This window comes from Trinickia sp. Y13 (assembly GCF_029522115.1).
Taxonomy (GTDB): domain Bacteria; phylum Pseudomonadota; class Gammaproteobacteria; order Burkholderiales; family Burkholderiaceae; genus Trinickia.
Genome location: NZ_JAKWFK010000009.1, coordinates 171009 through 284978 on the forward strand (window position 1 = coordinate 171009; position 113970 = coordinate 284978).

A 113970-nucleotide genomic window follows, 5' to 3' on the forward strand; every position below is an offset into this window, starting at 1 on the left:
GGCTTATAGGCGTCTTTTTGGACGGCCTTGAGGATCAGCGACGGGTTCGTCGTCGCGTCGCGCGGCTTGTACTGTGCGAGCTGTTGGAAATCGCCGGTATCCGCGACGACGGTCGTGTATTGCTTCAGTTGGTCCAGAGCATTGGTCATGGCAGATGTGCGGCGCCCGAGCGCCTTCCGTGTGAGTCCAGAAAGGGGTCGCACCGCCAAAACGGCGCAACCGGATGCAAATACGACTATTTTAGGCCTCGGCGCGTTCACGTGAAATCGAACACCCGGGGGATGGCGCTACGCTGCGGTCCTGCGCTACGTACGGCGCGCGCCCAGAATGACTTGCGTGATCACGCCCGCGACAAGACCCCAAAACGCCGACCCGATCGAGAGCAGCGTGAGCCCCGAGGCCGTCACCATGAAAGTGACGAGCGCGGCTTCCCGCTCGCGCACATTGCTCATGGCGTTGGTGAGCCCGCTCATGATCGAGCCGAACAGCGCGAGCGCGGCGACCGAAACGACGAGCGCTTTGGGCAGCGCGGCGAACAGGGCGGCGATCGTCGCACCGAAAATCCCGGCGACGAGATAAAAGAGGCCGCACCAGAGCGCTGCCGTGTAGCGCTTGGTTCGGTCTTCGTGGGCTTGCGGGCCGGTGCAAATCGCCGCCGTGATCGCCGCGAGCGTGATGCCGTGGGAGCCGAACGGCGCGAGCAGCAGGGAAGCGATGCCGGTCGTCGAGATCAGCGGCGCCGACGGCGTCGTGTATCCGTCCGCGCGCAGGACCGCGAGGCCCGGCATATTCTGCGACGCCATCGCGACGACGAACAGCGGCACGCCCAAGCTGATCGCGGCCGAGAGCGAGAAATGCGGCATCGTGAAGACCGGGTGGGCGAGGGCAACGTGAAAGCGGCTGAAATCGATGAGCCCGAGCGCTCCCGCTACCGCGGTGCCCACGACGAGCGTCGTCACGATGGCGTAGCGCGGCGCGAGCCGTTTGACGAACAGGTAGACGAAGAACATCGTCAGCACGAGCGTCGTTTGGTACTGCACTGCATGGAAGATTTCGATGCCGATTTCGAACAAGATGCCCGCGAGCAGCGCGCTTGCGATGCCGGCCGGCACGCGCCGCATGAGCGCGTCGAACCAGCCCGTGAGCCCGACGGCCGTGATCAGCAGCGCGCAGACGATGAACGCGCCGATCGCATCGGCGTACGGCACGTGCGGCAGCGCGGCAATCAAAAGCGCCGCGCCCGGCGTGGAGTAAGCGACGACGACAGGCGTGCGAAAGCGCAGCGAGAGCAGGATGGTCGAGAACGCCATGCCGATCGACAGCGCCCAGATCCACGACGAAACCTGCGCATCGGACAGGTGCGCGGCCCGGCCCGCCTGAAACACGAGCACGAGGGAACTGGTATAGCCCGTCATCATTGCGACGAAGCCGGCGACGATCGCATGCAGCGACGTATCGGCGAACGGCTGCAGCCAGGAGCGGCGCGCGGCGGGGCTGGGCAGGTCGGGGGCGGAGGGAAATGTCATGGACGATGCAGAAGCGGGACGGACGCTAAACGGCTAGAAAATAGGGGCAACGTAAAACGAGCTAGGCGCGCGGGGGCGGCTATTTACTGAGCTTGCGCATCGCGGTTTCGAGCCCAGCGAGGGTCAGCGGATACATTCGGTCGCCGAGCAGTTGGCGGATGATCGAGACGGACTGCCGATATTCCCACAGGCCTTCGGGCTCGGGATTGAGCCAGGCGTGATGCGGGAAATGATCGGCGAGGCGGCGCAGCCAGACGGCCCCCGCCTCGGGATTGTTGTACTCGACGGAGCCGCCTGGCTGCAGGACTTCATAGGGGCTCATCGTTGCGTCGCCGACGAAGATGAGCTTGTAGTCGGGCGTGAACTTGTGCAGCACGTCCCAAGTCGGCATCCGCTCGACGTGCCGGCGGCGATTGTTCTTCCACAGGTGGTCATAGACGCAGTTGTGGAAGTAATAGAACTCGAGGTGCTTCAGTTCGGATTTGGCGGCCGAGAAGAGCTCCTCGGTGCGCTTGATGTGATCGTCCATCGAGCCGCCCACGTCCAGCAGCATCAGCACCTTCACCGCATTGTGCCGCTCGGGCACCATCTTCAGATCGAGCCATCCCGCGTTCGCGGCGGTGCTGCGAATCGTGCCCGGCAAATCGAGTTCTTCGGCCGCGCCTTCGCGCGCGAACCGGCGCAGCCGGCGCAGGGCGATCTTGATGTTGCGCGTGCCGATCTCGACTTGATCGTCGTAATCGCGGTAGCCGCGCGTTTCCCACACTTTGACGGCGGTGCGATTGCCGGCCGAGGGCCCGCCGATACGGACGCCTTCCGGGTTGTAGCCGCCATGGCCGAACGGGGAGGTGCCGCCCGTGCCGATCCATTTGCTGCCGCCTTCGTGCCGCTCCTTCTGCTCGTCGAACAATTGCTTGAGCCGCTCCATGAGCTTGTCGAGCCCGCCCATGGCTTCGATTTGCGCCTTCTCCTCGGGCGTGAACTCGCGCTGCAGACGTTTTTCGAGCCAGTCCAGCGGCAACTCGAATGCTTGATCGGTGAGCTGTTGCACGCCGCGGAAATACGCGCCGAACGCTTGATCGAATTTGTCGAAGTAGCGCTCGTCCTTGACCAGCGTCAGACGCGCGAGATAGTAGAACTCATCCAACGATGGGCCGATGACGCGCTCGCGCAGCGCTTGGACGAGCGTCAGGTACTCCTTGACCGACACCGGCAGCTTGGCCTCGCGCAGCGTGTAGAAGAAGTCGATCAGCATGCCGATGTCTCTGAATGGCGGTCAGCGTTCCGGCTAACGGTTGTGGCGGTTCATGAACACGAGCCGCTCGAACAAGCTCATGTCCTGTTCGTTCTTGAGCAGCGCGCCCGCGAGCGGCGGCACGATCTGCTTCTCGTCCGGCGAGCGCAGCGCTTGCGGCGGGATCTCTTCGGCGAGCAGCAGCTTCAGCCAATCGAGCAACTCGGAGGTGGAAGGCTTCTTCTTCAAGCCCGATACGGCTCGCAGCTCGAAAAAGCTCGTCAATGCCGCACGCAGGAGATCTTCGCGGATGCCGGGATAGTGGACGTCGACGATGCGTTGCATCGTGGCCGGATCCGGGAACTGGATATAGTGGAAAAAGCAGCGGCGCAAGAACGCGTCGGGCAGCTCTTTTTCGTTGTTGGAAGTGATGACCACGAGCGGCCGGTGCTTGGCGCGCACGACTTCGCGCGTCTCGTAGACGTGAAACTCCATGCGATCGAGCTCGCGCAGCAGGTCATTGGGGAACTCGATATCGGCTTTGTCGATTTCGTCGATGAGCAGGACCGCCGGCACGTCCGATTCGAACGCTTGCCAGAGCACGCCTTTGACGATGTAGTTCGAGATGTCCTGCACGCGCGCGTCGCCGAGCTGCGAATCGCGCAGCCTGGAGACAGCATCGTATTCGTAGAGGCCCTGTTGCGCCTTGGTCGTCGATTTGATGTGCCACTGGTAAAGCGGCATGCCCAGCGAGGCCGCGACTTCCTCTGCCAGCATCGTTTTGCCGGTGCCCGGCTCGCCCTTGATCAAAAGGGGGCGCTTGAGCGTGATGGCGGCGTTGACGGCGAGTTTGAGATCGTCCGTGGCGACGTATTGCGACGAGCCTTCGAAACGCATGGCTGCCTGCCTTCTCGAAAAAATTCAAGTATATGTCAGAAGGGCTAGGCGGCCCGCGCCGGTGGCGGTATCGTGTCGCTCGAGCCGGGCGCGGTGCGCGGGCGGCGCCCGGTGGACGTGCGACCAAGGGGCGCGGTACAATTGCCGCGATTTTTTTGGCCGCTCGTTGCGACTTCGACAACAAGAACGGCGCAGCGCCATTGCCCGCAGGCTTTTAGCGGGCGCTCGTTTCCCCTCAAGCCAGGTTAGAACCTATGAACTCTTTCGTCGGCAAACATGTCGTGACCGCAGCGCTAGTCGCGCTCGCGGGGTTTGCGGTGAGCGCGCAGGCGGCCGATGTCGTCGGCAATGCGAAGGCGGGCCAAAGCAAGGTTGCGATGTGTATCGGCTGCCACGGCATTCCCGACTATCGCACCGCGTACCCCGAGGTCTACCGCGTACCCATTCTCGGCGGGCAAAACCAGCAATACCTCGAAAACGCGCTGCACGCGTACAAGAAGGGCGACCGCCACTTCCAAACGATGCACGCGGTCACGGCCTCGCTGTCGGATCAGGACATCGCCGATCTCGCGGCCTACTACGCGTCGCAAACGTCGGCGTCGACGAACAATCCCGAAAAGTGACCGTCATTGCGGCCGCTTTCAGCTACCTTATTTCGCGGGATAGGAGAATTCATGAACAAGCCTGATCAGGCATTGCGCATCGTCGTCAAGGCTGCGGGGACCGCGCTCGTCGCGGCATTCGGGGCGATCGGCTCGGCCCATGCGGCCAGCATCGAGAACGGCAAGGCGCTCGTCGAATCCCACAACTGCGCGGCTTGCCACGGGGCGAAGTTCACCAACCCCGTCAGCAACGAGTATCCGAAGCTGGCCGGCCAGCACGCGGATTATCTGGTTTTCGCGCTGCGCGGCTACCAGGTCGGCACCGGCAACCCGAATTTCGGCCGCAACAACGCGATCATGCAGGCGCAGGTGCAAAGCCTGTCGCTGAGCGATATGAAGGACATCGCCGCTTATATCGAGTCGTTGCCGGGCGATCTCGTCGACAAGAAGTAACCGGTCGAACCGAGGTCGAGCGCTTTGCGCGCACCGCTCGCGCAGCGCCGATCACGATGACACCCCGCTTCGGCGGGGTGTTTTTTTGCTGGCGGCCGCATGTGCGACAACGTGTCGCAGCCGGGTCAATCCTTCGATGCGCGCCGTTCGATGCGGGCGAGATAGGCCTCGGTATCGGGCGGCATGTTGCTGCGCTGCGCTTCCCAGATCGTTTCCCCGAGACACTCCATGATCGCGTGCTGCGCCTCATGCGTGGAACCGAGCCGCGCCGCGAGCCGCTCATGCGCGGCCCGGATGCCGGGCGGTTGATCGATCGAGAGTTGCTCGCTGATGGCCAAATGCATCGAGAGATGCAGGAACGGGTTGGTGCGGCCGGCTTCAGGCGAATAATCGACGGTAGCCGTGGCGTCGTCGGCTAGGTCCGCGTGGTATTCGGGATGCTCGACGATCCAATCGGCCGCGATCGCTTCTAGCGGCGTCAGGATCTCGCCCGCGCGCTGCTTGCGCCAGGTATCGATGAAAAAGCGTCGGACTTCGTCGCGGCTCGGATTGAACATCGTGGGATGGACCTTGAAGTGGCGCCGCCCGGCCGCGCGCTCACAGGGGGGCAATGCGCGCGGGCCGAGCGGCCAATCGGTTATTTTACGCTGCCCCGCTCGCGCGGTTCGGCGCCCCCGTACGATGGCGCCGGTTAGAATCGACGCGCGTCCGCACGAAGGACGCAGCCCCGCTGCGCAGGCCGAAACGCGCGCCGGGCCGATACGGCCCGCAACGATAACGAGCACGACGTTCTTTTACGATGCCAGGTTCATCTCCCTCCACGCGCGCCGATACGCTGCGCGGCGCTTTGCTCGTGGCGCTCTCCGCCGCCTCCTTCGGCGCCATGGCGATCTTCGGCCGCTATGCCTATGCGGGCGGCGCCGACGTCCTTGGTCTGCTGACGCTTCGATTCCTCATCGGCGGGACGGTGCTCGCCGCCGTCGCGCGCCGCCGCAACGTCGTTTGGCCTCGCGGGCGCACGCTTTGGGGGATCGTCGCGATGGGCGCGCTCGGGTACGTGGGGCAGTCGATTTGCTATTTCGTCGCGCTCCAGCATGCGCAGGCCAGCCTCGTCGCATTGCTGCTCTATCTCTACCCGGCGTTCGTGACGCTGCTCGCGGCGCTGTGGCTCGGCGAGCGGTTGACGTGGGTGAAGGGCGCGGCGCTCGTGCTTTGCTTGGCGGGCTCGGCCGTGATGGTCGGGGGCGGACGCGGCGAGCCTTTGGGCATCGGACTCGCGCTGACGGCGGCCATCGTCTACTCGCTTTACATCGTCGCCGGAGCGCGCGTGACGCGCGAGGTCGATCCGCTCGCGACCACGTCGGTCGTCTGTTTATCCGCGGCTGCGGTTTTCTGCACGGCTTCTGTCGTGCGAACCGTGGCAGGGGCGCCGCCGCATTTTCCCTCGACCTCGCTCGGCTGGGCCGCGCTTGCCGCCATCGCGCTGATATCGACCGTCACGGCGATGCTCGCGTTTTTCGCAGGGCTCGCGCGCCTGGGCGCTGCGCGTACGTCGATGCTTTCCACGCTCGAGCCGGTCGTCACCGTGCTGCTTGCAGCGGTTTTGTTGGGCGAGCACTTGACGCCGCTGCAATGGGCAGGCGGTGCCGCGGTGCTCGGCGCCGTGCTCTGGCTCGTACGTGCCGGAGGCGGACCGCACGACGAAGCGGTATCGCTCGAAGCGAATCTATAGCGGCGAGCTCAAAGCTCGGGCGGCGGCGTTTTCGGCTTGAATTCGCATAGCGGCTCGATCGCGCAATGCCAGCACTCGGGCCGGCGCGCTTTGCAGACATAGCGGCCATGCAAGATCAGCCAATGGTGCGCGTCATGAAGGAACTCGGGGGGCGTGAACTTTTCGAGGGCTGCTTCCACGGCGCGCACATCTTTGCCCGGCGCCAACCCCGTGCGGTTCGCGACGCGAAAGATGTGCGTGTCGACCGCGATCGTCGGTTGCCCGAAGGCCGTATTGAGCACCACGTTCGCCGTCTTGCGGCCGACGCCGGGCAGCGCTTCGAGGGCGGTACGCTCGGCCGGCACTTGCGATCCGTGCTGTTCGAGCAAAATCCGGCTCGTGGCGATGACATTCTTGGCTTTGGTGCGATATAGCCCGATCGTCTTGATGTAGTCGGCAACGCCCGCCTCGCCCAGTGCGAGCATCGCTTGGGGCGTGTTCGCCACGGGAAACAACTTGCGCGTGGCCTTGTTGACCGACACGTCGGTCGCCTGCGCCGACAGCATCACGGCGATCAGCAATTCGAACGGGTTCGAGTATTCGAGTTCGGTCGTCGGATGCGGGTTGAGGCTTTGCAGCGTCTCGTAGATGGCGCGTCGTTTTTGTGCGTTCATGCGGCGGTCGTCGTCGAAGCGGGCTCAGTGATCGTCGGGCGTAGGGCGGGCGCCGCGGGGAGCGTCGTTCGTTCGCCGCTCCCCCGCTTCGTCCGTCGGCGCGCCGGCGGCGTTCGATCGCTCGGACGGCGCTTCGGCGCCGGATGCGGCCCCGCTTGCCCGCGTTGCCGGGCCATGCGCTGGCGCGCCACCGGCGTGGGCTTGCTCGTCGGCACTCGCCGGTGGCACATTCTTCGGGCCGAGGCCTTGGGCCGCCAGCGCTTCTTTCTTTTGACGGGCGCGTTCGAGCGCGGCTTGGATGATGGCGCGTTTTTTCGCGGCTTCGTCGTCCGCCGCCGGGTTCGCGGGTGCGGCGGCCGCGGCGTCGGCGCTTGCAGCCGCCTCCGCACGCCGGGCGGCGGCGCGCGCCTGCGCCGCTTGGCGCTCGCGTTCGAGCCGCGCGGCGCGCAACCGATGGCGCTCTCGGGCGGCGTCCGCCTGCCCTTGGCTCCAGGCGTCCCAACCCGTGCGATCGCCCGTCACGGGCAGCATCGCAATGCAATCGACGGGACACGGCGCCACGCATAGATCGCAGCCTGTGCAGCGCTCGGCAAGGACCGTATGCATCAGCTTGGGCGCGCCGACGATGGCATCGACCGGGCAGGCCTGCATGCAGAGCGTGCAGCCGATGCAGAGCGATTCGTCGATGACGGCGAGCGAGCGCGGGCGTTCCTCGCCGTTCTCGGGATTGAGCGCGATGACGGGCTTGCCCAGCAAGGCGGCCAGGCGTGCAATGCCTTGCGCGCCACCAGGCGGGCATTGATTGTAGTTGGCTTCACCTTGCGCGATGGCTTCGGCGTAAGGCCGGCAGCCGGCATAGCCGCACTTGGTGCATTGCGTTTGGGGCAGCAGATCCTCGATGCGGTCTGCGAGCGTTGCGCGATCGGTCACATTCGGTACGTCTAGGGCACGCGAGAGCGGCGACGAAAGCGGGCGTCGAGCGGCGCGGCGGGCGGTGCGCTTCGCGTGCGTGAAAAGAGCGCATTATCGCCGATTTCCCGGATTGCGATTGGTCGGCCGTGTGCCATAATCGAAGCGCTTTTTCGCACGAGGCGCAGGGTGTTTCGACAATAACGGCGCGCTCGTCCGCATTGCCGGCGAAGGACCGAGGAGGGCTGGCAAGGCGGCGGGGCAACGCGGCTCACGAAGCAAAAAGGCCACCATGAATCAATTGAAAATCAAAAGAGACCCCGAAGGAACCCGGCGCCGTATTTTGCTCGCCGCTGCCGAAGAGTTCGCAAATGGTGGTTTGTTCGGCGCGCGCGTCGATCAGATTGCCCGGCGCGCGGAGACGAACGAGCGCATGCTCTATTACTATTTCGGTAGCAAAGAGCAGCTTTTCACGGCGGTACTCGAGCACGCTTTCAGCGCATTGACCGAGGCGGAAAAGACGCTCGATCTAAACGGCATCGCGCCGATCGAAGCCATTACGCGGCTCGCCCATTTCGTCTGGGACTACTACCGCGATCATCCGGATTTGCTGCGTCTCATCAACAACGAGAATTTGCACGAGGCCCGGTATCTTCAGAAGTCGACGCGCATTCGCGAAATGATTTCGCCCATGGTGGCCACGCTCTCGTCGATTCTCGACCGGGGCCAACGCGCGGGGCTTTTTCGCGCCAACGTGGATCCGGTGCGGTTTTACGTTGCGCTGTCAGGGCTCGGCTACTACAGCGTATCGAATCGATTCACGCTCGAAGCCACGCTGGGCCGCGATTTCAGCGCACCGGCCGAGCGCAGCGAGGTAGTGAGGATGAATACCGAACTGCTGCTCGCGTATCTGATGCGCAAATAGCGGGCGCCGCCACGTGGCGGCGCCTGCGATCAGGCTTCGACGGGCTCGCGCGTGCGCTTCGTTTCCCGATTGTGTTCGAGGATGAAATCGCGCAATTGCGGGTAGATGATCGTGCGCCAGCGTCGGCCCGAGAAAATGCCGTAATGGCCGCACTTTTCCGCGGTGAAATGATGTTTGTGCTTCTCCGGGATGCCGCTGCACAGATCGTGCGCGGCGCGCGTTTGGCCGCAGCCCGAGATGTCGTCGAGCTCGCCTTCGATCGTGAACAGCGCCGTCTTCTTGATGTCCTGCGGCCGCACGGCTTCGCCGTCGATCTCCCACGTGCCTTCGGCCAGCCGAAACTCTTGGAACACGATGCGGATGGTATCGAGGTAATATTCCGCGGCCATATCGAGCACGGCGTTGTATTCGTCGTAGAAGCGGCGGTGCGCTTCGGCGTCGTCTTCATCGCCGCGCAGCAGGCTCTGATAGAAATCCCAATGCGATGCCGCGTGCCGTTCGGGGTTCATGGCGACGAAGCCCGAATGCTGCAGGAAGCCCGGATACACATGACGGCCGACGCCCGGATAGTTCGAGGGCACCGTATGGATCACGTTGTTCTCGAACCACGAATACGAGCGCTGCATCGCGAGCGAGTTGACCGACGTGGGGCTGCGCCGCGCATCGATTGGGCCGCCCATCATCGTCATCGTGCGGGGCGTGTCCTCGCCGCGGCTGGCCATCAACGAAATGGCGGCAAGCACCGGCACCGTCGGCTGGCAGACCGACAGCACATGCAGATTCTTGGCGCCGATGTGGCGAATGAATTCCTGGATGTAGGCGACGTAGTCGTCGAGATGGAACGGGCCATTCTCGAGCGGGACCATGCGCGCGTCCATCCAATCGGTGATGTAGACCTTGTGATCCTGCAACAGCGTGCGCACGGTGTCGCGCAGCAGCGTGGAATGGTGACCTGATAGCGGGGCGCAGACGAGCACGACCGGCTCATCCTTCAATTGCGCCACCGCCTCGCTGTCGTCGGCGAAACGCTTGAAGCGCAGCAGGCGGCAAAACGGCTTTTCGATGATCGTTTGTTCGATGATCGGAATGTTATGGCCGTCTTTGACGATTTGATGAATATTGAATTCAGGCTTTTCGTAATCTTTGCCGAGGCGGTAAAGCAGTTCATAGCCGGCCGAAAGGCGCGTCGCCCCGGGCACATAGGCAAAGGGACTCGCGGGATTGGCGAACGATTTCGAAGCGGCCTGTGCCCAGGCTGTCAACGGATTCAAGAGCGCGCGCTGAAACTCGTAAAACTGGTAAAGCATGGTGTGGGGCTCCCGTGGGGTAGGAACGGGGCAAAAAAATATGCGGCGCTTTGCGTCGCGGCTGGACCTTGAACGGATGCTCGTGGCGGCGTTACTTCTTTGATGATAAAGGAGAAACGACCTTAGGTGCAATGCAGCAATCGGCTCGCCCGGCGGGTGTTTTCCCCGATACGCCACGGCCGCTCTCGTGCCGAGATAGGGACGTTCGCCCAAGGTTTCGCGGCACGCACGCCAGGCAAGCGTCGGAGCCCCGCCGCCCCAAGTTGGGGCATGAAAGGCGGCTGCTCGGGTCCCCGTCGAAAACACGTGTTTGCGGTTGTTTTCTTGCACTTCGTTCCAGCAAGACGTCTTCGCATGGCGCAATCAGCGTAAATCCTTCCTCTACAGCGCCCCGTCTCCGAAGGCCGCATTCGCGTTGTCCGCGGAGCGCGGCGGGTGACCAGTCGCATGCGCCATCGATTCCTCGTGCCGCATGAGGTTCAAGCCGGTATGGACGAGTGCCACATGCGAGAACGCTTGCGGAAAATTACCGGTGAAGCGCTTCGTCTGCGGGTCGAATTCTTCGGAAAGCAGTCCGACGTCGTTGACGAGCCCCACCAGGCGCTCGTACATCGCATGGGCTTCGTCCATGCGCCCTTGCAGTGCGAGATTGTCGACGAGCCAGAAGCTGCAGGCGAGGAAGGTGCCCTCGCCCGGAGGCAATCCGTCGTCCACCTTGTGGGTGTGATAACGGCGCACGAAGCCCTCGAACATCAAGTCTTGTTCGATCGCGGCCGTCGTCGCGGCAATGCGCGGATCGGTCGGCGGCAAGAAGCCGAGCAACGGCATCAAGAGCAAGCTCGCATCGAGCGCATCGCCGCCGTAGACCTGAGTGAACGTGCGGCGCTGCGCGTTCCAGCCTTTCTCGCAGACATCGGCGTGAATCCGCTCGCGCAACGCGCGCCATTGCGCGACCGGTCCGTGCAGCTTGAATTTCTCGGCGGAACGGATGGCGCGATCGAACGCGACCCATGCCATGACCTTCGAGAACGTGAACTGCCTCGGGCCGCTGCGCACTTCCCACAGCCCTTCGTCGGGTTCGGCCCAGACCGTCGCCAAGTGCTCGAGCATGACGCATTGAAGCGACCAGGCGGCCTCGTCGGCATGCAGCCCGCCCACACGCGCCAGATGCAGCGCGTTCATCACTTCGCCGTAGACGTCGAGTTGAAGCTGACCTACTGCCTTGTTGCCGATGCGCACCGGGCGAGCGCCTTCGTAGCCCGGCAGCCACGGCAGTTCCAATTCGGGCACGCGCCGCTCGCCTGCCACGCCGTAGAGGATTTGCGCCTGCGCGGGCGAGCCGGCAAGCGCGCGCTCGAGCCAGATTCGCCAGGCACGGGCTTCGTCGTAGAAACCGCAGCGCATGAGGGCGAGCAGCGTGATCGTCGCGTCGCGCAGCCAGCAGAAGCGGTAGTCCCAATTGCGCGAGCCGCCCAACCGCTCCGGCAGGGACGTGGTGGGCGCGGCCACGATCCCGCCGGTCGGTTCGTAAGCGAGCGCCTTGAGCGTGATCAGCGAACGCCGGATCGGCTCCGCATAGCGCCCCGTGACACGGCATTGGGCGATCCATTCCCGCCAATGCCGCTCGGTATGTTCCAGCGCTGCGAATGGGTCTTTTGCGGCGGGTGCGCGTTCGTGGGACGCCGAGTAGGCCAACACGAACGGAATGCGTTCGCCCTCGGAAACGGTGAATTCGGCCACCGTGTGCATGTTCTCGCCGCGTATTTGAACCGGCGTGCGTAGCGCCACCGTGTCGGGACCCACCACGGCTTTGATGCCGTGGCCGTGGGAGAGCCGCGTGACCCACGGCACCGATAGGCCGTAGTCGAAACGCAGCGTCAGCTTCATGGACATCGGCACCGTGCCGCGCTTGCCCTCGACGATGCGCACGAGCTGCGAGCCGCCGTTGCCCGGTGGCATGAAGTCGATCACGGTGACCGCGCCCTCAGCGGTTTCGTGATCGGTTTCGAGGATGAGCGTGCCGTCGCGATAGCGGCGCGTGCGGGTGACGGGGCCGTCGACCGCGGGCGCTAGCCGCCACGAGCCGTGCTCGTCGGACCCGAGCAGGGCGGCAAAACAGGCGCTCGAGTCGAATCGCGGCCAACAGAGCCAGTCGACCGATCCTTCATGCGAGATGAGTGCGGCCGTTTTGCCGTCGCCGACGAGTGCGTAGTCTTCGATATGGGCGGGCATAGTGGTGGAATTTCTCCTGCTGTTTCGCAACGACGCCGAGACGAATGCGGTACGCAATGCCGGTGAGGCGATGCGTTAGCGTGTGAGACGCAGCAAAGGTTACGCCTTGCCGTTCGCGCTCGCACTGGAAACGGTTTTGGCGTTGCCAGGGCGCAAATTCGCTGGCTACAATCTGGCTTCGGGGATTCCGGCCGCGCGCGTCCAATACAACAATCCTTGCACCTAGTGTGCCGCGCACTCGGCCATCATCGCGCCTGTCATCCAACACTCGAATGAGAACTGACGCCATGTTGAATCCGTCGAAGCTCGACTGCATCACGATTCTTTCCGCCGCCCGCGAGGTCGGCGAAGACGCCTTGCTGCACCTCGATCCGCACACGCTCGGTCTCACGCGCAACGGCATGGAAACGGCCGCCGCGTTTCTGATCGAGCGCGCCTGCTTCAAGCGGCACCACGATGGCAACGGCCAATACGCGGTGGGCGGCTTGTCGCTGCAAGGCAAGCTGCGGCTCGATCAACTCGCGAACGGTTGAGCGCGCGCGGGCAGGCAAGTTCACAGATGCAGCGAGTGAGCGCCCGGCCCGAATAGCCCCAGTAGCCCGATGATGATGAGGTAGAGCGCGACGATGTAATTGAGCAGTCGTGGCGCGACCAGAATCAGAATGCCGGCGATCAGCGCGGCGAGCGGTCCCAAGCTGACGGAAATACTCATGGTGGCTCCTTTCTCGTTTGGCGTTTTCGATGCGACGCCACGGCGCGCATCTTCGTTGAGTCCGTCCGGCGGGCTCAAAGCTCTCGTGCTTGCGCTCGTTTTGGGCGCGACGCCCGCGTTTGCGCAAACCGGCGCTGCCGGATCCAGCTACGACCTGCTCGTCGGCACCTATACGACGGGCGGCAAGAGCGAGGGCATCTACGTCTACCGCTTCGATTCGGCTTCGGGGCAGGCAACGCCCGTGTCGTCGGTGAAGACGGTCAATCCATCGTACCTCATCGTCGCCCGAGACAACCGGCATGTCTACGCTGTCAACGAATTGCCGGGCGACAACGGCCCCGCGTCCCAGCGAGGCGGCATCAGCGCGTTTGCGTTCGATCCGAAGGCCGGTGCACTGACGTTCCTCGATCGGGTCTCCTCGGAAGGCAACGATCCGTGCTACCTGAGCTTCTCGCCCGATGGCCGCTATGTGCTGGCGGCAAACTATTCGGTTGCGGCCGATCCCGGAGGCAGCTTTGCCGTCTTCCCGCTACAGGAGGACGGCCGCGTGGGCGCCGCGGCGCTCGTCGTCCATCACGAAGGGGCCGGCCCAGTGCGTGGCCGGCAGGACAATGCGCACGTTCATTCGACGGTGTTTTCGCCCGACGGCCGGTATCTCTTCGCGCAAGATCTCGGCGACGACAAGCTCTACGAGTACCGCTATACGAACGACCACAGCCGAGGGTTGCTCAGTCCGACGCCGGAAGGGTATGTGCAAATGCCTTCCGGATCGGGCCCGCGGCACCTCGTATTCGCGGCGAACGGGCACTACGGTTATTTGACGAGCGAACTGGCCGGCACCGTCACGGCGCTGCAATACCAGGACGGGAAGTTGACGCCGATACAGACGCTCGAACTCACCGCGCCGGGTTTCAAAGGCAAGATCGGCGCGGGTGCGATCCATTTGTCGCCCGACGGCAAATTTCTCTATGCGACGAACCGCGGGGACGCCAACGAGATCGTGATCTTTTCGGTCGATGCCGGCAACGGGCGGCTCGCGCTCGTCGGCAGGCAGTCCACGCTCGGCCGCACGCCGCGCGAGTTCGCGATCGATCCGACGGGCCGCTGGCTCATCGTCGGCAATCAAGACAGCGATAGCGCCTACGTATTCCGGCGCGATCCCGATACGGGGCTGCTCGTGCATCCGACGCGCCTCGACATCGGCTCGCCGGTCGATTTCAAATTCACGCCCTTGTCTTGATCTTGACGGCGGTTGCGCGCCGCGCGCTCGCGGCCGTCTCCTGAAACAAAGAGAGCCTGCGCGTCAGAGCAAGCACGCAGGCTCGAGGCTACCGCCCCACGGGGGGCGAGGCGGCAGGGATGACAGCCACGCGTGCGATCGGACATCGCACCGGGCGCACGGTGTACCAAGGCTGCTGCAACGAGCGTGCCGGCGGCTGCCAGCCGCGCCCGTTTTCCTGGCCGATGCTTATGCTGCGCGCCGTTTCGCCTACCGGAGGGCCGTGCCTCTCGTTTCTTGCGCACAAAAGCCGGCCGGTCTGCCAGCCGGTTAATTCTTGCAACCGTCGCGCAGCTTTTACGCGCGGTGCTTGGCTTCGCACCGTCGTCGGACCTGCCCGTCACGGTTCCGCGCTTGGCGGCGCGAGCACTTCGCGGCTGCCGTTGATGCCCATCGCCGAAACGAGCCCCGCGGCTTCCATTTGCTCGACCAGGCGCGCCGCGCGGTTGTAGCCGATCCGCAGTTGCCGCTGCACGGCGGAGATCGATGCGCGGCGCGTGCGCACGACGAAGGCAACGGCTTCGTCGTAGAGCGGATCGGCTTCGGCATCCGGCGCATCGCCGAACAGGTCTTGCGGGGCGCCATCGGTCGCGGGGCCATCGAGAATGCCTTCCTCGTACTCGGGCTCGCCGAACTGCTTCAAGTGTTCGACGACGCGATGCACTTCCTCGTCCGCCACGAACGCGCCATGCACACGCTGCGGATACCCGGTGCCGGGCGGCAGGAACAACATGTCGCCTTGGCCCAGCAGCGATTCGGCGCCCATCTGGTCGAGAATCGTGCGCGAATCGATCTTCGACGAAACCTGGAACGCTACGCGGGTCGGAATGTTCGCTTTGATGAGCCCCGTGATGACGTCGACCGACGGCCGCTGCGTCGCGAGGATTAAATGGATGCCGGCCGCGCGCGCTTTTTGTGCGAGCCTTGCGATGAGCTCCTCGATCTTCTTGCCCGCCACCATCATGAGATCGGCCAACTCGTCGATCACGACGACGATCATCGGCAGCGGCGAGAGCGGTTCGGGCGCTTCGGGCGTCAACGAAAACGGGTTGCCGATCTTCTTGCCCGCGGCTTGCGCGTCGCGCAGCTTTTGATTGAAACCTGCGAGGTTGCGCACGCCGACCGCCGACATGAGCCGATAACGCTTTTCCATTTCGCCCACGCACCAGTTCAGCGCATTGGCGGCGAGCTTCATGTCCGTGACGACGGGCGCGAGCAGATGCGGGATGCCCTCGTAGACCGACAGCTCGAGCATCTTCGGGTCGATCATGATGAGCCGCACTTCCTCGGGCGTCGCCTTGTACAACAGCGAGACGATCATCGCGTTGATTGCGACGGACTTGCCCGAACCGGTCGTGCCCGCCACCAGCATGTGCGGCGCTTTCGCGAGGTCGGTCACGATCGGGTTGCCGGTGATGTCCTTGCCCATCGCGAGCGTGAGCTTGGAGGCCGAGCCCCGATAGGACGGGGCGTCGAGGATTTCCGACAGGCTGATCGTTTGCCGCTTGGCGTTGGGCAGTTCCAAGCCCATGCAGGTTTTGCCGGGAATCGTCTCGACCACGCGGATCGAAGTCAGGCCAAGCCCGCGCGACAAGTCTTTCATCAAGCCGACGATCTGGCTGCCGCGCACACCGAGCGCGGGCTCGATTTCGAAGCGCGTAATGACGGGACCCGCCGATGCGCCCACGACCGCCACCGGCACTTTGAATTCCTGCAAGCGCTGCTCGATGAGCTGCCCGGTTTGCGCAAGGCGCTCGGCCGGGATCTCTTCGGCCTCGGTCGAGGCCGGATCGAGCAGGTCGAGCGTCGGTAGTTCGACGGAGGACGCCGCCGGGGCGTGGAACGTGAACTCCGGGCCGGTGTGGCCGCGCAACGGTGGGCGCGGGGCGGGTTCCGGGGCAGGGGGAGCAAGCGTCGCCGGCGTCGAAGGCGGGGACATCGGGGCCGGGGAGGGCGCAGCCGAGGGTGTCGGAGCCGAGGAGGTCGGAGCCGAGGAGGTCGGAGCCGAGGAGGTCGGAGCCGAGGAGGTCGGAGCCGAAGCGGTCGGAGCCGAGGAGGTCGGAGCCGAAGCGGTCGGAGCCGGCGGCGTCGGAACGGCGGGAAGCAGAGGCTCGTCGTCGGCGTTCGAGCGCTCCCCGGGCGTAGGCTGCGCGCTCACGCGATTTCCCGAGGTTGCGGCCCAGGGCGGCGCAGCGCCGGCCGGTGGCGTCGGTTCGATCGCGAGGGTCGGCGCGGGCGCAACGAAAGGCGCCGACGCAGATGCAACTGCAGGTGCGTCGGCCTTTGGCGACGAAGCGAGTTCGATCAGCACCGGCGCAGGCGGCGCTGACTCCACGCCGCCCGCCGGCTCGGGCGGCGCGAACGAGGGCGACGAGGTCGACGTGCTTATCGGCGTGTTCGTCGGCGTGTTCGTCGCCGCAGGGGCGGGCGAAACCGTGGGCGCGGGCGCACTCGGCGCGTCGTTCGCAACCGGCGCGGGCGTGGGCGAGTAAGGGGCCGCCGCGCCCGACGGGAAGGCCAAAGCGGTGGCGCCATCCCTTGGATCGGCGATAGCCGCGTCGTCCTGGACGATCGGCTCCGATGAGGCGTGAGCGGCCGGCTGACCCACCGTCTCGTTCGACGCCGCGGGGCTAGGCGGCACGGGCGGCAAGTCGGGATGGTCCGAGGGCGATGCGCTCGCCGCCGGTGTCGCGCCGCCCGTTGCGTCAGGCGACGTCCCCGTCCCTGCGTCTGCCGCGGGCGATCGCGCGGCGGCGGCAGGCGCGGCGCCACGGCGCGCAAGGCTCGAACTCGCAAGCGCCGTCCACTGGGCAGCATTGGCTTCGATTGCGCGCAGCGTCTCCAGTACGCCGGGCGAAGGCGCGCTTGCGGAGGATTCGGGGACGCCTGCCGCAGGCGCCGCACGCGGGGCCTGCACGATTTGGGGTCTTGCCGTGGGCCGAGCCGGTTCGGCAGGAGCGGGCGAGGCAGGCTGGCCGCCTGGCCGGGTCGACGTCGCGGGCGCGGCCGATGAGGCCGACGCGATCGACGATGCGGGGGGCGGGCGCCGGCTTGCGTCTGAAGCCACCCCGGCGGTGCCCGTGGGACGCTGTTGCGCTTGCGCGATACGGGTCCTAGCGGCGTCTGCCGAAGCGTCGTACGTGTGCGGCCGCACGATGGGCGAACTTGCTCCGCGCGATGCGCTCGATGTGCTCGATACGGTCGATGCTGGCCGCCTCTGGCGCGCTCCGTGGACGGAATCGTCCGCGGGGAACCCTTTGCCTGTCTGGGCGCTCCGGCTCGGCGTCACCGGCTCGAACCGGTTGGCGCTCGCGGCGCGCGCCGCATGCTGGCCGGTACTTGCCGCCTGCCCGGCGCGCGCCGTCGCGGGCGGCTGCCAGACTGTCGGCCGGGCATATCGGCCAGTCGATTTGGGCGCCATGACGTTGGTCGTGCTCATGCGCACGGCCGTGTTCGCGCCGCGCGTCGCGCGCGGCTCCTCTTCGCGCACACTGGCCGCGGCGCGCGATGCTGGGCCGGCGCGCAGGTTCAATCCCAAGCCGAAGGCCCGATCGGCCCAGCGCAGCGCATCGCGCCAACGGAAACCGATTAGCCAAGGCAGCGACGCGAACAGCAACGCAGGCGGCGCGAAGAAGGCGCCGCGCCCGAGCGCACGGGTGGCGGCGGCGAGCAACGCGTGTCCCAGTGCGTTGCCGGTATGAGGCGCAAGCATGGCTTCCAGCGTCCCGCTGCCGGCCAGCACCCCGGCAAAGCCGAGCCAAAGCCGGATCTTGCCCCGCCCGCGGGCATCGGCGTCGCGTGCGAAGGCCGCCATTGCTAGACGCAAGGCGAGAGGGACGAACCAAATGGCCGAGACGCCGAACCAGCCGAAAACTACCGTATGCATACTCAAGGGTGAAACCTTCGAGGCGGTTGCGCGGCGCGCATCATCGAGTGTCGCGAAGGAAGGTCAGCGTAAGCCCCGTCGTAGCGATGATCCGCATTTCCTGCGGCGGTCGCATTTGCACGAGCGTGGCACCCGTGTGCCCGAGCGCATCGAGGTACGCGCGCTCGATGCGATCGGCCGCGCCGCCGCAGGCTTTGCGCGTCGTCGCGATCTCGTCGAACGTCAATTTCCCGCTCGTGAGCTCGTACGAAGCCGAAAACCGGTTGCAGCCTGCAAAGCCGCTCGCTCGGCGCTGGCCGGAACGCGTGTCGAGCGTGAGCGTAGGCGCCGCCGTTTTATCGGCCGGCACGTCGAACGCCGAGCTGCCATCGCTCGTTTGGGCGCGCTCGAGCACCCAGCTCGTGTCGTCGAGCAACTGCACTGCGGCGGGGTTGAGCGGATTGCTGGGGCCTGCGGCGGAATCGGGATGGGTCGGGATCGCGCAGCCGGCGACGAGCACGCAACCGGCGAGCGTGAGCATCGCCGCAAATGTGCCGACGCACGACGGCAAAGCGCGCTGGGACATCCGCAGCGGCGCGTTGAATGGATTCGACATGGCCCCGAACCTACTGTTTGAACTGGCGAAGGCGTAAGGGTAACGCACTCCCGTTGCGACGCGCGAGTACGCGAGCGCCCGATGCGGTCTGCGGCAGTTGGCCGATGCGGCCCGCGACGCACGCAAAAGGGCCCGGCCGCGCATGGTAGCATCGCCCTCTTTCCTTTCATTCGCATATGGGATACGCCATGCAGATCGGTCAACGGATCGGCACGCCGCTCTCGCCCAGCGCCACGCGCGTGATGCTGCTCGGCGCGGGCGAACTCGGCAAGGAAGTCATCATCGCGCTACAGCGTCTGGGCGTCGAAGTCATCGCGGTGGACCGCTACCCGAACGCCCCCGGCCATCAGGTGGCGCACCGCGCTCACACGATCGACATGTCCGATCCCGAGGCGATCAAAGCGCTCGTGCGAGCGGAGCGGCCGCATCTGATCGTGCCCGAGATCGAGGCGATCGCCACCGACGCGCTGATCGACATCGAGGCGCAAGGGCTGGCCGAAGTCATCCCGACCGCGCGCGCGACCCAATTGACGATGAATCGAGAAGGCATTCGCCGCTTGGCCGCGGAAACGCTGAGCCTGCCGACTTCGCCTTACGCGTTCGCCGATTCACTCGACTCGTTCAAGGCGGCCATCGCGCGCATCGGCTACCCCTGCGTGGTCAAGCCGGTGATGTCGTCCTCGGGCAAGGGCCAGTCCGTCGTGCGCAGCGATGCCGACGTGGAGCCGGCTTGGCAATACGCGACGGTTGGCGCGCGCGTCAATGTGGGCCGTGTCATCGTGGAAGGATTCGTCACGTTCGACTATGAGATCACGCTGCTGACCGTGCGCGCCGTCGACCCCGCCAGCGGGATCGTGCAAACGTCCTTCTGCGAGCCGATCGGCCACCTGCAGGTCGACGGCGATTACGTCGAGTCGTGGCAGCCGCAGCCGATGTCGCCGGCTGCACTTGCGCGCGCCAAGGAGATCGCGGAACGCGTCACGAGCGCGCTCGGCGGCCGGGGCGTCTTCGGCGTGGAACTGTTCGTGCGCGGCGACGAAGTCTGGTTCTCGGAAGTCAGTCCGCGCCCGCACGATACCGGGCTCGTGACGCTGCGCTCTCAGCGTCTCTCGGAATTCGAATTGCATGCACGCGCGATCCTGGGTTTGCCGGTCGATGCTTCTTTGCTCGCGCCGGGCGCCTCGGCCGTCGTCTACGGTGGCCTCGAGCGAGCGGGCATCGCTTTCGAAGGCGTGCGCGAGGCGCTTGCCGTGCCGGGCGCCGATCTGCGCCTGTTCGGCAAGCCCGAGAGTTTCAAGAAGCGGCGCATGGGCGTGGCCGTGGCGACCGGGGCGAACATCGAGCAAGCCCGCGAGCGCGCACGCGCGGCCGCGGCCGCGGTGCGGCCCGTCGCGGCGGATTAAGGCGGTTGCTCGAAGCGGTCGCGCTCGGCGGCCGGCTTTCGGCCGACGGCCGCCAGCAAAGGGTGCCCGCGCCGGGCGCGCCGGTTCGACGGGCGCGCGTCGGCACGATTTTCGTGCGATGTGAAGGGGCGCTGCCCCCCGCCAGGCGTGCCGGTTGAAGGCGGGCACGGCCCGTGCAACCCTGCGGTGCTACAATACCGGCCTTTCCGGCGGTATATCCGTCGGCTGGAGCCGGCCGCGCGCGAAGCGCGGTCCTTGCGGGCGTTCTCGGCGCGAATGCGCGAGACCTGCGGTGGCTCCGCCTTCACGTCGATCATTCTCGAGCGGCTGTGCGGCCGCTGCCGCGCGCTCGAACGACGCAGCGCCTAGCGGCGCACTTTTAGCGAACGCCACCATGTCCGATCCCGCTGTCACGCCTACTCCCGCGACTTTCGACCAGTTCGGTCTCGCCCCCGAGATCCAACGAGCCGTCGCCGAGCAAGGCTACTCCACGCCAACGCCCATCCAAGCCCAAGCGATCCCGGTCGTGCTGTCGGGCCGCGACGTCATGGGCGCCGCGCAAACCGGCACCGGCAAGACGGCGAGTTTCTCGTTGCCCATCATTCAGCGCCTGCTGCCGAGCGCGAGCACCAGCGCGTCGCCGGCCCGCCATCCCGTGCGCGCGCTGATCCTCACGCCCACGCGCGAGCTCGCCGACCAGGTCGCCGCGAACGTTCAGTCGTACGCCAAGCACACGCCGCTGCGCAGCGCCGTCGTGTTCGGCGGCGTCGATATGAATCCGCAGTCGGCCGAATTGCGGCGCGGCGTCGAGATCTTGATCGCGACGCCGGGGCGCTTGCTCGATCACGTGCAACAAAAGACAGCCAACCTTGGCCAAGTGCAGATTCTCGTGCTCGACGAAGCGGACCGCATGCTCGACATGGGCTTTTTGCCCGACCTCCAGCGCATCTTGAATTTGCTGCCGAAGGAGCGGCAAACGTTGCTCTTTTCTGCGACGTTCTCGCCAGAGATCAAGAAGCTCGCGTCCACCTATTTGCGCAACCCGCAGACGATCGAAGTCGCGCGCAGCAACTCGACGGCCACCAACGTGACGCAAATCGTCTACGAGGTGGCAGAGGGCGACAAGACGGGCGCCGTCGTGCAATTGATTCGCGAGCGCGAATTGAAGCAAGTGATCGTCTTTTGCAACAGCAAGATCGGCGCGAGCCGGCTTGCGAAACAGCTCGAGCGCGACGGCGTGATCGCCTCCGCCATTCATGGCGACAAGTCGCAAAACGAGCGGATGCAGGCGCTCGACGCATTCAAGCGCGGCGAGATCGAGGCGCTCGTGGCGACCGACGTGGCCGCGCGCGGTCTCGACATCGTCGAATTGCCGGCCGTCATCAACTTCGATCTTCCGTTCAACGCGGAAGACTACGTTCACCGTATCGGCCGGACCGGCCGGGCCGGTGCGTCGGGCGATGCGCTGTCGCTTTGCAGTCCCAACGAGCGCAAGCAGCTGGCCGAGATCGAGAAGCTCATCAAAAAGCCGCTGCAGGTGCAGCATCTTGCGGTGGACGCGCCCCCGCGCCGCGGCCGCGAAGATCACGGTCGGCGCGAGCGCGACGACCGTGCGGGTCGGCGTCGCGCAGTGGGTCACGAGCGTCCGAGCTATCGCGCGAACCATGCCCCCGTCGACGACTTCTTCTTGAAGCCATATGTGCCGTCCCCGTCGGCGCGCAAGGAAGAGGAAGCGAAGCAAGCCGAGGCCGCGCCCGCCAAAGCGCCGAAGCAGCCCTTGGCGGCGTTGCTCGGCGGGTTCGGGATGCCGCGGCGAAATACTTCGTCGTCCTAAATTATTCGCGTCGAGCGGCCCGATCGATTGCTCCCGCGGTGCGCAAGGCGCCGCGCACGGGGCGCCGAATTCAGAATCCAATGAGGCCGTGCGCGGCATCGCCGCTTCCAGCGGGATAGCACGGCGCCATGAGCGCCGAATCGCCCCGAAGGTTACATTGGCCACCTGCCGTTCGCAATCGTTGCGATCTCGGCGCAGTGTTTAGCGCGGCGAACCCGGCCCTGCCGTCATAGCGGAAACGCCGTCGTCGACATAATCTCCTTGAGCACCATGAACGAGCGTATCTGCCGCACACCGGGCAGATAGAGCAACTGTTCGGCGTGCAGGCGATTGAAGCTTTCGCTATCGCGCGTGCGCACCAGCATGAAGTAATCGAACTCGCCCGTGACGACGTGGCATTCCATGCACCCTGAAACATTGCGCGCAGCTTGCTCGAATGCTGCGAACGCTTCCGGCGTCGAACGATCGAGAACGATGCCGATCACGACGAGCATGCCTGCGCCGACCGCTTTCGGCTCGAGCAGCGCGACGACCCTTCGAATCATCCCCGCCGTCTTCAACCGTTCGACGCGCCGCAGGCAAGCGGGGGCGCTGAGCTTGACCTTTCGTGCGAGCGCGACGTTCGAGAGGGAGGCGTCGTGCTGCAACGCTTTGAGGATGGCGCGATCGATGCGATCGAGTTGAGGGAGCGAGAGCGGTTCGACCCTAGGCGCCCCGCCGCGAGTAGCCGCAGCGGTTTTCGAGCGGGGCGGCGATGTGGTGCGGCGCGTGCCGTCACGCAATTTCGTTGCGCACATGATTTCCTCGAAGAAACGTCATTGAGTCGAAACAGGATCTTACGATGGAAAAATATGTGAACCGTCTATAGTTCGCAAGCTCATTTCGTCCGCGCTTGGCTATCATTTTTCGGTGCGTGGGGCACGCTGTTTTCGCGGCCATGCCGCGTCGGACCACGCTCGACAGCGCCGATCCGCGCCCGCCCGATCAGACTGGAGGCCTCGATGAACCTGCAACGCTTTCCCCGTTATCCGTTGACGTTCGGCCCGACGCCGATCCAGCCGCTCAAGCGATTGAGCGCGCATTTGGGCGGCAAGGTCCAGCTTTATGCGAAGCGCGAAGACTGCAACAGCGGCCTAGCGTTTGGCGGTAACAAGACGCGCAAGCTCGAATACCTCGTGCCCGAGGCCATCGAGCAAGGTTGCGACACGCTCGTGTCGATCGGCGGGATTCAGTCGAATCAGACCCGGCAAGTCGCCGCCGTCGCGGCGCATCTGGGCATGAAGTGCGTGCTCGTGCAAGAGAACTGGGTCAACTACCCCGATGCGCTCTACGATCGCGTCGGCAACATCGAACTGTCGCGCATCCTCGGCGCGGACGTGCGGCTCGTGCCCGATGGCTTCGATATCGGCATTCGCAAAAGCTGGGAGGATGCGCTGGAAAGCGTGCGCGCGGCCGGCGGCAAGCCGTATGCGATTCCCGCGGGCTGCTCCGAGCACCGGCTGGGCGGGTTGGGCTTCGTCGGCTTCGCGCAGGAAGTGCGCGCGCAGGAGGCCGAGCTGGGGTTTCGCTTCGATTACATCGTCGTCTGCTCGGTGACGGGCAGCACGCAAGCGGGCATGATCGTCGGGTTCGCGGACGATGGCCGCGCCGAGCGCGTGATCGGTATCGATGCGTCGGCCAAACCCGAAGCGACGCGTGCGCAGATTGCCCGCATTGCCGAGCATACGGCGGAACTCGTCGGGCTCGGGCGCGCGCTCGAGCCGAGCGAAGTCGTCCTCGACACGCGCTACGGCGGCCCCGAATACGGCTTGCCCAATGAGGGGACGCTCGAAGCGATTCGGTTGTGCGCGCGAACCGAAGGCATGCTGACCGACCCCGTGTACGAGGGCAAGTCGATGCACGGCATGATCGATAAAGTGCGCTGCGGCGAATTCGAGCCGGGCTCGCGCGTGCTGTATGCGCACTTGGGCGGTGCGCCCGCGTTGAGCGCTTACAGCTTCATCTTCCGCGACGGCTAACGGGCGAGCCCCTGCGTACGTTGGCGCCACGCTGCGATGGCATCGGCATAGAACGCATCGAGCGATCGATAGGGCTGGGCGTTGGGCGCGGCGCTGCCGTTCCCGTCGGCGGGAAGGGCAAGGCCCAAATGCCTCGCGGCCGCGACGAGCGCCGGTAGCGGATCGTCGTTAGCCAGTGCACGCGCGCCCGTCTGCTTGCTGAGCTTCTCGCCGTTCGCGTCGACCACGACGGGCACGTGCAGATAAACGGGCGTGGGCACGCCCAGGCAGCGTTGCAAATAAATCTGACGAGCTGTCGAATCGAGCAAGTCTGCGCCGCGCTCGACATGGGTGATGCCTTGCTCGGCATCGTCGACGACGACCGCGAGTTGATATGCCCATTGCCCATCCGCCCGCTTGAGCACGAAATCGCCGACTTCGAGCGCGAGATCTTGTTGCTGCGGACCCTGCCAGCGATCCTCGAACGTGACGATGGCATCCGTGCCCTCAGGCACGCGGATGCGCCAAGCGCGCGCAGTTTTTCCGCGCAGTCCGCGGCGGCAAGTTCCCGGGTAGGCGAGCGTCGTATGTCGCGCGTGCGCGCTCGCCAGCGAATCGGCAATTTCTTTGCGCGTGCAGCCGCATGGGTAGATGAGGCCGGCTTGTTCCAAGCGGGCGAATGCAAGGGCGTAGCGCTCGGTGCGGGCGCTTTGCCAGATGGGCGGCTCATCGCTTTGCATGCCGAAGCGCGCCAGCGTTTCCAAAATGGCGCGGTCGGCCCCGCGCACCGTGCGCGGGCCGTCGATGTCTTCTATGCGAACGAGCCACACGCCGTCATGCGCCCGCGTATCGAGGTAGCTCGCGAGTGCGCCGACGAGCGAGCCCGCGTGAAGCTCGCCGGTGGGCGAAGGCGCGAAGCGGCCCCGGTAGGGCCGCTCCGATCCTGCCGCGCCGCTTGGGGACGGCGTAGCGCGGCCGTTCACGCCGCCTGCGGCGTGTCCTTGTTCGGGTGGCATGCGGGACAGGTCTGGCCGGCCGTATAAAGCGGCGAACGTTGCGCCTCGGGCGTCACGACGGCGCGACAGCCGAAACATTGCACGGTTTCGGTCGGCGCGAGCTGAGGATTGAGCGCGGTGCGATAGTCGAACACGAAGCAGTCGCCGCGGTAATGCGCCCCGCCGACCTCTTCGAAATATTTCAGGATGCCGCCTTCGAGTTGATAGACGTGCTCGATACCGGCCTCCTTCATATGGATGGCGGCTTTCTCGCAGCGAATGCCGCCGGTGCAAAAGGAAACGACGGTTTTGCCCTCGAGCGCCTCGCGATGCGATTCGACGACGCTCGGAAACTCGCTGAACTTCGTGATCCGGTAGTCGATCGCATTGTCGAACGTGCCGACGTCGACTTCGAACGCGTTGCGTGTATCGAGCATGACGACGGGGCGGCCCTCGTCGTCTTCGCCGCGGTCCAGCCAGCGCTTGAGCGTGGGGGCATCCACCGCGGGCGCGCGACCGAGCTCGGGCTTGATCGCCGGCTTCTTCATCGTGATGATCTCGCGCTTGCGCTTGACCAGCATGCGACGAAACGGCTGCGTTTCCGAGAAGCTTTCCTTGAACTGCAGATCGGCGAACTTGCCTTCGAAGAGCGGATCGCCGCGCAGAAACGCGATGAAATCGCGGGCCGCCTCGGGTGTGCCGGCGAGAAACAGGTTGATACCCTCGGGGGCGAGCAAGATGGTGCCGCGTAGCCCGAGCGCCTCGCATCGGTTGGCGAGGCACTCGCGCCAGGTATCGATGGCGTCGATGGAGACGAAGCGGTAGGCGGCGAGATTGACGATGCGCATGATGGTGGTGCAATGATTTGAGCGGCCGCGCCGGCTGGACGATCCCGGCCCAGGGGTGTCGGGACGACCGGCAGAGCGCCAACGAAGCGTTGTCGCGCCAAGCCTCGCGTGGCGCGCCGGGCGGCGAAACCGCCATTATCCCGCAAACCGCCGACGCTCCGTCATTGGCCGTTCGGCCGGGCTGTTTCGGGGGAGGCCGGATGTACAATACGGCCCATGTCAGATCCTCGCTTCGTTCATCTTCGCGTCCACTCCGAATTCTCGATTGCCGACGGCATCGTGCGCCTTGACGACGTCGTCAAGGCCGCCGCCGAGGACGGTCAGGGCGCGCTCGCATTGACCGATCTCGCCAACGCGTTCGGTCTCGTTCGGTTCTACAAGGAAGCGCGCGCGAGCGGCATCAAGCCGATCGCGGGCTGCGACGTCTGGGTCATGAACCCGGACGATCGCGACAAACCTTCGCGCTTGTTGTTGCTCGTCAAAGATCGGCGCGGCTATTTGAATCTTTGCGAGCTGCTGACGAAAGCCTGGCTCACGAACCAGTACCGCGGGCGCGCCGAACTGGACGCCGCGTGGCTCGATTCACCGCTCAGCGAGGGTCTGATCGCATTGTCCGGCGCGCAGCAGGGCGATGTGGGCCTTGCGCTCGCCGCTGGTAACGAGCAGGCCGCCAAGCGGCACGCGCAGCGCTGGTCGGCGCGGTTTCCGAATGCGTTCTATATCGAATTGCAGCGCTACGGGCAGCCGGGCGGCGAGGCATACGTGCAGCAGGCGGTGGCGCTCGCCTCGGCGTTGAAGCTGCCCGTCGTGGCGACGCATCCCGTCCAATTCATGAGCGCCGACGATTACACCGCGCACGAGGCGCGTGTTTGTATTTCCGAGGGCGACATTCTCGCGAATCCACGGCGGCCGAAGCGGTTCACCACCGAGCAGCGGTTTTGCACGCAGGACGAAATGGCGGAGCGCTTCGCCGATATCCCTTCTGCGCTCGCCAATACGGTCGAAATCGCCAAGCGCTGCAATTTGACGCTCGAGCTCGGCAAGCCGAAGCTGCCGCTGTTTCCGACCCCGGACGGCATGTCGCTCGACGATTACCTCGTGCAGTTGTCGAAAGAGGGCCTCGAAAAGCGGCTCGTCGAGCTCTTCCCCGAAGAGTCCGCACGCGCGAGCGAGCGCGAGAAGTACTACCAGCGGCTCGATTTCGAGTGCGGCACGATCGTCAAGATGGGCTTTCCGGGCTACTTCTTGATCGTGGCCGACTTCATCAATTGGGCCAAGAACAACGGCGTGCCGGTCGGGCCGGGCCGCGGCTCGGGCGCGGGCTCGCTCGTCGCTTACGCGCTCGGCATCACCGATTTGGACCCGTTGCGCTACAACCTGCTGTTCGAGCGCTTTCTGAACCCGGAGCGCGTGTCGATGCCCGACTTCGACATCGACTTCTGCCAGGAAGGGCGCGATCGCGTGATTCAGTACGTGAAGGCCAAGTACGGCGCCGATGCGGTTTCGCAGATCGCGACGTTCGGCACCATGGCGGCCAAGGCCGCCGTGCGCGATATCGGCCGCGTGCTCGATCTCGGCTACAACTTCACCGACGGCGTGGCCAAGCTGATCCCGTTCAAACCGGGCAAGCACGTGACGATCGCCGACGCGATGAAGGAAGAGCCGCTGCTGCAAGAGCGCAACGACAACGAAGACGAAGTGCGCCAGTTGCTCGAACTGGCGCAGCGCGTCGAAGGGTTGACGCGCAACGTGGGCATGCACGCGGGCGGCGTGCTGATCGCGCCGGGCAAGCTCACCGATTTTTGTCCGCTCTATACGCAGGGCGACGACGGCGGCGTCGTGAGCCAGTACGACAAGGACGACGTCGAAGCGGTCGGTCTCGTCAAATTCGACTTCTTGGGCCTGACCACGCTCACGATCCTCGATTGGGCCGAACGGTATATTCGCCGGCTCGATCCGGGGAAGGCCGACTGGTCGCTCGCGCAGGTGCCGCTGGACGATCCCGCCTCGTTCTCCATCTTGAAGAAGGCCAACACGGTCGCCGTGTTCCAGCTGGAAAGCCGCGGCATGCAAGGCATGCTCAAGGATGCGCAGCCGGACCGCTTCGAGGACATCATCGCGCTCGTGGCGCTGTACCGCCCGGGCCCGATGGATCTGATCCCCAGCTTCTGCGCGCGTAAGCACGGGCGCGAGATGGTCGAGTTTCCCGATCCGCGCGTCGAGCCCGTCCTGAAAGAGACCTACGGCATCATGGTCTATCAGGAGCAGGTGATGCAGATGGCGCAGATCATCGGCGGCTACTCGCTTGGCGGCGCCGATTTGCTGCGTCGTGCGATGGGTAAGAAAAAGCCCGAGGAGATGGCCAAGCATCGGGAGATCTTCGCCGAGGGCGCGGCCAAGAACGGCCTCACTCGCGAGAAGTCCGACGAAATCTTCGACTTGATGGAGAAGTTCGCCGGTTACGGCTTCAACAAGTCGCACGCGGCCGCGTATGCGCTGCTCGCGTATTACACCGCGTGGCTCAAGGCACACCATCCCGCGGAATTCATGGCGGCCAACATGAGCTTGGCCATGGACGACACGGACAAGGTCAAGGTCCTCTACGACGATTGCAAGGTGAACGGCATTGCGGTGCTGCCGCCCGACATCAATTGCTCCGCCTATCGCTTCGAGCCGGTGGCGCAGGCCGACGGCAAGCGCTCGCGCACGATTCGCTACGGCCTTGGCGCCGTGAAGGGCAGCGGTCAAAACGCGATCGAAGAAATCCTGCGCGCGCGCGAAGAGGCGCCCTTTACCGATCTGTTCGATTTTTGCGCGCGGATCGATCGGCGCATCGTCAACCGGCGCACGGTCGAAGCGCTGATCCGCGCCGGCGCGTTCGATTCGATCCACGCGAACCGCGCGCAGTTGATCGCTTCGGTGCCGCTTGCCATGGAAGCGGCCGAGCAGGCGAGCGCCAATGCAATGCAAGCGGGCTTGTTCGATATGGGGGATGCGCCCTCGCGTGGCCATGAGCTCGTCGACGAGCCCGCTTGGCACGAGAAGCGCAAGCTGCAGGAAGAAAAGACGGCGCTGGGTTTCTATCTGTCGGGGCACTTGTTCGATGCGTACAAGGACGAAGTGCGGCGCTTCGTGCGCATGAAGCTCGGCGATCTGAAGGAAGGACGCGACAAGCTCGTCGCCGGCATCATCGCGTCGTTGCGCACCCAGATGACCCAGCGCGGCAAGATGCTGATCGCCCTGCTCGACGACGGCACGGGCCAATGCGAAGTCACCGTCTTCAACGAACAATACGAGGCCAATAAGGCGCTGTTCAAGGAAGACGAGCTGCTCGTCGTGCAAGGGCAGGCGCGCAACGATGCATTCACGGGCGGCATTCGCTTCACGGTCGATTCCGTGATGGATCTCGAGCGCGCCCGCAGCCGCTACGCGCAGGCGGTGAAGCTGCGCATGAACGGCAATGCCGATGCGGCCGCGCTCAAGCGCGTGCTCGAGGCGCATTGCGCGCCGCGCGAGGCGCCTGCGGAGCCGCCGGCTCCATCGGCCCCGCGTGGCGGGCGCGGCGATGGCGCCCGGCAGCGGCCTGCGGCTGCCCCCAGCGGGCTGGCCGTGCAAATTCAATACAGCAATGCCCGTGCGCAAGGCGAAGTGCGCCTAGGCGAGGGCTGGCGCGTTCGCCCCTCGGACGAGTTGCTGGCGGATTTGCGCGGCGCATTCGCCGCGAGCGCGGTCGAAATCGTCTATTGAGCGCGCCGTTGGAAATGCATCGCATCCTCGTCATCCGCATCGACTTTCTCGGCGACATGGCTTGCACGACCGCGTTCTTGCACGCGCTCAAGCAGCGATGGCCGCAAGCCGAGATCCATGTGCTCGCGAACAAGGTCAACCGTGCCGTGCTCGAGCGCAACCCTGACGTCGCGGCGGTTCATACCTACGTCTATAGCAAGCAGTGCGAACGCAACGATCGGCCGAGGAAGGTCAATGCGTTGCTCGATCGGCTGCGGCTCGTGCTCCGGTTGCGGCGGCTCGCATTCGATCTCGTGATCGTGCCCAACGGGGGGATGCACAAGAACAGCATTCAGTTCGCGCGGCAGTTGCGCGCGAAGGCCTATCGCTGGCACGACGCCGAGACGGAGTTCGACGATCGCAAGGCCGAGCATCTGGCGCACCGGCCTATGCGGCACGAAGCATTGTCCGGGTTCGCGCTGATGCCGGAGCTTGCTCCGGTCGCCCCCGATGCGCTGCGGCTTCGGGTGTATCCCGATACGGCGCTGCAAGCCAAATGGGAGACCGAACTCGCGCCGAAGCGCCGCCCGCGGGTCGGGCTGTTCGTATGCAACAAGGCCGAGCAGCGGCGGTGGGCGACTCAGAAGTGGCATCGGCTGGTGGAGGAGATGGCGGAGCGCGCCGATGTGCTGATCTTCCTCGACCCGTGTGATCCGAATGCCTGCGAGTCATTTGCGCCGGGACTGGCGCGCGTGCTTTCGCCACCCACGGTAGGCGATCTCATCGCTGCGATGACCATGCTCGATCTCGTCATATCCGCGGATAGCGCACCTGTGCACTTCGCATCGGCATTGGGCGTGCCAGTGGTCGCGATGTTCGAGGACCGGCCGGAGAAATACTTGCGATGGTATCCGCTCGGAGTACCACACGTGCTGTTGCGTGCGGGGCCGAAGGTCGATGATATTTCGGTTGCGCAAGTTGCCGCTGCCGCGCGTTCGTTGCTGGATGAACGCGTCGCGGCCTTGCCATAGCGCGAGGGTTGTCGGGAAACGACATGTTTTCGTGCATGGATAGATTGGCGATGCGCATCGTGAGCCCGGCGTCGGATGTCGACGAGCGCTCCGACGTATCGTTGCGGTTAAGCATCTTGCCGAGTCCGCTTTTGGAAGGAGCGCAACGGAAATGACGGAAAACGCCTTGGCGGCGGTTGCCGCGAAGTCGAGTTTGGTCTTGTCGCGCCCCCCGCGGACGATTCTCGTTGCATGCACCCGTCGTATCGGCGACGTGTTGCTGGCAACGCCGCTCGTTCGATCGTTGAAGGCCCGGTGGCCGGAAGCTCAGATCGACATGCTCGTCTTTCGTGGCACCGAGGGCGTGCTCGAGAACAACCCCGACCTGCGCCGCGTGATCGTCATGTCGCAGCGGGCCCGCCTGCGCGAGCGCCTCGCGGACATCGCGCGCATTTGGCGGCGCTACGATCTGGCATGCGCGGCGGTGAGCTCCGACCGGCCGAGGTTCTACAGCTGGTTCGCGGGTAGGCAGCGGGTCGGGCTCGTCGACGACGATCGCGTCACGCGGCTCAAACGGTTCTTGCTCGACGGCATTGCGCTCAACTATCACACGGCGGCGCATACGGTGGAGAGCAGCCTTGAAGTCGCGCGCGTGCTTGGTATCGAGCCAATCGCAGAAGTCGTGCCGCCCGGCATTGGCGAGGACCCGGCGCGCCGGGCCGCGTTCGAGGCGCGCTTTTCCGACGTGGCGGGGCAACCGCTGGCGGTGTTGCATCCTGCACCGATGTTCGCTTACAAGCGCTGGCGCGTGGAGGGCTGGGCCGATCTGGTTCGTTGGCTGCGCGCGCGAGGGTTCGCCGTTGCCATGAGCGGCGGCCCAGCGGCAGCCGAGCGCGAGTACGCGCAGCAGGTCGCGGCTGAGGCTGGCGGAACCCTGCTCAATTTTGTCGGCCAATTTTCGCTAGGCGAGAGCGCCGAATTGTTTAGGCGGGCAAAGATCTTCGTGGGGCCGGATACCGGCGCCACGCATATGGCGGCAGCCACCGGTACGCCCACGGTCGCACTGTTCGGTCCGTCCGATCCCGTGCGCTGGGGGCCGTGGCCGAAAGCGTGGCCTGCGGGCTCGAATCCCTGGCCGCTCGTCGGCTCGGGCCGCCGGGGCAACGTTTATTTGGTGCAAGGCGAAGCGGCCTGCGTGCCTTGCATGCAAGAGGGCTGCGAACGGCACGTGGAAAGTGCGAGCCAATGTCTCGTCACGCTATCGACCGAGCGCGTGATTGGCGCGATGACGCAGATGCTCGCGTTGTCGATGCCAGGGGCATTCGCCGAAGGAGAAGCAGGAGGCACGACTGCGATCGTCGACACCTCGGCCCTTGGCCCTCTCGGTGGCCAGCACTAGCCGGGAGGCGAGCGTGGCCACGTCCTGACTCAACGGGCCGTCGCCTGGCGAGCCATGGGCGACTCGCGCGACGATGCGACGCTGCGCGCACCGCTGCGATACCCGCACCCGAGCAGGATGCCGCTTAGCAGCGCGAACATATGCCCTTCGGCGAAGTCGAGCAACAGCGAGTTTGCGAGGCTGCCGATGGCGAAGGCGGCCAGCCATGCGAGCAGCAATTGGCGCGAGTGGGGCTCGAGTCGCGCGCCGTGGCGGCCCATTTGAACGAGCATGTTCACGAACAGCAGGGCGCCGGGTATGCCCAGTTGGACAGCCATCAGCAGGTACTCGTTGTGCGGGTTCTGCGTGTCGATGCCCTTGGCGCCCGTCTCGTCTTTGGTCAACTTGGCGAATTCGGCACCTAGCCCGCCCGCGCCGTACCCGGCGAGGGGCCTCGCGCGGATCAGTTCAAGACATTTTCCGTACCATTCCAGACGCAAGCCCGTGGACGTTATCGCATCGCTTTGGCGGTACGCCTGAACTTCACCGGCCACTTCCCGGATTCGGCTGCCGTGCATCGTGCAGGCATAGGCGACGAGGCTGATTGTGACGACCAGCAGCGCGGCGGCGCCCAGCGCGGTCCATGCCTTGAGCCGCCGCCGCGCCTGCCAAGCGGCGCGGGCAGCCACGGCAAGCGCGAACAGCACGACGATGACTTGCCCCGTGCGCCCCTGCAACATGATCAGTACGTTCGCCAGTGAGAGTGCGGCGATGCCAGCGTAGATCAAGCGTGCGCGCGTACCCGGCGCCGCGAGCGCTAGGTCTGCGGCTTGATAGAACAGCAACGCGCCGAAGAGTCCGTTCGCGATCCGATTCCTGAACACCAGCGCGTGTGCGACCGGGTCCGACGCAATGTACGAAGGCCCAATATGCGTAAGACCGAGATAATTGGTCGTCGACAGCACGAGCGTCGTACTGAGCGTCGCGAACAGCGCCCAGCGGACGATGCCATCCCATTCCGAATCGGCGAAGGCGAGGATGGCAAAGGGCACGAGCAGAAGCTTGAGGTATTTGCCCATCCATGACCAAGCTTCGTGCAGGCCTGCGGTGCTATAAAACGTGCTGCCTGCCAACGCGGCGAAAAGCACCAGCGTCGCCATTGCCGCGCCGTGACGCCGTAACGACGGCAACTTGCGCCAGAATTCGGGCGTGCTCAGCAGTAGCAACGCGAAAAGGCCGCAGGCGATGTTCGTCAGCGCCGTCGATATCGGCACACAACAGAGCGCGGTGACCGCGCAGACGCGTGCAGCGGAAAGTCGGTACGACGGGCGCGGCGCCGCGGGCGCCCTCAAAACTTGATGCAACTCGGTCCCCTTAATGCAGATGGCGGGCGCCCGGGCGAGAGCGGCCCGCGAGTCAAAGCTGACGGGCTGCGAAGCTGCAGCCTCACCTTTTAGCCTAGCGAGAGCGCGCGTTTGAGTCGCGATCGGATCAAAGCGCGTTTCAATTTGCCGCGGACGGCGGGCGTCTCCAATTCGATCCGCCCTGTTGCCGGTTGCCCGCGGCGCAGATAGTAGCGATCGAACGTCGATTGCGTCATGCCCCATTTGTTCAGAAATTGCCGGCGGCCATCGTTCTTGACCACCTTGCCCGTGGATTTCTGCTGAAAGTGGTAGATGAGGCTATCGCCCACGCCGAGGAACGTACGGCAGCCGGCGTCCCAGAGCTTCATGGAGAAATCGTTGTCGCTGCTCATCCCGGGGGAGAGCTCGCTGCTGTAACCACCAATCTTGTTCCACCAATCGCGATGCACGAGCGTGGGCGGCCAAGTGGCGCCCAGCCAGTCGCCGCGCACGAGCCGCGGCGCAGCGGCCAGCAGCGCTTCGGCGCGAAATGTGTCGGCATCGCGTCCAGCGTCATGCACGACGACGCATGGATTGCGCGTATCGACCGGCTCGATCATCGTGCCCGACAGCAGGAAGAGATCGGAGGGCATCTTCTCGATATGCCGGACGAGCGCTGTGTCCCAGCCTGGGCAGACGTACATGTCGTCGTTCATGTAGACGACGTAATCGTGTCGCGCGCGGGCGGCGGCGAGATTGACCGCATGACAGATGCCGATGTTGGCAGGCGAAGCGGTGTGCTCGATGCCCTCGCTGCGCACCCATTGCAGCGACCCGTCTGTGCCGTCGTTGATATGCACGATCACCTGATGCTCGTATTGCGAGTGGCGACGCAGGCTGTCGACCACGAGCTTCAGGTAAGGCAGGTTATTCCAGGTGGGGATAATGATGGAAAACATCGACCGGAGGTTGCTGACTTCGGAAAGGGGACGCGGCCCATGCGCGCCGTGGCGCGGCGGGAAAACGCGCCGATATTACCACTAGCCATGCTGCGTTACGGACTGTGTGCCGAGCGGTCATGGGCGTGACCCAGCTTCAGAAAGCGGTAGTAGACCGTTTCCGCATTGAAAAGCGCGATCATGAATCCGGCTTGTCCGTCCAAAACGCCGCCGCGCAACACGTACGTTCGCACGAACGCCCAGGCGCCGCGCCCGAGTGCGCGGGCAAACCCGCCGCGCTTGCCCGCAGCGAGGCGCTGACGCGCACCGGCGCTCGAATACGCGTCCATCTTGCGCAGCACGGCCTCGAAATCGTCGTAGGAGTAATGGAGCAGGCGGCCGGCGAGCTTTCCGACGCGGCCCTCGAAGACCAGCCGCTCATGGACCAGGTCGTCCGAGAAGCGCGCCGCGCCGCGTTTGAACAGGCGCGGCACCCAGTCCGGGTACCAACCGCTGTGCCGCACCCAGCGCCCGCAAAAATTCGATAGGCGATCGAGCGCATAGACGCTTGCGACGGGCGAGTCCAGCGCCTGTCGAATGGATGCGGCGAGTTCGGGCGTCACGACTTCGTCGGTGTCGATCGACAGGATCCAGTCGGTGTCGAGCGCGGCGACCGCCCGATTTTTTTGAGGGCCGAAGCCGGGCCAATCGGGGGCGACGATGATGCGGGCCCCATGCGCGCGCGCGAGGGAAGCCGTCGCGTCGGTACTGCCGCCGTCGACGACGACGATCTCGTCGGCAAAGCTCAGTGCGTCCAGACACTGAGCGATTCTCGCTTGCGCGTTCAATGCGATGATCGCGACTCCCAGCGAGGGGCGCTGTGCGCTAACGGGGGCTGTCGGCGGCGAAGTCACGGCAGGCGAGCTCGGGTGTCGGGAAAGGCGCCAGTATACCGGCCGGCGCCGGGCGCCCCGCGCTCGAGCCTCGCCGAGCGGCCTTATAATGTGTCGCTTTTGGTCGCAGGCCTTGCTCTGGCGCGCACCACCGCGCGATACCCGCGCGCAACCCTGAAGGAATAGATTGGAAAACCGAGCCACTTTGAGAAAATCGGTCGGCGGCGCGCAAACGTCGACGGCGGCCGTGATGCGCCGGTTGTGGCCTTATTTGAAACCCCTCGTTTGGGTCATGGTGCTCGCCGTGGCCGCGATGGGGCTGTCGGCCGCCACCGACGCTGGCATCCCCGCGCTCTTGAAGCCGCTGCTCGATCGCGGCTTCGGTGCGAATGCGAGCCAGCAGGCGAAGTGGTATGTCCCGCTCGCCGTCATCGGTCTAGCGATCGTGCGCGGCGTGTCGCAATACGCGTCGCAATATTTGCTGTCGTACGTCTCGAACCGCATCTTGCTGCAACTGCGGCTCGATATGTTCCAGCGCATGATTCACACGAGCGCTTCGTTCTTTCAGCGCGAGACGGCCAGCACGGTCATCAATGCGATCGTCTTCGAGGTCAATCAAATCCTGAGCGTCTTGACGAGCGTGATGGTGACGCTCGTGCGCGACTCGCTTTCGGTCGTCTTCTTGCTCGGCTATCTGTTTTATTTGAACTGGCGCTTGACGCTCATCGTCGCGCTGATCCTGCCCGGGATCGGTTGGCTCGTGAGCAAGATCAACCGGCGGCTGCGGCGGCTCGGCCGAGAGCAGCAAACGCTCACGAACGAGCTCGCGTACATTGTCGAGGAGACAGTTGCGGGCTACAAGGTCGTCAAGGTTCACAACGGCGAATCGTACGAGATGGGCCGCTTCGCCGCGATGAGCCAGCGCTTGCGCGGCTACGCCATGCGCATGACGGTGGCCGGCGGCCTGGCGCAGCCGCTTACCCAAATTCTCGCTTCGTTCGCGCTCGCCATCGTCATCACGGTCGCCGTGGTGCAGTCGGCGCACAACCAGACGACCGTCGGCGGTTTTGTCGCCTTCGTCACGTCGATGCTACTCGTGATTTCGCCGCTCAAGCATTTGATCGACGTGAATCAACCGCTGCAACGGGGGATGACGGCCGCGGAATTGATCTTCGGCCTCATCGATGAACCCCTCGAGCCGGCAGGGGGCACGCGGCGGCTCGAACACGCGCGTGGCGAAATCGAATTTCGCGACGTGACGTTCAGTTACGGCGCCCCCGATCGTCCGACGCTCGACCGCGTGTCGTTTACGGCCGCGCCAGGCGAGATGATTGCGCTCGCGGGTCCCTCGGGTAGCGGCAAGACCACGCTCGTCAATCTGCTTCCGCGGTTTTTCGCGCCGGCGAGCGGGCAGATTCTCGTCGACGGCGTGCCGATCCACGAATACGACCTCCACGACTTGCGCAGCCACATCGCGATGGTGAGTCAGGACGTCGTGTTGTTCAACGACACGATCGCGGCCAATGTCGCCTACGGCGGCGCGCCCGATCGCGCGCGGGTGCACGCGGCCCTCGCGGCGGCGAACTTGTGGGACACGGTCGAAGCGATGCCCGAAGGCATGGACACGCTCGTGGGAGGCAACGGCATGCGGCTGTCGGGCGGACAGCGGCAGCGTCTCGCCATTGCGCGCGCGCTCTATAAGGACGCCCCGATCTTGATTCTCGACGAAGCCACGTCGGCGCTCGATTCGGAATCGGAACGCCACGTGCAAGCGGCGCTCGAGACGCTGATGAAAGGACGCACGACGCTCGTGATTGCGCATCGGCTTTCGACCATCGAGCGCGCCGATCGCATCCTCGTCATGGAGGCCGGCCACATCGTGGAGCAGGGCAGCCACGATGCATTGCTGCAGCAAAACGGGCTCTACGCGCATTTGCATCGAATCCAGTATCAGCAGCAGGCGGCGTAGCGCTAGCGGCGTGCCCGCCCGCAATGCACGTTGGCATGCATCCGCATCATGTGAATGCGGCGCGCGTGCAGGCCTACGTGGCGGCCGTGCGCGACCATGGTCAGACATTTGTTTCGCCGACCTGCTACGCCGGATCATGGGGCATGCGCGCTGCGTTCTCGAACTGGCGCACCGGCGAGGAAGACGTCGAGCGCGCGTTCGCGTCCTTGGTCGTCGCGCTCGACTGACCCGGCCGCAGGGCCGGTTGCGCGAGACGACGCTATACGCCGCTCGTTACGAGGGACAGTACCGACAAGTCCGGATGCGTCCCGTCGACGATCGTGCGTCCCACATGCATTCCTTCATCGACCGCGGCCTCGGCGCTCGGAAAGCTGACATCGCCGTCTGCATGAAAGGGCACGGTGTGGCCCGGCAATTTCGGATCCGCACCCGGATGGCAGACGTACCCCACGTAGGTGTAAGCGCAGGCCTGCGGCGGCGCTTGGCCCTCATGATCTTGCCCTTGCGGCGCGACATGAATCTCAAAGCCCTCGTACTGCGTCATCTGCCAGAGGGCGTCTGTTTCCGACATGTTGTTCTCCCTGCGCGTCAATGGCGATGCCTGAGCCTATCCCACAGGCGCGTGTTGTCCATTCTGTGCAGCCATCGCGCTTTTTGATGCTCGCGGTGATAGTGCGACGCGACGATGATCGCGACGGCGATCAAGAGAATGACGCCGACGACACTGTCTCCTATCGATTGAGCCATGACGCTCTCCTTGCAAATGAGCTATTACAAAAATTCTAGGAGATTTCACCGAGAACGCGCGGACGGCGCGTGCCGCTGAGCGATGGCGCGTCATTTGCCCGAGCTTCGCGCGCCGCTTCATCCCACATTACGGCCCTCATTACAGCTTTTACGCGCTGACACAAATCGCCCTCGAACGCACGCGCTCGGCGCCGATCTAAGGGGCAAGGAGGAGAATCATGAAGAAGTCGTTCGTTGTTCTAACTTATGCCGTAGCAGCCGTGGCTTTGAGCGGTGCCTTGACGGGATGTGTCGTCGCGCCGGCGACGCCCGCCTACGGCTATGACTACGGTTACGCGCCGGGCTACTACGCGTATCCGGCCTACCCGGCTTACGCGGAGCCCTCTGTCGGAATCGGCATCGGGTTCGGCGGGGGGGGCGGCTGGCATCGCGACCACGATTGGCATGGTGGCCGCGGCGGGCGTGGGGGCCACGGCTGGCGCGATGGCCACTGACGGTGCAGGCAGGCAAGGGCGGCTCTGGGAGGCCGCCTTTTTTCATATGACGATCGGAGGATAAGCGCGACGCCGAATTGACCGAGAGCAAGCGTCAAACGGCCTCACCCCCATGAACTGTCATCGGCACTAGCCCAATGCTAGACTTTGACAAGTTATTTGTGGTGTGACAAATGCATCTTTTTTCACATAGGCGGTTGACTGCATGGCTTGGCTTGTTTGCCATGTGGCTCGTCCTTTCCGCGCCTATCGTGAGCCAGGTGTTGGCACACCAGCAGCGTCACGCGCACGCTCACGCGCTGTCGCACCACATGCAGGATCGCTCGACCGAGCAGGCTTGCGCCGAACTGCAACTCGGTGCGCAGTCGGGCGACCTGACCGATCGCGGCGATCATCTCGAGAAGACGCCCGCAACGAGCGCATGCGGCTATTGCGACCTCCTCGCCACCCACGCCGCGTTGCCTGCGCTCGCGCCCGCAGCGCCTGCTGCGGTCGTCCTCGTCGCGTTCGCGGCATTTCTTGCACCCACCGAACGCGCGATACCGCTCGGCGCATTCCCGAGCGGGCGTGCCCGCGAGCCCCCCGTCTTTTCCTGATCCATCGATTCCGGCCGCATGACTAGACGTGCCTTGCAAGGCGCGTGCGGCCGCTCGTCCATCGATTCCAGGAATTCATCATGCTCGACTTTGCATGGCAAAGCGCGTGCGCTCGCGCGCGCAAGTGTGCGCGGCAGGCAGCAGTGGGGATATTGCCGCTCTCGTTCTTTTCATCCGCTGCGTTTGCCGAGCCCGCGGCCGACCCCATCACGCTGCCGGCGGTCACGGTCAGCGCAAGCGGCGAGGCGCACGCGGGCGCGCCGCCGGCCGTCGATCCGGACACGCCCGCCACGGTGGAAAGCGTCTCGCGCGAACAGTTCGAGAACTGGAACGTCGTCAACACGGAAGACGTTCTCAAATACATGCCGAACTTCGCGGTGCGCAAGCGCTACATCGGCGACCCGAATTCGATCGTCGCCGTGCGCGGCACGAGCAACGTGCAAAGCGCGCGCGCGCTCGTGTATGCCGACGGCTTGCTGCTGAGCAACCTGCTCGGCAACAGCTATTCGTTTGCGCCTCGCTGGTCGATGGTGTTCCCCGATGAAATCGCGCAGGTCGACGTCCTGTACGGCGCCTTCAGCGCGCTCTATCCGGGCAACTCCCTCGGTGCGACCGTTGCGATCACGACACGCATGCCGACGCGCTTCGAAGCCGATGCGGACGTGAAAGCGTTCACGCAGCACTTCAGCTTGTACGGCGTGAACGAAAGCTTCAATGGCACTGAGGCAAGTGCAACGATCGGGGATCGCATCGGCAAATTCTCGTACTTGCTGGGCGTCAACCATCTGAAGAACACGAGCCAGCCGCTGCAGTTCGCCACGTTGGCCCAATCGACGAAGCCTGCCAACGCGGGCGACACGCCCGTGACGGGCGCTTACTTCTACAACAACCAAAACGGCGCGCCCACGGCTGTCATCGGTGTCAACGGCGAAGGGATTCAGCATTCCGTCCAGGATCAATTCAAGCTGAAGACGCAATACGAATTCACCCCGTGGCTGCAAGGCGGCTTTACGCTCGGCTATTGGCATCGCAAGTACGACAACGCAACCTCGACGTTTCTCGTCGACGCGAACGGCAACCCCGTCTACAGCGGCAAAGTAGTGATCGGCGGCGCCGAGTACACGATTCCTGCCGCGGCGTTCGCGCCGAGCAGCGGATGGAGCGAGAATTGGCTTTATGGCGTTTCGCTCGCCACACGCAACGCGACGGGCTGGAACGGCGAAGCGATCGCTTCGTATTACGACGTCACGAACAGCGTGGCGCGCACGGCCAATGCCGGTGGACCGGGCAACGGCGCGGGCGCGATCACCTACGGCGACGGCACGGGATGGAAGACGCTCGATCTGAAGGCCACCTATACGCCGCTCTCGCCGAAGGCCGGCATCGCGAACCATCGTCTGGCATTCGGATATCACTACGACAACTACTTCGTGGAGAACCGGACCTACGATACCGTCGCTTGGCGCGACGGCGGCGCGGGCGCGTTCAACAACGCCTTTGCGGGCAAGACCGAAACCCAGGCGCTCTACGCACAAGACGCGTGGCGATTCCTGCCGCGGTTCAAATTCGTCTACGGGTTGCGTTACGAGGACTGGCATGCCTACGGCGGCTATCAGGCGCTCCGGGGCGCGGCGCTGCCCTACGCCGACGCGCGGGAGCGCCATGTTTCACCTAAGTTTTCGCTCTCGTTCGACGTGGCGCAGGACCTCACGCTGCGTGCATCGATCGGCCGCGCTTATCGCTTTGCGACGGTCGGCGAACTCTTCCAAGGACAGATCAACGGATCGTCGATCGTCAACAACAATCCGAATTTGCAACCCGAAGACGATCTGGTCAAGGAACTGACGGCCGAGTGGGCGCATTGGGGCGGACTCGTGCGTCTCTCGTTGTTCCAGGACGACGTCAAAAATTCGATCTTCAGCCAGACCGATACGACGGTCATCCCCAACGTCACCAACTATCAGAACATCGGCAAGGTGCGTTCGCGCGGCATCGAATCGAGCTATCAAGGCGAGGACGTGCTGGTGCGCGGGCTCGATCTGCTCGCGAGTGTGGCTTACACGCAATCGAAGATCATCGCCAATGCGCAAAACCCTGCGTCGGTCGGGAAGTATTTCTATCGCGTCCCATTGTGGCGCATCGATTTGGCGACGACCTATCACCTAGGGGCGCGCTCGGCCGTGATGTTGGCGGCCCGATACTCGGGGCGGCAATACAACACGCTCACCAACACGGATTCGAATCCGAATGTGTATGGCGGAACGAGCACCTACGTCGTCGCCGATGCCAAATACACATTCCGCCCGACCAAGGCGAGCGAGCTGGGCGTGGGCATCGACAATATCTTCGACGCGCGCTATTTCGTTTATCACCCGTATCCCGGCCGCACGTTCTACCTCGAAGCGAAGCTCAAGATATGACTGCGCCAACCAGAACCTTGGACGGCGCGGCGCGCGGCTCGCTCGACGCACGCCCTTGTGCTGCAGAGCGCTCGCGCCTGCGGCATCCGCTTGCCGCGCTGTTGCTCGTCGTGGCCGCGCATGTGGGCGCCGTGCTGGCGTTGCTTGCGGCAGCGCCCGCGCAGCGGCAGGCCGATAGGGCGCAGCCGGCGCACATTCTAGCCGCCGAACTGATTGCGCGCGCGTTGCCCATCGACCCCGCGCCGGCGCCCGTCGACGCCGCGCCGACGCACCCCAGCAAAGCGCGTGCGCGCCCGGCAACGCCGCACGAGAGCGCGACGCATCCCATGCCGACGCGCACGCCGCCTGCGTCGCAAACGCCGTCGCCCGCGATCACGCCCCGCCCCGGGCCGGCCCTAGATCCGGCTCCGGCCCCGGCCGCGCCGCGAGGACGCATCGACGATTCGTCGGTGCCGGCCGTTACCGATACAACCGAAGGCGCCGCTGCTTCGACGAGTAAAAAAAGCGCCGAGGCGGGTGGCGCCTTAGCCTCGGTGCCCAAGTCGGTCGCGCATCTCGCGTGCGCGATCGCCAAGCCTGCGTATCCGGCGCTCTCGCGCCGCATGCGGGAGACGGGCACGGTGCTGATCGAACTCGTCGTTGCGGCGACGGGACGCGTGGAATCGACCCGCATCGCCGAGACGAGCGGTCATGAACGTTTGGACGAAGCGGCCCGCGAAGCGGTGGCCGCGAGCACATGCTCGCCGTATCTGGAAAGCGGCGTTGCCTTTCGCGTGGCGGCCAAAGTGCCCGTCACGTTCAACCTCAACGATTAGAGATGTGAGCCATGCAAACCTATGGACTGTTTCATCTTTGGCAGCAAGGCGATTGGATGACGCGCGGCATTGCGCTGCTGCTGCTCGCGATGTCGATCGCGTCGTGGACTGTGATCGTGCTCAAAGGCATCGAGTTGCGGCATATCGCACGTCACGCCGCGCATGCCGATGCGCATTTCTGGGACGCGCAGCATGTCGAAGCGGGCATGCAGACGCTCGGCCGGCCCGGTTCATTGTTTTACGACTTGGCGGACGCAGGGCAGGCGGCGGTGGCTCACCATGAGGCCAATCGGCCGCGGCTGCACGAGCGAATCGAGCTTAGCGATTGGCTCGCGCGCACGATGCGCTCCTCGGTGGAGGACGCGGCCGCGCGTCTGCAGCGCGGCTTGGCTCTGCTTGCTTCAATTGGCGCGACCGCGCCATTCGTCGGGTTGCTCGGCACGGTGTGGGGCATCTACCACGCGTTGGTTGCGATCGGCGCGAGCGGCGAAGCAAGCCTCGATCACGTGGCCGGCCCGGTTGGCGAAGCGCTGGTGATGACGGCCTTGGGCCTCATGGTCGCGATTCCAGCGGTGCTCGGCTATAACGCGTTGACGCGCATCTCAAGGGGCATCGTCGCCAAACTCAATCGTTTTGCGCATGGCTTGCATGCGTTGCTGTTGACGGGCGCAAGGCCATGGCCGCGCAAGCGGGCGGCCCAGCTCGTGGCGGGAGGGCGCGCGTGATGGACGACTTCTCGAACCTGGACGGGCCGGCCTCGCTCGCGGCCGACATCAACATGACGCCGTTGATCGACGTGATGCTCGTTCTGCTCGTCGTCTTCATGGTGACGCTGCCGGTCTTGCATCACGCCGCCAAAATTGCGCTGCCTCAGGCTAGTAGCCAGCGCGAGGATGTGCGGCCGCCTCACGTGAATGTCGAAATCGATGCGCTCGGGCAAATCCGCTGGGACGGCAGGCCGCTCGCCGACACGGCATTGGCCGGTGCGATGTCCGTCGCGGCAAAGCAGGCGCCGCAGCCCGAGATCCGGCTCGTTGCCGATCGCATGACGCGCTACGAGCGCGTCGCAACGGTGCTTTCCGCGGCAAACCGCGCGGGGCTGGCCAAGGTGGGGTTCATCACCGATCCCGGTGTGGAGCGCTAGGAGAACGATGATGAAATGCATTTCTTGGATTCGAAGGGTTGCCGTTGGCGGTAGCGGTGGGAACGGTGGCTACGTCGGCAGTTGCGGAACCGGTGATGCCCGTCGTGGCCTCGTGCTTCGTCGGCACGCGGCGCCTCATGCCATGCCGCGCATGCAGCGAGCGGCAGGGCGATGGCGAGCGATGCTCGCCGGCATGGCGCTCATCGTGGGCAGCCATGCAGCGCCCGCACACGATATGCGCAATATGCCGGGTATGCACGCGGGCGCCAGCGGGGACGAGACATGTGTCGATCTTTCGCTGAAGTGCGCGAGCGCCGCCACGCCGTTCTTGGATGCGCGCGGCAAGCTGTGGCTTGCATGGTCGGCGGGCGGCGCCGTATCGATCGCGTCGTCGGTCGATGGCGGCCGGCATTTCAGCGCCCCTATCGTGATCGGCCGTTACGGCTCGCGCCTCGACGCGGGTGTCGAAGCGCATCCGCAACTCGCGGTGGACGAGAAGGGCCGCATGGTCGTGGCCTACAGCGTGTTCAAGGACAAGAACTGGAACGCCCAAGTCTGGGTGGCCACATCGGCCGATGGCCGCGCGTTCTCGGCGCCGCATCCGATTTCGCGCGCTGCGGCGAGCCAACGCTTCCCGGTGCTCGCTTTCAGCCGGGACGGCACGCTCTTCGCCGCCTGGATCGACAAGCGCACGGTGGTGCAGGCGGGTAAGCGCGGTCTCGTGCAACCGGGCGCCGCGATCGCTTACGCGTGGTCGCGCGATGCGGGTGGGACGTTTTCCGGAGAAGCGATCGGCGAGGATCACACCTGCGAGTGCTGTCGCCTCGATGCGGCCGTCGATGGCGCGGGGCGCCCGGTCGTGCTGTTTCGCAAGATTTACGGCGTGGACGAGCGCGATCATGCGGTGCTGACGTTTTCGCAAGACCATGCGCCGCTCCCGGCGCGCCGAGTGGCGGTCGATCGTTGGCATATCGAGGGCTGTCCGCATCATGGGCCGGCGCTCGCGGTGTCGGCGGACGGTGCTTGGCATGCGGCTTGGATGACGGGCGGCGAAGCGCGGCAGGGACTGTTTTACGCGCGCTCGACGGACGAAGGCCGTTCGTTCTCCGCGCCGCAGCCCGTGGGCGATGACGAGCGTCAGGCCGGACGGCCATCGCTGCTCGCGCGAGGAGCGTCCGTTTGGCTTGCTTGGAAAGAGTTCGACGGCGAGCGCATTCTTGCGCGCGTGCGGCATTCGAGCGATGCAGGCCGCACGTGGTCGCCGGATCGCACGATAGAGGCGGTGCAAGGCTACGCCGACCGGCCGTTGCTCGCTGGCGATGGCAAGCGCGTGTATCTGTCGTGGCTCACGCGCGAGCATGGATACCGGCTCATCGAATTGGATGCATCATGAGACACACGTTGAAATTCCTATTGAGCGCGGCATTGACGCTTGCCTCGGCGTGCTTTCATCCACAAGCGCAGGCGATGCCGCCCAAGCCATTCACGACGCACAGCTTCGCCGAGATCCGCGCGCGGCACGCGGGCGTTCCGCTCGTAGTCCATATTTGGGCGATGAGCTGCGGTCCTTGCTTGGCCGAATTGCCGAAGTGGGGAGCGTTCGCGAAGCAGCGCCCGGGCGTGGCGCTCGTGCTCGTGCGCTTCGATCAAGCGCCAGTTGCGGCGAGCGAGGCGCGGCTCGCGCGTGCGGGGCTTGCGGCCGTGGAAAGCTGGGGTGTCGCGGGCGAGGCCGATGAGTATCTGCGCGCGAGCGTCGATCGTAAGTGGATCGGGGATGTGCCCCGCACGATGTTGATCGCGCCGGACGGCGACGTGACATCGATCAGGGGCACTGCCGATCTTTCCAGCATCGAGCAGTGGGTGGACCAGGTGAAAGCGGGGCGGCCCGCGCGCGGGCATTGACGACTCGTGCATAGCGCGATTGCGGCGGGCATGCCGGGTCGCCCGGAACACTCGTCGCGGTCTTCAACTCGCGCGTAAGAAAAAATCATGAATGCATGCTGGCGAGGCTCGTCACTGGGGCTGGTCGGGATCTACTGCTCGGCCAGGCTCCAGTGCCAGGTCTTGGTATTCGCCTGCGCGCCAAACCTGGTCAAGAGCTCGCGCAGTGCCGTCTTGACCACCTTGCCGGTGCTATTCTTTGGCAATGCTTCGACGACCAGATAGGCCTTCGGCCGTTTGAAGCGGGCGATGCGGTCCAGACACCATTGGTCGAGCTCTGGCTTGGACAATTGCGCACCCGCCATCGGCACCACGATAGCCACCACTTCTTCTCCCCAGTCAGGATGACTGCGGCCGACTACCGAGACTTCACTGACCGCCGGATGGGCAAGCAGCGTGTCCTCCACTTCGCGTGGATAGATGTTGGAACCGCCGCTGATAATCACGTCCTTGATGCGATCCTTGAGCGTGAGCTGGCCATGCTCGTCCTGCCACCCAACATCACCCGTGTGCAGCCAACCGTTGCGCAGTGTCGCAGCGTTGGCCGGTGGGTTGTTCCAGTAACCTTGCATGACCGTGGGGCCGCGCACGAGTACCTCGCCGATCTCGCCCTCCGGCAGCGGATGGCCCTCGGCATCGGCAATGCGAATTTCAATCTCGGGCAATGGCCGTCCGACCGAGGACAGCACCTCGAGGTCACCGGTGGCATAGGCGGCTGCAATCTCGTCAGGCGACTGCGCGGTAATGGTCATCGGGCTCTCGCCCTGGCCGTAGATTTGGGCGATTTTCGCGCCCAGGCAATCGAGTGCGGCGACTTCGTCCTCGATATAAAGTGGTGCTCCGCCACTCACGACCACCTTGAGATTGGATAGATCGGCCTGGGTCCGTCGAACGTGTGCAACGAGACGGTTGAGCATGGTCGGCGCGGCAAAAAAGCTCGGGCGGCAGTGTGCGGCGATCAGGCTTGCCAGCTCAGCGACGTCAAAGCCGCCGGAAAGCGGGACGACCTGGCTCGCACCTGCAGCAAGGTGGGGGACGATATAGAGTCCCGAGCCGTGAGACATTGGGGCTGCGTGGATCAAACTGTCGCCCGGCGAAATTCGGGCAACGGCGCTGGAATATGCTCGGGACATTGCAGCCAGGTTGTGGTGCGAGAGCATGGCGCCTTTGGGCTTGCCGGTCGTACCGCTGGTGTAAAACAGCCACGCGATGGCATCGCCGTCGACGTTGGCCACCGGCATGCCCGTCACCTCGAAGAGCGCGCGGTATTCCGTGGATTCGATGGCGATGGTCCTGGTGTCAAGCACGTCCTGCGTGCTGGAAACGAAACAGACGCGGGCGCCGCTGTCTTGCACGATGTGGCTGATCTCGCACGGATGCAGCTTTGCATTAATCGGCACGGCGCACAGGCCAGCGTGCCAGATTCCGTATAGCAGCTCGACATACTGTGGGCTGTTCTTCATAACCAGCGCGACCCGGTCACCGGTATTGAGTCCGAGCTGCTCTCGTAGCCCGCGAGCGCAACGTGCGGAGCGACCGGCGAACTCGGAGAAGGTGCAGTAGGCATCGGTGCCGTGAAAAATCGCAACCTGATCGGGGTTGGCGCGCGCCGCGTTGATGAGCATGTGGGCGAGGTTGTGATTCATGCTTGCCCTCGTTTCAGGCGTGGGAGTTAAAGTGCGGGTGGATTGGCGAGATGCTCGCGAGGGTGCAACTGCGTCGTTCTCCGTCCAGCAACGCTGCGCCAGGGAAGCAGGCAAAGCCCGCTCCCCTGCGTTACACGGCCTGTCGGCGGTTAGTCAGTGGCGCGCTCGGGCACCGGCAGGTTGACCCACTCCTTGTAAAACGCTTCGATATCCGGCTCGAAGTCGTGAATCACCGGATACCATGGGGTCGGCGCCTCGACGTCGTGCATCGTGCCGCACTGCGGGCAGTAATACTCGCGATACACCTGCCACTGGGTATCCGGGGCCATTAGCCTGGGATAGACCTCGGTCATCGACTCTTCCGTGTCGCGCACGTAGATGGCTGCGTGCAGCTTCCAGTTCTCGCGGAAGTCGCAGAAGGCGTGGCCGCAGTCACACTGGATGACCCATTTCTTGGTCTCGGCCGACTGCACGATATACATGTGTGGGCTGAGCGGCAGGACGATGCGGTCCGGAAAGTCGACCTTGGCCTGCAGGGCCGCCAGGTACTGCTCGAAGCGGCTGTTGTCCTTGGGCATGGAGAGCATGCGGAAGGTGGTTTCCCAATCGAGGCTGCCTTCGACGAGGTGGGCGACCTGTTCGTTGGTGTAAGTAGACATTTTCTAACTCCTTGATTCGGTGATTACTCTTCGACCTGGACGACGGTGGTGACGTCGGGCAGCAGGGAGAGGTCCATGCGGTGCTTGGAGCCATAGGACGGCACACCCAGCTCGGATTCGAGCAGTTCCCAATCGGCCGGCAGACTCCAGAACGCCTTGAACTCGCGGGTGAACTTCTCGGACAGGGCGAAGCTGGTGGCGAACATGTGCTGGACCTGGACGGAGGCGTGCTTGTTGACGATGCGCTCGCGCTCTTCCTTCATCCACTCGCGGGTCGGCACGGCCCGGGCCAGACGCTCCTTTCGCATTGCAACGCGACGGGCCTGGGTCTTGGCGGCATCCACTGTGAACACGCCCTTGGCGTCCCGGGTGAAGACGGCGCCGTAGACCTTCTCCGCGTACTCGGCCAGCAAGAACTTTTGGTTGAGGTCAGCCTCGATGGCCTTCGGGTCGCGGTCGATTGGGTCGCCGAAGCCGGGGCCGCCGCGCAGGTAGTTCAGGTAGAGATCATGGTTGTCGTAGCAGTCCTCGGTGGTGACGCACTGCTTGTCGCGTTTGACCTTGGCGGTGGCGTCGATGTGGCGCTCGTAGTCTGGACGGGCCGGATCGAAATCGCCGCCGAGCGGCAGGGAGTCGCCGATGGCGATGCGCTCCTTGAGGCCGGTGTTATGGGCTTCAAAGCGGTAGCCGGTGGCGGACGGGTAGCCGCCCATCATGCCCCAGTCGCTGTTCATGAAGCCGTTGCCCATGAAGAACATGGTCCAGTCCTGCGCATTCCATACCATGCGCAGCGTCTCGAAGCCGCAGCCGCCGCGGAATTTGCCGTAGCCGCCAGAGTTGGCCTTGACGTTGCGGCCCAGGTAGAGCAACGGCTCGGCCATTTCCCAGATCTCGATGTCGCCCATGTCGCCTTCCGGGTTCCAGATGGCGGCTGCGTGGTTGAGACCGTCCTTGACGGCGCAGGCGCCGGTGCCGCACGAACTGGCTTCAAAGCTGTTGACCGCGTGGATCTCGCCGTCCTGGTTGATGCCGCCGCCTTGCAGCCAGTTGGATGTGTTGGCGTTGCCGGCGTTGACCTCCTCCAGGTAGCCGCGGCTGAAGTAGGACTGGGAAAGGCCGCGCCACAGGGCCGCCCAGCCGGAGACCAGGAAGTGCCAGGCATAGGCGTGACCGGTGCGGCGGTCGTCCGGGTTGCACCAGGTGCCCTTGGGCAGGCGGAACTCGGTGGCGAAATAGGCGCCGTCGTTGATACGCTGGGTCGGCACCAGAGTCTGCGACATCATCACCCAGATGCCCGAGGTGAAGGCCACCTGGTGGGCGTTGAAAGTGTGCCAGCCCCAGCGGCTCGCACCCTCGAAATCGAGGCGCCACTTGCCGTCGGGCCGGATGGTCATTTCCACCGGTGAGTGCATGATCGAATCGAGCTTGGCGAAGGCGTTCGACACCTGCACGTCGTCGTGCTTGAAGGGCACATCGACGAAGGAGACCTTGCGGTACTTGCCCGGCAGGGTCATCGCCTTGACACGGCTCATCAGGCCGCGGCGGCCTTCCTCGATGACCTCGAAGCCGAACTTTTCGTAGGCCTCGATGCCGTCGGCGCGGATCACTTCCCCGACCAGCTCGCGGATCATGTGGCAGCCGGCGATGCGGGTCTTCTCGTCAAGGATCCAGTACTTCGGCGTGCGCACCGAGCGCTGCGACTCGTGCAGCCAATCGCGCAGCGGCTCGTCGTTCACGCCGGTCTTGCGGCACGTGATCATGTAGCCGTCACCGAAGCGCTGGGTTTGGCCGGTGGACATCGAGCCCGGAGTGACCGCGCCGGTGTCGATGACGTGCGTGACGCCGCCGACCCAGCCGATCAGCCGGCCTTCCCAGAAGATCGGGACGATGGTGGCGATGTCGCAGGGATGCACGTTGCCGATGGCGCAGTCGTTGGTCGTGAACATGTCGCCCGGGTTGATGCCGGGGTTGCCTTCCCAGTTGTTCTCGATCATGTACTTGATCGCCGCGCCCATCGTCCCGACGTGGATGATGATCCCGGTCGAGGTGAGGATGCAGTCGCCGGCAGCGTTGTACAGGGTGAAGCAGAGCTCGCCTTCTTGCTCGACGATCGGGCTGGCGGCGATCTTCTTCGCCGTCTCGCGGGCGTGGACGAGACCACCGCGCAGCTTGGAGAACAGTTTCTCGTAGCGGATCGGGTCGCTATCCCGGAATTCGAGCTTCTCGATGCCGTTGTAATAGCCGGTGGAATTGGTGCGCTCGATGATGCCGTCGCGGAACTGCTTGAGCGTCTGGCCGTTCTTCAGCAGGTCGGCGAAGCCGAGTTCTTTCGTGCTCATCATATTCATGGCGGTCTCCTTACTTCACTTCCTTGAGATGGAACAGGCGGTGTTTGTCGATCGTGGTTTCGAAGCCGTCGGGCACGACGAAGGTCGTGGCGTCGGATTCGATGATCGCGGGACCGACGATGTGGTTGCCGGCCTTGAGGGCCTCCATCTTCCAGAGCGCGGCATCCACCCACTTCTTGTGACGGTAGAACGGACGGGTGCCGAGATAGGCTTCCTGCGGCGGCGTCGGGCCGGAATTCGGGTCTTCCGGCAGCACCGGCTTCTGGGTTACGACCATGCCGCGCAGGATGGCGCCGGTGATCGAGAAGCCTAGTTCCGGCGAGCGCGCGGAGCTTGCGTAGACGCGGCCGTAAGTGTCCTCGAAGGCATCGACGATCTGATTCCAGTCGGCGGCGGTGGCGGCACGGGTGACCGGCGAGACAATTTCGAGGTCGTTCAGCTGGCCCATGTACTGCATCTTGTAGCCGGGAATCAGCAGCACGTCTTCGGGCTTGTAGCCATTGATGACGAACTCGTCGATGACCTTGACGGCCAGTTCGGCCCACGCTTCCTGCAGGGTCTGGCAGGCCGCGGCCTTGTCGGCGTCGGGGGCGAGTTGGGCGACGCCCAGGTCGACCGACTTGTCGTAGCGGTACTCGAAGTCGGCACAGGCGCAGCCGAAGGCGGAAAAGCCGGCCGCCCAGGCGGGCACGACGACGTCCTTGAAGCCGACGCCCTCGGTGTAGCCGTAGGTATGCACCGGGCCGGCACCGCCGTAGGAGAAGCAGGTGAATTCCGCCGGGTTGTAGCCCTTGGCGCTGATGTTGGCGCGCAGGTACTCGGACAGGGTGAGGTCGAGCAGCTCGATGACGCCGGCCGCGGCATCCTCGACCGAGAGGCCGAGGGGATCGGCGATCTGTGCCTTGATGTGGTCGCGGGCGCGCTGCACGTCGAGCTTGATGGCGCCGCCCAGGAAGTTCTCGGGGTTCAGGTAGCCGAGCACGACGTGGCAGTCGGACACGGACACCGTGTCGAGGCCGCTTTCCGGCCAGCACGTGCCGACGCGGTAGCCGGCGCTGTCTGGGCCGAGCTTGATCGACTTGCTATAGGGGTCGAGGCGCACGAAGCTGCCGGCGCCGGCGCCGACGGAATCCATCGCCACCAGAGGCAGGGACAGGACCAGGCGGGCCATGTCGGGGTCCGACTTGATGGCGAAGTTGCCCTTCGTGATCAGCGCCACGTCGAAGCTGGTGCCGCCGATGTCGGAGCAGGCGATGTTCTCGTCGCCCAGGTATTCGCCCAGCAGCTTGGAGCCGATGACGCCGCCGATCGGGCCGGAGACGATGGTGCGGGCGAGTTCCTTGGCCTTCCAACTGATCGTGCCGCCGTGCGTGGCCATCACGCGCAAGTCGAACTTGGCGCCGTGCTTCTTGAAACGGTCGCTGACTTTCTTCAGCGTCTGGCGCGAGGGCTCGGCGCCATAAGCTTCGAGGATTGTGGTGTTCATCCGGTGGCTTTCTTTGCGCGACGGGTAGTAATCCACCGAGGCGAAAACCGGGATGTCCGCCTTCAGCTTCTTCAGTTCATCCTTGACCACATCGCGGGCGCGCAACTCGCTCGCCTCGTTCTTATGCGACTGCAGCAGGCAGATGACGACGGCCTGGGAGCCGGCTTCCACCAGTTCGCGGGTGGCCTGGCGAACCTCGTCCTCGCGCAGCGGGATGACGACCTTGCCCTGCACGTCCGTGCGCTCGGTGACGCCGCGTGTGCGGGAGACTGGCACCAGGGGCTCGTCGTACCGGTGAGTGTTGAGGTGGATGCGGTCTTCCAGCGCATAGCCCAGATAGCTCTGCAGGGCGCGGCCCATCGAATGGATTTGCTCGAAGCCGCGATTGCAGATCAGGCCCACATCGAGGCCCTTGCGCATGAGGATGCGGTTGAGCATGGCGGTGCCGGAATAGACGCAGGTGGCCAGCTCCGGATACACGTCATCGACGGTCCGGCCCCAGTGGGCCAGGGCGTCCTGTGACGAGTTGTAGATGGCGAGGGATTCGTCTCCGGGATTGCTCTGCGCCTTACCGACCACGAAACGGCCGTCTGAGCGGACGAAGAAGGTGTCGGTCATCGTGCCGCCGGCGTCGATGCCCATCACCTGCACGCTAGATTGCTGCTGCATATCTGTCTCCTATCATTGCTTTAATCATCGTGGGGGTCCACGCCGGAGACACTGCAAAGGGTGTGCCAAGACTAGCTGGCCAAGTGAGAAGCCGGTCGTGTGATTGAAATCAATGGGGCGCGCGCATTCTTTAGCGGAATCGCAAGTCGCAGGTTGTCTATCGGCGCCGTCCGGATTCCAGACACTTGCGTGGCGATGTCCGGGAACCGGACGGATTCTGATCTACGGACTGCAAACGGTTATTTGGGAAGGGTTTCCCTCAGACAAGTCTCGCAAACGACTGTCCAGACCTTGCATCCGCACATCTGATCCCATCTCGCTGGACTTCTCTCTGACGCTGATCGGACAACGATTCTTCGACTGCGGGCCGGTCCTTTGCTGCAGAGCACAAGTTATTGATGCAAAGGAGATTTGTTGACTTGGTCATGGTGCGGGGCTACCGTTGGAGACTTCATTGAGAGTGATCGTCCGATGCCGTTTTCTCATTGCGGTGCTCTGATCCCCCGCATCAGCGACGAACCCGTCGTGGCGTCAGCCTGGGAGCGCTTTCTGCAGGACCAGCCCTTGGGTGGGGAAGGCGTGCGCAAAGTCGTACTCTCGTCTTGGCAACGATGCCGTTCTGAAGCTGTCGATCCCACTAGGCACTCCGCCCCCGGGGCTGCCGCCGAACGTGTCCACCAATTACAGCGGCAAAACCGCGATCTCTGCGATGTCGCGCATCCGGCACTCGAAGGCCTGCGCGAAATCCTGCGGGAATGTGGCACCCTCATCATGCTCTGCGACTCGAGCGGGACCATTCTCCATCTCAATGGCGGGACCCAAGTCCGCAGCGTTGGTGAGGAAGTCAACTTGGCCACCGGGGGCTGCTGGAATGAGGATGTCATCGGCACCAATGCGATCGGCACCGCAATCGCCACCGGCGCCGCAGTTCAGATCCATGCCAACGAGCATTTCTGCTTAGAGGTTAAGCGCTGGACCTGCGCTGCCGCTCCTATCTTTGACCCCTTCGATCGCACCCTCCTCGGAGTCGTGGATGTCTCCGGCGTCAAGGAAACGCTTCATGGCCACACGCTGGGCTTGGTGGTGGCTGCCGCTAAGCAGATCGAATGCGAACTGGGTCGCCGCGATGTTGTTCTCCACGAACGGCTTCTGACGCGATCCATCGATAATTTCATACGTTACGCCAGCGACTATGTTGTGCTCGTCGACGGCCGAGGGCGCATTGTCCGCTCTAACGGAAATGCGCAGTTGGCGCACGATATGTATGACTTGCGATCGCCGCTACAGGTTGGCAACCAAGTGCAAGGACTCGACCTTGTCCTGTCGGAGGCCGACCGGTGCCGCCAACGTCCGGAATGGCTCCGTCCCGAATGGTTGCACCCCGTGAAGGATCATGAAGGTATCTTGGGGACGATGCTCGTCATTCCCACTGGGGCTGGCAAGCGCAGCGCCAGATCGCTGCCCAAGGCTGTGGCAACGCCGGCAGGCGACGATCCTTTCGGCGACATCATCGGTGAAAGCGAGGTACTGAAGGCGACCAAGGCGCGCGCTCGCCGCATCGCCCCTCTGGATCTGCCCGTTCTGCTTCTTGGCGAAACCGGCGCCGGGAAGGACCTCTTCGCCCGCGCGCTGCATCGGGCGGGTCATCGAGCCGATGAGCCGTTCGTTGCGGTCAATTGCGGCGCCTTGACGCGGGAACTGCTCGCCAGCGAACTCTTCGGCTATGTCGAAGGGGCCTTCACCGGCGCTCGTCGTGGTGGTCTGCCAGGCAAGTTTGAGCAGGCCGACGGCGGCACCCTGTTTCTCGATGAAATTGGCGAGATGCCGCTTGATATGCAGCCCCACCTACTGCGTGTACTGCAGGATGGGATCGTGGTCCGCCTGGGCGATGTCCGCGAGCGGCGCGTGTCGGTACGTCTGATCGCAGCCACTAACCGCGACCTGCGCAAAGAAGTAACTGCAGGACGATTCCGTGAAGATCTGTACCACCGCCTCTGCGTCGTCAGTCTGGAACTACCGGCGCTGCGCGAGCGGCCTGGCGATATCGAGGCAATCACCGAGCATCTCAACAGCAAGATGGCGCGCAAGTATGGCTGCGAGCCTAAGCAACTTGAGCCAGCCGTGCAGCAAGCGCTTCTTCGCTATGGTTGGCCGGGCAACATACGCGAACTGCAGAATGTCGTCGAGGTGATGTTCGCGCTGTGCGAAGGCAACGTTATCGACGCTTCGCTACTTCCTCCGGCCATCTCACAGAATGCCCAAAGTTCATTGGGTATATCAACCTCAACGTCAATACCTTCTTCGCCTGGACGCCTGCAGGAAATGGAAAGACAAGCGATACTCGATGCCATCGCGAGTGCCCATGGGAATATGACCATGGCCGCTCGAACGCTGGGAATATCGCGGAGCACGCTGTACGTCAAACTGGCTGCGATTCGGCCTCAGCCTGACGATTCAAGTGCCGGCGCTTAGACTGTTGTGGGAAGAGAAACGCCTCGGCTCTCGGCGGACCTACATCAGCACAATGTCGTACTGCTCTTGGCTCAAGTTGGACTCGACCTGCAGCGATACCGGTTTGCCGATGAAGTCGATGAGCATTGCCAGATGCTGCGATTCCTCATCGAGGAACAAGTCGATGACTTGCTGCGAGGCCACGACCCGAAATTCGCGCGGATTGAACTGCCGCGACTCGCGCAGAATTTCGCGCAGCACGTCGTAGCACACGGTGCGCGCGGTTTTGACTTGACCCTTGCCCTCGCAAACCGGGCACGGCTCGCACAGCACGTGCGCCAGCGATTCGCGCGTGCGCTTGCGCGTCATCTCGACGAGCCCGAGCTGAGAAAAACCGTTGACGGTCGAGCGCGTGCGGTCGCGTGCGAGCGCCTTCTTTAGCTCGCCGAGCACGGCATCGCGATGCTCGGCGTTTTCCATATCGATGAAATCGATGATGATGATGCCGCCGAGGTTGCGCAACCGCAGTTGGCGCGCGATCGTATGCGCCGCTTCGAGATTGGTCTTGAAGATCGTATCGTCGAAGTTGCGGGCGCCGACATAGCCGCCCGTGTTGACGTCGATCGTCGTCATCGCTTCGGTCTGATCGATCATCAAATAGCCGCCCGACTTCAAATCGACCCGGCGCGAAAGCGCGCGTTGCAACTCGGCTTCGATATTGTAGAGGTCGAACAGCGGCCGCTCGCCCGTGTAGTGGTGCAGCTTCGAACTCACCGCGGGCGTGAATTCGGCCGCGAACTCGGTGAGCATTTGGAACGTCTCGCGCGAATCGACTTGAATGCGCGTCGTCTCGTCGGTCACGAAATCGCGTAGCACGCGCTGCGCCAAATTCAAATCCTGATAGAGCAGGCTCGTGGGCGGCAGGCGCTGCGCTTGCGCGACGACTGTCGCCCACGTTTTGCGCAGATAGGCGACGTCGCTCGCGAGTTCCTCGCTCGTCGCGTCTTCGGCGATCGTGCGCACGATATAGCCGCCTTTTTCATCGGCAGGGAGCACGGCGGTCAAGCGCGCGCGGATCGCTTCGCGCTCGGCTTCGCTTTCGATCTTCTGCGAAATGCCGATGTGCGGCTCTTGCGGCAAGTAGACGAGCGTGCGGCCTGCGATGCTGATCTGCGTCGACAGCCGCGCGCCCTTGGTGCCGATCGGGTCTTTGATCACCTGCACCGTCAGCGTTTGGCCTTCGAATACGATCTTCTCGATCGGATGCGGCGGGGCTGCGTGCTCGCCCACCAAGCGCGGATGCCAGATATCGGCGACATGCAAAAAGGCCGCCCTCTCGAGGCCAATGTCGATGAACGCCGATTGCATGCCGGGCAGCACGCGCACGACCTTGCCCAAGTAGACGTTGCCCACGCGCCCGCGAGAGAGCGTGCGCTCGACATGGAGTTCCTGCACGGCGCCTTGCTGAATCAGCGCGACTCGCGTCTCCTGCGGGGTGACATTGATGAGGATTTCTTCGTTCATTGTCGGCGGCTTCAGAAGTCGACGCGTGCTTGGCGTAACAGCGCGGCCGTCTCAAATAGGGGCAGACCCATGATACCCGAATAGGATCCGTCGATTCGTTCGATGAACTCGGCGGCGCGGCCTTGGATGCCATAGGCCCCCGCTTTGCCGAGCGGCTCGCCCGTCATCGCATAGCGCGTCAGCGAGGTGAGCGGGGCAGCGCAAAAGCGCACCGTCGAGCGCGATAGCGCAGGCTCCAGCAACGCGCCGCCTGCATCGACGACGGCCACGGCGGTCAGGACTTCATGCTCGCGCCCCGCGAGTCGCGCAAGCATCTGCACGGCATGCTCGACATCATGGGGCTTGCCCAGGATGGCGCCGTCGATCGTCACCGTCGTATCGGCGACGAGAATCGGCGCCGCCGCATGCGCGCGCGCCGACAGCCGCGCGCGCGCCGCTTCGGCCTTCGCCACGCACACCCGCTGCACATAGGCATGCGCGGATTCGCCGGGCAGCTCGGCCTCCAATGCTTCGGCGTCTTCGTCGGGCTGCGGTAGCAACGGTTCGAAGCGCACGCCTAGTTGCGCAAGCAATTCCTGCCGGCGCGGGCTTTGCGAAGCAAGGTAGACGTAAGGGTACAGCGGAAGGCGGTGACTCGGCTGCGACATGGATCGTTCGTTCTCGTTGGGCGTAGGCGGCCGCCGATGAGAACGGACGCCGCATCAGACGCGGTGATAGGGGTGATTCTGCGTGATGCTCCACGCGCGGTAAAGCTGTTCCGCAAGCAGCACGCGGACCATGCCGTGCGGCAGCGTCAAGCTGGAGACCCGCAGCAGCAGTTCGGCCCTAGTTTTGATTGCGGGATCGAGGCCATCGGCGCCCCCGATCACGAACGCGACGTCGCGACCGTCGCGCTGCCAGTCGGGAAGCGCCTGCGCGAGTTGCATCGTCGTCCAGTCGCGGCCGTGCTCGTCGAGTGCGACGAGGCGCACGGTTTTCGGCAACGCGGCTTCGATGCGCTGCCGCTCGGCCGCCATCACGCTTTGCGCCGAACGGCCGCTCGTGCGCGGTTCCGGCTTGATTTCGCGCAGCTCGATGCGCAATTCCGGTGGCATGCGCTTCGCGTATTCCTCGAAACCGGTCGCGATCCAGTCGGGCATCTTATGGCCGACTGCCAGGATATGCAGTTTCATTGCCGCATGCGCCGCCGCTCGAGTATTACTTCCCGCTCGCCTTGCGGGCGGGCGTTTTACGCGCGGCGGTTTTGCTTGCCGGCGCAGGGGCCTTGCGCGGCGCGCTCTTGCGCGCGGGCTTGGCGGCCGGCGCAGCCTCGTTCGCTTCGTCTTCGTCCTCGTCCTCGCCGTCGAACTCGGTTGCCCGCGCGCCCGCGAATGCTCTCGTGTTCGAGAGTTTCACGCGCACGGGCTTCTCGCCCCAGATTTCCTCGAGGTTGTAGTACTGGCGAAGCGCGGGCTGCAGGATGTGGACGATGGCATCGCCGCAATCGACGAGCACCCATTCGCCGATGTCCTCGCCCTCGGTGCTAATGATTTCTCCGCCGGCTTCCTTCACCTTCTCGCGCACGCTGGAAGCGAGCGCCTTCGTTTGACGGTTCGAGGTGCCGCTCGCGACGATCACGCGATCGAACAGCTCGGTCAAATGGGTCGTATTGAAGACACGGATGTCTTGCGCTTTGACGTCTTCGAGACCGTCTACGATTGCGCGCTGCAGTTTGCGAATATCCATGGTTACGGATGGTACAGGTGATGTTGAAGAATATAGTCCCAGACGGCATCGGGGATCGGCTCGGGCGTCGCCGCGCCGTGCGCGTCCGGCATGGCGGCAAGCTTGCCCGCGGCTGCGTTTCGCGCAAGCTTGGCTTTCAGGTGGGCGCGAATATCGGTAGCCGACACGTCCAGCGCGAGCGTATCGTCGATGAGCAAATGCCCGGCGCGCGTGCAGCGCAGCGTGCTGGCGTCGGCTCTGCGCGGGCCGAGTTCCTCGGCAAGGGCGGGCGAGAGGCTCGATAAGTCGAAGCCGGGCCGCGTGGCCGCGCAAATGTGCGCGAATTCGAATAAACGGCGCCAGTCGCGCCACGTATCCAGCCGCAGTAGCTGGTCCGCACCGATCAAGAGCGCCAGCGACACGTCTTCGCCTTCACGCGCGCGCCAGCGCGCGAGCGTCTCGACCGTGTAAGTCGGCCCTTCGTGCTCGATCTCGTCGGTCGCGACCGTCACGGCCACTCCCGGCAGCGTAAGCGAGGCAGCCGCCGCACGCGTCATCGCGAGCCGGTGTCGCGCCGCCGAAACCCCCGCCTTTTGGTAGGGCTGTCCGGCCGGCAGCAAGACGAGCTCGGTCAGCGCGAGCAGCTCGGCGAAGCGGCGCGCGAGCGCAAGATGCCCGTTATGGATCGGATCGAAGGTGCCGCCGAGCAAACCGACGCGGCGCGGCAGCATGGGCTGCGGCGCGCGGGCATCGCGAGACGGGGCAGAGTGGGTGGCAGTCAGATGTCGTCCTCGGCGGTCGAGCGGCCTCGCGTCACGCCCAATCGCGCGGCGCTAGAAAATCGCTGTAGAGCCGCGCCTCGGGCGTACCCGGGTCCGGGCGCCAGTCATAGCGCCAATTCACGACGGGCGGCATCGACAGCAAGATCGATTCGGCACGACCGCCGCTTTGCAGCCCGAACAAGGTGCCCCGGTCGTAGACCAGATTGAATTCGACGTAGCGGCCGCGACGATAGCATTGGAATGCGCGCTCGCGCTCGCCGTAAGGGGTGGCGCGCCGTTTTTCGAGCAGGGGCAGATAGGCGTCGACGAATGCGTCGCCGACGCTTCTGACCATCGCGAACGAGCGCTCGAAGCCGAGCTCGTCGAAGTCGTCGAAAAAGATGCCGCCCACGCCGCGCGCCTCGTTACGGTGTTTCAGAAAGAAGTAATCGTCGCACCAGCGCTTGAAGCGCGGATAGAGATCGGCGCCGAACGGCGCAAGCGCATCGCGGCAAACGCGATGGAAATGCGCGGCGTCTTCCTCGAAGCCATAGTAGGGCGTCAAATCCATGCCGCCGCCGAACCAGAAGACCGGCGCTTCGCCTTCCTTGGTCGCCGCCAGCATGCGCACGTTCATGTGGGCGGTAGGGCAGTACGGATTGCGCGGATGGATGACGAGCGACACGCCCATCGCTTCGAATCCGCGCCCGGCCAGATGCGGCCGCAGCGCGCTGGCCGAGGGAGGCAACTTCTCGCCCGCGACGTCGGAAAAGCCGACCCCGCCGCGCTCGATCAGCTCGCCTTCTTCCAAAATGCGCGTGAGCCCGCCGCCTCGTAGCTTCTCGCCTGGCGGGCGCGTCCAGGCATCGGAGCCGAACGGCGTGCCGTCGAGCGCGCCGAGCGCATCGACGATGCGCGTTTGCAGCCCTTGCAAATAGCTGCGCACGGAAGAGACGTCGTAGGTCGTATCGGACATGGAGTGGCGTACGCAAAATGGGGCCGAAGAGCCGGACCGCGCATGGCCGGGCCGCGAACGGCCCGGGGCGGATGAAGGCGAGCGCGCGAGCGCGCCGCGGGTGATCAGTGCTTGCGGTTCAACGCGCGATAGCCGATATCGCGACGATACTGCATGCCGTCGAACGAGATCTGGTTGATCGCCTCATAGGCGGCCGATTGCGCGCCGCGCACCGAATCGGACAACCCTACCACGCACAGCACGCGCCCGCCGGCCGTCACGAGCTTGCCGTCGACGAGCGCCGTGCCCGCGTGGAACGTCACGGCGGTGTCGGTCTCGGGCGGAATGCCGTTGATGCGATCGCCTTTGCGCGGGGCGTCGGGGTAGTTGTGCGCGGCGAGCACGACGCCGAGCGCCGTGCGACGGTCCCACGTGAGCTCGACCGTATCGAGCGTGCCCGCGATCGCGCTCTCGATCACTTTGGAGAAATCGCCCTTCAAGCGCGCCATGATCGGCTGCGTTTCCGGATCGCCCATGCGGCAATTGAATTCGAGCGTCTTCGGGTTACCTTCGGCGTCGATCATGAGGCCCGCATACAGGAAGCCCGTATAGCGAATCCCTTCCTTCTCCATGCCGCGAACCGTCGGCAGGATGATTTCGCGCATGACGCGCGCATGCAATTGCGGCGTGACGATCGGCGCCGGCGAGTACGCACCCATGCCGCCCGTATTCGGGCCTTGGTCGCCGTCGAGCAAACGCTTGTGATCCTGGCTCGAAGCGAGCGGCAGCACATGCTTGCCGTCGACCATGACGATGAAGCTCGCTTCTTCGCCCGAGAGGAATTCCTCGACGACCACGCGCGCGCCGGCATCGCCGAGCTTGTTGTCGGCGAGCATCATGTCGATGGCGGCATGCGCCTCGTCGGCCGTCGTCGCGACGACCACGCCCTTGCCCGCGGCGAGTCCGTCGGCCTTGATGACGATGGGCGCGCCCTTGCGATCCACGTAAGCGTGCGCGGCGGCCGCGTCGGAGAACGTTTCGTATTCGGCCGTCGGAATGCCGTGGCGCTTCATGAACGCCTTGGCGAAATCCTTCGAGCTTTCGAGCTGCGCCGCTTCCTTCGTCGGGCCGAACACCTTCAGGCCGCGCTGGCGGAACAGATTGACGATGCCAGCCGCAAGCGGCGCTTCGGGGCCGACGACGGTCAGCGCGACTTGCTCTTTCTCAGCGAAATCGGCGAGTGCGGTCAGATCGGTGATATCGACGTTGTGCAGGCGCTCGTCCCGCGCCGTGCCGCCGTTGCCTGGCGCGACGTAGACCACTTGCACGCGCGGCGACTGCGCGAGCTTCCAAGCGAGCGCGTGCTCGCGGCCACCGGAACCGACGACGAGTAATTTCATGAAAGCGTCCTTTACCTTTTACTCGTCCGCGATCGACGCGTTCGTATAAACCTCTTGCACGTCGTCGAGGTTTTCGAGCGCATCGAGCAGCTTTTGCATCTTCACGGCATCTTCGCCCGCGAACTCGACCTCGGTTTGCGGCTTCATCGTGACTTCGGCGAGCTCGGCTTTGAAGCCGGCCGCTTCGAGCGCTTCCTTGACCTTTGAGAAATCGTTCGGCGCGCACAGCACTTCGATGCTGCCGTCCTCGTTCGTGACGACGTCGTTCGCGCCGGCTTCGAGCGCCGCTTCCATGAGCGTGTCCTCGGGCGTGCCGGGGGCGAACAGGAACTGGCCCACGTGATCGAACAGGAACGAAACCGAGCCGTCCGTGCCCATGTTGCCGCCGAACTTCGAGAACGCATGGCGCACTTCCGCGACCGTGCGCGTGCGATTGTCGGTCATCGTGTCGACGATGACGGCCGCACCGCCGATGCCGTAGCCTTCGTAGCGGATTTCCTCGTAGCTCGCGCCGTCGACGCCGCCCACGCCGCGCTGGATGGCGCGGTTGATGTTGTCCTTGGGCATGTTGGCGTCGTACGCCTTTTCGACGGCGAGCCGCAGACGCGGATTGGAGTCGATCTCGCCGCCGCCCATGCGGGCCGCGACTTGAATTTCCTTGATGAGGCGCGTCCAGACTTTGCCGCGCTTGGCGTCGGCTGCCGCCTTCTTATGCTTGATGTTGGCCCATTTGGAATGACCAGCCATACGTTTCTCCGTGGCGCGCGCCGATTGGGCACACGCATGATGCGTTTTTGTCGATTGCGAATCGTGTGACCCGTGCGAGTCCTGCCGGTGGTCCAGGCGCCGGGCGGCGCGCTGCCCATGTGGCGTGCGTTCTTCGCGCGTTTCAACGCGCGTTTCAACGTTTACGCGCGCCCTGATGCAAGGATGGCAGGCCGCCCGAAGAGCAGACCGCGATTTTACCATGCCGCCCGAGTGGGGGAGGCGGCGCGGAGCCGCTGCGTCAGGGCCTTGCGGCGCGCGAACGCCAGACGCAGGGGAATCAAACCTGGGGCGCGACCGCCGCCAGCGCGCCGGCTGTCCCGGACGAGGGCTGCCGGTGGGCGTCGAGCAGCGTGCCGAACGCTTCGGCCGTGAGCGGCCTGCCGAGCAGGTACCCTTGCATCTCATCGCAGCGCAACGCCTCGAGCTTGTCGCGCTGGGATTGCGTTTCGACCCCCTCGGCCACGACATCCATCCCGAGCGAGTGGGCGAGCGCGATGATCGCGGACACGATCGCCGTGCCCTCGTCGCTTTGCGTATCGAGCCCATCGACGAAAAAGCGGTCGATCTTCAACTGCCGCACGCGGAACCGCTGCAGGTAGGCCAGGCTCGAGTAGCCGGTGCCGAAATCGTCGATCGCGACTTCGAACCCGCTGTTCTGAAACGCATGCACCATGTCGGCCGTGCGCCGCACGTCGTGCATCGCCGCGGTCTCCGTGATCTCGAACATGATCGCGTCGCTCCCTATGCGCTCCTGCCCAAGGATCTCCAGAATCTGCGAGAGCAAGTCGGGCTGTGCGAGCTGGCGCGGCGACAAATTGATGGCTATCTTCGTCGGTTGCAGGTTTTGCCCCTGCCAGCGGTGAATCTGCCGGCAGGTCTCGCGCACGACCCAATAGCCGATCGGCACGATTTGCCCATTGCGTTCGGCGATCGAAATGAATTCCGCGGGCGAAAGCAGCCCGAGGGAAGGGTGGTTGAGCCGCAAGAGCGCTTCCGCACCGGCAAGGCTGCCGTCGCGGCCGTAGAACTTCGGCTGGAAATGCAGCGAGAAATATCCCTTGTCGAGCGCTTCGCGCATCGCACGCTGGATCTGCAACGTGCGCGTAGCCTGCTCGCTCATGTCCGATTCGAAGAAGCGGCAGGTGCCGCGTCCCGCGCGCTTGGCGGCATACATGGCGGCGTCGGCGTTCTTGAGCAGGGTCTCGACGGTGTCCCCGTCGCGCGGGAACAGCGCGATGCCCACGCTCGGCGCGACCTGCAAAGCGTGCTCGTCGATCCAGATGCTGTCGTGCATGCGCTCGAGCACGAGTTCGGCGACGCGTCGCGCGTCGCCTGGCATGCCGACGTGGCGCACGACCATGACGAATTCGTCGCCGCCCAGGCGGGCAACGGTATCGCCCGCGCTCATGCAAGCGATCAGGCGCTTGCCGAAAGCTTTGAGCACTTCGTCGCCCACCGTGTGCCCGAGCGAGTCGTTGATCGTCTTGAAGCCGTCCAGATCCATAAAGAGGACGGCAAACTGGCCCTTGCCGCGCTTGCCGAGTTCGATCGCGCGCTCGAGGTGCTCGGTGAGCGTGCGGCGATTGGGTAGCTCGGTGAGCGCATCGAACGCAGCCATATGCACGATGCGCCCGTTGAGCTGCGAAACGGATTGCATGAGAAACGCCGTTCGTGCATCGAACCGCGAGACCATCAGCGTGCCGATCAAGATGGCGGCCGTGAAGATGGCGATCGTCGTGCCGAGCCAGCGCATGTCGACCCCGACGCCCGCCGCGCCGCAAATCGAGCCGGGCAGGACCGTGGCGGCGGCGTTGGCCGTGTAGTGCATGCCGGTTATGGCCAGGCCCATGACGAGCGAGGCGGCGGCGCGCTTGGCGAACACGTGGGCTTGGTCCTCCGCGCGCAGCCAGTGCGCGATCCAGAGCGCGGCGCCCGAAGCGACGACCGCAATGACGAGCGATGCGGCGACGAGCGCGGGATCGTAGACGATCCCCGGTTCCATGCGCATCGCGGCATCGCCCAGGTAGTGCATGCCCGCGATGCCCATGCCCATGAGGACCGCCGCCGCGGCGAAATGCCGAGGGCCGAGCGTCGTGTGGGTGATCACGCGCAGCGCGAAGTAGGACACCAGAATGGCTAGCAGGAGCGAGCCGGCGGTGATCGTGAGGTCATACCCGATCGGGATCGGCAGCGAGTACGCGAGCACGCCGATGAAGTGCATCGACCAGATGCCCACGCCCATCGCGCCCGCGCCGCCGGCCAACCAGGCGTGACGCTGGCTGCGGCCGGAAGCTGAGGCGATGCGCCCCGAGAGATCGAGCGCCGTGAACGAGGCGAGCGTTGCGACGGCGAGCGACAGCCCGACGAGCCAGAAGTTGTATATGCCCTGCATGGCGGACTCGTAGTTGGCGCGAATGGTCTCTGGCTCTTTATCGGCAGGCGCCACCTGCGAATTTATTGCGCCCCATTTATTTGCGGGCGGCCTAGGGTCCTACCCTGGCGTCAGTTCTTGGTGCCGAATAGACGGTCTCCGGCGTCGCCGAGCCCCGGCACGATATAGGCATGCTCGTTCAGATGCGAGTCGAGCGAAGCCACGTAAAGCTTGACGTCGGGGTGGGCGTCTTGGAACACCTGAACGCCTTCGGGCGCGGCCACGAGCGCGACGAACGAAATGTGCTCGCCCGCCACGCCTCGCCGCTTCAATACGTCGACCGCGTGCACGGCCGAATAGCCCGTCGCCACCATCGGATCGCACAGAATGAAGGTGCGGTCCTCGAGATCGGGCAGCCGCACGAGGTATTCGACGGGCCGGTGCTCGGCGTCGCGGTAAACGCCGATATGCCCGACGCGCGCGGACGGGATCAGCTCGAGCAAACCGTCCGACATGCCGATCCCAGCGCGTAGCACCGGAACGATGGCGAGCTTTCTGCCCGCGATCACGGGCGCGTCGATTTCGACGAGCGGCGTCTCGACGCGGCGGGTCGTGATCGGCAAGTTGCGCGTGATCTCGTAACCCATCAGCAGCGTGATTTCGCGCAGCAACTCCCGAAACGTGCGCGTGGACGTGTCCTTGTCGCGCATATGGGTGAGTTTGTGCTGAATCAGCGGGTGATTGAGGATGAATAGGTTCGGGAAACGGCTATCTTGTTTCATGGCGGGGGCGCAAGGCGGCGCGATCGAGAGAGAGTCGCGCAAGTTTACCGAAAGAAGCGCAAGCGCCGGCGGCGATTTTTTGGGACGAAGCGTTCGTCTTGCGCACCGCGAAGGCGCTCGGCGCGATCGCGGCGATTCTTCTACAATCGCCCCCATTGCCCGTCGATATTGGGGACACACGCATGGATCTTGGAATCGCAGGACGCACCGCGCTCGTTTGCGCGGCCAGCAAGGGGCTCGGGCGCGGCTGCGCCGAGGCCCTTGCCGCCGAAGGCGTCGCGCTCGTTATCGTCGCGCGCACGCAAGCGACGCTCGAGGCCACCGCGGCCGAGATTCGCGCAAGCACCGGCGCACCGGTGCGAACGGTTGCCTGCGACATCACCACGCCCGAGGGCCGAGCGGCCACGTTGGCGGCCTGTCCCGCGCCGGACATCCTGATCAACAACGCGGGCGGCCCGCCACCGGGCGACTTCCGCCAGTTCACGCACGAAGATTGGATCCGTGCGCTCGAGGCCAACATGCTGACGCCCATCGCGCTGCTGCAGGCCACGATCGACGGCATGATCGAGCGCGGCTTCGGTCGCATCGTCAACATCACGAGCTCGTCCGTGAAGGCGCCGATCGATGTGTTAGGCCTGTCGAACGGCGCGCGCTCGGGCCTCACGGGCTTCGTCGCGGGCGTGGCGCGCAAGGTCGCTCACCACAACGTGACCATCAACAACCTGCTGCCAGGACTCTTCGATACCGACCGGATCGCAACTACGCTCGATGCGCAGGCACACGCCAAGGGGATCAGCGTGGACGAGGCGCGGCGCGAGCGCGCGGCCAGCATTCCCGCACAGCGGCTCGGGCTGCCCGGCGAGTTCGGCAAAGCGTGCGCGTTCCTGTGCAGCGCGCACGCGAGCTACATTACGGGCCAGAACTGGCTCATCGATGGCGGCGCTTATCCCGGCACCTTCTGACTGACGCTGGGTCCGGCCGGCCGTCGGATTTTTTGATGAATCTTTGATTTGGAAGGAGTTGCGCCATGACCCCCTGCGTTGCCCTGATCGCGCACGATCACAAGAAGGAAGACATCGTCGCCCTCGCAGGCGAGTACGCGCCGACTTTGCGCGGCTGCAAGCTCGTCGCGACGGGCACGACGGGCGGGCGCATTGCGGATACGCACGGCTTGACGGTTCAACGGATGCTCTCCGGCCCGTACGGCGGCGACTTGCAGATCGGGGCGATGCTGGCCGAGGGAAAAGTCGATCTCGTGATTTTCCTGCGCGATCCGATGACGCCGCAGCCGCACGAACCCGACATCAACGCACTCGTGCGCGCGTGCGACGTGCACGACGTTCCTTGCGCGACCAACGTCGCCACGGCGCGGATGCTGCTCGATACGCTCGCGGCGCGCACCTCCGCCACGGCTTGAGCACTGCGCTCGAGAACGGTAACGGGAACGGGAACGGTGGAGCGGCGATAGCGCAGCGGCGTTTCGCCACGCTGCATGAGACGGATCAATCGAGCGAGAGGCTCGTCAAGGAGAACTCCATGGTGAAAGCGATTCGAATCGACCGCACGGGCGGTCCCGAAGTCATGCAATGGGTCGACGTCGAAGTGGGCGCGCCCGGCGCCGGTGAAGTGCGCATCGCGCAGCACGCGGTCGGGCTCAATTACATCGACGTCTACTTTCGCACCGGCCACTACCCGTTGCCGCTACCGGCGGGGCTCGGCATGGAGGCGGCCGGCGTCGTCACCGAAGCGGGTTCCGGCGTTACACGCTTCAAAGCCGGCGACCGCGTCGCCTATGTCGCGCGTCCGCCCGGCGCCTATGCCGAGGAGCGCGTGCTGCCTGCCGACGCGCTCGTCAAGCTGCCCGATTCGATCGCCTTCGACGATGCGGCTTCGGCCATGCTGCAAGGGTTGACCGCGCAGTATCTGCTGCGGCGAACGTTTCGCGTCGAACCGGGGCAGACGATCCTGATTCATGCCGCCGCGGGCGGTGTGGGCCTGTTCGTTTGTCAGTGGGCCAAGGCGCTCGGGGCGACGGTGATCGGGACCGTCGGTTCCGACGAAAAGGCCGAACTGGCCAAGGCGCACGGATGCGATCACCCGATCGTCTATACGCGCGAAAACTTCACCGAGCGCGTGAAGGAGATCACGAACGGGGCCGGCGTCCCCGTCGTCTACGACTCGATCGGCAAGGACACCTACAAAGGCTCGCTTGATTGCCTCGCGCCGCTGGGCTATTTCGTCAGCTTCGGCAGCGCCTCGGGGCCGCTGCCTCCGATCGAGGCGGCGGAATTGTCGAACCGCGGCTCGCTGTTTTTCACGCGGCCCACGCTGTTCAGCTATATCGCCAAGCGCGAATGGCTCGATGCGATGGCGTCCGAGCTGTTCGAAGTGATCGCCTCGGGCAAGGTCAAGACGAATGTGCGTCAGCGCTATGCGCTCAAGGACGTGGCCGATGCCCACCGCGCGCTAGAAGGACGCAAGACCACGGGCTCGACGGTGCTGCTGCCTTGAGTTGATGCCCGATCCGCAGCGGTATCGGCGCCGCCGCACATGTCTATAATGAGATAAAAGCGCGCACCGCGAGCGTGCGCGCACGGCCTCGGTCGCCGGCTGGCAGGGAGGGGCAATGCTCGAAGCACTTTCGCTGGGCGCAGGTCTGTCATGGGCCAGCGGCTTGCGTCTTTATCTGACCGTCTTTCTCGTGGGCGTCTTCGCCCGGCTGGGCATCGTCCATCTGCCCGACACGCTATCGGCTCTGGACTCGGCCTGGGTCATCGGCGCAGCGGCCGTGCTCGCGGTGGTCGAGTTCCTGGCCGATCGCATTCCCGCCTTCGATTCGCTTTGGGATGCGATTCACACGTTCATCCGCATTCCCGCCGGCGCGCTGCTTGCCGCGGGCGCGCTAGGGCATGCCGATCCAGGGTTGCTCACCGTCGCCGCGCTCGCGGGCGGCGCGTTGGCCGGCTCGGCCCATTTGACCAAGGCCGGCACGCGCGCACTCATCAACTTCTCGCCCGAGCCTTTCTCGAACTGGGTCGCCTCGTCGATGGAGGACGTGCTCGTCTGCGTGGGGCTCGCGCTCGCGTTGTTCTTGCCGCTCGTCTTTCTGGTGCTGATGGCGCTCTTTCTCGCCTTTGCGAGCTGGGCGCTGCCGCGTTTGTGGCGCGGCGTGCAAGGCGGCTTTCGCGCAATGGCGGCGCATATGGTCTCGCGCCTGGGCTCGCTCGGGGGCAAGCGCGATTGAGCCGCTCAGCGACTCCCGGCACGCTGCGGCCGCCGCCCTCTAGCCGCATGGGGCTTGTACGCCAAGCCGCGCGCATGACCGCGCGCGATTGGCGCGCCGGCGAGTTGACGATGCTCGTCATTGCGCTCGTGCTCGCGGTCGCCGCGCTTTCCAGCGTCGGTTTTCTCGCCGATCGTCTGCAACAGGGGCTCGAGCGCGACGCGCGCCGCATGATCGCGGCCGATTTCGTCGTTCGCTCCGATCACCCCGTCGATTCCGCTTTCTTCGACGAAGCCCATCGCCTTGGGTTGCGCACGGCCACCACCACGATCTTTCCGAGCATGGTCGCGCGCGTCGCCACGGCCGCGGCGGACGATCCGGGATTGTCGAACGCGCGGCTGGCCGCGGTCAAAGCCGTCTCGCCAACGTATCCGTTGCGCGGCGCCTTGCGCATCGCGCCGGCGGCCGGCGCGCCCGATCATCGCGCCGACGGCATTCCCGTCAAAGGCACGGTGTGGGCCGATGAACAATTGCTCGAGACGCTGCATGCGCGCGTGGGCGATGTCGTCGCGCTCGGCGATCGCCGTTTCACGATCGGCGCCGTCATCACGCGCGAACTCGATCGCGGCTTCGCCTTCGTCAATTTTTCTCCCCGCGTCATGGTGCGCGCCGACGAGCTCGCTTCCACCGGGCTCATCGGCTACGGCAGCCGCGTGACGTACCGGCTGCTGGTGGCCGGAGACGATGCCGCCGTCGCGCGCTTTTCGGCTTTCGCGCACGCGCGCATCGACGGCGGCAAGCTGCGCGGCGTAGCGCTCGAATCATTGAAGGACGGCCAGCCCCAGGTGCGAGCGACGCTCGATCGGGCCGGACGATTTCTGCGTCTAGTCGCGCTCTTGACGGCGTTGCTGGCGGCCGTCGCAATCGCCATGGCCGCGCACCGCTACGTGCGGCGCCATCTCGACGGCTGCGCCGTGATGCGCTGCCTGGGCCTCGGTCAGCGCGAATTGCGGACGCTGGTCGCACTCGAGTTCGCATTCGTCGGTGCGACCGGGGGCATCGCCGGCGCCGCCCTCGGCTATGCGGGGCACTTCGTCTTGCTCCTCTGGCTTGGCCAACTGATCGCCGTGGCGCTGCCGCAACCGAGCCTCTTGCCCGCATTCGATGGCATCGCCGCGGCGCTTGTGCTGCTGTTCGGATTCGCCTTGCCGCCGCTCTTGCCGCTCACGCGCGTGCCGCCGCTGCGCGTGCTGCGCCGCGAGTGGGATGGGCAGGCCCGCACGGCTTGGTGGGCTTATGCCCTCGGCATCGCGCTGTTCGGGGCGTTGCTGCTGCTCGCGGCCGGCGAGCTCAAACTCGGAGGCATCGTCGCCGCGGGCTTCGCGCTCGGGCTCGTCGTGTTCGCGGCCTTGGCCCGCGCGGCGCTGTGGCTGTGCGCGCGGTTCGCCCGCAGCGACAGCGGCCGGCGCTTAGCCGCCTCCGTCGGGTGGCGCTACGCCTTGGCGTCGCTCGAACGGCGCGGCTGGGCCAGCGCGCTGCAAATCACCGCGCTGGCGATCGGCCTCATGTGCCTGCTGCTCATTGCCATGACGCGCAACGACCTCGTGGCCGGCTGGCGCGACTCCACGCCCCCCGATGCCCCCAACGAATTTCTGATCGACATTCAGCCCGACGAGCGGCAAGCGGTGCTCGACTATCTGCGCACGCGCGGCATCGCCGATATCGAACTCGAGCCCATGGTGCGAGGCCGGCTCGTGGCGATCGACGGCAAGCGCGTCGTGCCGGAGTCATACAAGAACGACGACGCCCGGCGCCTCGTCGATCGCGAGTTCAATCTGTCGTATCGCAGCGTCTTGCCCAGCGACAACCGCATAGACGAGGGGCGATGGTACGGTGACACGAAGCGGCCCGAGATCTCCATCGAAGCGGGGCTTGCCAAGTTGCTCGGCTTGAAACTCGGCGACGTGTTGCGCTTCGACGTGACCGGCATGCCGATCGAAGCGCCGATCACGAGCGTGCGCAAGCTCGACTGGGGCTCGTTCAAGGTCAATTTCTTCGTGCTGATGCCGCCGGCCACGCTCGAGGGCCTGCCTGCGACCTTCATCACCAGTTTTTATCTTCCACCCGCGCGGCGGCCCATCCTGGACGGCCTCATCGCTGCACACCCGAACGTCACGGCCATCGATACGACGCCGATCCTCGCGCAGATCCAGCATGTGCTCGATCAGGTGATCGGCGCCGTTCAGTTCTTATTCGCGTTCACCCTGGCGGCGGGCGTGCTCGTGCTCTATTCGGCATTGGCCGGCACGCGCGATGAGCGCGTGCGAGAATCGGCGTTGTTGCGCGCGCTCGGGGCGTCTCATCGGCAAGTGCGCTCGGTTCATGTGGCCGAGTTCGCGCTCGTCGGGGCCCTGGCGGGGCTGATGGCGGCCGTGGGCGCGCAGGCGCTCGGCATCGTGCTCGCGACGCGCGTGTTCGATTTCCATCTCGACATCGACCCGTGGTTGCTGCCCGCAGGGGTGGCGGCCGGCGTCGCCTGTGCGGGCGTCGGCGGCTGGCTGAGCTTGCGGCGCGTGCTGCGGCGGCCGGCGGCGCAGTCGCTGCGTGAGGCGTGAGGGGCATGCGGGAGAAGCGAGACGCCAGACGCCAGACCGGTTCCCCGAGGCATCGCCCGCTGCGATGCCGTTTTCGATTGATGGACGTAACGAAGCGAAGGTATGACAGATTCGACGGACGACGAAGCGCAAGGCGGGCAGCCGAGCGCATTCGATCTCGTGGGCGGCGAAGCGCGTGTGCGCGAACTCGTCGACCGCTTTTACGATTTGATGGACCTCGAGCCGGAGTTCGCAGGCATTCGCGCGCTGCATCCCGCATCGCTCGACGGCTCGCGCGACAAGCTGTTCTGGTTTTTGTGCGGCTGGCTCGGCGGCCCGGATCACTACATCGAACGCTTCGGCCATCCGCGTCTGCGGGCGCGGCATCTACCGTTCGCGATCGCCTCGTCCGAGCGCGATCAATGGGTGCGCTGCATGGCTTGGGCCATGGAGGACGTCGGCTTGCCCGAAGCGCTGCGCGAACGGCTCGTCGCGTCGTTTTTGGATACGGCGGACTGGATGCGCAACCGGCCCGGTTGATCGGCCGGTACGGTGCAGCCGTGATTTCGCTCGGGGCGGACTGTTCGGGTGGCGCCGTCGTTTTCCATAATGACCGCTTGCGCTGCCGCTGCGCGCCGCGCGCTCGCTGCTCGCTGCTCGTTGGCCGGCAAGATCCGAGCGACGATGGCGAGCGACCGATCGAACCGACTCCAGGACCGACCCCATGACGACGCAAGCCCTGTTCCGCGAAGATGCCTACTTGACCCGGTGCGATGCGACTGTCGCGGCGGTTACCCCGGACGGCATCTTGCTCGATAAAACGGTGTTTTATCCGCTAGGCGGCGGCCAAGCCGGCGATGCCGGCGCGCTGACGTTGGGCGACGGCTCGCCCATCGCGATCGCCGACACACGCAAGGCCAAGTTCGAAGGCGCGAGCCCGGACGACGCCTTGCACGTTCCGGCCCCCGGGCAGGAGGCGCAACTGGCCCGGCTGCAGCCCGGCGCGAGCGTCGTGGCGGAAATCGACTGGGCGCGGCGCTACCGGCACATGCGGCTGCATACGGCTACGCATCTGCTATGCGCGGTGTTGCCGTACCCAGTCGATGGTTGCAGCATCACGGCCGACTACGCGCGTATCGATCTGGTCACGAGCGAGCCGATCGAGCGGGCATTCGTCGAAACGCGGCTGGCCGAGCTCGTCGGCGGCGGGCATCGCGTGTCGACCGAATGGATCACCGACGAGGAGATGGCTGCACGTCCCGAACTCGTCAGAACCATGAGCGTGAAGCCACCGGTCGGATTCGGCCGCGTGCGGCTCTTGCGGATCGACGAGATCGACTTGCAGCCGTGCGGTGGCACGCACGTGGGCAATACGTCGGAGATCGGCCTGCTGCGCGTCACCAAAATCGAAAAGAAGACGGCCCGGACGCGGCGTCTCGTGATGGAGTTGCAATGACTGAACAGTCGAACCATGCAGTGTCAATGGTATCGAGAACGGCCGGCGACGCCGGCCGTGCGAGCGATGCCGGCAGCAACGAACACCAACCGGAGCCGCGAGACGCGCCGATCAAGACCGACGCCGATTACGCGGCGCTAGATCCCACGGCTCGGGCCGTGCTGGATTTTTGGTTCGGCGAGCCCGGCACGGCGGACTTTGGGCGACCGTCCGAACGTTGGTTCAAGCGCGACGACGCGTTCGACACGTCGATCCGCGAACGCTTTGGCGCGACGCTCGCGGCCGCGCGGCGCGGCGAGCACGACAGCTGGCAAGGCGCCCCGCTCGGCTCGCTCGCGCTCATCATCGTGCTCGATCAGTTCTCGCGCAACACGTGCCGAGACTCCGCGCAGGCGTTCGCTGCCGATGCAAAGGCGCTCGAGGTTGCCCGCCGGCTCGTCGAAAGCCACGACGATCGCCACTTGCCTACCGCCGAGCATCGAGCGTTCGCGTACCTACCGTTCGAGCACGCCGAATCGCTCGACGCGCAGCGCGAATCGGTTCGGCTGTTCGAAGCGCTCGCGCGCGAAACCGGGCAGACGGGTAGGGGGAGCTATGTCGACTACGCGTATCGGCACGCGGCCATCGTCGAGCGCTTCGGCCGTTTTCCTCATCGCAATATCGCGTTGGGTCGAGCATCGACGGACGAGGAATCGGCTTTCCTGCGCGAGCCCGGTTCGTCGTTTTGAAGCGGCAAGCCGGCGCAGCTTCGAACGCCGCCCTTCAGCGCCAAGTCGTACTGAACTGCAGCCGGTGAACGGCGGTTCCGGACCGCTTGTTCGCGTCGATGCCTGGCCTTCTTGGCGGGCGAAGCGTTAGCCATCGCTTTCTCGTGTACGCCGGGGATGGTTTTCTCGCGCGTGGCGGCTAGCGCTCAACGGCCGCCGCTCACGTCGAGCAACGCCCCTTGCACGTACGAGGCGGCGTCGCTCAGAAGCCAGACGATCGCTTGGGCGACTTCCTCGGCTGTCCCGGGGCGTCCCAATGGCGTTTGGGCGCCGAGGGTCGAGGCGCGTTGCGGCTGGCCGCCGCTCGCATGGATGTCCGTCTCGATCAGTCCCGGCCGCACGGCGTTGACGCGGATGCCGCGCGGTCCGAGTTCCTTGGCGAGGCCGATCGTCATCGTGTCGACGGCCGCTTTCGAGCCGGCGTAATCGACGTATTCGTTCGGCGAGCCGAGGCGCGACGCTGCCGACGAGACGTTCACGATTGCCCCGCCGCTGCCGCCCCGGTCGAGCGACATGCGGCGCGCCGCCTCGCGTGCGCACAGATAAGCGCCGAAGACGTTGACGTCGAACATGCGCTTGAGCCGCGCGGCGTCCATCTGCGCGAGCGGCAGCGACGCCGCCACGATGCCGGCGTTGTTCACGAGCGCATCGATGCGGCCGAACGCGGCCGTAAGGCCGTCGAACATGGCGACGACCGCTTGCTCGTCGGCGACATCGCCTTGCAGAAGCACGGCCTGCCCGCCTGCGCGTTCGACTTCGACGGCTGTTTGCTCGGCTGCGGCCGCATCGCGCACGTAGTTGATGCCCACGGCCGCTCCCTGTGCGCCGAGCAGGACGGCGGTGGCGCGGCCGATGCCGCGGCTTGCGCCGGTAATGAGAACGACGCGGGCGGAATTCATCTCAAAGCCTCGCAGAAGGCTGCAACGTGCGAGCCGGTGAAAGCCGTGCGGCTGCCGTTGACGGCTTCGCCGGCCCCGCGGCACCGGCGCTCAAACCGCCTCTCGCTGCGTCGCCCACTTGTCGCGCCCGGGCGGATGATAACGGCGCAGTTTGTCGAGCAGCGAAAGCGCGTCGGAATCGATCTGCAAGAGATCCAGATAGGTCTGCTGCATGAAGCCTTCGCGCACCGTGTGCTCGAGCATGGTCACGAGCGGGCCGTAGTAGCCCTCGATGTCGTAGAGGCCGATTGCTTTGTGGTGGTAGCCCAGTTGCGCCCACGTATAGACCTCGAACAACTCTTCGAGCGTGCCCGCGCCGCCGGGCAGCGCGACGAACGCATCGGACAAGTCGGCCATCATGCGTTTGCGCTGATGCATATCCGGCACGACGTGCAGTTCGGTCAGCCCGCGATGCCCGACTTCCTTATCGACGAGCAGTTCGGGGATGACGCCGACGACGCGCCCGCCAGCCGCGAGCACTTCGTCGGCGATCACGCCCATCAGCCCGACACGGCCGCCGCCATATACGAGCGAGCAGCCGGCGGCGACGAGCGCGCGCCCGAACGCTTGCGCGGCCTGGGTGTAGACGGGTTTGGCCCCGATCGAGGAGCCGCAGTAGACGCAGACCGATTTCATCAACTGTCCTTCGGGCGGCCGGCCGCGTCGCGCGGCGGCAGATAGTCGTGGAACTCGCGCTTGGGCAGCTTGCCGGACACGAGATCGTCGAACAACTGACGCGAGCGGCCACGCAGGTAGGGCGCCATGATCGAGATCACGTGCACGCTCACCTGATGAAGCTCCGCGCGAATCGCTTCCTGATCGTTGTATTTGCGCGGATGCATGACGAACTGATACGACAGCCAATACGTGGCGATCACGCCCATGTTCGTCGCGATGACCTGAATTTCCTCGGGCGTGGCGACCATTTCCTCGTCCGCGACGAGCAATTCGCACATTTCCTGCGCGAAGCGCACCTTGTGGCTGATGATTTGCTTGAAGTGCGTCTCGAGCGTGCGATTGCGCGCCAGCAAATCGTTCAGGTCGCGATAGAGGAAACGGTAGGTCCACATGAAATCGGCCATGTACTGCAAGTACGACCATGTCTCGTCGATCGTCGGACGATGATCCTCCGGAAACCGCAACCGCTTCTCGATCGCCTGCTCGAACTGGGCGAAGATGCTGTTGATGATGTCGTCTTTGTTGCGGAAATGGTAGTAGAGATTGCCTGGGCTGATCTCCATTTCCTCCGCGATCGTCGTGGTGGTCACGTTCGGCTCGCCGATTTCGTTGAATAGCTTCAACGACAGCTCGAGTATCCGTTCGCGGGTGCGGCGGGGAGTTTTGGCTTCCATATCGTCCGGCCCTGTGCTGCCGGGCACGCGCGGCGCTCGCGCGACGCTGCGTTGCTGCGCCCGGCTCGGTTGGTATCTTCTGCAACTGCGTCGGGCGATTATAAACCGGTCGTTCTCTTCCTCGAACGTCAAGATGGGGTTTTCGTGGCGTACCCCGCCGGGCGGGTGCCGGCGTCGTCCCGTCGACGCGGTGCCGGCGCGGGCCATAATTCGAGACGCCGCTGCGGCCGCGCGCGCGGCGCGTGCTAGCTGCCGAGCCAGCGTACGGCCAAGGGGCCGACGATGAGCGCCCAAGTCAGCACGCAGGCCGCGAGGGCGACGGTGACGGCTGCGCTGCCGAGATCTTTCGCGCGGCGCGACAATTCGTGGCGCTCCAGCGAGATGCGATCGATCGCCGCTTCCACGCTCGAATTGAGCAACTCGACGATGAGAACCAACAGGACCGAGCCGATCAACAGCACGTGGGAGACGGCGTCGACCGGCACGAGCGCGCCGCATGGCACGAGGATGGCGGCGAGCGTCAGCTCTTGCCGGAACGCGCTTTCTTCGCGAATCGCGACCTGAAACCCGGCCATCGAATTCTTTAGCGCATGCCAGGCGCGGGTGAGGCCTCGGTTGCCTTTGTAAGGGTTGACTGGTAGCAGCGCGAGCGGATCGTCCGGCGAAAGCGGCTCGTGCGGGACGCCCTCGTGCGGATCGAGTTCGGCGTGCTCGTCGTCGTGGGTGAGCGGCTCGTCGCGTTTCATGCCGCGGCGCTTTCCTCGCGCTCGGCGTCGCGCGCGAGCGGTTTCAAATGAGCGGCGAATTGCGCGGAGGCGGCCTGCCACGAGAAGCGCTCGGCCCACGCGCGCGCATCGGCTCGATCGATCTTGAGCGCATCGAGGCAGGCCTCGCGCAGGTCCTCGTTCATCGCGCCGGCATTGCCCCCGGCGAGCACGTCGATCGGCCCGGTGACGGGATAGGCCGCGACAGGCGTGCCGCAGGCGAGCGCCTCGAGCAACACAAGCCCGAACGTATCGGTGCGGCTCGGAAACACGAAGACGTCGGCGGCCGCATAGACCTTCGCCAGCTCGGCTTGAGTCAGCACGCCCAGGTAATTGACTTGCGGGTAGCGCGACTTCAATTCGGCTAGCGCCGGCCCTTCACCGGCGACCCACTTCGAGCCCGGCAAATCGAGCTCGAGAAACGCTTCGACGTTCTTTTCGATGGCGACGCGGCCGACGTACAAAAAGATCGGGCGCGCGGTATTGAGCACCTTCGAATCCATCGGATGAAAGATCTCGAGATCGACGCCGCGCGTCCACAGGACGACGTTGTCGAAACCGTGTCGTTCGAGGTCGCTCTTCACCACGGGCGTCGGCGCCATCACGGCGCGCGAAGGCGCGTGGAACCAGTGCAAGAAACGGTAGGTGACCGACGTCGGAATGCCGAAGCGCGCCTGCACGTATTCGGGAAAGCGGGTGTGATACGCGGTCGTGAACGGCAGGCCGTGGCGCAACGCGTACGCGCGCGCGGCGATCCCGAGCGGACCCTCGGTGGCGATATGCAGCGCATCGGGTGCGAACTCGTCGATGCGCGCATGCACGCGCCGTCGCGGCAGTAGCGAAAGCCGGATCTCCGGGTAGGTGGGGCAGGGGATGGTGCGGAATTCGAGCGGCGTCATCAGCTCGACGCGATGCCCGAGCGCGGTCAGCTCGCGCGTCGTGTTCTTCAGCGTGCGCACGACGCCGTTGACCTGCGGTTCCCAGGCATCGGTGACGATCATGATTTTCATGCGGTCGGATCCGTGTCGATGAGCGTAAGGCGCTAAGCCGTTGCCTTGGCTTTACGCGGGGTGGCGGCCGGCGAGCGCATGACGGTCCAATAAAGGACCTTGAGCTCGCCGTCGAGCGTTTCGACGAGCGCCGATAGACTCTCGACCCAGTCGCCGTCGTTGCAGTACAGCAGGCCGTCCACATCGCGAATCTCGGCCTTGTGGATATGGCCGCAGACCACGCCGTCGCAGCCGCGCCGGCGCGCTTCCTCGACCATCACGTGTTCGAACGAGGAAATGAAGTTGACGGCGTTCTTGACCTGATGCTTCAGGTATTGCGACAGCGACCAGTAGTGCAGGCCGAGCCGGCTGCGCAGCCGGTTGAACCAGCGGTTCAGGATCAGAATCGCCGTGTAGGCCGTGTCGCCCAAATAAGCGAGCCACTTCGCGTGTTGGATCACGCCGTCGAACAAATCGCCGTGGACGATCCAAAGGCGCTTGCCGAGCAGCGTCGTATGAAACGCTTCGCCGCGCACGTGGATGTCGCCGAAGGCGAGATCGCAGAACTGCCGCGCGCCTTCGTCATGGTTGCCGGGGATATAGATGACTTGTGTGCCCTTGCGCGCTTTGCGCAGGATCTTCTGCACGACGTCGTTGTGCGCCTGCGGCCAGTACCAGCCTTTCTTGAGTTGCCAGCCGTCGATGATGTCGCCGACGAGGTACAGATACTCCGACTCGTTGTGCCGCAGAAAATCGAGCAGATACGGCGCTTGGCAGCCGCTCGACCCGAGATGGATGTCGGAGAGCCAAATCGTGCGGTAACGCAGGGGCTCGCCGGCCCCGTCGTCGTGTTGATGGCCGGCTGCATCGAGCGTCGCGGCGCCGGCGGGTAGCGCGGGGCCGCTGCTTTGCGCCGGGGGTTGGAAAGGGACGGAATCGACGCTGGCGCCGAGTTGCCTAAGGAGGGAAGTCGCGGACGTCTCGCGGTCCATGGCTTCTCGCGTCGAGTTGAACATGACGCCCATTGCGCCATGTGCGCGTGACTGCAACATGACAGTCACGAGAACTTCGTATTACGACGGCGTTCGGAGAGGGGGCGAGAAGGGCGGCGCCCGGCGGCGGTCAGCTGCGCGCGAAGATCAGGCGCGTGCCCGCGAGCCGGTCGTGCGGGAACTGCCGCGCCGGGTCGAGCCGGGCGGCGGCGGCCCACAGCACGAACCAGGCGGCCGCCGCGGCCAGCGTGCCGGGCACGGAGACATGAAAGAGCGGATGCAGCGCGAGCGGTGGCAGGAACCAGAGCCAGGTGGCGAAATAGCGGACGAGCGCGCGGCCCAAAGTGGGCGGCTGGCCGCTGTGCGCGGCGACGAGCTTGAGCTGCCAGGTCTTCATCGGCAGCGTCTGGCCGCCGCGGGTCCAGCACCAGACGAAATACACGCCGACGACGAACGCGATCCAGGCTGCGAGCAAGTTGTGATGCGTGAGGCCGTTGCGTTGTTGCGTCAGCGTGCCGAACAGATAGCCAGCGAAAAACACGATGCCGAACAGCAACACGCCCTCGTAGGCGAGCGCGGCCAGCCGCCGCCGGATCGTTGGCGCACCGGCGGATGCGGCGGACGGCACGGCTTGTATCGAGCTTGGCGGGTTCGGTGCTTGAGCGGACATGTCGAGCTTTCGCCGGCCGGCGCTTACGCGCCGCGGAAGATGGAGGGGGCGTCCGACGGCGACATCGGCGTCGGCGGCACGGGCACCGTCGGGTTGATGGCGCCGGATGCGCCCGAGGCCGACGCCGGCGGCGCGGTAGCGGCGCTCGTGTCGCTCGTGGCGGAGGCGACGGAAGCGCCACTCGCGCCCGGTGGCGGGTTCACGAGCCGGCTCAAGCCACGAATCTCGCTGCGCTGGCCCGAAGGCGGCGCGCTTACGACCGTAGGCCGGCGCTTGCGCCCGATCGCGGCAAGTTTCGCCTTCTGTTCGGGCGAGAGTGCCTGATACGCCTGCCAGGCCTTTTGCCGAGCTTGCGACGGCAACGCTTTGGACACTTGGTAGTTCTCGCGCGCGACGCGCCGCTGGTCGGGCGTCATGCGCACCCATTCGGCCATGCGTTCGTGCAGTCTTTTCTGCGCCTCAGGCGACATCTTCGCGAAACGCGACGCGATCTTGATCCATTTTCGCTTGCGTTCGTCGCTGAAATTGTCCCATTCCGCCGCGAACGGCGCGAGCGCGGCATGTTGGGCGTCGGTTAGGTGCGCCCACGAGAGCGGGTTGTTATCGATGACGAGCGGGGGGAATGCGACGACGGACAGCGGCGCGGGCGAGGGCAATGCGTTGCTGTGAGCGCCCGCCGCCTGCGGCGCGTTCGGGCGTTCGAAGAATCGAGGGTAGGTGGCCGCGAACGCGACCGCGGCCGCGATCGTGCATCCGAACAAAACAGCCAAACCGTGCTTGTAGCTCACCCGATCGATCTCCCGCTCCCGTTAGCGCGCACGCGACAAATACGCGTTGAAGCCGTGATCGAGGTACGCATTGAGCGGCAAATCGTCGCTGAGCATCGCGGCATCGATGTCGGCCAGTTCCGCGGCGCGTTGGGCATTCTCCCAGTACGCGATGAGCGCAATGCCCCCAAGCAGCGCGACGACGGGCCAGGCCCGCAGGAGACGGCCGAGCGGCGACGGGCGGCGCGAAGGAGCGGGGCGGGGCGCATCGAGCGCCGCCCCGGCAGGGGCGAGCACCGGCACGAAGGCCGGCGCGGCGACGGTTTCGGGCTTCTTGCGTGCGAGGGCGAGGCGGCGCGCGCCGGCAAGCCGGTCGAGCGTCGCGTCGGGCAATCCGGCCGCGCTTTCGTCGAGCGCGCGGCGAATCTTGCCCGCGAACTCGACTTCTTTATCGGGAGCGGAGCTCATAGCGTAATTCCTTTGGCCTTGAGCGCGGCCGCCAGCGTGTGCGTCGCTCGAGAGCAGTGCGTTTTTACGCTGCCCTCGGAGCAGCCCATCGCGGCGGCGGTCTCGGCGACATCCATATCTTCCCAATAACGCATGAGAAACGCCTCCCGTTGACGCGCCGGCAATTTTTGGATTTCCCCGTCGATCAGGTTGAGCACTTGTTCGCGCTCGAGCTTTTGCTCGCTGCTCTGGCCGGCGCTCGATCCTTCCTCGGCCGCGATCGTCTCCAGCGGATCGAACTCCTCGTCCTCGCCGCTGCCGAGCGACGAAAACAGGCTCACCCACGTGTTGCGCACTTTCTGGCGGCGAAAAAAGTCGTGCATCACATTCTGCAAGATACGCTGAAATAGCAGCGGAAGCTCGGCAGCGGGGCGATCGCCGTATTTTTCGGCGAGTTTGATCATCGCGTCCTGGACGATGTCGAGGGCGGCATCGTCGTCGCGCACGGCGTAGACGGTGTGCTTGAACGCGCGCCTTTCGGCGCCCGCCAGAAAATCGGCGAGTTCCTTGTCTGATGCCATCCGAGGGGGCGGCGTGAAATTTCCGCCAGGGCCGTGATCGATTGAAAAAATGTCGTAAAACCCGCGGATGCTAGCAAATTTTCGAGATAGTGGGGATGAATCCGGCCTCGATTGGCGCTCGGCGCGTTGTATTCGAGCGGAAAACGACGAGTCTGGGGGCGCAACGGGCGATAGGGGTCCGTTGCAATTTTGCTTGACCGAAAGGCGCACAACCGATAAGGTTTCCGGTTCGCAACATAAGTGACTTGTCTCTTTTTGGGCGGGCCCATGAGGCTCGCTCGTCAAAGTGGACGCGCCGCTTGAACCCGAGCCACAAGCCCGGCAGAGAGCACCCGATCAATTTTTTGCCGAAAATTCGAAAGGTGAATGATGAACATGCCCAGCGCGGAATTCTCCACGTCGGATACCACACCCCCTCACGATGCCGATTCGATTGGCGCCACCGTGCTCATGCGCGCATTGGCCGACGAAGGCGTCGAGGTGCTTTGGGGCTATCCCGGCGGCGCGGTACTGTATATCTACGACGAACTCTATAAGCAGGACAAAGTGCAGCACGTGCTCGTGCGCCACGAACAGGCCGCCGTGCATGCTGCGGACGCCTACTCGCGCTCCACGGGCAAGGTCGGCGTCTGCCTCGTGACCTCGGGGCCGGGCGTGACCAATGCCGTCACCGGCATCGCGACGGCCTACATGGATTCGATCCCGATGGTGATCATCAGCGGGCAGGTGCCTACGGCCGCGATCGGCCAAGACGCCTTCCAGGAATGCGACACCGTCGGCATCACGCGGCCTTGCGTCAAGCACAACTTCCTCGTGAAGGACGTGCGCGAGCTCGCCTCGACCGTCAAGAAGGCCTTCTACATCGCGCGCACGGGGCGTCCCGGGCCGGTGTTGATCGACATTCCGAAAGACATTTCCAAAACGCCTTGCCAGTACGAAGCGGTCAAGAACGTTTCGCTGCGCTCGTACAACCCGGTCACCAAGGGCCATTCGGGCCAGATCCGCAAGGCGGTGTCGCTGCTGCTCTCGGCCAAGCGCCCGTACATCTACACCGGCGGCGGCATCATCCTGGCCGACGCGTCGCGCGAGCTCAATCAATTCGCCGATCTGCTCGGCTATCCCGTCACGAACACGTTGATGGGGTTGGGCGGCTACCGCGCGAGCGACAAGAAGTTCCTCGGTATGCTCGGCATGCACGGCACGTACGAAGCCAACATGGCGATGCAAAATTGCGACGTGCTGATTGCGATCGGCGCGCGCTTCGACGATCGCGTGATCGGCGATCCGCAGCACTTCTCGTCGCGCCCGCGCAAGATCATCCACATCGACATCGATCCGTCCTCGATCAGCAAGCGGGTCAAGGTGGATATTCCGATCGTCGGCGACGTCAAGGAAGTGCTCAAGGAACTGATCGAGCAGCTTCAGCACGCCGAGCATGGCCCCGACACCGAGGCGCTCGCGCAATGGTGGAAAGACATCGAGGGCTGGCGCGCGAAGGATTGCCTCAAGTTCGATCGTAAGAGCGAGATCATCAAGCCGCAGTACGTCGTCGAAAAGCTCTGGGAACTGACCGACGGCGAAGCGTTCGTCTGCTCCGATGTCGGCCAGCACCAAATGTGGGCCGCGCAGTTCTATCGCTTCAACAAACCGCGCCGCTGGATCAACTCCGGGGGCCTCGGCACGATGGGCTTCGGCCTGCCGGCGGCAATGGGCGTGAAGATGGCGCACCCCGATTCGGAAGTCGTCTGCATCACGGGCGAAGGCTCGATTCAGATGTGCATTCAAGAGCTGTCGACCTGCAAGCAGTACGACACGCCCGTCAAGATCATCTCGCTGAACAACCGCTATTTGGGCATGGTGCGCCAGTGGCAGCAGATCGAATACAGCAAGCGCTATTCGCATTCGTACATGGATGCGCTGCCCGATTTCGTGAAGCTCGCCGAGGCTTACGGCCACGTGGGCATTCGAGTTGAAAAGACGGACGATGTCGAGCCGGCGCTCAAGGAGGCGCTGCGCTTGAAGGATCGCACCGTATTTCTCGATTTCCAGACCGATCCGACCGAAAACGTCTGGCCGATGGTTCAAGCCGGCAAGGGCATCACCGAGATGCTGCTCGGCGCCGAGGACCTCTGACCACACCTATCGGGCGCTAGCTGCGCTCGCTCGCGAAAGCGTCCTCACGAAGGGCGCGTCCTCGCGAGCCGAGGGCGGCCGGCGCCGCTGGCAATCGACATCTGGATAAACGGGAAAGCAACATGAGACATATCATCTCCGTCTTGCTGGAGAACGAACCGGGTGCGCTCTCGCGCGTGGTCGGCCTGTTCTCGGCTCGCGGCTACAACATCGAAACCTTGACGGTGGCGCCGACGGAAGACCATTCGCTGTCGCGCTTGACCATCGTCTCCATTGGCTCGGACGACGTGATCGAACAAATCACGAAGCACTTGAACCGCCTGATCGAGGTGGTGAAGGTGGTCGACTTGACCGAAGGCGCCCACATAGAGCGCGAGCTGATGTTGATCAAGGTGCGGGCGGTCGGCAAGGAACGCGAAGAAATGAAGCGGATGGCGGATATCTTCCGCGGCCGCATCATCGACGTGACCGAAAAGACCTACACGATCGAATTGACGGGGGCGAGCGACAAACTCGACGCCTTCATCGAAGCGCTCGACGCCGCCGTGATTCTCGAGACCGTTCGCACGGGCAGTTCGGGTATCGGGCGCGGCGAGCGAATTTTGAAGGTGTAACGAGCGGCACAACGCAGCAACCGATCGGCGCCCGCCCCACCGTGCGGGCGCTTTCAACGAATTTGACGAATACCGATTTAACGCGAAGGAACCGACATGAAAGTTTTCTACGATAAAGACGCCGACCTGTCCCTCATCAAAGGCAAGGACGTCACGATCATCGGCTATGGCTCGCAAGGCCATGCCCACGCGCTGAACTTGAAAGACAGCGGCGTGCGCGTCACGGTGGGTCTGCGCCGCGACGGCGCGTCGTGGAAGAAGGCCGAAGGCGCGGGCCTCGCGGTCAAGGAAGTGGCCGAGGCCGTGAAGGGCGCGGACGTCGTGATGATGCTGCTGCCCGACGAGCAGATCGCCGAGGTGTACAAGAGCGAAGTGCACGCGAACATTAAGGAAGGCGCGGCGCTCGCGTTCGCGCACGGCTTCAACGTCCACTACGGCCAAGTGATTCCGCGCGCCGATCTGGACGTCATCATGATCGCGCCGAAGGCGCCGGGCCACACGGTGCGCGGCACCTACTCGCAAGGCGGCGGCGTGCCGCACCTGATCGCCGTGGCGCAAGACAAGTCGGGCGCGGCGCGCGACATCGCGCTGTCGTATGCGGCGGCCAACGGCGGCGGCCGTGCCGGCATCATCGAGACGAACTTCCGCGAAGAAACCGAAACGGACTTGTTCGGCGAGCAAGCCGTGCTGTGCGGCGGCACCGTCGAGCTCATCAAGGCCGGTTTCGAGACGCTGGTCGAAGCGGGCTACGCGCCCGAGATGGCGTACTTCGAGTGCCTGCACGAGCTCAAGCTCATCGTCGATCTGATCTACGAAGGCGGCATCGCCAACATGAACTACTCGATCTCGAACAACGCCGAGTACGGCGAGTACGTGACCGGCCCGCGCGTCGTCACGGAAGAGACGAAGAAGGTCATGAAGGACGTCCTGAAGGACATCCAAACGGGCGAATACGCCAAGAGCTTCATTCTCGAAAACCGTGCGGGCGCGCCGACGCTGCAGTCGCGCCGCCGCTTGATGGCCGAGCACCAGATCGAGCAAGTCGGCTCGAAGCTGCGTGCGATGATGCCTTGGATCGCCAAGAACAAGCTCGTCGACCAGTCGAAGAACTAAGGCGGCCAGCCAGCCGTCGCGCCCCGCGCGCGCGGCCGGCCGGTGCGGGAGAGCCAGCGCCCGTAAGGGATTCGCGCTGGAATTGCCGCGCCGCGACGGCATCGCGCCGCGGCTCGCCGGTGAGCATCCCTCTTTGAAAGCCGTCCCGTGCGTCTTGTACGGGACGGCTTTTGCTATCCTAGTGGTTTTACAAAAAGTCGAAACGATCCATGAATTACCCACATCCGATCATCGCGCGCGAAGGCTGGCCGTTTATCGCGATCGCCGCCGTCGTTGCGTTGTTGATCCATGCGGTCGCGGGGTTCGGTTTGGCCTGGCCGTTCTGGCTGCTGCTGATCTTCGTCGTGCAGTTCTTCCGCGATCCGCCGCGGGCGATTCCCACGCAAGCGAACGCCGTGCTCTGCCCCGCCGACGGGCGCATCGTCGCCGTGGAAACCACGCGCGATCCATACGCCGATCGCGAAGCGCTCAAGATCAGCGTGTTCATGAACGTCTTCAACGTGCACTCGCAGCGCTCGCCGGTGGACGGTGCGATCACGAAGGTGGAATACTTCCCGGGCGCCTACCTGAATGCCGCCATCGATAAAGCCTCGGTCGAAAACGAACGCAACGCGATCGTGATCCAAACCGCGAGCGGCCAAACGGTTACGTCGGTGCAGATCGCGGGCCTCATCGCGCGGCGTATTCTTTGCTATGTGCGTACCGGGGAGCCGCTCGCACGTGGGCAGCGCTACGGTTTTATCCGTTTTGGGTCGCGCGTGGACGTCTATCTGCCGCTCGGCAGCCGCGCGAAGGTGTCGATCGGCGAAAAGGTGTTCGCCTCGTCGACGATCCTCGCCGAACTCTGACGCGGCCAAAGGGAGAGTTCGATGGCCGCTTTCAAACCGCGTCGCCCGCGCACCGGCGCCACGCCGATGCCGCGCCCGTTCCGGCGCAATCCGTTTCGCCGCAACAAGACGCTCGGCGCCGATTCGGCGCCGGCCGAGAGCCGTCGCGCCGCGCGCCAGCAGTTCTTGCGCACGCGGGGCATCTACCTGTTGCCGAACGCATTCACCACGGCTGCGCTCTTTTGCGGATTTTTCGCGGTCGTGCAAGCGATGAACGTGCGCTTCGAGATCGCCGCCATTGCGATCTTCGTCGCGATGGTGCTCGACGGCATGGACGGGCGCGTCGCGCGCATGACGCACACGCAAAGCGCGTTCGGGGAGCAGTTCGACTCTCTGTCCGATATGGTGTCGTTCGGCGTCGCCCCGGCGCTCGTGATGTACGAATGGGTGCTGAAAGACCTCGGGCGGTGGGGCTGGCTCGCCGCCTTCGTCTACTGTTCGGGGGCCGCGCTGCGGCTTGCGCGCTTCAATACGAACATCGGCGTGGTCGACAAGCGCTTCTTCCAGGGGTTGCCGAGCCCGGCCGCCGCCGCGCTGATCGCGGGCTTCGTTTGGCTCGCCACCGACAATCGCGTGCCGCTCAAGCTCGTTTGGCTGCCATGGGTGGCGTTCGCGCTGACGATCTATGCCGGTGTGACGATGGTTTCGAACGCACCGTTTTACAGCGGTAAGGCGCTGGACGTGCGGCATCGGGTGCCGTTCGCGGCGATTTTGCTCGTCGTCGTCGCGTTCGTGCTGGTTTCGTCCGATCCGCCGTTGATGCTGTTCGGCCTGTTCGTGCTCTACGGGCTCTCGGGCTACGCGTTCTGGGGCTACATGGCCGTGCGCGGGCGCGACAATCCGGCCCGCTCGGCGCCGCACGAACACTAAAAAAGGGGCCATGACGCGCGTGCGGCCGCACCGGGGGAGCGCATGGCGCTCGCCGGGTGCGCTCGCCCGTCCGGTGCCGATTGCGCGAACCGGCGAATGCCGCTATAGTCGGCGACATGTCGATTTTGACCTTCCCCCGCCTATCCCTCCTAGCCAGTGCGCCTCTATGCGCGCTAGCGCTAGCGCGCCTACCGCGCTAATCGTTTTCGCCCCCGTCTGCCTCGTTCGTTGTTCGGCGTCGCCAGCGGTGGCGGCAACGCCCGAATTCCGTTTTCGCATTGCATTGCACATCCCGAAAGCAAACGTCCCCCTGGAGACATGACATGGCAGACAAGCTGATTATTTTCGACACGACGTTGCGAGATGGCGAACAGTCGCCCGGCGCGTCGATGACGAAAGAAGAAAAGATCCGCATCGCGAAGCAGCTCGAGCGCATGAAGGTCGACGTGATCGAGGCCGGTTTCGCGGCAAGCTCGAACGGCGATTTCGACGCGATCAACGCGATCGCCTCGCTGATCAAGGACAGCACCGTCTGCTCGCTGGCGCGCGCCAACGACAAGGACATCCAGCGGGCCGCCGATGCCCTCGCCCCGGCCGATCATTTTCGGATCCATACGTTCATCGCCACTTCCCCGCTGCACATGGAGAAGAAGCTGCGCATGACGCCCGAGCAGGTGTACGAGCAGGCGCGTCTGGCCGTGCGCTTTGCCCGCAAATTCACGAACGATGTCGAGTTCTCGCCCGAGGACGGCAGCCGCTCTGACATGGATTTTCTGTGCCGCGTGCTCGAAGCCGTGATCGACGAAGGCGCGACGACGATCAATATCGCGGACACGGTCGGCTACGGCGTGCCCGAGCTTTACGGCAATCTCGTGAAGACGCTGCGCGAGCGCATCCCGAACTCGGACAAGGCCATTTTCTCCGTGCATTGCCACAACGATTTGGGCATGGCCGTGGCGAACTCGCTGGCCGGCGTGAAGATCGGCGGCGCGCGGCAAGTGGAATGCACGATCAATGGCCTGGGCGAGCGCGCGGGCAATACGGCGCTCGAAGAAATCGTCATGGCCGTGCGCACGCGCAAGGACTATTACGGTTTGGAGCTCGGCATCGATACGACGCAGATCGTGCCGGCGTCCAAGCTCGTGTCGCAAACGACCGGTTTCGTGGTGCAGCCGAACAAGGCGGTGGTGGGCGCCAATGCGTTCGCGCATGCGTCGGGCATTCACCAGGACGGCGTGCTCAAGGCGCGCGACACGTACGAGATCATGCGTGCGGAAGACGTGGGCTGGAGCGCCAACAAGATCGTGCTCGGCAAGCTCTCCGGCCGCAATGCATTCAAGCAGCGCTTGCAAGAGCTCGGCATCGCGCTCGAGAGCGAGGCCGATTTGAATCAGGCGTTCGTGCGCTTCAAGGAACTCGCCGATCGCAAGGCCGAGATCTTCGACGAGGACATCATCGCCATCGTGACCGAAGAATCGGCTGCGGCGCAGGAGCGCGAGCATTACAAGTTCGTCTCGCTGGCCCAGCATTCGGAGACGGGCGAGCGCCCGCATGCGCGCGTGGTGTTCTCGGTGGACGGCAAGGAAACCGTCGGCGAGGCGCGCGGCAACGGTCCGGTGGACGCGACGCTCAATGCGATCGAAGGAGAGGTGGGCAGCGGCTCGGAATTGCTGCTTTACTCGGTCAATGCGATTACGACGGGCACGCAGGCGCAGGGCGAAGTGACGGTGCGGCTGTCCAAGAGCGGGCGCATCGTGAACGGCGTCGGCACCGATCCCGATATCGTCGCGGCTTCGGCGAAAGCGTATATTTCGGCGCTCAATAAGCTCTATGGAAATGCGGAGAAGTTGAATCCGCAAGGCGTCTGACGACACCTCGGCGGTTGCCTACGGAGCCCTCGACCGGCATTCGCCGTCGGGGGCTTCGTGCTTTTCGGCGGTAACCCCGCAATGGGGCGCCGTATGGACAGGCGGGCGTGAGCACGCGCCAGCGTTGTCTCCCGTTCTTTTAAAACAACCGATCCCGCTCCGGCTCGTGCAGCGGATCCGGCGTCTTTTGCGTGAGCCGCAAGATGCCTTGCGGATCGAAATAGAAGTGATAAAGCTGGTACCACACGTTGTCTTCGAGATAACGGTAGGTCCACACTTCGCGTTTCATCAGCGGGAAGTACGCCGTCTCGACCGGCCGGCCGAAGTTCACGAGCACGTCTTGTTTCGTCCACGTGCCGATCTGCGCCTTGTAGAACTCGCTCGGCTGCAGCACTTGCCGCACCGTGACGATCTTTCCTGTCGAATCGACGTCGGCGGCCGTCGTCTCTTCGCCCATCGGCTGCGTTGGCCACATGAGCCGCTTGCCGCCGTCGGGCAGATCGTAGATTTCGCGCGGCGGCCCGAGGCGCGCGACGAGCGCAGATTGATCCTGGCCACGCGTGAAGCCCTGCCACGGCTGCGCGCAGCCCGAGAGCGCGAACGCTGCGGCGCAAACGAGCGCGGCCGATAGACGCTTGAACATGAATTTCTCCGTTGACTCCGAGAAGCGGCGTTTTACCACGGGGTCGTCATCCTTGGACAGAGGGCAAGCGCCGCGGAGCGCGCCGCAGAAGGCATGCAGTCGGGCGATGTTCCCCAACTCGTACCGTCGATTCGGCGATGATTCGGCGATGAGCGGGCGCGCGCGCGATCGCGCTGCTTGCGATCTGGCATGCTCGCAGCCTATGATCCGCGCTTTCGGACAGTGAGGAAAGCGGATGACGAGTCAATGGAAGAAATGGGTGGCGATCGCGCTCGCGTTCACCGCGATCGCCGCGCCGGCCACGCGGGCAAGCGCGCAAACGCCACGCGCACCGATCCGGTTGGCGCTGATCGAAGGCATGTCGGGGCCGTTCGCCGACGCAGGCGCGGCCGTCGAGCGCAACATCCGTTTTGCGATCGAGCGCGTCAACGCGCGCGGCGGCGTGACGCTGCCCGACGGCGCCCATCCGCTCGAACTCGTGGTGCTCGATAGTCAAGGCGGGGTCGAGCAAGCGCTCGTCCAATTGCGCGCCGCGACCGATCGCCATATCCCGTTCGTCCTGCAGGGCAACGGCTCCGCCGTCGCGGCGGCGCTGGTTTCCGCCATCGACAAGCAGAACGCGCGCGAACCCGATAACCGCACGGTGTTCTTGAATTATTCGGCGGACGATCCCGCGCTCACCGGCGCGTCTTGCAGCTTCTGGCATTTTCGCTTCGACGCGCACGCCGGCATGCGGATGAACGCGCTCGCCGATGTCATCGCGCGCGACAAGTCGGTCAAGCGAGTCTATTTGCTCAACCAAGACTACAGCTTCGGGCACGACGTCAGCGCGCTCGCTCGCGCGGCGCTGGCGGCCAAGCGCCCGGACGTGGCCGTCGTCGGGGACGAATTTCACCCGATCGGCCGGGTCAAGGATTTCACGCCCTACATCGCCAAGCTGCGCGCGAGCGGCGCCGACGCCGTCGTGACGGGCAACTGGGGCAACGATTTGGCGCTGCTCGTGAAAGCCGCGCGCGAGCAAGGCTTTGCGGGCAAGTTCTATACGTTCTACGGCAACAGCCTCGATGCGCCGGCCGCCATTGGCGAAGCAGGCGTGGGCCGGGTGCTGGCCGTCGCCGATTGGCATCCGAACGCGGGCACGGCGGCGCCGCCGGCCGAGCGGCTGCCGCATGCCGACGCATCGGCTTCGGACGCGTACTATGCCGCGTTTCGCGCGCGCTTTCCCGGCGCGCACGACGATTACGCGTTGCTGCGCATCGACGTGATGATCGAGATGCTGGCCGATGCGCTCACGCGCGCGCACAGCACCGACGCCGTGGCGGTGGCAAAGGCACTGGAAGGGGCGCAATACGACAACGGCTTCACGCAGGCCAAGATGCGCGCCGACGATCATCAGTTGATCCAGCCCCTCTATGTGATCGAGATGGATAAGGCGGGCACGGCGGGCGTTCGTTTCGACAACGAGGGCTCGGGCTACGGGTTCCGCACGGTGCTGGTATTGCCGCCGAACAAGACGCAGATCGCGAGCGAATGCAAGATGAAGCGGCCCTGAGGGCCGGCCGGCGGCAGGCGCGGCGGCCCGGCGGGGCCGCGCGTCTCCCGTTCGCCGGTTGTGCTACAATGCGCGCTTCGTCGTAACCCACGGCACGGCCTTTCTTCCGTGACCGCTCGTTTGTTTTAAAGGAAATCAAATGTCTCTAGCTGATACCAAGAAGTCCGACATCGTCGCGCAATTTGCACGCGGCACGAACGATACGGGCTCGCCCGAAGTCCAAGTCGCGCTGCTCACCACGCGCATCAACGAATTGACCTTGCACTTCAAGGCGCACACGAAGGATCACCACAGCCGTCGCGGTTTGCTGCGCATGGTGAGCCGTCGTCGTAAGCTGCTCGACTACCTGAAGGGCAAGGATGCCGACCGTTACCGTTCGCTGATCGAGAAGCTGGGTCTGCGCAAGTAATCGGCCGTCGCCGCTTTATGCAAGATGCCTGTGTCAGTGCGCTGATACAGGCATTTTGTTTTTCGTCGTCGCACTTCGCGTCGGAGCGGCGAGCGCAGTTTCAACAAGACTGAACGCCACAGGTTGCACATGTGCGTGAAGTCGACCCCGTGGCGCGCCGTTGGCGCTGCGGGACGGTTCGGAACCGCCGGTGAAGGCGGGCAGAGCTTTGTGTCATTCCAGCGCGGCGAGCAAGCCTTTGAATCGCTGGGCGCGGCGCTGGAATGGCATAACACTACTCTTCCCGCAGGTGCGCCGGCTGTCGGCGCCGCTTAGCGATGCGTCCCGCATCGGGGCGGCGAACCCAAACAGATGAAAAAGAGAAGGAGTGACTATGTCCATGTTCAATAAAGTCGTCAAAGAATTCAAATGGGGACAACACAACGTTCGCCTCGAAACGGGTGAAGTTGCGCGCCAAGCCTCGGGCGCTGTCATCGTCGACGTCGAAGACACGGTCGTGCTCGCGACGGTCGTCGGCGCGAAATCGGCCAAGCCGGGCCAGGACTTCTTTCCGCTGACGGTCGACTACATCGAAAAGACCTACTCGGCAGGCAAGATCCCGGGCGGTTTCTTCCGCCGCGAAGGCCGTCCGTCGGAGCACGAAACGCTCACGTCGCGCTTGATCGATCGTCCGTTGCGTCCGCTGTTTCCCGAAGGCTTCTATAACGAAGTCCAAGTCGTCATTCATGTGCTGTCGATCAACCCGGACGTGCCGGCGGATATCCCCGCGCTGATCGGCGCGTCGGCCGCGCTCGCCATCTCGGGCCTGCCGTTCAACGGCCCCGTGGGTGCCGCCCGTGTCGGCTACCTGAACAACGAATACGTGTTGAACCCGACGCGCGAGCAGTTGAAGGATTCCAGTCTGGACCTCGTCGTGGCCGGTACCGAGCGCGCGGTGTTGATGGTGGAATCGGAAGCGGATCAACTGCCCGAAGACGTGATGCTCGGCGCCGTCGTGTTCGGTCACGAGCAAATGCAAACGGCGATCGACGCGATTCACGAGCTCGTGCGTGAAGGCGGCAAGCCGGAATGGGATTGGCAGCCTGCGCCGAAGGATGAGGCGTTGATCGCGCGCGTGACCGAGATCGCGCACGGCGAGCTGGCCGCCGCATATCAGATGCGCAACAAGCAGCAGCGCTCGGCGAAGCTGAAGGAAGTCTACGCACAGACGAGCGCGAAGCTCGACGAGCAAGCGCTGGCCGCGGGCCAGATGCCGGTCGATAAGACGGCCGTGGGCAACATCTTGTTCGACATCGAAGCGAAGATCGTTCGCAGCCAAATCTTGAACGGCGAGCCGCGTATCGACGGCCGCGACACGCGCACGGTGCGCCCGATCGAAATCCGCACGGGCGTCTTGCCGCGTACTCACGGTTCGGCGCTGTTCACGCGCGGCGAAACGCAAGCGCTCGTCGTCGCCACGCTGGGCACGAAGGGCGACGAGCAGATCATCGATGCGCTCGAAGGCGAATACCGCGAGCGCTTCATGCTTCACTACAACATGCCTCCGTTCGCGACGGGCGAAACGGGCCGCGTCGGCACGCCCAAGCGCCGTGAGATCGGCCACGGGCGCCTTGCCAAGCGTGCGCTCGTCGCATGCCTGCCGAGCGCCGAGGAGTTTGGCTACTCGATCCGCGTCGTGTCGGAAATCACCGAATCGAACGGCTCGTCGTCGATGGCGTCGGTTTGCGGCGGCTGTCTCGCGTTGATGGACGCCGGCGTCCCGATGAAGGCGCACGTCGCCGGCATCGCAATGGGCCTCATCCTCGAAAACAATAAATTCGCCGTGTTGACCGACATCCTCGGCGACGAAGATCACCTCGGCGACATGGACTTCAAGGTGGCTGGCACGGCGGACGGCGTGACGGCGCTGCAGATGGACATCAAGATCCAAGGGATCACGAAGGAAATCATGCAAGTCGCGCTCGCACAGGCGAAGGAAGGCCGCATGCACATCCTGGGCAAGATGAAGGATGCCGTGGCCGGCGCGAGCACGGAACTGTCGGCGTTCGCCCCGCGCATGATCACGATCAAGATCAATCCGGAAAAGATCCGCGACGTGATCGGCAAGGGCGGCTCGGTCATCCGCGCCCTGACGGAAGAAACGGGCACGACGATCGACATCTCCGACGATGGCGTCGTGACGATCGCGAGCACGAGCAGCGAAGGGATGGCCGAGGCCAAGCGCCGCATCGAGGCGATCACGGCGGACGTCGAAGTCGGCCAGGTCTACGAAGGCACCGTGCTCAAGCTGCTCGAGTTCGGCGCGATCGTGAACATCCTGCCGGGCAAGGATGGCTTGCTGCACATTTCCGAAATCGCCAACGAGCGTATCAAGGACATCAAGGACTACCTCACCGAAGGTCAACAGGTGAAGGTCAAGGTCATCCAAACCGATGAAAAGGGCCGCGTGCGCCTGTCGTCGAAGGCGCTCTTGAACGAAGGCGGCGCCGGCGCCGCTCCGTCTGAACCGCAGCAGTAACGCTTCGCCGCCTCTGGGCGCTAGAACGGCCGGCCGCTTTTCAAGCACGCCGGCCGTTTTTTCATCAGAATAGGGCCGTTTCCATTTCCGTTCCTCGTTCGACTGCCCCGGAGGCAATGTGAAAGCGATCGAAATTACCGAGTTCGGCGGACCCGAAGTGCTGGCGCTGGCCGAACGGCCCATGCCGGCGCCCGGCACCGGCGAGGTGCTCGTCAAGGTGTCGGCCTCGGGCGTGAATCGCCCCGACGTATTTCAGCGCAAGGGCGCCTATGCGCCGCCGCCGGGCGTATCCGACTTGCCTGGGCTCGAAGTGGCGGGCGAAATCGTGGGCGGCAGCCTCGACGGCAAACACAACCCCTTCGGGCTGAAACTGGGCGATCGGGTGTGCGCGCTCGTCGCGGGCGGCGGCTATGCGCAATTCGTCAATGTCCCGCTCGCGCAATGTTTGCCGGTTCCGCGCGGCTTGACCGACGTCGAGGCGGCCGCGTTGCCGGAAACCTTCTTCACCGTCTGGAGCAATGTCTTCGATCGCGCGCAACTGGGTGCGGGCGAAGGCGGCGCGAACGAGACGCTACTCGTGCAGGGCGGCTCTAGCGGCATCGGCGTCGCTGCGATTCAGATCGCTCACGCTTTGTGCTTTCGCGTATTCGCGACCGCGGGCACGGCCGAGAAATGCAAGGCATGCGAAGCGCTCGGCGCCGAACGTGCGATCAACTACAAGTCGGAAGACTTCGTCGAAGTGGTGAAGTCGCTCACGAACGATCGCGGCGTTGACGTCATCCTCGATATGGTGGCAGGCGGCTATGTGCCGCGCGAACTGTCGGCGCTCGCCGATGGCGGCCGGCTCGTCATCATCGCGTTGCTGGGCGGCGCGAAGGCGGAAGTGAACCTGAGCGACGTGCTGCGACGGCGCCTGACGATCACGGGCTCGACGCTGCGCCCGCGCTCGATCGACTTCAAGGCGAAGATTGCCGCGCAACTGAAAGAGCGCGTATGGCCGCTCGTCGAGGACGGCCGGATCAAGCCGATCGTCTATCGCGTGTTGCCTGCCGGCCAAGCCGCGCAGGCGCATGCGCTGATGGAAAGCGGCGAGCACATCGGCAAGATCGTGCTCGATTGGAGCGGCGAGGCGTAATGACGCGCCGTTGGGAAGGGCGACTCGCTTCCCCTGCACGAACAATGCCTTGGCGCCATCGTTGCGGCATATGAGGGGGCCTTCCCGCCATATCGATAATTGTCCTTTGGGCTGAGCCGAACACGCACTATTACTGGGTTACGTGACAATCTTTCATGGTGCTTTCAATGCTATGACGGATGGTTCAACGTATCGTCCAACCAGCGCGGAGGCTCCCGTGGCCAATTTGACCAACGATGCGGTACAAGGCTTGAGGGCTGCCGTCCGGGGCGGCGTATTGCAGGAAGGAGACGCCGGGTACGACCTGTCGCGTCGCATCTGGAATGCGACAATCGATCGCCGGCCGGCGCTCATCGTGCGCTGCGCCGGTGTCGCCGACGTGCGCCGCGCCGTCGGATTCGCGCGCGAAAACAGTCTATTGTTAGCTGTGCGTGGCGGCGGTCACAACATCGCGGGCAGCGCTGTCTGCGACGGCGGCCTCGTGATCGATTTGTCGCCGATGAAGTCGGTGCGGATCGATCCCCTCGCGTGCAGAGCCTATGTCGAACCGGGCGCGACGCTCGGCGATTTCGATCATGAAGCTCAGGCATTCGGCCTTGCTACGCCGCTCGGCATCAACTCGACGACGGGCGTCGCAGGCCTGACCCTCGGCGGCGGTTTCGGCTGGCTCAGCCGCAAATACGGTATGACGGTCGACAACCTGATGTCGGCCGACGTGGTCACCGCCGACGGCGCGCTCGTCCATACTGACGCGACGCACGAGGCGCCGCTGTTCTGGGCGATCCGCGGGGGCGGGGGTAATTTTGGCGTCGTGACGATGTTCGAATTCGAACTGCACCCGGTTGGCCCCGAAGTCTACGGCGGGCTGTTCGTGCTGCCGCTCGAGCAGGCGTCCGACGCCCTGCGCAAATATGACGCAGCAGCCGCGGCGATGTCCGACGATGTCTCGGTTTGGGCCGTGATGCGGCTTGCACCCCCGCTGCCTTTTCTGCCGTCCGAGGTTCATGGCACGCCGGTCATCGTCTTTGCGCTCTGCTATACGGGACCCGTCGAGCAGGGCGAGCGTGCAACCGAGTTCCTGCACGGCTTGGGCACGCCCTGCGGCGCGCACCTCGGCGCCATGCCTTATACCGCCTGGCAACAGGCGTTCGATCCCTTGCTTGCGCCGGGGGCGCGCAACTATTGGAAATCGCACAACTTCGCGAATCTTCCGCAAGGATTGATCGATGTGGCGATGGATACGATGACGCGTTTGCCTTCACCCGAGTGCGAGGTCTTTTTCGGGCAGATCGGCGCCGCCACCGCTCGCGTGCCCTCGGACGCCACCGCGTACTGCAGTCGCGACGCGAACTACGTGATGAACGTTCATGCGCGTTGGGACGACCCGGGTGACGACACCCGGTGCATCGAATGGGCTCGCGCGTTCTTCGAAGCCGCGGCGCCGTTTGCGCTCGGCAGCGTCTACGTCAACTTTCTCACGCAGGAGGAGGGTGCGCGGGTGGGCGCGGCATATGGCGCGAACTACGCGCGTCTCGTCGCGGCCAAGACGCGCTACGACCCGGGCAACCTGTTCCGCCACAACCAGAACATCCAGCCGTCGCCGGTTTGACGCACTTCGCGCCAGCCCCGGCCGGTCCTTTCCGTTCGAACGAGGAGCGATGCCATGACCCGCAAATACATCGATTGCCGGGAGTTTCCGAGCGAAATGAATTGCACCGTCGCGATGTCCGCGGACAGCGAGCGGGAACTGATCGAGGCAGCCGTGCAGCATGCCGTCAGCGTTCATCATCACGTCGATTCGCCGGAGCTGCGCTCGCAGTTGGCGACACTGTTTCACGACGGCACGCCCCCGGTCGCATCGCCACGCGCGAAGTGAGCGTTTGCTCCCCTGCAGATCGACCGCCGCATGTCCCACCGCTCGGCGCGACGCCCGCGCCGACGCTTCCCGTACCGGCCCCCTCGCCGCCGCTGCGCGCGCAGTTTGACCGGTTCAGCCAAGGCACAGTAAAATTGAGCGTTTTGCGTTCGCCTTCGCGCGATCGCTTGGCAGGTGCTTGGCGCGGGGCTGCCGGATCGTGCGCGGTACCCGCGGCTTCGCGGCCAGGTCGATGCGATGTGGCGCAATCTGGTCGCGCGGCACGGCGGCCTGGCCGGCGGCGAGACACAATACACGGGCAAGACATGTCGAAACAGCGAGTGAAGTGGGTGGTCGGCAATTGGAAGATGCACGGGCGTCTGGCGGATAACGCCGCGCTCTTGCAGTCGGTTGCCGAAGGGGTGGGTGCGATGGCCGATGCCGTGCGCATCGGCGTTTGCGTGCCTACGCCTTATCTCGCGCAAGTGCAGTCGCAACTCGCGGGCAAGCCGCTCGCGTGGGGCGTGCAAGACATTTCCACCTACACGCACGGCGCCTATACCGGTGAGGTCGCGGCCGAGATGGCGGTCGAATTCGGTGCCACGCTCGCCATCGTCGGTCATTCGGAGCGCCGCGCCTATCATGCGGAAGGCTCCGAGCTCGTCGCGGCGAAAGCGCGGCGCGCGCTCGAGGCCGGCCTCACGCCGATCGTCTGTATCGGCGAAACGCTGGACGAGCGCGAGGCGGGCACGACGGAAGCGGTCGTGGGCGGGCAGCTCGACGCCGTGCTGAACCTGTTGTCGGTGCAAGAGGCGGCGCGCATCATCGTCGCCTACGAGCCCGTCTGGGCCATCGGCACGGGGCGCAGCGCGACGGCCCGGCAAGCACAAGAGGTGCATGCGTTCCTGCGCGCGCGCCTGATGCAAAAAGATGCGGCGCTCGCCGGCGTGGCGCTGTTGTACGGCGGCAGCGTCAAACCCGAGAACGCCCAGGAACTGTTCGCGCAAGCGGATATCGACGGCGGCCTCATCGGCGGCGCGTCGCTCAAGAGTCAAGATTTCCTCGCGATTTGCGCGGCGGCGAAAGCGGCGAGCCAAGCTGGCTGAACGTCGAGCGCAACGCGCGAAGCGGTGTTCCGGGCAAACCGCGCGGGGCGCTGAAACCTCAAATTAGGTGAGTCAGATGCTGTTTTTGAAAACGTTGATCATCGTCGTGCAGCTGTTGTCGGCACTAGGCATCATCGGCCTCGTGCTGTTGCAGCATGGCAAGGGCGCAGACATGGGTGCGGCATTCGGTAGCGGAGCCTCCGGTAGCCTGTTCGGCGCCACCGGTTCGGCAAACTTTCTATCGCGCACGACCGCGGTTCTCGCAGCAATTTTCTTTGCCACGACGCTGACGCTGACCTACCTCGGCTCGTACAAGTCCAAGCCGTCGGCGGGTCTGCTCGGCGCGGCGTCCGCGCCGGTCGCATCGGCCGTGGTGGCGGCTTCCGCGCCAACGGCGTCGGCGCCCGCCGCGGCTGCTGCACCGTCGAGCAACGCCGTTCCGAAGTAAGAAATTTCGCATCAAGTCGCATTTGTGCGTTGAACAATTCTAGGGAACACGTTAGAATTTAAGTCTTGAAGCGATTCGCGGGTTTCGATAAGTTGTGTCCCGGATTGCAGTTAGTGCCGACGTGGTGAAATTGGTAGACACGCTATCTTGAGGGGGTAGTGGCGAAAGCTGTGCGAGTTCGAGTCTCGCCGTCGGCACCAAAGTTATCCAATGCCAGCCGCTTGCTTCGCTTCGGCTGGCATTGTCACTTCTGGGGTCATGCTTACGTCTTCCATGCGGTGTACCTTGCGAAGACGAGTAGGACGAAGTGATTGTCTGTAGGGGTGGGACCGATCCCTACGGTACTCAGAACCAACCGAAAGAGGATAGTCTTGAACCTCGCAGCCTACTTCCCCGTATTGCTCTTCCTTCTTGTGGGCGCCGGTTTAGGCATTGCACTTGTCACTATAGGCAAGGTCCTCGCCCCCAGCCGCCCCGACAATCAAAAGAATTCGCCGTACGAGTGCGGCTTCGAGGCATTCGAAGACGCGCGCATGAAGTTCGACGTGCGCTACTACCTCGTCGCAATCCTGTTCATCATTTTCGATCTCGAGACCGCGTTCCTGTTTCCGTGGGGCGTCGCCCTGCGTGACATCGGCTGGCTCGGCTTCATGGCGATGATGATTTTCCTGCTCGAACTCTTGCTCGGTTTCGCCTACATCTGGCGCAAGGGCGGGCTCGAGTGGGAGTGATGGATTAATCGCCGGTTTCTCGCGGGCGCTGCGAAGCTCGCCGTCCCGTCTGGAGTACACAGCAAATGAGTATCGAAGGGGTCTTGAAGGAAGGGTTTGTCACCACGACGGCTGACAAGCTGATCAACTGGACGCGCACGGGTTCGCTCTGGCCCATGACGTTCGGGCTCGCCTGCTGCGCGGTCGAGATGATGCACGCTGGCGCGGCCCGCTACGACCTCGACCGGTTCGGGGTCGTATTCCGTCCTAGCCCGCGTCAGTCCGACGTCATGATCGTGGCCGGCACGCTCTGCAACAAGATGGCGCCCGCGCTGCGCAAGGTGTACGACCAAATGGCCGAGCCGCGCTGGGTGATCTCGATGGGATCCTGCGCGAATGGCGGCGGCTACTACCACTACTCGTATTCGGTGGTGCGCGGCTGCGATCGCATCGTTCCGGTCGACGTCTATGTGCCCGGCTGCCCGCCGACGGCCGAGGCGCTCGTCTATGGCGTGATCCAGCTGCAGGCGAAGATTCGCCGCACCAACACCATCGCCCGTCAATAAGCGCAAGCTTCCCCCACAATATGGCAAGCAAACTCGAGACTCTCAAAGCGAACCTCGAGGCGGCCTTTGGCGGCCGTCTGACGAGCATCACCGAATCGATCGGCGAGCTGACCATCGTCGTGAAGGCGGGTGACTACCTCGATGTCGCCAAGCGCTTGCGCGACGATCGCGCGCTCGGCTTCGAGCAGCTGATCGATCTGGCCGGCATCGACTATCAAACCTACGGCGACGGCGCTTACGACGGTCCGCGCTTCGCCGCCGTCTTGCATCTGTTGTCGGTGTCGAACAATTGGCGCGTGCGCGTGCGCGTATTCGCACCCGATGACGACCTGCCGCTCGTGCCGTCCGTCGTCGACATCTGGAATTCGGCCAATTGGTACGAGCGCGAAGCGTTCGACCTGTACGGCATCGTGTTCGATGGCCACCCCGACTTGCGTCGCCTCCTGACCGATTACGGCTTCATCGGTCACCCGTTCCGCAAGGATTTCCCGGTATCGGGCTATGTCGAAATGCGCTACGACCCGGAAGAGAAGCGCGTCGTATACCAGCCGGTGACGATCGAGCCGCGCGAAATCACGCCGCGCGTGATTCGCGAGGATCGCTACGGCGGTCTGAAACACTAAGAGGTCGCCATGGCAGAGATCAAGAACTACACGCTCAACTTCGGCCCGCAGCACCCGGCAGCGCACGGCGTGCTGCGCCTCGTGCTCGAGCTCGACGGCGAAGTGATCCAACGCGCCGATCCGCATATCGGCCTGTTGCATCGTGCGACGGAAAAGCTCGCCGAGAACAAGACGTACATTCAGTCGGTGCCGTACATGGACCGTCTCGACTACGTGTCGATGATGGTCAACGAGCACGGCTACGTGCTTGCCATCGAGAAGCTGCTCGGCATCGACGTGCCGATTCGCGCGAAATACATCCGGGTGCTGTTCGACGAAATCACGCGCGTGCTGAACCACTTGATGTGGATCGGCGCGCACGCGCTCGACGTCGGTGCGATGGCGGTGTTCCTGTACGCCTTCCGCGAGCGCGAGGATCTCATGGACGTCTACGAGGCGGTGTCGGGTGCACGGATGCACGCGGCCTACTACCGCCCGGGCGGCGTCTATCGCGATCTGCCCGACGCCATGCCGCAATACAAGGCGTCGAAGATTCGCAATGCGAAGGCGCTCGAAAGGATGAACGAAGCGCGGCAAGGGTCGCTGCTCGACTTCATCGACGATTTCTTCACGCGCTTCCCGGGCTGTGTCGACGAGTACGAAACGCTGCTCACCGATAACCGGATCTGGAAGCAGCGTTTGGTCGGCATCGGCGTCGTCAGCCCCGAGCGCGCATTCCAGCTCGGATTGACCGGCGCGATGCTGCGCGGGTCCGGGGTGGAGTGGGATTTGCGCAAGAAGCAGCCGTACGAGGTGTACGATCAGCTCGATTTCGACATCCCCGTCGGCGTGAACGGCGATTGCTACGACCGCTACCTCGTGCGCGTCGAGGAAATGCGCCAGTCCACCCGCATCGCCAAGCAGTGCATCGAGTGGCTGCGCAAGAACCCGGGACCGGTGATGATCGATAACCACAAGGTCGCACCGCCCTCGCGCGTGGGCATGAAGTCGAACATGGAAGAGCTGATTCACCACTTCAAGCTCTTCACGGAAGGGTTTCACGTGCCGGAAGGCGAGGCGTATGCCGCGGTCGAGCATCCGAAGGGCGAATTCGGCATCTACTTGGTGTCGGACGGCGCGAACAAGCCGTATCGCCTCAAGATTCGCGCGCCCGGTTATGCCCACCTGGCCGCGCTCGACGAGATGGCGCGCGGTCACATGATCGCGGATGCCGTCACCATCATCGGTACGCAGGACATCGTGTTCGGCGAAATCGACCGGTAAGCGCCGCACGGCGCGTAGCAGGCGAGGGGCGAAGCCTCCCGCCAGCCGCGCCGGGTCTGCCGCAACGAGCAAAGGCGGCAGGTTTTCGTTCGGTAGGAATTGAAAGAGTTCGTGTTCTCAAAATGATCTCAGCTGAAGGCCTGAAAGAAATCGATCGCGCGGTGGCGAAGTATCCCGCCGATCAGAAACAGTCCGCCGTGATGTCGGCGTTGGCCGTCGCTCAAGAGGAGCACGGCTGGCTGTCGCCCGAACTGATGCAGTTCGTGGCCGATTACCTGGGCATGCCGGCCGTCGCCGTGCAGGAGGTCGCGACCTTCTACACGATGTACGAGACCTCGCCCGTCGGTAAGCACAAGATCACGCTCTGCACGAACCTGCCGTGCCAGCTCGGGCCGCACGGCGGCGCCGAGGCCACGGCCGATTATTTGAAACAGAAGCTCGGCATCGACTTCGGTGAAACGACGCCCGACGGCAAGTTCACGCTCAAGGAAGGCGAATGCTTCGGCTCGTGCGGCGACGCACCGGTGCTGCTCGTGAACAATCACCGCATGTGCAGCTTCATGAGCCGCGAGAAGATCGACGCTTTGCTCGAGGAGCTTTCGAAATGACGTCTCTGCACGACCGTCACATCAAACCGCTGATTCTCGCGGGCCTCACTGGCGAGAATTGGCATCTCGACGATTACGTCGCGCGCGGCGGCTACAAGCAGCTGCGACGGATTCTCGAAGAGAAGATCCCGCCCGAGCAAGTGATTGCTGACGTGAAAGCATCGGGCTTGCGCGGCCGCGGTGGCGCGGGCTTTCCGACGGGCTTGAAGTGGAGCTTCATGCCGCGTCAGTTTCCGGGGCAGAAGTACCTCGTCTGCAACTCGGACGAAGGCGAACCGGGCACGTTCAAGGATCGCGACATCCTGCGCTGGAACCCGCATTCGCTCATCGAAGGGATGGCGATCGGCGCGTATGCGATGGGCATCACGGTCGGCTACAACTACATCCACGGCGAGATTTTCGAAGTCTACAAGCGCTTCGAAGAGGCGCTCGACGAGGCGCGCCGCGCAGGCTACCTCGGCAATGACATCCTGGGCTCGGGTTTCTCGTTCGAGCTCTACGCGCATCACGGCTACGGCGCCTATATTTGCGGCGAAGAAACCGCGCTGCTCGAATCGCTCGAAGGCAAGAAAGGCCAGCCGCGCTTCAAGCCGCCGTTCCCGGCGAGCTTCGGGGTCTACGGCAAGCCCACGACGATCAACAATACCGAGACGTTCGCGGCGGTTCCGTTCCTGCTCGAAATCGGTCCGCAGGCGTACCTCGAACTCGGCAAGCCGAACAACGGCGGCACCAAGATCTTCTCGGTGTCGGGTGACGTCGAGCGTCCGGGCAACTATGAAATCCCGCTTGGCACGCCGTTCTCCACGTTGATGGAATTGGCCGGCGGCGTGCGCGGCGGCAAGAAGCTCAAGGCCGTCATTCCGGGCGGCTCGTCCGCGCCCGTGGTGCCGGGCGAGCTCATGATGCAGACCGACATGGACTACGATTCGATCGCGAAGGCCGGTTCGATGCTCGGCTCGGGCGCGGTGATCGTCATGGACGAAACGCGCTGCATGGTGCGCTCGCTGCTGCGTCTGTCGTACTTCTACTACGAAGAGTCGTGCGGGCAATGCACGCCGTGCCGCGAGGGCACCGGCTGGCTCTATCGCGTCGTCAATCGCATCGAGCATGGACAGGGCCGCAAGGAAGATCTCGACCTGCTCAACTCGGTGGCCGAGAACATCATGGGCCGCACGATTTGCGCACTTGGCGATGCGGCGGCGATGCCCGTGCGCGGCATGCTCAAGCACTACTGGGACGAATTCGAATATCACGTCGAGCACAAGCGTTGCCTGGTCGGCGGCCACGCGAGTGTCCCGAGCGCTGCCGACGCGGCGATCGCCTAGCGGCTGCGCCGTGAGCGTAACGGCGCGCTGCACGGAATCATCGCTTCATTCCAACCGCCCGCCGAAGGACCTTCGGCGGGCGGTTCAGCGAGCAAAAGATTGAGCGGTAATAGGTTAAGGACCATTCACCATCATGGTTGAACTTGAAATAGACGGGAAGAAGGTCGAGGTGCCCGAAGGCAGCATGGTCATCCAGGCTGCGCATAAGGTCGACACGTACATTCCTCACTTCTGCTATCACAAGAAGCTTTCGATCGCGGCCAACTGCCGTATGTGCCTCGTCGAAGTCGAGAAGATGCCCAAGGCCGTGCCCGCTTGCGCGACGCCCGTGTCGGCCGGCATGGTCGTGCGCACGACGTCCGAGAAGGCCGTCAAGGCGCAGCAGTCGGTGATGGAATTCCTGCTCATCAATCACCCGCTCGATTGCCCGATTTGCGACCAAGGCGGTGAGTGCCAGTTGCAGGACTTGGCCGTCGGCTACGGCAAGTCGGCCTCGCGCTACACGGAAGAAAAGCGCGTCGTGTTCCACAAGAACGTCGGCCCGCTCATCTCCATGGAAGAAATGACGCGCTGCATTCACTGCACGCGCTGCGTTCGCTTCGGTCAAGAGATTGCCGGCGTCATGGAGCTCGGCATGCTCGGCCGTGGCGAGCATTCGGAGATCACGACGTTCGTCGGCAAGACCGTCGATTCCGAACTGTCGGGCAACATGATCGATCTGTGCCCGGTCGGCGCGCTCACGAGCAAGCCCTTCCGCTACAGCGCCCGCACGTGGGAGCTCTCGCGCCGCCAGTCGGTCAGCCCGCACGATTCGGTCGGCGCCAATCTCGTCGTGCAAAGCAAGAACAACCGCGTCATGCGCGTGCTGCCGCTCGAGAACGAAGCCATCAACGAGTGCTGGATCTCCGATAAGGACCGCTTCTCGTACGAAGGGCTGAAAAGCGAAGCGCGCTTGACGCAGCCGATGATCAAGCAAGGCGGCGAGTGGATCGAAGCCGATTGGCAGACCGCGCTCGAATACGTGGCCAAGAGCCTGAAAGGCGTGGCCGCCGATCACGGCGCGAATGCGCTCGCCATGCTGGGCAGCGCGCATAGCACGGTCGAGGAATTGTTCCTGCTCAAGCAGCTGGCGCAAGCGCTCGGCACGGCTAACGTCGACTTCCGTCTGCGTCAGTCCGATTTCTCCGGCGCAAGCGCCGGCGCGCCGTGGCTCGGCATGCAGCTCGCCGATCTCTCGACGCTCGATAGCGCGTTCGTCATCGGCTCGTTCCTGCGTCGCGATCATCCGCTCATGGCCGCGCGTCTGCGCCAAGCCGCGCGTAGCGGCGCCAAGCTGCATCTGCTGCACGCAACGGGCGACAACTCGCTGATCCCGACCGCGAAGACGATCGTCGCCGCACCGTCGGCCTGGGTCGACACGCTGGCCGGCATCGCCGCTGCCGTCGCGCAAGCGCACAACGTCGCGTTGCCGCAGGGCGCCGCGGGCGTGGAGGCCACGGCTGCGGCGCAAGAGATCGCCGCCTCGCTTGCGAGCGGCGAGAAGCGCGCCGTGTTGATCGGCAACAGCGCCGTGCAGCATCCCGAGTTTTCGCGCATTCATGCGCTGGCCCAGTGGATCGCCGAACAAACGGGCGCGACGCTCGGCTTCCTCACGGAAGCGGCGAACACCGTCGGTGCGCATCTGGTCGGCGCGCTGCCTGGCGCGCAGGGCTTGAACGCGCGCCAAGCGTTCGACGAGCCGCGCAAGGGCTATGTGCTGCTCAACTTCGAACCGGAATTCGATACGGCCAACCCCGCGCAGGCGCTTGCCGCGCTGCGCCAGGCCGAGACGGTCGTCGTGATGTCGCCGTTCAAGACGGGCCTCGACTACGCCGACGTGTTGCTGCCGATCTCGCCGTTCACGGAAACGGCCGGCGCGTTCGTCAATGCGCAAGGCACGTTGCAGGCGTTTAGCGGCGTTGTGCGCCCGCTCGGCGAAACGCGTCCGGGGTGGAAGGTGCTGCGCGTGCTCGGCAACGTGCTCGGCTTGCCCGGTTTCGAGTACGACTCCGTCGAAGACGTGCGCGCCGCGGCGTTGCCGCAAGGCGTCGATGCATCGCGCTTGAACAACCGCACCGACGCGGCGCTCTCGCGCGGCGCGCAAGCCGCCGGCGCGCTCGAGCGCATTGCCGATGTGCCGATCTATCACGCCGATGCGCTCGTGCGCCGCGCGCCGTCGCTGCATCTGACCGCTGCGAGCCGCACGGGCGAGGTCATCGGCCTCTCGGCCGCGTTGTTCGACAAGTTGGGACTTACGGAAGGCGATGCGGTGCGCGTGCGCCAGGGCGATCGTTCCGTGCAAGCCGGCGCGACGCGCGATGCGCTGCTCGCGGAAACGGCGGTGCGCGTATCGGCCGGCACGACGCTTGGCGCTGCGCTCGGCGCTCTGTTCGGTGAACTCGTGGTGGAGAAGGCGTAATGAGCTTGTTCGATACGATCAACGCAGGGGGCGCGCAGGCGCTCGGTGCGGCTTGGCCCACGGTGTGGGCGCTCGTGCGCATCCTCGTCGTTTCCGTCGCGATTCTGCTGTGCGTGGCGTACCTGATTCTCTGGGAACGTAAGCTCATCGGCTGGATGCACGTGCGTCTCGGGCCGAACCGCGTCGGCCCCGCAGGCTTGTTGCAGCCGATCGCCGACGTGCTCAAGCTGTTGCTCAAAGAAGTGATTCAGCCGACGGCGGCGAACCGTTGGCTTTATCTGATCGCCCCGATCATGACGGTGGTGCCCGCGTTCGCGGTCTGGGCCGTGATCCCGTTCCAAGCGCAAGCCGTGCTCGGCAACATCAACGCGGGCCTGCTCTACGTCATCGCGATTTCGTCGATCGGCGTGTACGGCGTGATTCTGGCAGGCTGGGCCTCCAACTCGAAGTACGCGTTCCTCGGCGCCATGCGCGCCGCCGCGCAGATGGTCTCGTACGAAGTGTCGATGGGTTTCGCGCTCGTCGTCGTGCTGATGACCTCGGGCAGCTTGAATCTGTCGGATATCGTCGGCTCGCAAATGCGCGGCTTCTTTGCCTCGCATGGCGTCACGTTCCTCTCGTGGAACTGGCTGCCGCTGTTGCCCGTGTTCGTCGTCTATTTCATCTCGGGCATCGCCGAAACGAACCGCCACCCGTTCGACGTGGTGGAAGGGGAGTCCGAAATCGTCGCGGGCCACATGATCGATTACTCGGGGATGGCGTTCGCGCTGTTCTTCCTCGCCGAGTACATCAACATGATCGTGATTTCGGCGCTGGCGGCCACGCTGTTCCTCGGCGGCTGGAGCGCGCCGTTCGGCTTCCTGTCGTTCATTCCTGGCATCTTCTGGCTCATGCTGAAGGTGTTCCTTCTGTTGTCGGTGTTCATCTGGGCCCGCGCGACGTTCCCGCGCTATCGCTATGACCAGATCATGCGCCTCGGCTGGAAGGTATTCCTGCCCGTGTGCATCGTCTGGGTGATCGTGGTCGGCTTCTGGATCATGTCGCCGCTGAACATCTGGAAATAAAGGGCGAGCGAAATGAATGTCATCCAAAATTTCTTCAAGACGTTTTTCCTGACCGAACTGCTCAAGGGGCTGGCGCTGACGGGCCGTTACACGTTCCGCCGCAAGTTCACGGTGCAGTTCCCCGAGGAAAAGACGCCGCTCTCGCCGCGTTTTCGCGGCCTGCATGCGCTGCGCCGGTACGAAAACGGCGAAGAGCGCTGCATCGCCTGCAAGCTGTGCGAAGCGGTGTGCCCGGCGCTTGCCATCACGATCGAGTCGGAAGTGCGCGCGGACAACACGCGCCGCACGACGCGCTACGACATCGACCTGACCAAGTGCATCTTCTGCGGTTTCTGCGAGGAAAGCTGCCCCGTCGATTCGATCGTCGAGACGAGCATCCTCGAGTACCACGGCGAAAAGCGCGGCGACTTGTACTTCACCAAGGACATGTTGCTCGCGGTGGGCGACCGCTACGAGGCCGAGATCGCGGCGTCGAAAGCGGCCGACGCGCCGTATCGTTGACAAGCATTGACGCAGTTGCATTTGCTCGACGCGTTGTTGGGGTGACGCGGTGGTTTCTCCGCCGCGGTGAGAAGCGGTGTGCCGCTTGCGACCACTACGCCTAATTGATGAGCTAACGATGAACCGGTAATCATGGAATTCACGACCGTACTGTTTTACATCTTCGCGCTGCTCCTGACCGTGTCGGCGTTGAAGGTGATCACGTCGCGCAACCCGGTGGGGTCGGCGCTCTTTCTCGTGCTCGCGTTCTTCAACGCGGCGGCGATCTGGATGCTGCTCGAAGCCGAATTCCTCGCGATCCTGCTGGTCTTGCTCTATGTGGGCGCGGTGATGGTGCTGTTCCTGTTCGTCGTGATGATGCTCGACATCAACCTCGACGTGCTGCGCAAAGACTTCAAGCGCTTCGTGCCGATGGCCACGATCGTCGGCGCGATCATCATCGTCGAGACGGCGCTGATCCTCTGGCACGGCTACGGCGCGACCAGCACGCCGGTGCGCGATGCGGCGGCCGCGGCTGCTGGCGCAAGCGCGATGCCGAACACGTACTTGATCGGCAAGGTGATCTACACCGATTACGTGTTCGCCTTCGAAGTGGCGGGGCTCGTGTTGCTCGTCGCGATCATCGCGGCGATCGCGCTGACCGCGCGCAAGGGCAAGGACAGCAAGCGCCAGCGCGTGTCTGACCAAGTGAAGGTGCGCGCGCAAGATCGCGTGCGCATCGTGAAGATGCAGGCCGAGAAGGCGACGCTGCCGGCTACCGCCGAAGGCGCCGCCGGCGAGCCGAACGCCAATGTTGGCGCAGGCAGCGTCGATAGCAACCGTTGAGCATCGAGGAGAAAAATATGGTGACTCTGGCTCATTACCTCGTGCTCGGCGCGATCTTGTTTGCGATCGGCGTCGTCGGCATTTTCCTGAATCGTCGTAACGTCATCATCATCCTGATGGCGATCGAACTGATCTTGCTCGCGGTGAACACGAACTTCGTCGCGTTCTCGCACTACCTTGGCGACATACACGGGCAGATCTTCGTGTTCTTCGTGTTGACGGTGGCCGCAGCCGAAGCGGCGATCGGTCTCGCGATTCTCGTGACTCTGTTCCGTACCCTCGACACGATCAACGTCGAGGATCTCGATCAGCTCAAAGGTTAAATTCAGGCACTGCGGTTATGTCCACGACACTCAATGAAAACCTGCTGCTGGCGGTTCCGCTCGCACCGCTCGCCGGCTCGCTGATTGCAGGTCTTGGCGGGAAGCTGGTAGGGCGCAAGGGTAGCCACCGGGTCACGATCCTCGGCGTGCTGATCTCGTTCATTCTGTCGGCGATGGTGTTCGCCGACGTGCTGCACGGCGCGAGCTATAACGCGACCGTCTATGAATGGATGAGGGTCGGCGCGCTCAAGCTCGAAGTCGGCTTCCTCGTCGATTCGCTCACGGCGATGATGATGTGCGTCGTCACCTTCGTGTCGCTGATGGTTCACATCTACACGATCGGCTACATGGCCGACGACGACGGCTACGAGCGCTTCTTCTCGTACATCTCGCTGTTCACGTTCTCGATGCTGATGCTCGTCATGAGCAACAACTTCCTGCAGCTGTTCTTCGGCTGGGAAGCGGTGGGTCTCGTGTCGTATCTGTTGATCGGCTTTTACTTCACTCGTGAAAGCGCGATCTACGCGAACATGAAGGCGTTCCTCGTGAACCGCGTCGGCGATTTCGGCTTCCTGCTCGGCATCGGTCTCATCCTCGCCTACGCAGGTTCGATGAACTACGGCGAAGTGTTCGCCAAGCGCGAGGCGCTCGCGGCGCTCACGTTCCCGGGCACGCAGTGGGGCTTGCTGACGGTCGCCTGCATTTGCTTGTTCATCGGCGCGATGGGTAAGTCGGCGCAATTCCCGCTGCATGTCTGGCTGCCCGATTCGATGGAAGGCCCGACGCCTATCTCCGCGTTGATTCACGCGGCGACGATGGTGACGGCCGGTATCTTCATGGTCTCGCGCATGTCGCCGCTGTTCGAGCTGTCCGATACGGCACTCTCGTTCATCATGGTGATCGGCGCGATTACGGCGCTGTTCATGGGCTTTCTCGGCATCGTCCAGAACGACATCAAGCGCGTGGTCGCGTACTCGACGCTCTCGCAGCTCGGCTACATGACGGTGGCGCTGGGCGCCTCGGCGTATTCGATCTCGGTGTTCCACTTGATGACCCACGCGTTCTTCAAAGCGTTGCTGTTCCTCGGCGCGGGTTCGGTCATCATCGGCATGCACCACGATCAAGACATGCGCAACATGGGCGGTCTGCGCAAATACATGCCGATCACGTGGATCACGTCGCTCGTCGGTTCGCTTGCGTTGATCGGCACGCCGTTCTTCGCCGGCTTCTATTCGAAAGACTCGATCATCGATGCCGTCGGCCTCTCGCACCTGCCGGGCTCGGGCTTCGCATACTTTGCCGTGGTCGCGAGCGTGTTCGTGACGGCGCTGTATTCGTTCCGTATGTACTTCATGGTGTTCCACGGCGAAGAGCGTTTCCGTCATCCGAAGGATTTCGGCAACGGCCACGGCGCGGAATCGGCCGCGCACAGCGGCAATCATCATGACGACGGCCATGGTCATGGTCACGACGATCACGGTCATGCGCACGAACCGCACGAAACGCCGTGGGTCGTTTGGGTGCCGCTGGTTTTGCTCGCGATCCCCTCGGTGATCATCGGCGCCATCGCAATCGGCCCCATGATCTACGGCAATTTCTTCACGCACGGCGTGGCGTTCGAGAAGGTCATCTTCGTCGGCGAGAACCACGGCGCGATCGAAGAAATGGCCAAGGAATTCCATGGCTGGCTGCCGATGGCGCTGCATTCGGTGCAGTCGCTGCCCCTGTGGCTCGCCATTGCGGGCGTCGTGACGGCGTGGTTCCTGTATCTGGTTCGCCCGGACCTGCCGGCGGTGATTCGTCGCGCGGCCGGCCCGATCTACACGCTGCTCGAGAACAAGTACTACATGGACAAGATCAACGAAGTCGTCTTCGCACGCGGTGCGGTGGCCATCGGCCGCGGCCTGTGGAAAGAAGGCGACGTCGTGGTCATCGACGGTCTCGTCAACGGCAGCGCACGCTTCATCGGTTGGTTCGCCAGCGTGATTCGCTTCCTGCAATCCGGTTACATCTACCACTACGCGTTCGCCATGATTATCGGCATGCTGGGGCTCCTTACCCTGTTTGTAACGCTCGGCGGCAAATAAGGCGGGGGACACTTAATGCACTCTTTTCCGATTCTTAGTACCGCGATCTGGCTGCCGATCGTTTTCGGCTTGGCCGTTCTCGCCGTCGGTTCCGATAAGAACCCTGGACCCGCGCGCTGGCTCGCGCTGATCGGCTCGATTCTCGGGCTGCTCGTGACGTTGCCGCTCATCAGCGGCTTCGACACAACGAGCGCCGCGCTGCAGTTCGTCGAGCAGGCGAACTGGATCGAGCGCTTCCATATCACGTACCACCTCGGCGTCGACGGCATCTCGATGTGGTTCGTCGTGTTGACGGCCTTGATCACGGTGATCGTCGTGATCGCCGGCTGGGAAGTCATCACCGAACACGTGTCGCAATACATGGCGGCCTTCTTGATCCTCTCGGGGATCATGGTCGGCGTGTTCTCGGCTGCCGACGGTCTGCTGTTCTACGTGTTCTTCGAAGCGACGCTGATCCCGATGTACCTGATCATCGGCGTGTGGGGCGGACCGAACCGGATCTACGCCGCGTTCAAGTTCTTCCTCTATACGCTGGCCGGTTCTCTGCTGATGCTGGTCGCGCTGATTTACCTCTACGTCCAGACGGGCACGTTCGATCTGGCCGCATGGCAAAGCGCGAAGATCGCGATGACGCCGCAGGTGTTGCTGTTCATCGCCTTCTTCCTCGCGTTCGCCGTCAAGGTGCCGATGTGGCCGGTGCACACGTGGTTGCCCGATGCGCACGTGGAAGCGCCGACGGGCGGCTCGGTGGTGCTGGCCGCGATCATGCTCAAGCTCGGCGCGTACGGTTTCCTGCGCTTCTCGCTGCCGATCGCACCGGACGCCAGCCACACGCTTGCGCCGGTGATCATCACGCTGTCGCTGATCGCCGTCATCTACATCGGTCTCGTGGCGATGGTGCAGGCCGACATGAAGAAGCTCGTCGCGTATTCGTCGATCGCGCACATGGGCTTCGTCACGTTGGGCTTTTTCATCTTCAATCAGCTCGGCGTCGAAGGCGCGATCGTGCAGATGATCTCGCACGGCTTCGTCTCGGGCGCGATGTTCCTTTGCATCGGCGTGCTCTATGACCGCATGCACTCGCGCCAGATTGCCGATTACGGCGGCGTCGTGAACGTCATGCCCAAGTTCGCCGCGCTCGTGATGCTGTTCTCGATGGCCAACTGCGGCTTGCCGGGCACGTCCGGGTTCGTCGGCGAATTCATGGTGATTCTGGCCGCGGTTCAGTTCAACTTCTGGATTGCGTTCGGCGCTGCATTCACGCTGATTCTCGGCGCGGCCTACACGCTGTGGATGTACAAGCGCGTGTACTTCGGCGCGGTGACGAACGACCACGTGAAGGCGCTCAAGGACATCAACGGCCGCGAGTATTTGATTCTCGGCGTGCTCGCATTTTTCACGCTGTTCATGGGCCTGTATCCGAAGCCTTTCACCGATGTGATGCACGTCTCCGTGGAAAACCTCCTCTCCCACGTCGCGCAGTCGAAGCTGCCGGTGTCACAGTAACGCCGAGCGGAGGAACGAAAAGATCATGCAAAACGCCCCTATGTCTCTCTTGTTGCCCGATGGGCTGCTGATGGTGGCCACGGTCCTCGCGTGGCTGAACGAAACGTTCGTCGGCGATTCGGGCCGGCGCCTGACGTACCTGATCGCGGTGCTGTCCTCGCTCGTCGCGGGCGTCTGGTTCGTCACGCTCGTGTTCGATCCGCAGCCGCATTACTTCTTCTCGCACATGTACGTCGTCGACGGCTTTGCGAGCGCGATGAAGGCGGTCGTGTCGCTCGGCTACGCGGTGACGATGATCTATTCGCGCAAGTATCTGGACGAGCGCAACCTGTTCCGCGGGGATTACTTCCTGCTCGGCATGTTCGCGCTGCTCGGCCAGCTCGTGATGATCTCCGGCAGCAACTTCCTCACGCTGTATCTGGGCCTCGAGCTGATGTCGCTCTCGCTGTATGCGGCCATTGCGCTGCGTCGCGACGCGCCGCAGTCGAACGAAGCGGCGATGAAGTACTACGTGCTCGGCGCGCTCGCTTCCGGCTTCCTGCTCTATGGCATGTCGATGCTCTACGGCGCGACGGGCTCGCTCGATCTGAACGAAGTGCTCAAGGCCGTCGCCTCCGGGCACATCAACAACGTCGTGCTGCTGTTCGGCGTGATCTTCATCGTGGCAGGCGTGGCGTTCAAGATGGGCGCGGTGCCGTTCCACATGTGGGTGCCCGATGTCTATCACGGCGCACCGACGGCCATGACGCTGCTCGTCGGCGGCGGCCCGAAGGTCGCGGCGTTTGCCTGGGGCTTGCGCCTGCTCGTCATGGGCGTGCTGCCGCTCGCGGGCGATTGGCAGCAGATGTTGACGATTTTGGCGGCGCTGTCGCTGATCGTCGGCAACATCACCGGTATCGTGCAGCGCAACGTCAAGCGTATGCTCGCTTATTCGGCGATCTCGAACATGGGCTTCGTGCTGCTCGGCTTGCTCTCGGGCGTGGTCGACGGCAAGGCCGAAGGCATGGCGAGCGCCTACAGCTCCGCGATGTTCTATAGCATCATTTATCTGCTGACGACGCTGGGCTCGTTCGGCATCGTCATGCTGCTCGCGCGCCGCGACTTCGAGGCCGATACGCTCGACGATTTCAAGGGCTTGAACAAGCGCAGCCCCGTGTTCGCGTTCGTCATGATGGCGATGATGTTCTCGCTGGCCGGCATTCCGCCGACGGTGGGTTTCTACGCGAAGCTCGCCGTGCTCGAAGCCACCGTCAACGCGGGCCTGACCTGGCTTGCCGTGCTGGCCGTGATCACGTCGCTGTTCGGTGCGTTCTACTATCTGCGCATCGTCAAGCTGATGTACTTCGACGCGCCGCAAGACACGTCGCCGATCGCGAGCGATGCGTCGGGCCGATGGCTTCTCGTGCTCAACGGCATCGCCGTCGTGGCGCTCGGCATCGTGCCGGGGCCGCTGATGACGCTCTGCTTGAACGCCGTGACGCATACGCTGCCCGTCGCGCTGTGATGAAGTCTTCGTGCCTGCTGGCAGCGGCTGTCGGCTGGAACGGGCGCTCGATCGCTTGCTCCGGCCGCCCGCATGGTAGCGTCCGGCGCGGGCGCGCGGGCCTTGCTTGCGACGTGGAGGCCTGAAATGTCCGCAGCCGGTTGGTTCATCGTGTTGTTGGCGTTCGTCGGCGCCAATCTGCCGTTTCTCAATCAGCGGTTGTTCGCCGTGGCGCCGCTACCCGCCGCGAAAAAGAACGCGTGGATTCGTATCGCCGAATTGATCGTGTTGTATTTCGCCGTCGGCCTGATCGGCTTTTACCTCGAAGCGCGCGCCGGCAACCGGTTCGAGCAAGGCTGGCAGTTCTACGCGATCACGTTCTGCTTGTTCGTGGTGTTCGCGTTTCCCGGTTTTGCGTTTCAATATCTCGTCAAGCGTCGCTGACGGCCCCATCGGCCACGGCTGCCGGGGGGCGTCACGTCGCGGCGTGACCCTATCCTAGGAGCGCTCAGATGGCACAACCGTCCGATCCCAATCATCCGCATCACCATGCGTCGCTGAGAGAAACGCGCATCGACGGCGAGTCCGTCTATGACGGCGGGTTCCTCAAAGTCAAGCGCGATACGGTGCGCCTGCCCGACGGCAAGCAAACGAAACGCGAGTACGTCTTGCATTCGGGCGCCGTCATGGTCATTCCCTTGTTCGACGACGGCCGCGTGTTGCTCGAGCGGCAGTATCGCTATCCGATCTGCCAGGTGATGACCGAGTTTCCGGCGGGCAAGCTCGACCCGAACGAGGGTGCGCTCGCCTGTGCGGAACGCGAACTGCGCGAGGAAACGGGGTATTCGGCGCGCGAATACACCTTCCTGACGCGTATTCATCCGATTATTTCGTATTCGACCGAATTCATCGACATCTTCCTCGCTCGCGGCCTGACGGCAGGCGAGCGCAAGCTCGACGACGGCGAATTCCTCGAGGTC

Annotated in this window: 108 protein-coding genes and 1 tRNA gene (2 of these 109 running past the window's edge); 64 read left to right on the forward strand and 45 right to left on the reverse strand. The window is 64.3% G+C overall.

Features of this window, described 5'->3' with window-relative positions:
* The 4 genes from tal to MMB74_RS17470 form a co-directional block, all read right to left on the reverse strand.
* Positions 1-149, reverse strand: the 5' end (the start) of a protein-coding gene (tal, locus tag MMB74_RS17455) for a transaldolase (protein ID WP_277429912.1). The gene continues 805 nt to the left of window position 1, outside the view; only the first 149 of its 954 coding nucleotides appear in the window; its start codon is at positions 147-149; its stop codon lies beyond the left edge, outside the window.
* A gap of 156 nt (positions 150-305) precedes the next feature.
* Positions 306-1418 carry a benzoate/H(+) symporter BenE family transporter gene (locus MMB74_RS17460; protein ID WP_277430035.1) on the reverse strand — a complete coding sequence of 371 codons (1113 nt, stop codon included), beginning with the start codon at positions 1416-1418 and terminating at the stop codon, positions 306-308.
* 187 nt (positions 1419-1605) lie between these two features.
* Entirely contained in the window at positions 1606-2781 is a 1176-nt protein-coding gene (locus MMB74_RS17465; protein WP_277429913.1) for a VWA domain-containing protein, read from the reverse strand.
* A 33-nt stretch (positions 2782-2814) separates the two neighbouring features.
* Entirely contained in the window at positions 2815-3657 is an 843-nt protein-coding gene (locus MMB74_RS17470) for a MoxR family ATPase (RefSeq protein ID WP_277429914.1), read from the reverse strand.
* Between the two features lie 254 nt (positions 3658-3911).
* Between MMB74_RS17470 and MMB74_RS17475 the strand changes: the two genes are divergently transcribed.
* The gene (locus tag MMB74_RS17475; RefSeq protein WP_277429915.1) at positions 3912-4280 is read left to right on the forward strand and encodes a cytochrome c; all 369 of its coding nucleotides are present in this window, start codon (positions 3912-3914) and stop codon (positions 4278-4280) included.
* A gap of 51 nt (positions 4281-4331) precedes the next feature.
* On the forward strand, positions 4332-4712 hold the full coding sequence (locus MMB74_RS17480) for a cytochrome c (RefSeq protein WP_277429916.1): 381 nt from the start codon (positions 4332-4334) through the stop codon (positions 4710-4712).
* A gap of 125 nt (positions 4713-4837) precedes the next feature.
* Here MMB74_RS17480 and MMB74_RS17485 read toward each other — a convergent pair whose 3' ends face one another.
* The gene (locus MMB74_RS17485) at positions 4838-5269 is read right to left on the reverse strand and encodes a DUF1841 family protein (RefSeq protein ID WP_277429917.1); all 432 of its coding nucleotides are present in this window, start codon (positions 5267-5269) and stop codon (positions 4838-4840) included.
* A gap of 242 nt (positions 5270-5511) precedes the next feature.
* Here MMB74_RS17485 and MMB74_RS17490 point away from each other — a divergent pair, with 242 nt between their 5' ends.
* Positions 5512-6444: a DMT family transporter gene (locus MMB74_RS17490; RefSeq protein ID WP_277429918.1), complete on the forward strand. Its 933-nt coding sequence runs from the start codon at positions 5512-5514 to the stop codon at positions 6442-6444.
* A gap of 8 nt (positions 6445-6452) precedes the next feature.
* On the opposite strand, the gene nth is transcribed toward MMB74_RS17490, so the two are convergent.
* Both nth and rsxB read right to left on the reverse strand, forming a co-directional pair.
* Positions 6453-7097, reverse strand: a complete 645-nt coding sequence (gene nth, locus MMB74_RS17495; RefSeq protein ID WP_277429919.1) for an endonuclease III — start codon at positions 7095-7097, stop codon at positions 6453-6455.
* Positions 7098-7121: 24 nt separating this feature from the next.
* The gene (gene rsxB / locus MMB74_RS17500; protein WP_277429920.1) at positions 7122-8027 is read right to left on the reverse strand and encodes an electron transport complex subunit RsxB; all 906 of its coding nucleotides are present in this window, start codon (positions 8025-8027) and stop codon (positions 7122-7124) included.
* Positions 8028-8298: 271 nt separating this feature from the next.
* Here rsxB and MMB74_RS17505 point away from each other — a divergent pair, with 271 nt between their 5' ends.
* Positions 8299-8931: a TetR/AcrR family transcriptional regulator gene (locus MMB74_RS17505; protein WP_277429921.1), complete on the forward strand. Its 633-nt coding sequence runs from the start codon at positions 8299-8301 to the stop codon at positions 8929-8931.
* 29 nt (positions 8932-8960) lie between these two features.
* On the opposite strand, the gene phaZ is transcribed toward MMB74_RS17505, so the two are convergent.
* Both phaZ and MMB74_RS17515 read right to left on the reverse strand, forming a co-directional pair.
* Complete coding sequence (gene phaZ, locus MMB74_RS17510; protein ID WP_277429922.1) at positions 8961-10238, reverse strand: polyhydroxyalkanoate depolymerase; 1278 nt, start codon at positions 10236-10238, stop codon at positions 8961-8963.
* Positions 10239-10619: 381 nt separating this feature from the next.
* On the reverse strand, positions 10620-12470 hold the full coding sequence (locus MMB74_RS17515; RefSeq protein WP_277429923.1) for a glycoside hydrolase family 15 protein: 1851 nt from the start codon (positions 12468-12470) through the stop codon (positions 10620-10622).
* A gap of 287 nt (positions 12471-12757) precedes the next feature.
* On the opposite strand from MMB74_RS17515, the gene MMB74_RS17520 reads away from it, so the two are divergent.
* Positions 12758-13003, forward strand: coding sequence for a hypothetical protein (locus MMB74_RS17520; protein ID WP_277429924.1), 246 nt, complete (start codon positions 12758-12760; stop codon positions 13001-13003).
* Between the two features lie 20 nt (positions 13004-13023).
* Here MMB74_RS17520 and MMB74_RS17525 read toward each other — a convergent pair whose 3' ends face one another.
* The gene (locus MMB74_RS17525; RefSeq protein WP_277429925.1) at positions 13024-13182 is read right to left on the reverse strand and encodes a DUF3096 domain-containing protein; all 159 of its coding nucleotides are present in this window, start codon (positions 13180-13182) and stop codon (positions 13024-13026) included.
* Here MMB74_RS17525 and MMB74_RS17530 point away from each other — a divergent pair.
* Positions 13181-14422 (forward strand): lactonase family protein, encoded by a 1242-nt coding sequence (locus MMB74_RS17530; protein WP_277429926.1) that lies wholly within the window; start codon positions 13181-13183, stop codon positions 14420-14422. The genes MMB74_RS17525 and MMB74_RS17530 overlap by 2 nt on opposite strands.
* A 379-nt stretch (positions 14423-14801) precedes the next feature.
* Here the strand turns inward: MMB74_RS17530 and MMB74_RS27430 are convergent, their stop codons facing one another.
* The gene (locus tag MMB74_RS27430; RefSeq protein WP_346780687.1) at positions 14802-16334 is read right to left on the reverse strand and encodes a DNA translocase FtsK; all 1533 of its coding nucleotides are present in this window, start codon (positions 16332-16334) and stop codon (positions 14802-14804) included.
* On the opposite strand from MMB74_RS27430, the gene MMB74_RS27435 reads away from it, so the two are divergent.
* The gene (locus MMB74_RS27435) at positions 16306-16953 is read left to right on the forward strand and encodes a hypothetical protein (protein ID WP_346780688.1); all 648 of its coding nucleotides are present in this window, start codon (positions 16306-16308) and stop codon (positions 16951-16953) included. The two genes, MMB74_RS27430 and MMB74_RS27435, sit on opposite strands and share 29 nt — an antisense overlap.
* Positions 16954-17277: 324 nt before the next feature.
* Positions 17278-18162 (forward strand): hypothetical protein, encoded by an 885-nt coding sequence (locus tag MMB74_RS27440; RefSeq protein WP_346780689.1) that lies wholly within the window; start codon positions 17278-17280, stop codon positions 18160-18162.
* A gap of 225 nt (positions 18163-18387) precedes the next feature.
* On the opposite strand, the gene MMB74_RS17540 is transcribed toward MMB74_RS27440, so the two are convergent.
* Positions 18388-18942 (reverse strand): META domain-containing protein, encoded by a 555-nt coding sequence (locus MMB74_RS17540; RefSeq protein WP_277429928.1) that lies wholly within the window; start codon positions 18940-18942, stop codon positions 18388-18390.
* Positions 18943-19130: 188 nt separating this feature from the next.
* Here MMB74_RS17540 and purT point away from each other — a divergent pair, with 188 nt between their 5' ends.
* Together purT and MMB74_RS17550 are read left to right on the forward strand one after the other, a co-directional pair.
* Entirely contained in the window at positions 19131-20345 is a 1215-nt protein-coding gene (gene purT, locus MMB74_RS17545; RefSeq protein WP_277429929.1) for a formate-dependent phosphoribosylglycinamide formyltransferase, read from the forward strand.
* Positions 20346-20739: 394 nt separating this feature from the next.
* The gene (locus MMB74_RS17550; protein WP_277429930.1) at positions 20740-22179 is read left to right on the forward strand and encodes a DEAD/DEAH box helicase; all 1440 of its coding nucleotides are present in this window, start codon (positions 20740-20742) and stop codon (positions 22177-22179) included.
* Positions 22180-22406: 227 nt separating this feature from the next.
* Here the strand turns inward: MMB74_RS17550 and MMB74_RS17555 are convergent, their stop codons facing one another.
* Positions 22407-22976: an Lrp/AsnC family transcriptional regulator gene (locus tag MMB74_RS17555; RefSeq protein WP_277429931.1), complete on the reverse strand. Its 570-nt coding sequence runs from the start codon at positions 22974-22976 to the stop codon at positions 22407-22409.
* A gap of 204 nt (positions 22977-23180) precedes the next feature.
* On the opposite strand from MMB74_RS17555, the gene MMB74_RS17560 reads away from it, so the two are divergent.
* Entirely contained in the window at positions 23181-24197 is a 1017-nt protein-coding gene (locus MMB74_RS17560) for a 1-aminocyclopropane-1-carboxylate deaminase (RefSeq protein ID WP_277429932.1), read from the forward strand.
* Here MMB74_RS17560 and gluQRS read toward each other — a convergent pair.
* Positions 24194-25192 (reverse strand): tRNA glutamyl-Q(34) synthetase GluQRS, encoded by a 999-nt coding sequence (gluQRS, locus tag MMB74_RS17565; protein ID WP_277429933.1) that lies wholly within the window; start codon positions 25190-25192, stop codon positions 24194-24196. The two genes, MMB74_RS17560 and gluQRS, sit on opposite strands and share 4 nt — an antisense overlap.
* On the reverse strand, positions 25156-26019 hold the full coding sequence (locus MMB74_RS17570) for a sulfurtransferase (protein ID WP_277429934.1): 864 nt from the start codon (positions 26017-26019) through the stop codon (positions 25156-25158). The genes gluQRS and MMB74_RS17570 overlap by 37 nt, the downstream gene beginning before the upstream one ends.
* A 216-nt stretch (positions 26020-26235) precedes the next feature.
* On the opposite strand from MMB74_RS17570, the gene dnaE reads away from it, so the two are divergent.
* The 3 genes from dnaE (at position 26236) to MMB74_RS17585 (ending at position 32154) form a co-directional block, all read left to right on the forward strand.
* Complete coding sequence (dnaE, locus tag MMB74_RS17575) at positions 26236-29766, forward strand: DNA polymerase III subunit alpha (protein ID WP_277429935.1); 3531 nt, start codon at positions 26236-26238, stop codon at positions 29764-29766.
* Between the two features lie 14 nt (positions 29767-29780).
* Complete coding sequence (locus MMB74_RS17580; protein ID WP_277430036.1) at positions 29781-30776, forward strand: glycosyltransferase family 9 protein; 996 nt, start codon at positions 29781-29783, stop codon at positions 30774-30776.
* A 151-nt stretch (positions 30777-30927) separates the two neighbouring features.
* On the forward strand, positions 30928-32154 hold the full coding sequence (locus MMB74_RS17585; RefSeq protein WP_277429936.1) for a glycosyltransferase family 9 protein: 1227 nt from the start codon (positions 30928-30930) through the stop codon (positions 32152-32154).
* Between the two features lie 29 nt (positions 32155-32183).
* On the opposite strand, the gene MMB74_RS17590 is transcribed toward MMB74_RS17585, so the two are convergent.
* The 3 genes from MMB74_RS17590 to MMB74_RS17600 form a co-directional block, all read right to left on the reverse strand.
* Positions 32184-33485, reverse strand: coding sequence for an O-antigen ligase family protein (locus tag MMB74_RS17590; protein ID WP_277430037.1), 1302 nt, complete (start codon positions 33483-33485; stop codon positions 32184-32186).
* 101 nt (positions 33486-33586) lie between these two features.
* Entirely contained in the window at positions 33587-34435 is an 849-nt protein-coding gene (locus MMB74_RS17595; protein WP_277429937.1) for a glycosyltransferase, read from the reverse strand.
* A 95-nt stretch (positions 34436-34530) separates the two neighbouring features.
* On the reverse strand, positions 34531-35328 hold the full coding sequence (locus MMB74_RS17600; RefSeq protein WP_277429938.1) for a glycosyltransferase family 2 protein: 798 nt from the start codon (positions 35326-35328) through the stop codon (positions 34531-34533).
* Between the two features lie 166 nt (positions 35329-35494).
* Here MMB74_RS17600 and msbA point away from each other — a divergent pair, with 166 nt between their 5' ends.
* Both msbA and MMB74_RS17610 read left to right on the forward strand, forming a co-directional pair.
* Positions 35495-37276, forward strand: a complete 1782-nt coding sequence (gene msbA / locus MMB74_RS17605; protein ID WP_277429939.1) for a lipid A export permease/ATP-binding protein MsbA — start codon at positions 35495-35497, stop codon at positions 37274-37276.
* A 35-nt stretch (positions 37277-37311) separates the two neighbouring features.
* Positions 37312-37503: a hypothetical protein gene (locus MMB74_RS17610; protein WP_277429940.1), complete on the forward strand. Its 192-nt coding sequence runs from the start codon at positions 37312-37314 to the stop codon at positions 37501-37503.
* A 32-nt stretch (positions 37504-37535) separates the two neighbouring features.
* Here MMB74_RS17610 and MMB74_RS17615 read toward each other — a convergent pair whose 3' ends face one another.
* Complete coding sequence (locus MMB74_RS17615) at positions 37536-37847, reverse strand: hypothetical protein (protein WP_277429941.1); 312 nt, start codon at positions 37845-37847, stop codon at positions 37536-37538.
* A gap of 17 nt (positions 37848-37864) precedes the next feature.
* Complete coding sequence (locus MMB74_RS17620) at positions 37865-38023, reverse strand: hypothetical protein (protein ID WP_277429942.1); 159 nt, start codon at positions 38021-38023, stop codon at positions 37865-37867.
* A gap of 218 nt (positions 38024-38241) precedes the next feature.
* Here MMB74_RS17620 and MMB74_RS17625 point away from each other — a divergent pair, with 218 nt between their 5' ends.
* From MMB74_RS17625 to MMB74_RS17660, 8 genes are all read left to right on the forward strand, one after another.
* Entirely contained in the window at positions 38242-38517 is a 276-nt protein-coding gene (locus MMB74_RS17625; RefSeq protein ID WP_277429943.1) for a hypothetical protein, read from the forward strand.
* Positions 38518-38690: 173 nt separating this feature from the next.
* A complete protein-coding gene (locus tag MMB74_RS17630; RefSeq protein WP_277429944.1) occupies positions 38691-39113 on the forward strand; it encodes a DUF2946 domain-containing protein in 423 nt (140 codons plus the stop codon).
* Between the two features lie 80 nt (positions 39114-39193).
* Positions 39194-41533, forward strand: a complete 2340-nt coding sequence (locus tag MMB74_RS17635; RefSeq protein WP_277429945.1) for a TonB-dependent receptor — start codon at positions 39194-39196, stop codon at positions 41531-41533.
* Entirely contained in the window at positions 41530-42348 is an 819-nt protein-coding gene (locus MMB74_RS17640) for an energy transducer TonB (RefSeq protein WP_277429946.1), read from the forward strand. The genes MMB74_RS17635 and MMB74_RS17640 overlap by 4 nt, the downstream gene beginning before the upstream one ends.
* An 11-nt stretch (positions 42349-42359) precedes the next feature.
* Positions 42360-43073, forward strand: coding sequence for a MotA/TolQ/ExbB proton channel family protein (locus MMB74_RS17645; protein WP_277429947.1), 714 nt, complete (start codon positions 42360-42362; stop codon positions 43071-43073).
* A complete protein-coding gene (locus MMB74_RS17650; protein ID WP_277429948.1) occupies positions 43073-43492 on the forward strand; it encodes a biopolymer transporter ExbD in 420 nt (139 codons plus the stop codon). The genes MMB74_RS17645 and MMB74_RS17650 overlap by 1 nt, the downstream gene beginning before the upstream one ends.
* 193 nt (positions 43493-43685) lie before the next feature.
* Positions 43686-44885: a sialidase family protein gene (locus MMB74_RS17655; protein ID WP_277429949.1), complete on the forward strand. Its 1200-nt coding sequence runs from the start codon at positions 43686-43688 to the stop codon at positions 44883-44885.
* Entirely contained in the window at positions 44882-45394 is a 513-nt protein-coding gene (locus MMB74_RS17660) for a hypothetical protein (RefSeq protein WP_277429950.1), read from the forward strand. The genes MMB74_RS17655 and MMB74_RS17660 overlap by 4 nt, the downstream gene beginning before the upstream one ends.
* A gap of 131 nt (positions 45395-45525) precedes the next feature.
* Here the strand turns inward: MMB74_RS17660 and MMB74_RS17665 are convergent, their stop codons facing one another.
* The 4 genes from MMB74_RS17665 to MMB74_RS17680 form a co-directional block, all read right to left on the reverse strand.
* Complete coding sequence (locus tag MMB74_RS17665) at positions 45526-47079, reverse strand: AMP-binding protein (RefSeq protein WP_277429951.1); 1554 nt, start codon at positions 47077-47079, stop codon at positions 45526-45528.
* A 149-nt stretch (positions 47080-47228) separates the two neighbouring features.
* The gene (locus MMB74_RS17670) at positions 47229-47738 is read right to left on the reverse strand and encodes an acetone carboxylase subunit gamma (protein WP_277429952.1); all 510 of its coding nucleotides are present in this window, start codon (positions 47736-47738) and stop codon (positions 47229-47231) included.
* A gap of 23 nt (positions 47739-47761) precedes the next feature.
* The gene (locus MMB74_RS17675; RefSeq protein WP_277429953.1) at positions 47762-50086 is read right to left on the reverse strand and encodes a hydantoinase B/oxoprolinase family protein; all 2325 of its coding nucleotides are present in this window, start codon (positions 50084-50086) and stop codon (positions 47762-47764) included.
* A gap of 10 nt (positions 50087-50096) precedes the next feature.
* Complete coding sequence (locus MMB74_RS17680; RefSeq protein ID WP_277429954.1) at positions 50097-52241, reverse strand: hydantoinase/oxoprolinase family protein; 2145 nt, start codon at positions 52239-52241, stop codon at positions 50097-50099.
* 414 nt (positions 52242-52655) lie between these two features.
* Here MMB74_RS17680 and MMB74_RS17685 point away from each other — a divergent pair, with 414 nt between their 5' ends.
* A complete protein-coding gene (locus MMB74_RS17685) occupies positions 52656-54713 on the forward strand; it encodes a sigma-54-dependent Fis family transcriptional regulator (protein WP_277429955.1) in 2058 nt (685 codons plus the stop codon).
* A 39-nt stretch (positions 54714-54752) separates the two neighbouring features.
* On the opposite strand, the gene rng is transcribed toward MMB74_RS17685, so the two are convergent.
* The 10 genes from rng to upp all read right to left on the reverse strand — a co-directional run bounded on the left by rng (position 54753) and on the right by upp (position 64957).
* Positions 54753-56216 (reverse strand): ribonuclease G, encoded by a 1464-nt coding sequence (rng, locus tag MMB74_RS17690; protein WP_277429956.1) that lies wholly within the window; start codon positions 56214-56216, stop codon positions 54753-54755.
* Positions 56217-56227: 11 nt separating this feature from the next.
* A complete protein-coding gene (locus MMB74_RS17695; RefSeq protein ID WP_277429957.1) occupies positions 56228-56863 on the reverse strand; it encodes a Maf family protein in 636 nt (211 codons plus the stop codon).
* Between the two features lie 54 nt (positions 56864-56917).
* Positions 56918-57388, reverse strand: coding sequence for a 23S rRNA (pseudouridine(1915)-N(3))-methyltransferase RlmH (rlmH, locus tag MMB74_RS17700; protein ID WP_277429958.1), 471 nt, complete (start codon positions 57386-57388; stop codon positions 56918-56920).
* 25 nt (positions 57389-57413) lie between these two features.
* Positions 57414-57941 (reverse strand): ribosome silencing factor, encoded by a 528-nt coding sequence (gene rsfS, locus MMB74_RS17705; protein WP_277429959.1) that lies wholly within the window; start codon positions 57939-57941, stop codon positions 57414-57416.
* Positions 57942-57943: 2 nt separating this feature from the next.
* A complete protein-coding gene (locus MMB74_RS17710) occupies positions 57944-58651 on the reverse strand; it encodes a nicotinate-nucleotide adenylyltransferase (RefSeq protein ID WP_277429960.1) in 708 nt (235 codons plus the stop codon).
* A gap of 82 nt (positions 58652-58733) precedes the next feature.
* Positions 58734-59657 (reverse strand): oxygen-dependent coproporphyrinogen oxidase, encoded by a 924-nt coding sequence (hemF, locus tag MMB74_RS17715; RefSeq protein ID WP_277429961.1) that lies wholly within the window; start codon positions 59655-59657, stop codon positions 58734-58736.
* Between the two features lie 104 nt (positions 59658-59761).
* Entirely contained in the window at positions 59762-61036 is a 1275-nt protein-coding gene (gene purD, locus MMB74_RS17720) for a phosphoribosylamine--glycine ligase (protein ID WP_277429962.1), read from the reverse strand.
* Positions 61037-61054: 18 nt separating this feature from the next.
* Positions 61055-61783, reverse strand: coding sequence for a YebC/PmpR family DNA-binding transcriptional regulator (locus tag MMB74_RS17725; RefSeq protein ID WP_277429963.1), 729 nt, complete (start codon positions 61781-61783; stop codon positions 61055-61057).
* Between the two features lie 298 nt (positions 61784-62081).
* The gene (locus MMB74_RS17730; protein WP_277429964.1) at positions 62082-64196 is read right to left on the reverse strand and encodes an EAL domain-containing protein; all 2115 of its coding nucleotides are present in this window, start codon (positions 64194-64196) and stop codon (positions 62082-62084) included.
* Positions 64197-64306: 110 nt separating this feature from the next.
* Positions 64307-64957, reverse strand: coding sequence for a uracil phosphoribosyltransferase (upp, locus tag MMB74_RS17735; protein ID WP_277429965.1), 651 nt, complete (start codon positions 64955-64957; stop codon positions 64307-64309).
* Positions 64958-65139: 182 nt separating this feature from the next.
* On the opposite strand from upp, the gene MMB74_RS17740 reads away from it, so the two are divergent.
* From MMB74_RS17740 to MMB74_RS17775, 8 genes are all read left to right on the forward strand, one after another.
* Positions 65140-65919: an SDR family oxidoreductase gene (locus MMB74_RS17740; protein ID WP_277429966.1), complete on the forward strand. Its 780-nt coding sequence runs from the start codon at positions 65140-65142 to the stop codon at positions 65917-65919.
* Between the two features lie 65 nt (positions 65920-65984).
* Positions 65985-66374, forward strand: a complete 390-nt coding sequence (locus tag MMB74_RS17745) for a methylglyoxal synthase (RefSeq protein ID WP_277429967.1) — start codon at positions 65985-65987, stop codon at positions 66372-66374.
* Between the two features lie 119 nt (positions 66375-66493).
* Positions 66494-67468 carry a quinone oxidoreductase gene (locus MMB74_RS17750; RefSeq protein WP_277429968.1) on the forward strand — a complete coding sequence of 325 codons (975 nt, stop codon included), beginning with the start codon at positions 66494-66496 and terminating at the stop codon, positions 67466-67468.
* 115 nt (positions 67469-67583) lie between these two features.
* On the forward strand, positions 67584-68201 hold the full coding sequence (locus MMB74_RS17755; RefSeq protein ID WP_277429969.1) for a DUF4126 domain-containing protein: 618 nt from the start codon (positions 67584-67586) through the stop codon (positions 68199-68201).
* 74 nt (positions 68202-68275) lie between these two features.
* A complete protein-coding gene (locus MMB74_RS17760) occupies positions 68276-70795 on the forward strand; it encodes an FtsX-like permease family protein (protein WP_277429970.1) in 2520 nt (839 codons plus the stop codon).
* A gap of 102 nt (positions 70796-70897) precedes the next feature.
* Complete coding sequence (locus MMB74_RS17765; RefSeq protein ID WP_277429971.1) at positions 70898-71314, forward strand: group II truncated hemoglobin; 417 nt, start codon at positions 70898-70900, stop codon at positions 71312-71314.
* A 184-nt stretch (positions 71315-71498) separates the two neighbouring features.
* Positions 71499-72230 (forward strand): alanyl-tRNA editing protein, encoded by a 732-nt coding sequence (locus MMB74_RS17770; RefSeq protein ID WP_277429972.1) that lies wholly within the window; start codon positions 71499-71501, stop codon positions 72228-72230.
* Entirely contained in the window at positions 72227-72958 is a 732-nt protein-coding gene (locus tag MMB74_RS17775) for a DUF924 family protein (protein ID WP_277429973.1), read from the forward strand. Before MMB74_RS17770 ends, MMB74_RS17775 begins: the two co-directional genes overlap by 4 nt.
* A 185-nt stretch (positions 72959-73143) precedes the next feature.
* Here the strand turns inward: MMB74_RS17775 and MMB74_RS17780 are convergent, their stop codons facing one another.
* The 10 genes from MMB74_RS17780 to MMB74_RS17825 form a co-directional block, all read right to left on the reverse strand.
* Positions 73144-73896, reverse strand: a complete 753-nt coding sequence (locus MMB74_RS17780; RefSeq protein WP_277429974.1) for an SDR family oxidoreductase — start codon at positions 73894-73896, stop codon at positions 73144-73146.
* Positions 73897-73986: 90 nt separating this feature from the next.
* A complete protein-coding gene (locus MMB74_RS17785) occupies positions 73987-74571 on the reverse strand; it encodes a TIGR00730 family Rossman fold protein (protein ID WP_277429975.1) in 585 nt (194 codons plus the stop codon).
* Complete coding sequence (locus tag MMB74_RS17790; protein ID WP_277429976.1) at positions 74571-75287, reverse strand: TetR/AcrR family transcriptional regulator; 717 nt, start codon at positions 75285-75287, stop codon at positions 74571-74573. The genes MMB74_RS17785 and MMB74_RS17790 overlap by 1 nt, the downstream gene beginning before the upstream one ends.
* A 245-nt stretch (positions 75288-75532) precedes the next feature.
* Positions 75533-76033, reverse strand: coding sequence for a diacylglycerol kinase (locus tag MMB74_RS17795; protein ID WP_277429977.1), 501 nt, complete (start codon positions 76031-76033; stop codon positions 75533-75535).
* Positions 76030-77061, reverse strand: coding sequence for a glycosyltransferase family 1 protein (locus tag MMB74_RS17800; RefSeq protein WP_277429978.1), 1032 nt, complete (start codon positions 77059-77061; stop codon positions 76030-76032). Before MMB74_RS17800 ends, MMB74_RS17795 begins: the two co-directional genes overlap by 4 nt.
* A gap of 32 nt (positions 77062-77093) precedes the next feature.
* Positions 77094-78032 carry a UDP-2,3-diacylglucosamine diphosphatase gene (locus MMB74_RS17805; protein WP_277430038.1) on the reverse strand — a complete coding sequence of 313 codons (939 nt, stop codon included), beginning with the start codon at positions 78030-78032 and terminating at the stop codon, positions 77094-77096.
* A gap of 130 nt (positions 78033-78162) precedes the next feature.
* Entirely contained in the window at positions 78163-78702 is a 540-nt protein-coding gene (locus MMB74_RS17810) for an RDD family protein (protein WP_277429979.1), read from the reverse strand.
* Positions 78703-78725: 23 nt separating this feature from the next.
* Positions 78726-79490, reverse strand: a complete 765-nt coding sequence (locus MMB74_RS17815; protein WP_277429980.1) for a DUF3106 domain-containing protein — start codon at positions 79488-79490, stop codon at positions 78726-78728.
* Positions 79491-79511: 21 nt separating this feature from the next.
* Positions 79512-79937, reverse strand: a complete 426-nt coding sequence (locus MMB74_RS17820; protein WP_277429981.1) for a DUF3619 family protein — start codon at positions 79935-79937, stop codon at positions 79512-79514.
* Complete coding sequence (locus MMB74_RS17825; RefSeq protein WP_277429982.1) at positions 79934-80497, reverse strand: RNA polymerase sigma factor; 564 nt, start codon at positions 80495-80497, stop codon at positions 79934-79936. The genes MMB74_RS17820 and MMB74_RS17825 overlap by 4 nt, the downstream gene beginning before the upstream one ends.
* 369 nt (positions 80498-80866) lie before the next feature.
* Between MMB74_RS17825 and MMB74_RS17830 the strand changes: the two genes are divergently transcribed.
* The 6 genes from MMB74_RS17830 (at position 80867) to MMB74_RS17855 (ending at position 87982) form a co-directional block, all read left to right on the forward strand.
* Positions 80867-82630, forward strand: a complete 1764-nt coding sequence (locus MMB74_RS17830; protein WP_277430039.1) for an acetolactate synthase 3 catalytic subunit — start codon at positions 80867-80869, stop codon at positions 82628-82630.
* 122 nt (positions 82631-82752) lie between these two features.
* On the forward strand, positions 82753-83244 hold the full coding sequence (ilvN, locus tag MMB74_RS17835) for an acetolactate synthase small subunit (RefSeq protein ID WP_102611725.1): 492 nt from the start codon (positions 82753-82755) through the stop codon (positions 83242-83244).
* A gap of 96 nt (positions 83245-83340) precedes the next feature.
* Entirely contained in the window at positions 83341-84357 is a 1017-nt protein-coding gene (gene ilvC, locus MMB74_RS17840; protein ID WP_277429983.1) for a ketol-acid reductoisomerase, read from the forward strand.
* 209 nt (positions 84358-84566) lie between these two features.
* A complete protein-coding gene (locus tag MMB74_RS17845; RefSeq protein ID WP_277429984.1) occupies positions 84567-85205 on the forward strand; it encodes a phosphatidylserine decarboxylase in 639 nt (212 codons plus the stop codon).
* A gap of 21 nt (positions 85206-85226) precedes the next feature.
* The gene (gene pssA / locus MMB74_RS17850) at positions 85227-86114 is read left to right on the forward strand and encodes a CDP-diacylglycerol--serine O-phosphatidyltransferase (protein WP_277429985.1); all 888 of its coding nucleotides are present in this window, start codon (positions 85227-85229) and stop codon (positions 86112-86114) included.
* A 323-nt stretch (positions 86115-86437) separates the two neighbouring features.
* On the forward strand, positions 86438-87982 hold the full coding sequence (locus MMB74_RS17855; protein WP_277429986.1) for a 2-isopropylmalate synthase: 1545 nt from the start codon (positions 86438-86440) through the stop codon (positions 87980-87982).
* 139 nt (positions 87983-88121) lie between these two features.
* Here MMB74_RS17855 and MMB74_RS17860 read toward each other — a convergent pair whose 3' ends face one another.
* Positions 88122-88625 carry a hypothetical protein gene (locus MMB74_RS17860; protein ID WP_277429987.1) on the reverse strand — a complete coding sequence of 168 codons (504 nt, stop codon included), beginning with the start codon at positions 88623-88625 and terminating at the stop codon, positions 88122-88124.
* Between the two features lie 235 nt (positions 88626-88860).
* On the opposite strand from MMB74_RS17860, the gene MMB74_RS17865 reads away from it, so the two are divergent.
* The 25 genes from MMB74_RS17865 to MMB74_RS17985 all read left to right on the forward strand — a co-directional run.
* Positions 88861-90177, forward strand: coding sequence for a branched-chain amino acid ABC transporter substrate-binding protein (locus tag MMB74_RS17865; protein ID WP_277429988.1), 1317 nt, complete (start codon positions 88861-88863; stop codon positions 90175-90177).
* Positions 90178-90316: 139 nt separating this feature from the next.
* On the forward strand, positions 90317-90586 hold the full coding sequence (rpsO, locus tag MMB74_RS17870; RefSeq protein WP_277429989.1) for a 30S ribosomal protein S15: 270 nt from the start codon (positions 90317-90319) through the stop codon (positions 90584-90586).
* A 373-nt stretch (positions 90587-90959) separates the two neighbouring features.
* Positions 90960-93104, forward strand: a complete 2145-nt coding sequence (pnp, locus tag MMB74_RS17875) for a polyribonucleotide nucleotidyltransferase (RefSeq protein ID WP_277429990.1) — start codon at positions 90960-90962, stop codon at positions 93102-93104.
* A gap of 118 nt (positions 93105-93222) precedes the next feature.
* The gene (locus MMB74_RS17880) at positions 93223-94239 is read left to right on the forward strand and encodes an NAD(P)H-quinone oxidoreductase (protein WP_277429991.1); all 1017 of its coding nucleotides are present in this window, start codon (positions 93223-93225) and stop codon (positions 94237-94239) included.
* 217 nt (positions 94240-94456) lie between these two features.
* On the forward strand, positions 94457-95848 hold the full coding sequence (locus MMB74_RS17885; RefSeq protein WP_277429992.1) for an FAD-binding oxidoreductase: 1392 nt from the start codon (positions 94457-94459) through the stop codon (positions 95846-95848).
* Between the two features lie 54 nt (positions 95849-95902).
* Positions 95903-96115, forward strand: a complete 213-nt coding sequence (locus MMB74_RS17890) for a DUF1059 domain-containing protein (RefSeq protein WP_277429993.1) — start codon at positions 95903-95905, stop codon at positions 96113-96115.
* 305 nt (positions 96116-96420) lie between these two features.
* Positions 96421-97200, forward strand: coding sequence for a triose-phosphate isomerase (tpiA, locus tag MMB74_RS17895; RefSeq protein WP_277429994.1), 780 nt, complete (start codon positions 96421-96423; stop codon positions 97198-97200).
* Positions 97201-97276: 76 nt separating this feature from the next.
* Positions 97277-97648: a preprotein translocase subunit SecG gene (gene secG / locus MMB74_RS17900; protein ID WP_277429995.1), complete on the forward strand. Its 372-nt coding sequence runs from the start codon at positions 97277-97279 to the stop codon at positions 97646-97648.
* 115 nt (positions 97649-97763) lie between these two features.
* Positions 97764-97848: transfer RNA gene (locus tag MMB74_RS17905), tRNA-Leu, on the forward strand.
* Positions 97849-98019: 171 nt separating this feature from the next.
* Positions 98020-98379, forward strand: coding sequence for an NADH-quinone oxidoreductase subunit A (locus MMB74_RS17910; RefSeq protein ID WP_277429996.1), 360 nt, complete (start codon positions 98020-98022; stop codon positions 98377-98379).
* Positions 98380-98444: 65 nt separating this feature from the next.
* The gene (locus MMB74_RS17915; protein WP_006052903.1) at positions 98445-98924 is read left to right on the forward strand and encodes an NADH-quinone oxidoreductase subunit B; all 480 of its coding nucleotides are present in this window, start codon (positions 98445-98447) and stop codon (positions 98922-98924) included.
* A gap of 20 nt (positions 98925-98944) precedes the next feature.
* The gene (locus MMB74_RS17920) at positions 98945-99547 is read left to right on the forward strand and encodes an NADH-quinone oxidoreductase subunit C (RefSeq protein WP_277429997.1); all 603 of its coding nucleotides are present in this window, start codon (positions 98945-98947) and stop codon (positions 99545-99547) included.
* Positions 99548-99556: 9 nt separating this feature from the next.
* Entirely contained in the window at positions 99557-100810 is a 1254-nt protein-coding gene (locus MMB74_RS17925) for an NADH-quinone oxidoreductase subunit D (RefSeq protein WP_277429998.1), read from the forward strand.
* A gap of 122 nt (positions 100811-100932) precedes the next feature.
* The gene (nuoE, locus tag MMB74_RS17930; RefSeq protein WP_277429999.1) at positions 100933-101418 is read left to right on the forward strand and encodes an NADH-quinone oxidoreductase subunit NuoE; all 486 of its coding nucleotides are present in this window, start codon (positions 100933-100935) and stop codon (positions 101416-101418) included.
* Positions 101415-102743 carry an NADH-quinone oxidoreductase subunit NuoF gene (gene nuoF, locus MMB74_RS17935; RefSeq protein WP_277430000.1) on the forward strand — a complete coding sequence of 443 codons (1329 nt, stop codon included), beginning with the start codon at positions 101415-101417 and terminating at the stop codon, positions 102741-102743. Before nuoE ends, nuoF begins: the two co-directional genes overlap by 4 nt.
* Before the next feature lie 133 nt (positions 102744-102876).
* Entirely contained in the window at positions 102877-105201 is a 2325-nt protein-coding gene (nuoG, locus tag MMB74_RS17940; protein ID WP_277430001.1) for an NADH-quinone oxidoreductase subunit NuoG, read from the forward strand.
* Positions 105201-106265: an NADH-quinone oxidoreductase subunit NuoH gene (gene nuoH, locus MMB74_RS17945; protein WP_277430002.1), complete on the forward strand. Its 1065-nt coding sequence runs from the start codon at positions 105201-105203 to the stop codon at positions 106263-106265. The genes nuoG and nuoH overlap by 1 nt, the downstream gene beginning before the upstream one ends.
* Before the next feature lie 12 nt (positions 106266-106277).
* Positions 106278-106766 (forward strand): NADH-quinone oxidoreductase subunit NuoI, encoded by a 489-nt coding sequence (gene nuoI, locus MMB74_RS17950; protein ID WP_277430003.1) that lies wholly within the window; start codon positions 106278-106280, stop codon positions 106764-106766.
* Positions 106767-106898: 132 nt separating this feature from the next.
* Positions 106899-107591 (forward strand): NADH-quinone oxidoreductase subunit J, encoded by a 693-nt coding sequence (locus MMB74_RS17955; RefSeq protein ID WP_277430004.1) that lies wholly within the window; start codon positions 106899-106901, stop codon positions 107589-107591.
* 17 nt (positions 107592-107608) lie between these two features.
* Positions 107609-107914 (forward strand): NADH-quinone oxidoreductase subunit NuoK, encoded by a 306-nt coding sequence (gene nuoK, locus MMB74_RS17960; RefSeq protein WP_277430005.1) that lies wholly within the window; start codon positions 107609-107611, stop codon positions 107912-107914.
* A 17-nt stretch (positions 107915-107931) separates the two neighbouring features.
* Positions 107932-110001: an NADH-quinone oxidoreductase subunit L gene (gene nuoL / locus MMB74_RS17965; protein WP_277430006.1), complete on the forward strand. Its 2070-nt coding sequence runs from the start codon at positions 107932-107934 to the stop codon at positions 109999-110001.
* Between the two features lie 15 nt (positions 110002-110016).
* On the forward strand, positions 110017-111507 hold the full coding sequence (locus MMB74_RS17970; RefSeq protein ID WP_277430007.1) for an NADH-quinone oxidoreductase subunit M: 1491 nt from the start codon (positions 110017-110019) through the stop codon (positions 111505-111507).
* Between the two features lie 25 nt (positions 111508-111532).
* Positions 111533-113011, forward strand: a complete 1479-nt coding sequence (nuoN, locus tag MMB74_RS17975) for an NADH-quinone oxidoreductase subunit NuoN (protein ID WP_277430008.1) — start codon at positions 111533-111535, stop codon at positions 113009-113011.
* A 126-nt stretch (positions 113012-113137) separates the two neighbouring features.
* Entirely contained in the window at positions 113138-113434 is a 297-nt protein-coding gene (locus tag MMB74_RS17980) for a DUF2818 family protein (protein ID WP_277430009.1), read from the forward strand.
* Between the two features lie 68 nt (positions 113435-113502).
* Positions 113503-113970: the 5' portion of an NUDIX hydrolase gene (locus tag MMB74_RS17985; protein WP_277430010.1), read on the forward strand. Its footprint extends 180 nt past the window's final position; 468 of the gene's 648 nt are visible here — the first part of the coding sequence; it begins with the start codon at positions 113503-113505; its stop codon lies beyond the right edge, outside the window.

Excerpts from the sequence above, each read along its gene's own strand:
- ilvN (WP_102611725.1), top strand. The coding sequence starts at position 82,753 with ATGAGACATATCATCTCCGTCTTGCTGGAGAACGAACCGGGTGCGCTC.
- MMB74_RS17765 (WP_277429971.1), top strand. The coding sequence starts at position 70,898 with ATGACAGATTCGACGGACGACGAAGCGCAAGGCGGGCAGCCGAGCGCA.
- nuoL (WP_277430006.1), top strand. The coding sequence starts at position 107,932 with ATGTCCACGACACTCAATGAAAACCTGCTGCTGGCGGTTCCGCTCGCA.
- MMB74_RS17505 (WP_277429921.1), top strand. The coding sequence starts at position 8,299 with ATGAATCAATTGAAAATCAAAAGAGACCCCGAAGGAACCCGGCGCCGT.
- MMB74_RS17480 (WP_277429916.1), top strand. The coding sequence starts at position 4,332 with ATGAACAAGCCTGATCAGGCATTGCGCATCGTCGTCAAGGCTGCGGGG.
- MMB74_RS17470 (WP_277429914.1), bottom strand. The coding sequence starts at position 3,657 with ATGCGTTTCGAAGGCTCGTCGCAATACGTCGCCACGGACGATCTCAAA.
- MMB74_RS17645 (WP_277429947.1), top strand. The coding sequence starts at position 42,360 with ATGCAAACCTATGGACTGTTTCATCTTTGGCAGCAAGGCGATTGGATG.
- MMB74_RS17795 (WP_277429977.1), bottom strand. The coding sequence starts at position 76,033 with ATGAAACGCGACGAGCCGCTCACCCACGACGACGAGCACGCCGAACTC.
- MMB74_RS17670 (WP_277429952.1), bottom strand. The coding sequence starts at position 47,738 with ATGTCTACTTACACCAACGAACAGGTCGCCCACCTCGTCGAAGGCAGC.
- MMB74_RS17915 (WP_006052903.1), top strand. The coding sequence starts at position 98,445 with ATGAGTATCGAAGGGGTCTTGAAGGAAGGGTTTGTCACCACGACGGCT.
- MMB74_RS17780 (WP_277429974.1), bottom strand. The coding sequence starts at position 73,896 with ATGAATTCCGCCCGCGTCGTTCTCATTACCGGCGCAAGCCGCGGCATC.
- MMB74_RS17925 (WP_277429998.1), top strand. The coding sequence starts at position 99,557 with ATGGCAGAGATCAAGAACTACACGCTCAACTTCGGCCCGCAGCACCCG.
- MMB74_RS17825 (WP_277429982.1), bottom strand. The coding sequence starts at position 80,497 with ATGGCATCAGACAAGGAACTCGCCGATTTTCTGGCGGGCGCCGAAAGG.
- MMB74_RS17755 (WP_277429969.1), top strand. The coding sequence starts at position 67,584 with ATGCTCGAAGCACTTTCGCTGGGCGCAGGTCTGTCATGGGCCAGCGGC.
- MMB74_RS17695 (WP_277429957.1), bottom strand. The coding sequence starts at position 56,863 with ATGTCGCAGCCGAGTCACCGCCTTCCGCTGTACCCTTACGTCTACCTT.
- pnp (WP_277429990.1), top strand. The coding sequence starts at position 90,960 with ATGTCCATGTTCAATAAAGTCGTCAAAGAATTCAAATGGGGACAACAC.
- MMB74_RS17980 (WP_277430009.1), top strand. The coding sequence starts at position 113,138 with ATGTCCGCAGCCGGTTGGTTCATCGTGTTGTTGGCGTTCGTCGGCGCC.
- MMB74_RS17855 (WP_277429986.1), top strand. The coding sequence starts at position 86,438 with ATGGCAGACAAGCTGATTATTTTCGACACGACGTTGCGAGATGGCGAA.
- MMB74_RS17775 (WP_277429973.1), top strand. The coding sequence starts at position 72,227 with ATGACTGAACAGTCGAACCATGCAGTGTCAATGGTATCGAGAACGGCC.
- MMB74_RS17550 (WP_277429930.1), top strand. The coding sequence starts at position 20,740 with ATGTCCGATCCCGCTGTCACGCCTACTCCCGCGACTTTCGACCAGTTC.
- MMB74_RS17620 (WP_277429942.1), bottom strand. The coding sequence starts at position 38,023 with ATGGCTCAATCGATAGGAGACAGTGTCGTCGGCGTCATTCTCTTGATC.
- MMB74_RS17570 (WP_277429934.1), bottom strand. The coding sequence starts at position 26,019 with ATGCGCATCGTCAATCTCGCCGCCTACCGCTTCGTCTCCATCGACGCC.
- phaZ (WP_277429922.1), bottom strand. The coding sequence starts at position 10,238 with ATGCTTTACCAGTTTTACGAGTTTCAGCGCGCGCTCTTGAATCCGTTG.
- MMB74_RS17625 (WP_277429943.1), top strand. The coding sequence starts at position 38,242 with ATGAAGAAGTCGTTCGTTGTTCTAACTTATGCCGTAGCAGCCGTGGCT.
- MMB74_RS17740 (WP_277429966.1), top strand. The coding sequence starts at position 65,140 with ATGGATCTTGGAATCGCAGGACGCACCGCGCTCGTTTGCGCGGCCAGC.
- MMB74_RS17725 (WP_277429963.1), bottom strand. The coding sequence starts at position 61,783 with ATGGCTGGTCATTCCAAATGGGCCAACATCAAGCATAAGAAGGCGGCA.
- rsfS (WP_277429959.1), bottom strand. The coding sequence starts at position 57,941 with ATGGATATTCGCAAACTGCAGCGCGCAATCGTAGACGGTCTCGAAGAC.
- MMB74_RS17525 (WP_277429925.1), bottom strand. The coding sequence starts at position 13,182 with ATGAGTATTTCCGTCAGCTTGGGACCGCTCGCCGCGCTGATCGCCGGC.
- MMB74_RS17810 (WP_277429979.1), bottom strand. The coding sequence starts at position 78,702 with ATGTCCGCTCAAGCACCGAACCCGCCAAGCTCGATACAAGCCGTGCCG.
- MMB74_RS17475 (WP_277429915.1), top strand. The coding sequence starts at position 3,912 with ATGAACTCTTTCGTCGGCAAACATGTCGTGACCGCAGCGCTAGTCGCG.
- MMB74_RS17970 (WP_277430007.1), top strand. The coding sequence starts at position 110,017 with ATGCACTCTTTTCCGATTCTTAGTACCGCGATCTGGCTGCCGATCGTT.
- MMB74_RS17615 (WP_277429941.1), bottom strand. The coding sequence starts at position 37,847 with ATGTCGGAAACAGACGCCCTCTGGCAGATGACGCAGTACGAGGGCTTT.
- MMB74_RS17610 (WP_277429940.1), top strand. The coding sequence starts at position 37,312 with ATGCATCCGCATCATGTGAATGCGGCGCGCGTGCAGGCCTACGTGGCG.
- nuoK (WP_277430005.1), top strand. The coding sequence starts at position 107,609 with ATGGTGACTCTGGCTCATTACCTCGTGCTCGGCGCGATCTTGTTTGCG.
- MMB74_RS17485 (WP_277429917.1), bottom strand. The coding sequence starts at position 5,269 with ATGTTCAATCCGAGCCGCGACGAAGTCCGACGCTTTTTCATCGATACC.
- MMB74_RS17465 (WP_277429913.1), bottom strand. The coding sequence starts at position 2,781 with ATGCTGATCGACTTCTTCTACACGCTGCGCGAGGCCAAGCTGCCGGTG.
- MMB74_RS17675 (WP_277429953.1), bottom strand. The coding sequence starts at position 50,086 with ATGAATATGATGAGCACGAAAGAACTCGGCTTCGCCGACCTGCTGAAG.
- tpiA (WP_277429994.1), top strand. The coding sequence starts at position 96,421 with ATGTCGAAACAGCGAGTGAAGTGGGTGGTCGGCAATTGGAAGATGCAC.
- MMB74_RS17650 (WP_277429948.1), top strand. The coding sequence starts at position 43,073 with ATGGACGACTTCTCGAACCTGGACGGGCCGGCCTCGCTCGCGGCCGAC.
- nth (WP_277429919.1), bottom strand. The coding sequence starts at position 7,097 with ATGAACGCACAAAAACGACGCGCCATCTACGAGACGCTGCAAAGCCTC.
- MMB74_RS17490 (WP_277429918.1), top strand. The coding sequence starts at position 5,512 with ATGCCAGGTTCATCTCCCTCCACGCGCGCCGATACGCTGCGCGGCGCT.
- secG (WP_277429995.1), top strand. The coding sequence starts at position 97,277 with ATGCTGTTTTTGAAAACGTTGATCATCGTCGTGCAGCTGTTGTCGGCA.
- MMB74_RS17750 (WP_277429968.1), top strand. The coding sequence starts at position 66,494 with ATGGTGAAAGCGATTCGAATCGACCGCACGGGCGGTCCCGAAGTCATG.
- MMB74_RS17710 (WP_277429960.1), bottom strand. The coding sequence starts at position 58,651 with ATGCTGCCGCGCCGCGTCGGTTTGCTCGGCGGCACCTTCGATCCGATC.
- gluQRS (WP_277429933.1), bottom strand. The coding sequence starts at position 25,192 with ATGCCACCCGAACAAGGACACGCCGCAGGCGGCGTGAACGGCCGCGCT.
- nuoH (WP_277430002.1), top strand. The coding sequence starts at position 105,201 with ATGAGCTTGTTCGATACGATCAACGCAGGGGGCGCGCAGGCGCTCGGT.
- upp (WP_277429965.1), bottom strand. The coding sequence starts at position 64,957 with ATGAAACAAGATAGCCGTTTCCCGAACCTATTCATCCTCAATCACCCG.
- MMB74_RS17730 (WP_277429964.1), bottom strand. The coding sequence starts at position 64,196 with ATGCAGGGCATATACAACTTCTGGCTCGTCGGGCTGTCGCTCGCCGTC.
- MMB74_RS17660 (WP_277429950.1), top strand. The coding sequence starts at position 44,882 with ATGAGACACACGTTGAAATTCCTATTGAGCGCGGCATTGACGCTTGCC.
- nuoI (WP_277430003.1), top strand. The coding sequence starts at position 106,278 with ATGAATGTCATCCAAAATTTCTTCAAGACGTTTTTCCTGACCGAACTG.
- rng (WP_277429956.1), bottom strand. The coding sequence starts at position 56,216 with ATGAACGAAGAAATCCTCATCAATGTCACCCCGCAGGAGACGCGAGTC.
- MMB74_RS17760 (WP_277429970.1), top strand. The coding sequence starts at position 68,276 with ATGACCGCGCGCGATTGGCGCGCCGGCGAGTTGACGATGCTCGTCATT.
- MMB74_RS17585 (WP_277429936.1), top strand. The coding sequence starts at position 30,928 with ATGACGGAAAACGCCTTGGCGGCGGTTGCCGCGAAGTCGAGTTTGGTC.
- MMB74_RS17515 (WP_277429923.1), bottom strand. The coding sequence starts at position 12,470 with ATGCCCGCCCATATCGAAGACTACGCACTCGTCGGCGACGGCAAAACG.
- MMB74_RS17520 (WP_277429924.1), top strand. The coding sequence starts at position 12,758 with ATGTTGAATCCGTCGAAGCTCGACTGCATCACGATTCTTTCCGCCGCC.
- MMB74_RS17595 (WP_277429937.1), bottom strand. The coding sequence starts at position 34,435 with ATGTTTTCCATCATTATCCCCACCTGGAATAACCTGCCTTACCTGAAG.
- nuoN (WP_277430008.1), top strand. The coding sequence starts at position 111,533 with ATGCAAAACGCCCCTATGTCTCTCTTGTTGCCCGATGGGCTGCTGATG.
- MMB74_RS17745 (WP_277429967.1), top strand. The coding sequence starts at position 65,985 with ATGACCCCCTGCGTTGCCCTGATCGCGCACGATCACAAGAAGGAAGAC.
- MMB74_RS17655 (WP_277429949.1), top strand. The coding sequence starts at position 43,686 with ATGGCGCTCATCGTGGGCAGCCATGCAGCGCCCGCACACGATATGCGC.
- MMB74_RS17955 (WP_277430004.1), top strand. The coding sequence starts at position 106,899 with ATGGAATTCACGACCGTACTGTTTTACATCTTCGCGCTGCTCCTGACC.
- MMB74_RS17860 (WP_277429987.1), bottom strand. The coding sequence starts at position 88,625 with ATGTTCAAGCGTCTATCGGCCGCGCTCGTTTGCGCCGCAGCGTTCGCG.
- MMB74_RS17540 (WP_277429928.1), bottom strand. The coding sequence starts at position 18,942 with ATGTCGAATCCATTCAACGCGCCGCTGCGGATGTCCCAGCGCGCTTTG.
- MMB74_RS17665 (WP_277429951.1), bottom strand. The coding sequence starts at position 47,079 with ATGAATCACAACCTCGCCCACATGCTCATCAACGCGGCGCGCGCCAAC.
- MMB74_RS17845 (WP_277429984.1), top strand. The coding sequence starts at position 84,567 with ATGAATTACCCACATCCGATCATCGCGCGCGAAGGCTGGCCGTTTATC.
- MMB74_RS17555 (WP_277429931.1), bottom strand. The coding sequence starts at position 22,976 with ATGTGCGCAACGAAATTGCGTGACGGCACGCGCCGCACCACATCGCCG.
- MMB74_RS17790 (WP_277429976.1), bottom strand. The coding sequence starts at position 75,287 with ATGGAAGCCAAAACTCCCCGCCGCACCCGCGAACGGATACTCGAGCTG.
- nuoF (WP_277430000.1), top strand. The coding sequence starts at position 101,415 with ATGACGTCTCTGCACGACCGTCACATCAAACCGCTGATTCTCGCGGGC.
- ilvC (WP_277429983.1), top strand. The coding sequence starts at position 83,341 with ATGAAAGTTTTCTACGATAAAGACGCCGACCTGTCCCTCATCAAAGGC.
- MMB74_RS17785 (WP_277429975.1), bottom strand. The coding sequence starts at position 74,571 with ATGAAATCGGTCTGCGTCTACTGCGGCTCCTCGATCGGGGCCAAACCC.
- MMB74_RS17820 (WP_277429981.1), bottom strand. The coding sequence starts at position 79,937 with ATGAGCTCCGCTCCCGATAAAGAAGTCGAGTTCGCGGGCAAGATTCGC.
- MMB74_RS17920 (WP_277429997.1), top strand. The coding sequence starts at position 98,945 with ATGGCAAGCAAACTCGAGACTCTCAAAGCGAACCTCGAGGCGGCCTTT.
- rpsO (WP_277429989.1), top strand. The coding sequence starts at position 90,317 with ATGTCTCTAGCTGATACCAAGAAGTCCGACATCGTCGCGCAATTTGCA.
- MMB74_RS17630 (WP_277429944.1), top strand. The coding sequence starts at position 38,691 with ATGCATCTTTTTTCACATAGGCGGTTGACTGCATGGCTTGGCTTGTTT.
- hemF (WP_277429961.1), bottom strand. The coding sequence starts at position 59,657 with ATGTCCGATACGACCTACGACGTCTCTTCCGTGCGCAGCTATTTGCAA.
- purT (WP_277429929.1), top strand. The coding sequence starts at position 19,131 with ATGCAGATCGGTCAACGGATCGGCACGCCGCTCTCGCCCAGCGCCACG.
- MMB74_RS17805 (WP_277430038.1), bottom strand. The coding sequence starts at position 78,032 with ATGGACCGCGAGACGTCCGCGACTTCCCTCCTTAGGCAACTCGGCGCC.
- purD (WP_277429962.1), bottom strand. The coding sequence starts at position 61,036 with ATGAAATTACTCGTCGTCGGTTCCGGTGGCCGCGAGCACGCGCTCGCT.
- dnaE (WP_277429935.1), top strand. The coding sequence starts at position 26,236 with ATGTCAGATCCTCGCTTCGTTCATCTTCGCGTCCACTCCGAATTCTCG.
- MMB74_RS17830 (WP_277430039.1), top strand. The coding sequence starts at position 80,867 with ATGAACATGCCCAGCGCGGAATTCTCCACGTCGGATACCACACCCCCT.
- nuoG (WP_277430001.1), top strand. The coding sequence starts at position 102,877 with ATGGTTGAACTTGAAATAGACGGGAAGAAGGTCGAGGTGCCCGAAGGC.
- pssA (WP_277429985.1), top strand. The coding sequence starts at position 85,227 with ATGGCCGCTTTCAAACCGCGTCGCCCGCGCACCGGCGCCACGCCGATG.
- MMB74_RS17560 (WP_277429932.1), top strand. The coding sequence starts at position 23,181 with ATGAACCTGCAACGCTTTCCCCGTTATCCGTTGACGTTCGGCCCGACG.
- MMB74_RS17800 (WP_277429978.1), bottom strand. The coding sequence starts at position 77,061 with ATGAAAATCATGATCGTCACCGATGCCTGGGAACCGCAGGTCAACGGC.
- MMB74_RS17580 (WP_277430036.1), top strand. The coding sequence starts at position 29,781 with ATGCATCGCATCCTCGTCATCCGCATCGACTTTCTCGGCGACATGGCT.
- MMB74_RS17770 (WP_277429972.1), top strand. The coding sequence starts at position 71,499 with ATGACGACGCAAGCCCTGTTCCGCGAAGATGCCTACTTGACCCGGTGC.
- MMB74_RS17680 (WP_277429954.1), bottom strand. The coding sequence starts at position 52,241 with ATGCAGCAGCAATCTAGCGTGCAGGTGATGGGCATCGACGCCGGCGGC.
- MMB74_RS17460 (WP_277430035.1), bottom strand. The coding sequence starts at position 1,418 with ATGATGACGGGCTATACCAGTTCCCTCGTGCTCGTGTTTCAGGCGGGC.
- MMB74_RS17635 (WP_277429945.1), top strand. The coding sequence starts at position 39,194 with ATGCTCGACTTTGCATGGCAAAGCGCGTGCGCTCGCGCGCGCAAGTGT.
- MMB74_RS17640 (WP_277429946.1), top strand. The coding sequence starts at position 41,530 with ATGACTGCGCCAACCAGAACCTTGGACGGCGCGGCGCGCGGCTCGCTC.
- MMB74_RS17530 (WP_277429926.1), top strand. The coding sequence starts at position 13,181 with ATGGTGGCTCCTTTCTCGTTTGGCGTTTTCGATGCGACGCCACGGCGC.
- MMB74_RS17890 (WP_277429993.1), top strand. The coding sequence starts at position 95,903 with ATGACCCGCAAATACATCGATTGCCGGGAGTTTCCGAGCGAAATGAAT.
- nuoE (WP_277429999.1), top strand. The coding sequence starts at position 100,933 with ATGATCTCAGCTGAAGGCCTGAAAGAAATCGATCGCGCGGTGGCGAAG.
- MMB74_RS17865 (WP_277429988.1), top strand. The coding sequence starts at position 88,861 with ATGACGAGTCAATGGAAGAAATGGGTGGCGATCGCGCTCGCGTTCACC.
- rlmH (WP_277429958.1), bottom strand. The coding sequence starts at position 57,388 with ATGAAACTGCATATCCTGGCAGTCGGCCATAAGATGCCCGACTGGATC.